The 99,999-nt window shown below is 71.9% G+C and carries 94 protein-coding genes (1 of these 94 cut by a window edge); 58 read left to right on the top strand and 36 right to left on the bottom strand.

Going from position 1 to position 99,999, the window contains the following annotated elements; translation table 11 throughout:
* Nucleotides 1-125: 125 nt before the first annotated feature.
* Nucleotides 126-413, bottom strand: a complete 288-nt coding sequence (locus ACZ46W_RS26475) for a hypothetical protein (protein WP_468342220.1) — start codon at nucleotides 411-413, stop codon at nucleotides 126-128.
* A 203-nt stretch (nucleotides 414-616) separates the two neighbouring features.
* Nucleotides 617-1,423 (bottom strand): hypothetical protein, encoded by an 807-nt coding sequence (locus ACZ46W_RS26470; RefSeq protein WP_468342217.1) that lies wholly within the window; start codon nucleotides 1,421-1,423, stop codon nucleotides 617-619.
* Nucleotides 1,424-1,616: 193 nt separating this feature from the next.
* Here ACZ46W_RS26470 and ACZ46W_RS26465 point away from each other — a divergent pair, with 193 nt between their 5' ends.
* Nucleotides 1,617-2,276: a LysM peptidoglycan-binding domain-containing protein gene (locus tag ACZ46W_RS26465; RefSeq protein WP_468342214.1), complete on the top strand. Its 660-nt coding sequence runs from the start codon at nucleotides 1,617-1,619 to the stop codon at nucleotides 2,274-2,276.
* Here the strand turns inward: ACZ46W_RS26465 and ACZ46W_RS26460 are convergent.
* From ACZ46W_RS26460 to ACZ46W_RS26450, 3 genes are read right to left on the bottom strand one after another with little or no spacing between them, the layout of a single operon-like run.
* Nucleotides 2,188-2,922 (bottom strand): ATP-binding cassette domain-containing protein, encoded by a 735-nt coding sequence (locus ACZ46W_RS26460; protein WP_468342211.1) that lies wholly within the window; start codon nucleotides 2,920-2,922, stop codon nucleotides 2,188-2,190. The genes ACZ46W_RS26465 and ACZ46W_RS26460 overlap by 89 nt on opposite strands.
* Nucleotides 2,919-5,519, bottom strand: a complete 2,601-nt coding sequence (locus tag ACZ46W_RS26455) for an ABC transporter permease subunit (protein WP_468342208.1) — start codon at nucleotides 5,517-5,519, stop codon at nucleotides 2,919-2,921. The genes ACZ46W_RS26460 and ACZ46W_RS26455 overlap by 4 nt, the downstream gene beginning before the upstream one ends.
* Nucleotide 5,520: 1 nt before the next feature.
* Nucleotides 5,521-5,913 carry a hypothetical protein gene (locus ACZ46W_RS26450; protein ID WP_468342205.1) on the bottom strand — a complete coding sequence of 131 codons (393 nt, stop codon included), beginning with the start codon at nucleotides 5,911-5,913 and terminating at the stop codon, nucleotides 5,521-5,523.
* A gap of 102 nt (nucleotides 5,914-6,015) precedes the next feature.
* Here ACZ46W_RS26450 and ACZ46W_RS26445 point away from each other — a divergent pair, with 102 nt between their 5' ends.
* From ACZ46W_RS26445 to ACZ46W_RS26420, 6 genes are all read left to right on the top strand, one after another.
* Complete coding sequence (locus ACZ46W_RS26445; protein ID WP_468342202.1) at nucleotides 6,016-6,531, top strand: MTB12 C-terminal domain-containing protein; 516 nt, start codon at nucleotides 6,016-6,018, stop codon at nucleotides 6,529-6,531.
* On the top strand, nucleotides 6,506-7,828 hold the full coding sequence (locus ACZ46W_RS26440; RefSeq protein WP_468342201.1) for an ABC transporter substrate-binding protein: 1,323 nt from the start codon (nucleotides 6,506-6,508) through the stop codon (nucleotides 7,826-7,828). The genes ACZ46W_RS26445 and ACZ46W_RS26440 overlap by 26 nt, the downstream gene beginning before the upstream one ends.
* A 111-nt stretch (nucleotides 7,829-7,939) precedes the next feature.
* Entirely contained in the window at nucleotides 7,940-9,223 is a 1,284-nt protein-coding gene (locus tag ACZ46W_RS26435; RefSeq protein WP_468342198.1) for a glycosyltransferase family 4 protein, read from the top strand.
* Nucleotides 9,220-10,011: a hypothetical protein gene (locus tag ACZ46W_RS26430; protein ID WP_468342196.1), complete on the top strand. Its 792-nt coding sequence runs from the start codon at nucleotides 9,220-9,222 to the stop codon at nucleotides 10,009-10,011. Before ACZ46W_RS26435 ends, ACZ46W_RS26430 begins: the two co-directional genes overlap by 4 nt.
* A gap of 48 nt (nucleotides 10,012-10,059) precedes the next feature.
* On the top strand, nucleotides 10,060-11,064 hold the full coding sequence (locus tag ACZ46W_RS26425) for a helix-turn-helix transcriptional regulator (RefSeq protein WP_468342192.1): 1,005 nt from the start codon (nucleotides 10,060-10,062) through the stop codon (nucleotides 11,062-11,064).
* Between the two features lie 285 nt (nucleotides 11,065-11,349).
* Nucleotides 11,350-11,565 (top strand): I78 family peptidase inhibitor, encoded by a 216-nt coding sequence (locus ACZ46W_RS26420; protein WP_468342190.1) that lies wholly within the window; start codon nucleotides 11,350-11,352, stop codon nucleotides 11,563-11,565.
* 84 nt (nucleotides 11,566-11,649) lie between these two features.
* Here ACZ46W_RS26420 and ACZ46W_RS26415 read toward each other — a convergent pair whose 3' ends face one another.
* A complete protein-coding gene (locus tag ACZ46W_RS26415) occupies nucleotides 11,650-12,633 on the bottom strand; it encodes a phosphatase PAP2 family protein (RefSeq protein ID WP_468342187.1) in 984 nt (327 codons plus the stop codon).
* A 460-nt stretch (nucleotides 12,634-13,093) separates the two neighbouring features.
* Between ACZ46W_RS26415 and ACZ46W_RS26410 the strand changes: the two genes are divergently transcribed.
* Together ACZ46W_RS26410 and ACZ46W_RS26405 are read left to right on the top strand one after the other, a co-directional pair.
* Complete coding sequence (locus tag ACZ46W_RS26410; RefSeq protein WP_468342184.1) at nucleotides 13,094-14,830, top strand: MFS transporter; 1,737 nt, start codon at nucleotides 13,094-13,096, stop codon at nucleotides 14,828-14,830.
* A gap of 141 nt (nucleotides 14,831-14,971) precedes the next feature.
* Nucleotides 14,972-16,174 (top strand): acyl-CoA dehydrogenase family protein, encoded by a 1,203-nt coding sequence (locus tag ACZ46W_RS26405; RefSeq protein ID WP_468342181.1) that lies wholly within the window; start codon nucleotides 14,972-14,974, stop codon nucleotides 16,172-16,174.
* Between the two features lie 13 nt (nucleotides 16,175-16,187).
* Here the strand turns inward: ACZ46W_RS26405 and ACZ46W_RS26400 are convergent, their stop codons facing one another.
* On the bottom strand, nucleotides 16,188-16,622 hold the full coding sequence (locus tag ACZ46W_RS26400) for a cell division protein SepF (RefSeq protein ID WP_468342178.1): 435 nt from the start codon (nucleotides 16,620-16,622) through the stop codon (nucleotides 16,188-16,190).
* A 289-nt stretch (nucleotides 16,623-16,911) separates the two neighbouring features.
* On the opposite strand from ACZ46W_RS26400, the gene ACZ46W_RS26395 reads away from it, so the two are divergent.
* The 4 genes from ACZ46W_RS26395 (at nucleotide 16,912) to ACZ46W_RS26380 (ending at nucleotide 20,822) form a co-directional block, all read left to right on the top strand.
* A complete protein-coding gene (locus ACZ46W_RS26395; protein WP_468342175.1) occupies nucleotides 16,912-18,216 on the top strand; it encodes a DUF5685 family protein in 1,305 nt (434 codons plus the stop codon).
* A gap of 19 nt (nucleotides 18,217-18,235) precedes the next feature.
* Nucleotides 18,236-19,024 carry a DUF1684 domain-containing protein gene (locus ACZ46W_RS26390; protein ID WP_468342172.1) on the top strand — a complete coding sequence of 263 codons (789 nt, stop codon included), beginning with the start codon at nucleotides 18,236-18,238 and terminating at the stop codon, nucleotides 19,022-19,024.
* Nucleotides 19,025-19,296: 272 nt separating this feature from the next.
* The gene (locus tag ACZ46W_RS26385) at nucleotides 19,297-20,199 is read left to right on the top strand and encodes a S1 family peptidase (protein ID WP_468342169.1); all 903 of its coding nucleotides are present in this window, start codon (nucleotides 19,297-19,299) and stop codon (nucleotides 20,197-20,199) included.
* 131 nt (nucleotides 20,200-20,330) lie between these two features.
* A complete protein-coding gene (locus tag ACZ46W_RS26380; protein ID WP_468342167.1) occupies nucleotides 20,331-20,822 on the top strand; it encodes a hypothetical protein in 492 nt (163 codons plus the stop codon).
* A gap of 4 nt (nucleotides 20,823-20,826) precedes the next feature.
* On the opposite strand, the gene ACZ46W_RS26375 is transcribed toward ACZ46W_RS26380, so the two are convergent.
* Complete coding sequence (locus ACZ46W_RS26375) at nucleotides 20,827-21,729, bottom strand: DUF4231 domain-containing protein (RefSeq protein ID WP_468342164.1); 903 nt, start codon at nucleotides 21,727-21,729, stop codon at nucleotides 20,827-20,829.
* A gap of 232 nt (nucleotides 21,730-21,961) precedes the next feature.
* On the opposite strand from ACZ46W_RS26375, the gene fxsA reads away from it, so the two are divergent.
* The 4 genes from fxsA to fxsT all read left to right on the top strand — a co-directional run bounded on the left by fxsA (nucleotide 21,962) and on the right by fxsT (nucleotide 29,730).
* Entirely contained in the window at nucleotides 21,962-22,126 is a 165-nt protein-coding gene (fxsA, locus tag ACZ46W_RS26370) for an FxSxx-COOH cyclophane-containing RiPP peptide (protein ID WP_366131532.1), read from the top strand.
* Nucleotides 22,127-22,135: 9 nt separating this feature from the next.
* Nucleotides 22,136-24,358 carry a radical SAM/SPASM protein FxsBH, inactivated beta-hydroxylase extension form gene (gene fxsBH, locus ACZ46W_RS26365; protein ID WP_468342161.1) on the top strand — a complete coding sequence of 741 codons (2,223 nt, stop codon included), beginning with the start codon at nucleotides 22,136-22,138 and terminating at the stop codon, nucleotides 24,356-24,358.
* A gap of 121 nt (nucleotides 24,359-24,479) precedes the next feature.
* On the top strand, nucleotides 24,480-25,814 hold the full coding sequence (locus ACZ46W_RS26360; protein ID WP_468342158.1) for a TIR-like protein FxsC: 1,335 nt from the start codon (nucleotides 24,480-24,482) through the stop codon (nucleotides 25,812-25,814).
* Nucleotides 25,798-29,730, top strand: coding sequence for an FxSxx-COOH system tetratricopeptide repeat protein (gene fxsT, locus ACZ46W_RS26355; protein ID WP_468342155.1), 3,933 nt, complete (start codon nucleotides 25,798-25,800; stop codon nucleotides 29,728-29,730). The genes ACZ46W_RS26360 and fxsT overlap by 17 nt, the downstream gene beginning before the upstream one ends.
* A gap of 18 nt (nucleotides 29,731-29,748) precedes the next feature.
* Here fxsT and ACZ46W_RS26350 read toward each other — a convergent pair whose 3' ends face one another.
* Complete coding sequence (locus ACZ46W_RS26350) at nucleotides 29,749-30,618, bottom strand: alpha/beta fold hydrolase (protein WP_468342152.1); 870 nt, start codon at nucleotides 30,616-30,618, stop codon at nucleotides 29,749-29,751.
* Between the two features lie 279 nt (nucleotides 30,619-30,897).
* Here ACZ46W_RS26350 and ACZ46W_RS26345 point away from each other — a divergent pair, with 279 nt between their 5' ends.
* Nucleotides 30,898-31,983 (top strand): S1 family peptidase, encoded by a 1,086-nt coding sequence (locus ACZ46W_RS26345; RefSeq protein WP_468342149.1) that lies wholly within the window; start codon nucleotides 30,898-30,900, stop codon nucleotides 31,981-31,983.
* A gap of 71 nt (nucleotides 31,984-32,054) precedes the next feature.
* Here the strand turns inward: ACZ46W_RS26345 and ACZ46W_RS26340 are convergent, their stop codons facing one another.
* Genes ACZ46W_RS26340 through ACZ46W_RS26325 form a run of 4 tightly spaced genes read right to left on the bottom strand, consistent with a single transcriptional unit; the run spans nucleotide 32,055 to nucleotide 34,952 of the window.
* Nucleotides 32,055-33,086: a methyltransferase gene (locus ACZ46W_RS26340; RefSeq protein ID WP_468342146.1), complete on the bottom strand. Its 1,032-nt coding sequence runs from the start codon at nucleotides 33,084-33,086 to the stop codon at nucleotides 32,055-32,057.
* A gap of 8 nt (nucleotides 33,087-33,094) precedes the next feature.
* On the bottom strand, nucleotides 33,095-33,787 hold the full coding sequence (locus tag ACZ46W_RS26335) for a hypothetical protein (protein ID WP_468342143.1): 693 nt from the start codon (nucleotides 33,785-33,787) through the stop codon (nucleotides 33,095-33,097).
* A gap of 12 nt (nucleotides 33,788-33,799) precedes the next feature.
* Nucleotides 33,800-34,459: a TenA family transcriptional regulator gene (locus tag ACZ46W_RS26330; protein ID WP_468342140.1), complete on the bottom strand. Its 660-nt coding sequence runs from the start codon at nucleotides 34,457-34,459 to the stop codon at nucleotides 33,800-33,802.
* A 34-nt stretch (nucleotides 34,460-34,493) separates the two neighbouring features.
* Nucleotides 34,494-34,952 carry a PaaI family thioesterase gene (locus ACZ46W_RS26325; protein ID WP_468342137.1) on the bottom strand — a complete coding sequence of 153 codons (459 nt, stop codon included), beginning with the start codon at nucleotides 34,950-34,952 and terminating at the stop codon, nucleotides 34,494-34,496.
* A 344-nt stretch (nucleotides 34,953-35,296) separates the two neighbouring features.
* Here ACZ46W_RS26325 and ACZ46W_RS26320 point away from each other — a divergent pair, with 344 nt between their 5' ends.
* Together ACZ46W_RS26320 and ACZ46W_RS26315 are read left to right on the top strand one after the other, a co-directional pair.
* Nucleotides 35,297-36,475 (top strand): ferritin-like domain-containing protein, encoded by a 1,179-nt coding sequence (locus ACZ46W_RS26320; protein ID WP_468342134.1) that lies wholly within the window; start codon nucleotides 35,297-35,299, stop codon nucleotides 36,473-36,475.
* A gap of 10 nt (nucleotides 36,476-36,485) precedes the next feature.
* On the top strand, nucleotides 36,486-36,923 hold the full coding sequence (locus tag ACZ46W_RS26315; RefSeq protein ID WP_468342131.1) for a PaaI family thioesterase: 438 nt from the start codon (nucleotides 36,486-36,488) through the stop codon (nucleotides 36,921-36,923).
* A 10-nt stretch (nucleotides 36,924-36,933) separates the two neighbouring features.
* Here the strand turns inward: ACZ46W_RS26315 and ACZ46W_RS26310 are convergent, their stop codons facing one another.
* Nucleotides 36,934-37,977, bottom strand: coding sequence for a YhgE/Pip domain-containing protein (locus ACZ46W_RS26310; protein WP_468342129.1), 1,044 nt, complete (start codon nucleotides 37,975-37,977; stop codon nucleotides 36,934-36,936).
* A gap of 152 nt (nucleotides 37,978-38,129) precedes the next feature.
* Here ACZ46W_RS26310 and ACZ46W_RS26305 point away from each other — a divergent pair, with 152 nt between their 5' ends.
* Together ACZ46W_RS26305 and ACZ46W_RS26300 are read left to right on the top strand one after the other, a co-directional pair.
* On the top strand, nucleotides 38,130-41,738 hold the full coding sequence (locus tag ACZ46W_RS26305; protein WP_468342126.1) for a DNA polymerase III subunit alpha: 3,609 nt from the start codon (nucleotides 38,130-38,132) through the stop codon (nucleotides 41,736-41,738).
* Entirely contained in the window at nucleotides 41,735-42,694 is a 960-nt protein-coding gene (locus tag ACZ46W_RS26300; RefSeq protein WP_468342123.1) for a DNA polymerase Y family protein, read from the top strand. Before ACZ46W_RS26305 ends, ACZ46W_RS26300 begins: the two co-directional genes overlap by 4 nt.
* Here ACZ46W_RS26300 and ACZ46W_RS26295 read toward each other — a convergent pair.
* Nucleotides 42,691-44,178 (bottom strand): FAD-dependent monooxygenase, encoded by a 1,488-nt coding sequence (locus ACZ46W_RS26295; protein ID WP_468342120.1) that lies wholly within the window; start codon nucleotides 44,176-44,178, stop codon nucleotides 42,691-42,693. The genes ACZ46W_RS26300 and ACZ46W_RS26295 overlap by 4 nt on opposite strands.
* A gap of 132 nt (nucleotides 44,179-44,310) precedes the next feature.
* Between ACZ46W_RS26295 and ACZ46W_RS26290 the strand changes: the two genes are divergently transcribed.
* From ACZ46W_RS26290 to ACZ46W_RS26280, 3 genes are all read left to right on the top strand, one after another.
* Nucleotides 44,311-45,558, top strand: coding sequence for a cytochrome P450 (locus tag ACZ46W_RS26290; protein WP_468342118.1), 1,248 nt, complete (start codon nucleotides 44,311-44,313; stop codon nucleotides 45,556-45,558).
* Between the two features lie 175 nt (nucleotides 45,559-45,733).
* Nucleotides 45,734-46,609: an esterase/lipase family protein gene (locus ACZ46W_RS26285; protein ID WP_468342115.1), complete on the top strand. Its 876-nt coding sequence runs from the start codon at nucleotides 45,734-45,736 to the stop codon at nucleotides 46,607-46,609.
* 10 nt (nucleotides 46,610-46,619) lie between these two features.
* Nucleotides 46,620-47,669 carry an LLM class flavin-dependent oxidoreductase gene (locus tag ACZ46W_RS26280; RefSeq protein ID WP_468342112.1) on the top strand — a complete coding sequence of 350 codons (1,050 nt, stop codon included), beginning with the start codon at nucleotides 46,620-46,622 and terminating at the stop codon, nucleotides 47,667-47,669.
* Nucleotides 47,670-47,722: 53 nt separating this feature from the next.
* On the opposite strand, the gene ACZ46W_RS26275 is transcribed toward ACZ46W_RS26280, so the two are convergent.
* Nucleotides 47,723-48,721 carry a lytic polysaccharide monooxygenase gene (locus ACZ46W_RS26275; protein ID WP_468342109.1) on the bottom strand — a complete coding sequence of 333 codons (999 nt, stop codon included), beginning with the start codon at nucleotides 48,719-48,721 and terminating at the stop codon, nucleotides 47,723-47,725.
* 625 nt (nucleotides 48,722-49,346) lie between these two features.
* On the opposite strand from ACZ46W_RS26275, the gene ACZ46W_RS26270 reads away from it, so the two are divergent.
* Nucleotides 49,347-49,907 (top strand): hypothetical protein, encoded by a 561-nt coding sequence (locus ACZ46W_RS26270; RefSeq protein ID WP_468342107.1) that lies wholly within the window; start codon nucleotides 49,347-49,349, stop codon nucleotides 49,905-49,907.
* A gap of 99 nt (nucleotides 49,908-50,006) precedes the next feature.
* On the opposite strand, the gene ACZ46W_RS26265 is transcribed toward ACZ46W_RS26270, so the two are convergent.
* Both ACZ46W_RS26265 and ACZ46W_RS26260 read right to left on the bottom strand, forming a co-directional pair.
* Nucleotides 50,007-51,548, bottom strand: a complete 1,542-nt coding sequence (locus ACZ46W_RS26265) for a hypothetical protein (protein WP_468342104.1) — start codon at nucleotides 51,546-51,548, stop codon at nucleotides 50,007-50,009.
* Nucleotides 51,545-52,072, bottom strand: coding sequence for a hypothetical protein (locus ACZ46W_RS26260; RefSeq protein ID WP_468342101.1), 528 nt, complete (start codon nucleotides 52,070-52,072; stop codon nucleotides 51,545-51,547). The genes ACZ46W_RS26265 and ACZ46W_RS26260 overlap by 4 nt, the downstream gene beginning before the upstream one ends.
* 406 nt (nucleotides 52,073-52,478) lie before the next feature.
* Here ACZ46W_RS26260 and ACZ46W_RS26255 point away from each other — a divergent pair, with 406 nt between their 5' ends.
* Nucleotides 52,479-52,940 (top strand): GntR family transcriptional regulator, encoded by a 462-nt coding sequence (locus tag ACZ46W_RS26255; protein WP_468342098.1) that lies wholly within the window; start codon nucleotides 52,479-52,481, stop codon nucleotides 52,938-52,940.
* Nucleotide 52,941: 1 nt separating this feature from the next.
* Nucleotides 52,942-53,508 carry an HD domain-containing protein gene (locus ACZ46W_RS26250; RefSeq protein ID WP_468342095.1) on the top strand — a complete coding sequence of 189 codons (567 nt, stop codon included), beginning with the start codon at nucleotides 52,942-52,944 and terminating at the stop codon, nucleotides 53,506-53,508.
* Here the strand turns inward: ACZ46W_RS26250 and ACZ46W_RS26245 are convergent.
* Together ACZ46W_RS26245 and ACZ46W_RS26240 are read right to left on the bottom strand one after the other, a co-directional pair.
* Entirely contained in the window at nucleotides 53,496-53,969 is a 474-nt protein-coding gene (locus ACZ46W_RS26245; protein ID WP_468342092.1) for an NUDIX domain-containing protein, read from the bottom strand. The two genes, ACZ46W_RS26250 and ACZ46W_RS26245, sit on opposite strands and share 13 nt — an antisense overlap.
* A 2-nt stretch (nucleotides 53,970-53,971) precedes the next feature.
* A complete protein-coding gene (locus tag ACZ46W_RS26240; protein WP_468342089.1) occupies nucleotides 53,972-54,730 on the bottom strand; it encodes a helix-turn-helix domain-containing protein in 759 nt (252 codons plus the stop codon).
* 642 nt (nucleotides 54,731-55,372) lie between these two features.
* Between ACZ46W_RS26240 and ACZ46W_RS26235 the strand changes: the two genes are divergently transcribed.
* The 14 genes from ACZ46W_RS26235 (at nucleotide 55,373) to ACZ46W_RS26170 (ending at nucleotide 67,135) form a co-directional block, all read left to right on the top strand.
* Entirely contained in the window at nucleotides 55,373-55,753 is a 381-nt protein-coding gene (locus ACZ46W_RS26235; RefSeq protein ID WP_468342086.1) for a RapZ C-terminal domain-containing protein, read from the top strand.
* A gap of 338 nt (nucleotides 55,754-56,091) precedes the next feature.
* The gene (locus ACZ46W_RS26230; RefSeq protein WP_468342083.1) at nucleotides 56,092-56,355 is read left to right on the top strand and encodes a DUF6284 family protein; all 264 of its coding nucleotides are present in this window, start codon (nucleotides 56,092-56,094) and stop codon (nucleotides 56,353-56,355) included.
* The gene (locus ACZ46W_RS26225) at nucleotides 56,355-56,642 is read left to right on the top strand and encodes a DUF6303 family protein (protein WP_468342081.1); all 288 of its coding nucleotides are present in this window, start codon (nucleotides 56,355-56,357) and stop codon (nucleotides 56,640-56,642) included. Before ACZ46W_RS26230 ends, ACZ46W_RS26225 begins: the two co-directional genes overlap by 1 nt.
* Entirely contained in the window at nucleotides 56,639-57,616 is a 978-nt protein-coding gene (locus tag ACZ46W_RS26220) for a DUF2637 domain-containing protein (RefSeq protein ID WP_468342079.1), read from the top strand. Before ACZ46W_RS26225 ends, ACZ46W_RS26220 begins: the two co-directional genes overlap by 4 nt.
* Nucleotides 57,616-57,954 (top strand): RRQRL motif-containing zinc-binding protein, encoded by a 339-nt coding sequence (locus ACZ46W_RS26215; RefSeq protein WP_468342076.1) that lies wholly within the window; start codon nucleotides 57,616-57,618, stop codon nucleotides 57,952-57,954. The genes ACZ46W_RS26220 and ACZ46W_RS26215 overlap by 1 nt, the downstream gene beginning before the upstream one ends.
* A gap of 890 nt (nucleotides 57,955-58,844) precedes the next feature.
* Nucleotides 58,845-59,633 (top strand): hypothetical protein, encoded by a 789-nt coding sequence (locus ACZ46W_RS26210; RefSeq protein WP_468342073.1) that lies wholly within the window; start codon nucleotides 58,845-58,847, stop codon nucleotides 59,631-59,633.
* Between the two features lie 2 nt (nucleotides 59,634-59,635).
* A complete protein-coding gene (locus tag ACZ46W_RS26205) occupies nucleotides 59,636-61,741 on the top strand; it encodes a hypothetical protein (protein ID WP_468342070.1) in 2,106 nt (701 codons plus the stop codon).
* 371 nt (nucleotides 61,742-62,112) lie between these two features.
* Nucleotides 62,113-62,583 carry a hypothetical protein gene (locus ACZ46W_RS26200; protein WP_468342068.1) on the top strand — a complete coding sequence of 157 codons (471 nt, stop codon included), beginning with the start codon at nucleotides 62,113-62,115 and terminating at the stop codon, nucleotides 62,581-62,583.
* An 8-nt stretch (nucleotides 62,584-62,591) separates the two neighbouring features.
* On the top strand, nucleotides 62,592-62,879 hold the full coding sequence (locus ACZ46W_RS26195) for a hypothetical protein (RefSeq protein ID WP_468342065.1): 288 nt from the start codon (nucleotides 62,592-62,594) through the stop codon (nucleotides 62,877-62,879).
* An 85-nt stretch (nucleotides 62,880-62,964) separates the two neighbouring features.
* On the top strand, nucleotides 62,965-63,876 hold the full coding sequence (locus tag ACZ46W_RS26190; protein ID WP_468342063.1) for a bifunctional DNA primase/polymerase: 912 nt from the start codon (nucleotides 62,965-62,967) through the stop codon (nucleotides 63,874-63,876).
* Nucleotides 63,877-63,956: 80 nt separating this feature from the next.
* Nucleotides 63,957-64,226 carry a hypothetical protein gene (locus ACZ46W_RS26185; protein WP_468342060.1) on the top strand — a complete coding sequence of 90 codons (270 nt, stop codon included), beginning with the start codon at nucleotides 63,957-63,959 and terminating at the stop codon, nucleotides 64,224-64,226.
* Entirely contained in the window at nucleotides 64,223-65,488 is a 1,266-nt protein-coding gene (locus tag ACZ46W_RS26180; protein ID WP_468342057.1) for a DUF3631 domain-containing protein, read from the top strand. The genes ACZ46W_RS26185 and ACZ46W_RS26180 overlap by 4 nt, the downstream gene beginning before the upstream one ends.
* A gap of 178 nt (nucleotides 65,489-65,666) precedes the next feature.
* Nucleotides 65,667-65,885, top strand: coding sequence for a helix-turn-helix domain-containing protein (locus tag ACZ46W_RS26175; protein WP_468342054.1), 219 nt, complete (start codon nucleotides 65,667-65,669; stop codon nucleotides 65,883-65,885).
* A gap of 68 nt (nucleotides 65,886-65,953) precedes the next feature.
* A complete protein-coding gene (locus ACZ46W_RS26170) occupies nucleotides 65,954-67,135 on the top strand; it encodes a site-specific integrase (RefSeq protein WP_468342051.1) in 1,182 nt (393 codons plus the stop codon).
* 220 nt (nucleotides 67,136-67,355) lie between these two features.
* Here the strand turns inward: ACZ46W_RS26170 and ACZ46W_RS26165 are convergent, their stop codons facing one another.
* Entirely contained in the window at nucleotides 67,356-67,937 is a 582-nt protein-coding gene (locus tag ACZ46W_RS26165; protein ID WP_468342048.1) for a hypothetical protein, read from the bottom strand.
* Between the two features lie 45 nt (nucleotides 67,938-67,982).
* A complete protein-coding gene (locus ACZ46W_RS26160) occupies nucleotides 67,983-68,651 on the bottom strand; it encodes a response regulator (protein ID WP_468342045.1) in 669 nt (222 codons plus the stop codon).
* Between the two features lie 132 nt (nucleotides 68,652-68,783).
* On the opposite strand from ACZ46W_RS26160, the gene ACZ46W_RS26155 reads away from it, so the two are divergent.
* From ACZ46W_RS26155 to ACZ46W_RS26140, 4 genes are read left to right on the top strand one after another with little or no spacing between them, the layout of a single operon-like run.
* Entirely contained in the window at nucleotides 68,784-69,767 is a 984-nt protein-coding gene (locus tag ACZ46W_RS26155; protein WP_468342043.1) for a Bug family tripartite tricarboxylate transporter substrate binding protein, read from the top strand.
* Nucleotides 69,764-70,279, top strand: a complete 516-nt coding sequence (locus ACZ46W_RS26150) for a tripartite tricarboxylate transporter TctB family protein (RefSeq protein ID WP_468342040.1) — start codon at nucleotides 69,764-69,766, stop codon at nucleotides 70,277-70,279. The genes ACZ46W_RS26155 and ACZ46W_RS26150 overlap by 4 nt, the downstream gene beginning before the upstream one ends.
* A complete protein-coding gene (locus tag ACZ46W_RS26145) occupies nucleotides 70,279-71,775 on the top strand; it encodes a tripartite tricarboxylate transporter permease (protein WP_468342037.1) in 1,497 nt (498 codons plus the stop codon). Before ACZ46W_RS26150 ends, ACZ46W_RS26145 begins: the two co-directional genes overlap by 1 nt.
* Nucleotides 71,772-72,146 carry a GNAT family N-acetyltransferase gene (locus tag ACZ46W_RS26140; protein WP_468342035.1) on the top strand — a complete coding sequence of 125 codons (375 nt, stop codon included), beginning with the start codon at nucleotides 71,772-71,774 and terminating at the stop codon, nucleotides 72,144-72,146. The genes ACZ46W_RS26145 and ACZ46W_RS26140 overlap by 4 nt, the downstream gene beginning before the upstream one ends.
* Here the strand turns inward: ACZ46W_RS26140 and ACZ46W_RS26135 are convergent.
* Both ACZ46W_RS26135 and ACZ46W_RS26130 read right to left on the bottom strand, forming a co-directional pair.
* A complete protein-coding gene (locus tag ACZ46W_RS26135; protein WP_468342032.1) occupies nucleotides 72,125-72,622 on the bottom strand; it encodes a DUF402 domain-containing protein in 498 nt (165 codons plus the stop codon). The two genes, ACZ46W_RS26140 and ACZ46W_RS26135, sit on opposite strands and share 22 nt — an antisense overlap.
* A complete protein-coding gene (locus ACZ46W_RS26130) occupies nucleotides 72,603-73,526 on the bottom strand; it encodes a GNAT family N-acetyltransferase (protein WP_468342029.1) in 924 nt (307 codons plus the stop codon). Before ACZ46W_RS26130 ends, ACZ46W_RS26135 begins: the two co-directional genes overlap by 20 nt.
* A gap of 72 nt (nucleotides 73,527-73,598) precedes the next feature.
* Between ACZ46W_RS26130 and ACZ46W_RS26125 the strand changes: the two genes are divergently transcribed.
* Entirely contained in the window at nucleotides 73,599-73,973 is a 375-nt protein-coding gene (locus ACZ46W_RS26125) for a GntR family transcriptional regulator (RefSeq protein WP_468342026.1), read from the top strand.
* Nucleotides 73,974-73,994: 21 nt separating this feature from the next.
* Here ACZ46W_RS26125 and ACZ46W_RS26120 read toward each other — a convergent pair whose 3' ends face one another.
* Genes ACZ46W_RS26120 through ACZ46W_RS26105 form a run of 4 tightly spaced genes read right to left on the bottom strand, consistent with a single transcriptional unit; the run spans nucleotide 73,995 to nucleotide 77,738 of the window.
* Nucleotides 73,995-75,089, bottom strand: coding sequence for a DUF5925 domain-containing protein (locus ACZ46W_RS26120; RefSeq protein WP_468342023.1), 1,095 nt, complete (start codon nucleotides 75,087-75,089; stop codon nucleotides 73,995-73,997).
* Nucleotides 75,090-75,130: 41 nt separating this feature from the next.
* Nucleotides 75,131-75,904: a polysaccharide deacetylase family protein gene (locus ACZ46W_RS26115; protein ID WP_468342364.1), complete on the bottom strand. Its 774-nt coding sequence runs from the start codon at nucleotides 75,902-75,904 to the stop codon at nucleotides 75,131-75,133.
* Nucleotides 75,905-75,924: 20 nt separating this feature from the next.
* Nucleotides 75,925-76,908, bottom strand: a complete 984-nt coding sequence (locus tag ACZ46W_RS26110) for a glycosyltransferase family 2 protein (protein WP_468342020.1) — start codon at nucleotides 76,906-76,908, stop codon at nucleotides 75,925-75,927.
* Nucleotides 76,905-77,738: a glycosyltransferase family 2 protein gene (locus ACZ46W_RS26105; RefSeq protein ID WP_468342017.1), complete on the bottom strand. Its 834-nt coding sequence runs from the start codon at nucleotides 77,736-77,738 to the stop codon at nucleotides 76,905-76,907. Before ACZ46W_RS26105 ends, ACZ46W_RS26110 begins: the two co-directional genes overlap by 4 nt.
* A 713-nt stretch (nucleotides 77,739-78,451) precedes the next feature.
* On the opposite strand from ACZ46W_RS26105, the gene ACZ46W_RS26100 reads away from it, so the two are divergent.
* Complete coding sequence (locus ACZ46W_RS26100) at nucleotides 78,452-79,261, top strand: SGNH/GDSL hydrolase family protein (RefSeq protein WP_468342014.1); 810 nt, start codon at nucleotides 78,452-78,454, stop codon at nucleotides 79,259-79,261.
* Here the strand turns inward: ACZ46W_RS26100 and ACZ46W_RS26095 are convergent.
* Nucleotides 79,245-80,843, bottom strand: coding sequence for a serine/threonine-protein kinase (locus ACZ46W_RS26095; RefSeq protein ID WP_468342011.1), 1,599 nt, complete (start codon nucleotides 80,841-80,843; stop codon nucleotides 79,245-79,247). The genes ACZ46W_RS26100 and ACZ46W_RS26095 overlap by 17 nt on opposite strands.
* Before the next feature lie 194 nt (nucleotides 80,844-81,037).
* On the opposite strand from ACZ46W_RS26095, the gene ACZ46W_RS26090 reads away from it, so the two are divergent.
* Complete coding sequence (locus tag ACZ46W_RS26090; protein WP_351825453.1) at nucleotides 81,038-81,301, top strand: hypothetical protein; 264 nt, start codon at nucleotides 81,038-81,040, stop codon at nucleotides 81,299-81,301.
* Between the two features lie 331 nt (nucleotides 81,302-81,632).
* Here ACZ46W_RS26090 and ACZ46W_RS26085 read toward each other — a convergent pair whose 3' ends face one another.
* Genes ACZ46W_RS26085 through ACZ46W_RS26075 form a run of 3 tightly spaced genes read right to left on the bottom strand, consistent with a single transcriptional unit; the run spans nucleotide 81,633 to nucleotide 84,595 of the window.
* Nucleotides 81,633-82,841, bottom strand: a complete 1,209-nt coding sequence (locus ACZ46W_RS26085) for a CaiB/BaiF CoA transferase family protein (protein ID WP_468342008.1) — start codon at nucleotides 82,839-82,841, stop codon at nucleotides 81,633-81,635.
* 33 nt (nucleotides 82,842-82,874) lie between these two features.
* Nucleotides 82,875-83,660, bottom strand: coding sequence for an ABC transporter permease (locus ACZ46W_RS26080; protein WP_468342005.1), 786 nt, complete (start codon nucleotides 83,658-83,660; stop codon nucleotides 82,875-82,877).
* The gene (locus tag ACZ46W_RS26075; RefSeq protein WP_468342002.1) at nucleotides 83,657-84,595 is read right to left on the bottom strand and encodes an ATP-binding cassette domain-containing protein; all 939 of its coding nucleotides are present in this window, start codon (nucleotides 84,593-84,595) and stop codon (nucleotides 83,657-83,659) included. The genes ACZ46W_RS26080 and ACZ46W_RS26075 overlap by 4 nt, the downstream gene beginning before the upstream one ends.
* Before the next feature lie 63 nt (nucleotides 84,596-84,658).
* On the opposite strand from ACZ46W_RS26075, the gene ACZ46W_RS26070 reads away from it, so the two are divergent.
* The gene (locus tag ACZ46W_RS26070) at nucleotides 84,659-85,366 is read left to right on the top strand and encodes a TetR/AcrR family transcriptional regulator C-terminal domain-containing protein (protein ID WP_468341999.1); all 708 of its coding nucleotides are present in this window, start codon (nucleotides 84,659-84,661) and stop codon (nucleotides 85,364-85,366) included.
* A 167-nt stretch (nucleotides 85,367-85,533) separates the two neighbouring features.
* Here ACZ46W_RS26070 and ACZ46W_RS26065 read toward each other — a convergent pair whose 3' ends face one another.
* Genes ACZ46W_RS26065 through hmgA form a run of 3 tightly spaced genes read right to left on the bottom strand, consistent with a single transcriptional unit; the run spans nucleotide 85,534 to nucleotide 88,849 of the window.
* Entirely contained in the window at nucleotides 85,534-86,733 is a 1,200-nt protein-coding gene (locus tag ACZ46W_RS26065; RefSeq protein ID WP_468341996.1) for a type ISP restriction/modification enzyme, read from the bottom strand.
* Between the two features lie 14 nt (nucleotides 86,734-86,747).
* On the bottom strand, nucleotides 86,748-87,497 hold the full coding sequence (locus ACZ46W_RS26060; protein ID WP_468341993.1) for a GntR family transcriptional regulator: 750 nt from the start codon (nucleotides 87,495-87,497) through the stop codon (nucleotides 86,748-86,750).
* Nucleotides 87,498-87,520: 23 nt separating this feature from the next.
* The gene (gene hmgA / locus ACZ46W_RS26055; RefSeq protein WP_468342361.1) at nucleotides 87,521-88,849 is read right to left on the bottom strand and encodes a homogentisate 1,2-dioxygenase; all 1,329 of its coding nucleotides are present in this window, start codon (nucleotides 88,847-88,849) and stop codon (nucleotides 87,521-87,523) included.
* Between the two features lie 144 nt (nucleotides 88,850-88,993).
* On the opposite strand from hmgA, the gene ACZ46W_RS26050 reads away from it, so the two are divergent.
* The 4 genes from ACZ46W_RS26050 (at nucleotide 88,994) to ACZ46W_RS26035 (ending at nucleotide 94,812) form a co-directional block, all read left to right on the top strand.
* Nucleotides 88,994-89,728, top strand: a complete 735-nt coding sequence (locus tag ACZ46W_RS26050; protein WP_468342358.1) for a TetR/AcrR family transcriptional regulator — start codon at nucleotides 88,994-88,996, stop codon at nucleotides 89,726-89,728.
* A gap of 82 nt (nucleotides 89,729-89,810) precedes the next feature.
* Nucleotides 89,811-92,045, top strand: a complete 2,235-nt coding sequence (locus tag ACZ46W_RS26045) for a molybdopterin oxidoreductase family protein (protein ID WP_468341990.1) — start codon at nucleotides 89,811-89,813, stop codon at nucleotides 92,043-92,045.
* Between the two features lie 131 nt (nucleotides 92,046-92,176).
* Nucleotides 92,177-93,556 carry a CitMHS family transporter gene (locus ACZ46W_RS26040; RefSeq protein WP_468341987.1) on the top strand — a complete coding sequence of 460 codons (1,380 nt, stop codon included), beginning with the start codon at nucleotides 92,177-92,179 and terminating at the stop codon, nucleotides 93,554-93,556.
* The gene (locus ACZ46W_RS26035; protein ID WP_468341984.1) at nucleotides 93,556-94,812 is read left to right on the top strand and encodes an MFS transporter; all 1,257 of its coding nucleotides are present in this window, start codon (nucleotides 93,556-93,558) and stop codon (nucleotides 94,810-94,812) included. Before ACZ46W_RS26040 ends, ACZ46W_RS26035 begins: the two co-directional genes overlap by 1 nt.
* Before the next feature lie 117 nt (nucleotides 94,813-94,929).
* Here ACZ46W_RS26035 and ACZ46W_RS26030 read toward each other — a convergent pair whose 3' ends face one another.
* On the bottom strand, nucleotides 94,930-95,565 hold the full coding sequence (locus tag ACZ46W_RS26030) for a TetR/AcrR family transcriptional regulator (protein ID WP_468341981.1): 636 nt from the start codon (nucleotides 95,563-95,565) through the stop codon (nucleotides 94,930-94,932).
* Between the two features lie 157 nt (nucleotides 95,566-95,722).
* Here ACZ46W_RS26030 and ACZ46W_RS26025 point away from each other — a divergent pair, with 157 nt between their 5' ends.
* The 4 genes from ACZ46W_RS26025 to ACZ46W_RS26010 all read left to right on the top strand — a co-directional run.
* Nucleotides 95,723-97,195, top strand: a complete 1,473-nt coding sequence (locus ACZ46W_RS26025; protein WP_468341979.1) for an APC family permease — start codon at nucleotides 95,723-95,725, stop codon at nucleotides 97,193-97,195.
* Between the two features lie 11 nt (nucleotides 97,196-97,206).
* Complete coding sequence (locus tag ACZ46W_RS26020) at nucleotides 97,207-98,787, top strand: amidohydrolase (protein WP_468341977.1); 1,581 nt, start codon at nucleotides 97,207-97,209, stop codon at nucleotides 98,785-98,787.
* Between the two features lie 490 nt (nucleotides 98,788-99,277).
* Entirely contained in the window at nucleotides 99,278-99,739 is a 462-nt protein-coding gene (locus tag ACZ46W_RS26015) for a DUF3574 domain-containing protein (RefSeq protein ID WP_468341975.1), read from the top strand.
* Between the two features lie 123 nt (nucleotides 99,740-99,862).
* On the top strand, nucleotides 99,863-99,999 hold the 5' portion of the coding sequence (locus ACZ46W_RS26010; RefSeq protein ID WP_468341973.1) for an aldehyde dehydrogenase family protein. The gene runs 1,258 nt beyond the window's last position; 137 of the gene's 1,395 nt are visible here — the first part of the coding sequence; the start codon lies at nucleotides 99,863-99,865; the stop codon falls past the right edge of the window.

Raw genomic sequence — 99,999 nt, 5'->3', positions numbered from 1 at the left:
AAGAGAGGAAGGGAGAAGAAAAGAGCAGAGCAGACACAACGCCCCCCCCCCCCCCCCCCCCCCCCCCCCCCCCCCCCCCCCCCCCCCCCCCCCCCCCCCCCCCGCCGTCGTTCACGGACTGTCGTTCACAACCCCCTGCGAGGCGCCGGCGGCAGCGCCGCCGGTACGTGGTGGTGACCGGTGTGCCGCCGCATGCCGACCTGCTGCCACCCCGTCGTATAGCCGCTGCTGTGCTGCGTCTGGTACGAACCGGTGCCGCCCGAGCCGAACGTGCCGAAGGCCTTGAACCCCAGGTCCTCCTCGCCACTGCGGTCGCCCGGCAACGTCCGGAACGACCTGAGGTACTCCGAGTACAGCGCGTCGTAGATCGGCGTGGCCGACTGGGTGGACAGTCCCTCGTGCGCGGAACGCATGGCGGGAATCTGCTGGTACGGCTGGCGGGATGGCTCGTATGCGTGCACGTATGTGCCAACGACCTCGCCGCCCTTCGGATGCGGCCCCGGGCCGGAATACGCCGGTCGCGGTACCGGTGTGACCGGCGGCCCGTACGCGAGCCGTGTGCCCGGGCGCGCGGCCGGGTCGTCCACGGCCCGGCCGTCCACCGCCCTGGCGTGCATCAGGTGCCGGCCAGCGGCATCGCCGCCGCCACCAGCCGGCCGTTCGCCGCCGCCTTCTCCAGGGCGTCACGCAGCAGGTCCTCGCGCGGCTGCTGGCCGATGGAGCCGACCGGGGCCGCGAAGACCAGCACCGTGTGCGACTTGTTCGCCGCGGCGCGCCAGCCCTCGGTGACCTGGAGCGGCTGGTGGGCCTGCCACCAGGCGACCGGGCTGCCGCCCCCCGTACCCGGCTGGAGGATGGCGTGCAACTGGCCCATGGCCAGCAGCACCGACCAGCCGCCGATCGGCGCGGGCTTCTGGTTCACGTCGGCGACCGGCAGGAAGCCCTGCTCCAGCAGCAGTGGCAGGAACTCGTCACCGCCGCCGGTCGACCCGGGCCGGGCGATGGGCGCCGTCGGCTCCACGACCAGCGCCGGGTGCAGTTCGTTGTCGATCAGTACGAGACCACTGGTGACGCCCAGGACGGCCTGGTCACCGGCGGCCACGGGCGCCGCGGGGGCCGCGGCGGCCACCGGGGCGGCCTGCGCCTCCGTACCGGTGATGGACCGGACGGCGCCCTGGAGCTGCTCCTCGGCGACCTTGACGACCTGGGAGGGGATGCAGGTGGCGTGGGCGAAGGCGAGGACGGCCGTCTCCTCGCCGACGAACAGCACGGTGCTGGTGCGCTCCTGCTCGGAGTCGCCCGGGGTGCGGCAGGAGGTGCAGTCGTAGCTGCCCGGGGCGTTCTCGCCGGCGAGCAGCCGGTCGGCCTCTTCATCGCCGATCTCGGCGCGTACGTCCTCGCTGACGTCGAGCATGCGGGGCACGGGTGGCTCCTCGGACTCGTTGCGTGCGATGCCGGGCGGATCCCGGCTCGTCTCATGAAGAGTTCAACGGGCGATCCTCCGCCGGAGTCACGGGTTGCCTCGCGCCTCGGCGCGTCGGCCGACCGGGTGGCGCCGCACGCCGCCCCCGCGCGGCGGCGGCGTGCGGCGCCATGACCATGCCTAGCGTGGGCCGATGCCGAAGATCCGCTTGTGGCCGGCCGTGGTGCCGGCCGTGTTGTTGCTCGTGCCGGGGGCGACGAACGCGGGCGCCGCACCGGCCGCGCCCGGCAGCCACCCGCCGCCGCCCGCGCCCGGTCCCAGGAGCGAAGCCGTACGCACCGCCGCCGGCTGCGCCGACGACCAGTGGCCGTGGGGCTGCGTGGCGGAGTGCGAGAGCGGCGGCCGCTGGAACCTCAACACGGGCAACGGCTACTACGGAGGGCTCCAGTTCAAGCAGTCCACCTGGGAGACGTACGGCGGCCTCACCCACGCCCCGCGCGCCGACCTGGCCACCCGGCGGCAGCAGATCACCGTCGCGGAGGAGGTGCTCCGCTGGCAGGGGTGGGCGGCCTGGCCCACCTGCTCCAGGAAGTACGGGCTCTCCGGCCGCGCCCACACCGTCCGGCCGAAGGACACGCTGACCTCCGTGGCGCGGCGGTTCAAGGTGCCGGGCGGCTGGAAGGCGCTGTACAAGGCCAACCAGAAGACCGTCGGGGCGGACCCGAACACGATCCGGCCGGGGACGATGCTGGCCCTCCCCGGCCTTAAGCCGGCCCCGAAGGGGGCCGCCGTTCCCCCGAAGGCTTCCCCGAAGGTTGCCCCGAAGAAGCTTCCCCCGAAGAACGGGAAGTGAATTCGGCCAGCTCGCCGCTGAACGACAGCGCGCCGCGCCGCAGTTCGTGGGCCAGGGTGCCGCGCGGCAGGCCGGCCGGCGGGCGCTGCTCGGCCAGCACGACCGCCGCGCCCCGGTCGGCGAGGCCGCACAGCAGCCCGTAGGTGCGGGCCGCGACGGCGGGCGACATGCCGAGGGCCGGCTCGTCGACGAGGAGGACACGCGCGGGCGTGAGCACGGCGCGGGAGAGCGCCAGCATCCGCTGCTCGCCGCCGGAGAGGGTGCCGGCGCGGCGGGGGAGCAGCGGGCGGAGCTCGGGGTACGCGTCGAGGGCGGGCGTGAGGTCCCGGCCCGGGGCGCCCAGCCGGAGGTTCTCGGTGACCGTGAGCGTGGCGTACACGGCGCGCCGGTCCGGTACGAAGCACAGGCCGCGGCGCGCCCGCCGGTGGGCGTGCAGCCGGGTCACGTCGGCGCCCCGCCACAGCACCCGTCCGGCGCTCAGCGGCACCGTACCGGCGAGGGCGCGCAGCACGGTCGTACGCCCCGAGCCGTTGCGGCCGAGGAGCACGGTGACGGTGCCGGGCGGAACGGGCAGGTCCACGCCGTGCAGGGCCTCCAGGGGGCCGTAGCGGACCCGGGCGGCGCGCAGCGCGATCTCGACGCTCATGACACGATCCGCCCCGCCTCCATGACGTGCACGGTGTGCGCGACGTCCGCGACCAGGTCGAGGTCGTGCTCGACGACCAGGACGGCCGTCCCGTCCGCCGCGAGGGCCTTGAGCACGCGCGCGAGGGCGGCCGTCTCGTCGGCGTCCAGCCCGGCGGCGGGCTCGTCGAGCAGCAGGGTGTGCGGCCGCCCCGCGAGGGCGCGGGCCACCTCGACGCGGCGGAGGGCGCCCGTGGACAGTCCGGCGGCGGGCAGGTGGCGGGCGCCGGTGAGGCCGAGCAGCCGCAGGGCCTGCTCGACGGCGTCCGGATCGTCCCGCACGCGTCCCCGCTCGCCGCCGACGCGGACGTTCTCCTCGACCGTCAGGGACGGGAAGACCGCCAGCTCCTGGAACGTCCGGGCGATCCCGAGCCGGGTGCGGGCGTGGGAGGGGCGCGCCGTGATGTCGGTCCCGTCGAGGCTGACTCGTCCGGAGGCGGGGCGGGCGGTGCCGGCCAGGCAGTGGAACAGGCTGCTCTTGCCCGCGCCGTTGGGCCCCACGAGGGCGGTGACCCTGCCGGGTTCGACGAGGAGGTCGACGCGGTCGAGGGCGGTGAACCCGTCGTAGCGGAGGGTGACTTCGCGGGCCTCCAGGCCACGGGTGGGCGCGGCGGGGGCGGTTGTGGGGCGGGCGGGGGTGGCCTTGGGCCGGTGCGGGTGCGCCCGGCCTTCGGCCGTGCGGCCGGGACGGCCGGGCGCGGGCCCTCCCGTGGGTGGCCCACCGCCGTCGGCGGCCGCGGGAGGGGGCGCCGCACGCGCGCGTGCCGGGGGACCGGGTGGGCGGGCCGCGCCCGGCAGCAGCGACGTCAGGGGCGGGACGCGGGCCGTGAAGGCGGCCAGGAGGCCGATCACCGCCGCCGCCGCGCCGCCCCGCGCGCCCGCGTCGAGGCCGACCAGGAGGACCGCGGCGACCAGCGGGCTCAGCAGGCTGTCGGCGCCCAGGACCAGGACCGCGGCGAACCACAGCAGGCCGCGCACCGGGTCGTACGCCTCCGGGTCGAAGGCCTGGACGCCCATGCCCAGCAGGCCGCCGCCCAGCGCCGCCAGGGCCGCGCCCGCGACGAAGGCCCAGACCTTCAGTGCGGGGACCGGCACGCCCGCCGCCTCCGCGCCCGCCTCGTGGTCGCGCAGCGCGGCCAGCGCCCGCCCCGTACGGCCCCGGCGCAGGGCGGCGACCAGGAGCAGCGCGAGAGCCAGGACCGCGAGCTCGACGGCGTAGTAGGCGCGGTCCGAGGCGAGGCCCGCCGGGCGCGACAGGGAGAGCCCCGCCGTGGCGTAGGGCTGCGCGAACACGAACCGGCTCACGGCCACGCCCACCGCCAGCGTCGCCAGCGCCAGGGCCAGGCCGTGGCGGCGGATCGCCGGCCAGCCGGTGAGCAGGCCGAGCGGGGCGACCAGCACGGCGGCCACCAGCAGCGCGGCGAGCTCCGGGAGGCGGGGCAGCCCCGGGAAGCGGCCCGCCGCCAGCAGCGCCGTGAAGAGGGCGCCCAGACCCGCGTACGCCGCCTGGCCCAGCGAGATCTGGCCGCCCCGGCCGGTGACCACGACGAGGGACAGCAGGACGACGGCGAGTGCCGGGACCTGTACCGCCGTCTGGAGGTCGCCGCCGGCGAACCCGAGCGGCAGCAGGAACAGTACGCCCGTCGCCCCCCACACCCCCGGTGGGACGCGCGCCCCCGCCGTCGACGTACGCGGCAGGGCGTCCCGCGCCCCCACGCCCGGCAGCACCAGCGCGGCGACCAGCAGGGCGACGACGAACAGGTTGGTGGCGACGGCCTGGACCAGCGGGCCCGCCCAGCCCATCGGGTGGAACCGGGTCAGTTGGGCCTGGGCGACCGCGACGACCAGCGCGGTCGCCACCGCCACCGGAAGGCTCCGCATCCGGGCCACCACCGCCACCGCGATCACCTCGACGACCAGCAGCGGCAGCCCGTACGGGTCGAGCCGCACGTACGGCGCCAGCAGCACGCCCGTCAGGCCGGCCGTGAACGCCCCGAACGCCCACCCCACCGCCGACACCCGGTCCGCGTCGATCCCGCCCAGCACCGCCAGCGCCCGGTTGTCCACCACCGCCCGCAGCTCCCGCCCCAGCTTCGTCCAGCGGGTCACCGCCCCCACCGCGCCGCCCACCAGCAGCACCGAGGCCAACTGCGCCCACGGGTCGTCACCCAGCAGCACCGGCGCGTCCGCCCGCGCCCCGCCGCCCCACACCAGCGCCGCGCCCCCGACGAGCAGGACGAACACGCCGATGGACGCCACCAGGGTCCGCGCCGGGTCCAGGTCGAGCACCGCCGCCGGCCGGAACACCGCCCGGTCCAGCACCAGCCCGATGCCGGGCGCCACCACCAGCAGGGTCAGGCACGCGGCGAGCGGCAACGGCCAGCCCCACTCCACCACCAGGTGTCGCAGCACGTACGCGCAAATCATGGCGATCGCGCCGTGCGCGAGGTTCAGCACGCCCGTCGCGCGGTAGGTGACGATCAGTCCGATGCCGGTCAGCGCCGCCGCGCTGCCCACCGCGAGCCCGGCCAGGACGAGTTCGTAGGTGAGGGACGACACGTCAGCTCTCGGGCTCGCACACCGGGCACGGGTCCAGTGCCGCGTCGCCGGCCGGCACCACGTCCGCCTTGCCCGCCACCAGCGGGCAGTCGGGGCGGTGCGCCAGCGTCCCGCCCGGTACCCGCACCGGCGGCGCGTCGGAGGACGGGCGGTCCGTCCCGGCCGGCGGCTCCTGCGGCCGGGCCCCGGGGCCGCGCGGGACCGGCGCCCCGCCCAGCAGGACCGCCCCCGCCACGATCAGCGCCGCGCCGGGCACCGTGCAGGAGGCCAGGTACGGGATCTGCCGTTCCGCGAAACGCTCGCCGGACACCCCGTACCAGCCCAGCACGCACAGCACCGCGCCGATGGTGGCGGCCACGATCCCGCCCCACCACAGCAGTCGCGATGTCGGCATCCCGGGCCTCCGCTGGCTCCGCTGGCGATATAGGGCGATTCCTTGCACTATGCCCAAGAAGGCCCAAAAAGGCACAGACCCCGGAACCCGGTGGTGAGCCAGATGGTCCACAAGAGTCTCCCCAAGCGCCCCCGCGCCGCGGCACTGGCCGCGGCAGCGGTCCTGGTCCTCGTACCGACCGCCGCCGCCTGCGGCGACGGCAACGGCAACGGCGAAGCGGAAAGGTCCCCGACCGCGACCGCGCAACAGAACCAGCCCGCCGACCCGGCCGCGGCACGAGCGCAGATCCAGAAGAACTGGACGGCCTTCTTCGACCCGAAGACCCCGGTCGACGAGAAGGTCAAGCTCCTCGAGAACGGCGACCGGATGCGGCCCGTCCTCCAGGCGTTCAGCGCCAACCCGCAGGCCGCGCAGACCTCCGTGAAGGTCAAGAACGTCGCCTTCACCTCCGCCACCCAGGCCGACGTCACCTACGACCTGCTCGTCGGAGGCAACCCGGCCCTGCCGGACTCCAAGGGCACCGCCGTGCACCAGCAGGACACCTGGAAGGTCTCCGTGAAGACGCTGTGCGCGCTGGTCAAGCTCAGCCCCGATGCGACAGCCGTGCCGGGCTGCTGAACGCCTGCTGCCGGCGGCGCTCCTGCTGCTCGGCCTGCTGCTGAGCGCCGCCTGTGGCAGCCGCCTTCCGGAGAGCGACTTCGAGCGCCGGCCCACCTCCCCTACGACCGGCGGCCGGGAACCGATCCGGATCGGCGTCATCACCGGAGCCACCAGCCCCGTCGGCGGCGGCGCCCTCACCGGCCCGCGCGACGGGGCGCTGGCGTACTTCGCCGCCCTCAACGCCCGCGGCGGCATCGACGGGCGCCGCGTGGACGCGATCACCTGTGACGACGGCGGCAGTGGCGTCGGCAACAACGAGTGCGTGCACGAGCTCGTCGACGAAAGACGGGTCTTCGCCCTGGTCGCCACCACCGCCCTCGACTACGCGGGCGCCGCGCGCGTGTCCCGGGCGGGCGTCCCCGACATCGGCGGCCAGCCGCTCGGCCCCGCGTACGACACCTACCCGCACCTGTACGGGATCTACGGCAGCTCCGCGCCCCGCACCGGCGGCGAGCCCGGCTGGAACGGCGTCCTGACCGGCGGCACCGAGGTCTACCGCTGGTTCAAGCGGGCACACGGCGCCCGCACGGCGGCCGTCGTCTCCTACAACCAGGCCGCCTCCGCGGCGTACGCCCGGCTGGTCGAGCGCGGCCTGGAGGCGGAGGGGTACCGGGTCGTCACCGAACAGGTCGACTTCGCCCTCCCCAACTACCGCGCCGTCGCCGCCGACCTCCGCGAACAGGGCGTCGACGTCGTCTTCGACGCCCTGGACACCCACGGCAACGCCCAGCTCTGCGCGGCGATGGACGCCGTCGGCGTGAACGTCACCGCCAAGGTCACCAACGTCCAGAACTGGAACCAGGCCGTCCGCCGCGACTTCGAGGACGCCCCGCGCTGCCGCAACGCCCTGTGGGTGACCGGCGCCAGCCGCAACCACGACGAGCGGGACCACCCCGCCGTACGGGAGTTCCGGGACGCGATGGAGGCGCACATGAAGGGCAAGCCGCTCTCCCAGTGGGCGCTGGAGGGCTGGGCGGCCGCCATGTGGTTCACCGACGCGGCGCGGGCCTGCGTCAAGGACCCGAGAACCGGCCTCACGCGCGCGTGCGTCGAACGGTTCATGAACCGCGCCGAGCCGTACACCGCCCGGGGCCTGCTGCTGCCCGTCGTCTTCGAACGGCTCCCCGAACCCCCGAAGACCCGTCACACCTGCCTGTCCGTCGCCCGCTGGCAGGACGGCCGGGGCTGGGTGACCCAGGGCGGCGACATGTACGACAACTGCGCCACCGTGCCCCAGCTCACCTACCGGCCCTGACCGGCCACGGGCCCTGACCGGCCGCACCCCGCAAAGCCAAGTACAGTCCACCCTTGACGACCACTCGACGGCCATCGGACCAGATCCATACCAGGGGGACGCGGCGACGCGATGCATATCTCTTTCCTGCTGCACAACGCGTACGGCATCGGCGGCACCATCCGTACGACGTTCAACCTCGCCCAGACCCTGGCCGAGCGGCACGACGTCGAGATCGTGTCCGTCTTCCGCCACCGCGAGGAGCCGACCCTCGGCGCCCCCGCCGGCGTGACGATGAAGCACCTGGTCGACCTGCGCAAGAACAGCCCCACGTACGACGGCACGCACCCCGACTACAAGAAGCCCGCCAAGGTCTTCCCGCGCGGCGACGGACGCTGGAAGCAGTACAGCCGCCTCACCGACGACCGGATCGCCGCGCACCTGAAGAACCTTCAGGCCGACGTCGTGGTCGGCACCCGCCCCGGCCTCAACGTCCACATCGCCCGCCAGGCCCGCCGGGGCCCCGTCCGCGTCGGCCAGGAGCACCTGACGCTGGACAGCCACGGCTACCGGCTGCGCCGGGAGATCGGCCACCGCTACGCCCTGCTCGACGCGATCACCACCGTCACCGAGGCCGACGCCCGCTCCTACCGGTCCAAGCTCAAGCTCCCCGGCGTACGCATCGACTCCGTGCCCAACAGCGTGCCCGCCCCGACCGTCGCGCCCGCCGACTCCACGGCCAAGTGGGTCGTCGCGGCCGGCCGGCTCACCCGCGTCAAGCGCTACGACCTGCTCGTCGAGGCGTTCGCGAAGGTGGTCGCCGCCCGCCCCGACTGGCGGCTGCGGATCTACGGCTCCGGCGACGCCACCGGCAACGAGCGCAACGCCCTGCGCGCCCTCATCGAGGCACGCGGGCTGCACAACCACGTCCTGCTGATGGGCACGGCCAACCCGCTGGAGCCCGAGTGGGTCAAGGGCTCCATCGCCGCCGTCACCTCCCGCCTCGAATCCTTCGGCATGACCATCGTCGAGGCGATGCGCTGCGGCCTGCCGGTCGTCTCCACCGACTGCCCGCACGGCCCCGGCGAGATCATCGAGGACGGCGTCGACGGGCGGCTGGTGCCGGTCGGTGACGTGGACGCCATCGCCGACGCGCTGCTCGCCCTCATCCAGGACGACGAGCTGCGGCGCCGCACCGGACAGGCCGCGCTCGCGGCGTCGCGGCGCTTCGACCCGGTCCGGATCGCCGAACGCCACGAGGCCCTCTTCACCGAGCTGGTCGCCCAGGGCGCGAACGGCCGCTCGCGCGGCCGGGCCCGCGACGCGCTCCACCGCACCCGTGGGGCGGTCCTCGACGCCGCGTACGCGGTGCGCTACAAGGCCGCCGATGTGCTCCGGAAGGGAAAGCCCGCATGAGCGACGCCACCACCCCGGCCCCCGTGCCCGGCGCGCCGCCCCGCGCGGACTGCGTCGCGGACTCCGCCGGCGGCATCACCTTCGACCTGGTGGTCGTCGAGGCCGCCCAGCCGGTGCTGGTACTGCGCAGGCGCGGCGGCTCCGGCGGCCCTTCCGACGAGACCCGGCTGCCGCTCACCCCGGCGAGCGAGGGCCACCTGCGCGCGGTGCTGCCGAGCACGATGGAGCTCGCCGAGGGCCGCTGGGACGTCTACCTCGACGAGCGGGCCGTGGAGCCGGGCATCCGGGACCTGCGGGCGCTCGTCGACCGGGTGCCGGACGAGGAGGGCGGGGTCGCCGTCCGCGTCCCGTACCCCACGGCGGACGGCCGGCTCGCCGTGCGGAGCTGGACGCGCATGCCGCACGCCGAGGCGGGCGACATCCACTTCGGCGAGGGCGCCTGCACCGTCGAGGGGACGCTGCACGGGGTGCGGCTCGGCGACGGCGCGGCGGCCGAGGCGCGGCTGGGCGGGAAGGTGCGCACGGTGCCGGCCGACGGCGAGAAGGGGGCGTTCTCCTTCACCCTCGCCTACGACACGCTCGCCGAGCCGCCGGTCGCGGCGGAGCAGCTCTGGGAGCTGTGGCTGCGGCCCGGGGCGGACGCCGAGCCGGTGCGGATCTCCCGCGTCCTGGACGACGTCTGGGACCGCAAGAACGTCTTCGTGTACCCGGTGCACCAGGGCGAGGGCTACAAGGCGGCGCCCTGCTACACGACCGACAACGACCTCTGCGTACGGATCACCGCCTGAGGCGATCGGGGACCGTACCTGTCCGCGACTGGTGGCAGACTCGCGCCCATGTTGGAGACCTCGGCACGACTGCTGCGCCTGCTGTCCCTGCTCCAGGCGCACCGCGACTGGTCCGGCGCCGAGCTCGCGCGGCGGCTGGGCGTCACCCCGCGCACGGTGCGGCGTGACGTCGACCGGCTGCGCGAGCTCGGCTACCCCGTCAACGCCAGCCCGGGCACGGGCGGCGGCTACCAGCTCGGCGCGGGCGCCGCGCTGCCCCCGCTGCTGCTGGACGACGACGAGGCGGTCGCGGTCGCCGTCGGGCTGCGCACCGCGGCGGGCAGCGGCATCGAGGGCGTCGGCGAGACGTCGGTGGGTGCGCTCGCCAAGCTGGAGCAGGTGCTGCCCGACCGGCTGCGGCGCCGCGTCAGCGCGCTGACCACCTTCACGGTGCCGATGCTGCGGGCGCCCGAGTCCCGGGTCGACCCGTCGGTGCTCACCGAGCTCGCGGCCGCCTGCCGGGACAGCGAGCGGCTGCGCTTCGAGTACCGCGACCACAGCGGCTCGGCAACCCGCCGCACGGTGGAGCCGCACCGCCTGGTGTGCACCGAGCGCCGCTGGTACCTGGTCGCCTGGGACGTGGACCGCTCCGACTGGCGTACGTTCCGGGCGGACCGGATCGTCCCCAGGCCGCCGCACGGGCCGCGCTTCCCGCCCCGTACGCCGCCCGCCGAGGACCTGGCGGCCTACGTCTCCGAGGGCGTGTCCACGACGGCGTACGCGGCGAAGGCCGTCGTCCGGCTCCATGTCCCGCTCGCGGAGGCCGCACGGGTGGTCGGGCCGCTGGACGGCGTCCTGGAGGCGGAGGGGGAGTCGACGTGCCTGCTGCGCACCGGCGCCGCCGGTCTCGACGTCCTGGTGATCCACGTCGTACTCATGGGTCTGGAGTTCGAGGTGGTGGAGCCGCGCGAGCTGGACGACCACATCCGGGTGGTCCGTGACCGCCTCTCGCGGGCCCTTGAGCGGTCCGCCCCGGCGCATCGGCACTGTGGCAATTCTGCGGGGAACGCGTGAATGCGCTGTGGCGTGCCCATTATCGTGACGATATGCCGAAGCGTTTTTCGGGGCTTGCGGGAATTCGCCCGTACGGCGGTTCGGAAAGGGACTCCCGCCCCGCCGGAATTCCGGCGGCGACGCTCGCCGGAGCGGCGTGGGAGTGCCCTCCGGGGGAAGAGCGCGTTACTGAACACATGTCGTGATCCTGTGACACAAGCGTGACCGCCGAGGTACGTGAGGATGGTGGGGCGATGCCCCCGGCCCGGCTTCCGTCACCGTGCGCGGCGGCCTACGGTGAAGGGCATGGCACCGATTCCCAGCTCCCCAAAGCAGCCCGACGACAGCCCCGAGTCGTACGTCGGCCTCGGCGAACGCGACGCGGAGCAGCGTGCCCGCTTCCGTGGCTGGACCACGGTGCGGTCACTGCCACCCGGCACGATCATCACCCTGGAGTTCGTCGCGGGCCGGATCAACTTCGAGGTCGACGACGCCACCGTCACCCGCTGCTGGGTCGGCTGACGCGTCCATACGGAACGGACAAGGGCCCCGGCTTGGCGAAGCCGGGGCCCTTGTCCCGTGTGCCGTGAACCCGTCCGTGGCGGCTCAGCCGCCCGTCACCGGCCGTGAGCGCGGCGGCCGGCGGCTGCCCGCCGGGGTGACGGGCGTCCGCTCCGAGCGCACCACCGCGTGCGGCCGAGGCTGCGTGAGCGTGGTCCTGACCGTCGCCGGACGGCCGACCCCGCCCGCGGCCGCCACCGGCTCGCGCACCGGCTCGTCATCCGCGCCCACCGGCCGCTGCTGGTATATCGCCGGCCGGGGCCCGCCCGCCGCGACGGGCAGCGACGGCGCCTGGCGCCGACGGGCCCGCACCTGCTCGCGCACCGAGAAGATCAGGCCCTCGGCGCGGGCGATCAGCGGCTCGCACCAGGGCAGCCCGAGCAGGATCAGCAGTCCGGCCGCCCAGCCCAGCAGCACATCGCTCAGCCAGTGCGTACCGAGGTAGACGGTGGTCAGGCCGACGCCCAGGGCCACCACGGCGGACAGGGCCGACAGGTAGCGCCTGGCCCGGGGCGTGGTGGCGAGATAGGCGAGGATGCCCCAGGTCACCACGGCGTTGGCGGTATGTCCGGAAGGAAATATATCGCCGCCCGCGAACAGCTCGGCCGAGCCGATCTGCGTCGCGTAGTGGGGGCCGAGCCGGCCCAGACCGAGTTTGACCGCGCCCACCGTGACGTTCAGCAGCAGCAGGGCGGCGCCCAGCACCAGCAGCGGGCGGAGCGTGTGCTGCCGCCAGGAGCGCCAGCCGAGCCAGGCCGCCACCATCACGGCCGTGGGGCCGCGCTGGCCCAGCACCACGAAGTAGTCCAGCGTCGCGTGCAGCTCCGGCCACTGCTGATAGGGCCGGAAGAGCATGACCTTCCAGTCGAGGGTCACCAGCCACGACGAGACGAGCACGGCCACCACGATGGCGAGGTAGAACGCCGACGTCCCGCCGAAGAGGGCGAGACGGGTGCGGCTCATCCGCGGGATCTCAATCTTCGGCGGTTCCGGCTCCCGGTCCAGACGGGCAAAGATGTCGGTACGCACCCAATCGACGTTACAGGGAGTGAGTGTCGGCCCACGCCCATCCGCTCTCTTCGTGATGACGATGTGATGTGGAGTGTGTCTCAGTCGGATGTTTATTCCGTGCTTATCCATAAACCTCGGGGGCCGAGACCCCGATAACCACGGGGCCATTGGTCGGAAGTGTGTTTGCGTGCCACGGGAAATGGCCGGGGCGGACCGGGGCCCTCGATTTCCTCCCTCCCGCCGCCGGCCGTCTCCCCCTGGTACGCGGCCCGGCCCCACCCCTGACGGGCCGACCGGAGTGGCGTACGCCACACCCGCGCGTCTGCCCCCGTGAGAGGTGGACCACGCGCCACCGGCCCGGACTCGCGTACGCTGGCGGCTCACTCGCCCATCGATGCCGGGCCCCCGGAAGTCGTCCCCCTCCGGCCGGTGCCCACCGAGCGCGAGGGTTCATCCGTGGTCTGTGGGAGGTTCGTACATGTCCGTGACGACCACGGCCGGAGCACGGCTGCGTGCCACCGGCGGCGGTGCCAACCGCTGGGTCGTCCTCGTCGTCCTCTGCGTCAGCCTGCTGCTGGTCGCGCTCGACGCCACCGTCCTCCACGTCGCCGTCCCCGCCGTCACCGAGGACCTGCGCCCGAGCTCGACGGCGCTGCTGTGGATCGTCGACGCCTACCCCCTGGTCTGCGCCTCGCTGCTGATCCTCTTCGGCACGCTCGGCGACCGGATCGGGCGGCGCCGGGTCCTGCTGGGGGGTTACGGGCTGTTCGGCGTGGCCTCGGCGGTCGCCGCCTTCGCCGACACGCCGTCCGTGCTGATCGCCGCCCGCGCGCTGCTCGGCGTCGGCGGCGCGATGATCATGCCCGCCACCCTGTCGATCCTCCGCGCGGTCTTCCCCGACCGCCGCGAACGCGCCACGGCGATCGGCATCTGGACGGCCGTCGCCGCCGTCGGCGCCGCCACCGGGCCCGTCCTCGGCGGCTTCCTGGTCGAGCACTTCTGGTGGGGCTCGGTCTTCCTCATAAACATCCCCCTGATGGCCCTGATCCTGCCGCTGGGCCGCTGGCTGCTCCCCGAGTCCAAGGGCAGCGGCGACGGCCCCTGGGACGTGCTCGGCGCGCTCATGGCGGCGGCCGGTGTGCTGGGCGTGGTCCTCGGCGTCAAGCGGGCCGGCGCCGGCGGCCCGGTGCTGAGCGTGGAGACGGCCGGGCCGCTGCTGCTCGGCGCGGCCCTGCTGGTGCTCTTCGTACGGCGGCAGAGGAGCCGCGCGCACCCGCTGATCGACATGCGGATGTTCGCCCGGGCGGCCTTCACCACCTCCGTCGGCTGCATCGTCCTCGCCATGCTGGCGCTGGTCGGCCTGGAGCTGATCGCCGTCCAGTACCTCCAGCTCGTCCTGGGCCTGAGCCCCGTCGAGACCGGGCTGCGGCTGCTGCCGCTCACCTTCGCCGCCATGGCCGCCGGCGCCACCGGCTCGTACACGCTGCGGCGCGTCGGCCCGCGCCGGATGGTCGGCTGGGGCTTCGTGCTCACCGCCGGGGCCGTCCTGCTGCTGGTCCTGATGGGCCAGCACGACCGGCCGCTGCTGCTGACGATCGGCTTCGTGCTCCTCGGCTTCGGGCTCCAGACCACGCTGTTCGGGGCGTACGAGTCGATGCTGAGCGAGGCCCCGGCGCACAGCGCGGGCGGCGCCGCCGCGATCGGCGAGACCTCCTACCAGCTCGGTGCCGGAATGGGCATCGCCCTGCTCGGCAGCGTCATGAACGCCGCGTACGCGCCCGGCCTCGCGCACGTGCCGGGCGTGCCCGCGTCCGCCGGTTCGGCCGCCGCCAACTCGCTGGGCGAGGCCTACCAGGTCGCGGCCGGCCTGGGCGGCCCGGCGGGCGAGGCGCTGCGCACGGCCGCGCGGCACGCGTTCGTGCACGGCCTGCACGTCACGCTGGTCGTCAGTGCGGGGCTGCTGCTGCTCGGCGCGCTCATGGCGGTGCGGCTGCCGCGCGTGATGGAGTGCCAGCCGGACCTGGACGCCCGGCTGGGTGCCGCGGACTCCTGGCCGGAGGCGGAGGCGGAGGCCACCGGCACGGGCACGGGCACGGGCACCGCCACCGGAACGGGCACCGGCACCGGCTCCGGCACCGAGGGGGCTCCCGTGGCCCATGTGCCCGCGCGGCGCGAGCCGGTGGAGTCGGCCAGGGCGGGGCGTTCGACGCGCTGAGCGCGGGTGCCGCCGCGCGGTGGGGCACACTGCGGTGTGGCGCCCGCCGCCGGGTCTGGACGTGCGGCGGAGCCGCGTCGTAACGTCGGCGCCGCAGCGTAACTAACACCGCTAGTTTTAGTGGCCGCCCGGAGGTCCCGCATGTCCGCACCCGAGAAGCAGCCCGCGAAGCTCCCGCCGTTCGACGCCGGTGACCCCCTGGGCGTCGACGACCTCCTCGGCCCCGAGGACCTCGCCGTCCGCGACACCGTCCGCGCCTGGGCCGCCGACCGGGTCCTGCCCCACATCGCCGACTGGTACGAGAAGGGCGAGCTGCCCGGCATCCGGGAACTGGCCCGCGAACTCGGCTCGATCGGCGCCCTCGGCATGTCCCTGGAGGGCTACGGCTGCGCGGGCGCCACCGCCGTCCAGTACGGGCTGGCCTGCCTGGAGCTGGAGGCCGCCGACTCCGGCATCCGCTCCCTGGTCTCCGTCCAGGGCTCGCTCGCCATGTACGCGATCCACAGGTTCGGCTCCGAGGAGCAGAAGCAGCGCTGGCTGCCGTCCATGGCGGCGGGCGAGACCATCGGCTGCTTCGGCCTCACCGAGCCGGACATCGGCTCCGACCCGGCCGCGATGCGGACGTACGCCAAGAAGGACGGCACCGACTGGGTGCTCAACGGCCGCAAGATGTGGATCACCAACGGCTCGGTCGCCGGCGTCGCCGTCGTGTGGGCGCAAACGGACGAAGGCATCCGGGGCTTCGCCGTCCCGACGGATACCCCCGGGTTCTCGGCGCCCGAGATCAAGCACAAGTGGTCGCTGCGCGCCAGCGTCACCAGCGAGCTGGTCATGGACGACGTACGGCTGCCGGCCGACGCCGTGCTGCCCCGGGTCACCGGACTGAAGGGCCCGCTGAGCTGCCTGAGCCACGCCCGGTACGGAATCGTCTGGGGCGCCATGGGCGCCGCGCGCTCGTCGTTCGAGGCGGCGCTCCAGTACGCGAGGACGCGCGAGCAGTTCGGCAAGCCCATCGGCGGCTTCCAGCTCACCCAGGCCAAGCTCGCCGACATGGCGCTGGAGCTGCACAAGGGCATCCTGCTCGCCCACCACCTCGGGCGGCGGCTCGACGCCGGAAGGCTCCGCCCCGAGCAGGTCAGCTTCGGCAAGCTCAACAACGTACGGGAGGCGATCGAGATCTGCCGCACCTCGCGGACGATCCTCGGCGCCAACGGGATCTCGCTCGAATACCCCGTCATGCGGCACGCCACCAACCTGGAGTCGGTGCTCACCTACGAGGGCACCGTCGAGATGCACCAGCTCGTGCTGGGCAAGGCGCTCACCGGCCTCGACGCGTTCCGGTAAGCGGCCTCGCCCGCTAGCTCTGGTTGAAGAACCCGTCCTGGGTGTGCGTCCCGGGCTCCCCGTTGACGATCTGCGTGTCCGCGGGCGTCAGCAGGAAGACCCGGGTCGCCACGCGCTCGATCGAGCCGCGCAGTCCGAAGGTCAGGCCGGCCGCGAAGTCGACCACGCGCTTGGCGTCGGCGGGCTCCATGGCCGTGAGGTTCATGATGACCGGGACCCCGTCCCGGAAGAGCTCGCCGATGCTCCGGGCGTCCCGGAACCCGTCCGGGGACACCGTGGCGATCCGGCGGCCCTCCTCCTGGGCGGCCTCGGAGGCGACGCGCACCCGCGGGTCGGTCACCCAGGCGTCGCTGCTGCGGTCACCCTCGGCGTACTCGTCGTCGTAGTAGCGCTCGTCGTTGTCCTCGACGAGGCCGAGCCATGCACTCGCCTTGCGCACCGATCCCATGGACGCCTCCTTTCGCGCGGTCACTTGTGGTTCCGCTATCCCTATGGTCGTCCATCATGCGGATCGCGCGCCAAGTGGACAGTCGCCGCGCGAGCGATTCGTGACGGTACTGGTGCAGAAGATGTGGCGATTCGTCAAGGTTCCACGGGCGTACGGGCCCTGAGAAGGGGCCTGCGTAACTCAAATATGAAATTCGGGCCGTACGGGTGAGCGTGCGGACGTACGGGTGAACGAACCGGCTCGGTACGATGCCCGCCGCGCACGTACGCACCACCCACGGGGGAGCACCATGTTCGGAATCGTCCGGCCCTGCACGCACCGGCTCACAGACGGGCTGAAGACCGAGTGGATGGCCCATCTGTGCGGGCTCTGCCTGGCACTTCGGGCCGACCACGGGCAGTTCGCCAGGGTCGCCACCAACTACGACGGCCTCATCGTCTCTGTCCTGACGGAGGCTCAGGCCGAGCGCACCGCCGGGGCACGGCGCACGGCGGGGCCCTGCCCGCTGCGCGCCATGCGGACGGCGCCCGTCGCCCGGGGCGAGGGCGCACGGCTCGCCGCCGCCGTCTCGCTGGTGCTGGCCTCGGCGAAGGTACGGGACCATGTCGCCGACCGGGACGGGCTGCTGGCCCGCAAGCCGGTGGCCGCCGCCGCGCGCCGGGTCGCCGTCAACTGGGACCGGGCGGGCGCCCGGACCGGGCGCGAGCTGGGCTTCGACACCGCCGTCCTGGTCGACGCGGTGGACCGGCAGACCGGCATCGAGGCGCTGGCCGGGCCGGGCACGCCCCTGCTCACGATCACCGAGCCGACCGAGACGGCCACCGCCGCCGCCTTCGCGCACACCGCCGTCCTGGCCGGCAAGCCGCAGAACGTGGCGCCCCTCGCCGAGGCGGGCCGGCTCTTCGGGCGGCTCGCGCACCTGCTGGACGCCGTGGAGGACCAGGCAACTGACGCCGTGTCGGGTGCGTGGAACCCGCTCACCGTGACCGGTACCCCGCTCGCCGAGGCGCGGCGGCTCGCGGACGACGCGCTGCACGGAATACGGCTCGCCCTGCGCGACGCGGAATTCGTGGACGACACGCTGCTGCACGTGCTGCTCGCGCACGAACTGCGCAGGTCGGTGGACCGGGCGTTCGGCACGGCGACGTGCTCGCACCAGGGGTACGGCACGCCGCAGCAGCCGTACCAGGGTGGCCAGGGCCCGTACGGCGCCTCGAACCCCTACGGCGCGTCGAACCCGTACGGCGGGCAGAACCCGTACGGCGGGCAGCCCGGCGCCCCCGGCGGCGCGTACCCCGGCGGCCCGGGCGGGTACGGCGGCGGTCACGGGCATGGTGGTCCCGGCGGACCCGGCGGCTTCGGTGGCGGGATGCCGCCCGGCCCCGGCGGCCCCGGCGGTGGGCCGTCCCGGCCCAAGCCCCGTGGCTTCTGGGCCGGCTGCGCGGCGTTCACCTGGCTCTTCTGCACCTGCCAGATCTGCTGCGCCAAGGAGTACGAGGGCCCCTGGTCCCGCAAGAAGCGCGAGGGCTGCTGCCGCGACTGCGACTGCAACCCCGGAGGCTGCGACTGCTGCTGCCCCTGCGACGGCTGCTGACGGACCGTAAGGTTGCCGCATGAGCAGCGAACCCCAAGCGGACTGGCGGCGCTGGCACGACCGGCGCGTCGCCTCCGTATCGGCCCCCTACGGCCCGCTCTCCCTCACCGGCACGTACTGGCTCTCCGACTACCCGGAGGGGCGAATTCCGGCCGTCCCGGGAACCTGGCGGGAAGCCGGCGACCACGTGCTGCTGAGCGCCTCCGCGGCCGACGGCATCACCGTCGACGGCACGCCCCTGACCGGCGACGTCCGGCTGACCGCCGACCACACCCCGATCGAGCGGGCACGGGTCGCGGCGGGGGAGCGGCGGCTGGTCGTGCTGCGCCGCGAAGGGCTCTGGGCGGTCCGGGACTTCGACCCGGCCGCCCCGGCGCGGCGCGCGTTCACCGGCATCGAGGCCACCCCGTATGACGAGCGCTGGGTGGTGCCGGGAACCTACCGGCCGTACGCCACCGAGCGCAGCGTACGCGTCGAGAACGCCGACGGGCGCGAGCGCGGGCTCGGCCTCTCGGGGGAGGTCGCCTTCACGCTCCAGGGCGCCGAGCACACCCTCAAGGCCGCGGTGGAGGACGACGGCTCGCTCTGGGCCGTCTTCGCCGACGCGACCAGCGGCAAGGACACCTACCGCTTCCGCTTCCTGCGGCCCGCCGCCCCGGGTGCCGACGGGCGGGTGACCGTCGACTTCAACCGGGCGCTGCTGCCGCCGTGCGCCTTCGCCGAGCACTTCATCTGCCCGTTCCCGCCGCCCGGCAACACCCTCCCGGTCCCGGTCCCGGCGGGGGAGCGGAACGTGATGAGCGGCTGACACGTCACAGGGACGGAGCCCGACGGGCTGGGCAGGGCCGCCGGGCGCCTTTCCCTGCCCGCGCCCGGCTCGGCCGAAAGACACCCTTGCGGCGGTAGTTCACCCCGCCAATACTCCCGAAGCAGCGCTTGTCAGGGGCACGGCGTGCCCGAAAACCGGACCCGCGCCGGGTCAGGGGCGGAGGTGAACCGAGCCCTGGAAGACCCTGACTGCGCCTCACGGGCCCGATCCCCCCACGGCGGGCCCCCGATTCCCCTCGGGAGGAACGAGAAGTGAGGAACAAGCGCACCACCCCCCGCAGTGGCATAGCCAGACGATCCCGTCTGCTCGCCGTCGCCACCGGTCTCGCCGCCGCCGCCACCCTCGCGGTCCCCGCCGCGAACGCCGACTCACCGCGGTCCTACAGCGCCGCCGAGCTGTCCGCGGCCGGCTCGGCCGTCCTGAAGGCCGACGTACCGGGCACCGCCTGGCACGTCGACCCGGCGACCAACGCCCTGGTCGTCACCGCCGACTCGACCGTCTCCGAGGCCGAGATCGCCAAGATCAAGCGCCAGGCCGGAGCCAACGCCGGCGCCCTGAGGATCGAGCGCACCCCGGGCAGGTTCACCAAGCTGATCTCCGGCGGTGACGCCATCTACGCCAGCAGTTGGCGCTGCTCCCTCGGCTTCAACGTCCGCGACAGCGCGGGCACCACGTACTTCCTCACCGCCGGTCACTGCACCGACGGCGCGGGCACCTGGTACGCCAACTCCGGCCGGACCACCGTCCTCGGCCCGACCACCGGCTCCAGCTTCCCGAACAACGACTACGGCATCGTGCGCTACTCCAACACCTCCATCGCCAAGCCCGGCACCGTCGGCAACGTCGACATCACCAGCGCCGCCAACGCCACCGTCGGCATGTCCGTCACCCGCCGCGGCTCCACCACCGGCACCCACAGCGGCAGCGTCACCGGCCTGAACGCCACGGTCAACTACGGCGGCGGCGACGTCGTCTACGGCATGATCCGGACGAACGTGTGCGCCGAGCCCGGCGACAGCGGCGGCCCGCTCTACTCCGGCAGCCGCGCGATCGGTCTCACCTCCGGCGGCAGCGGCAACTGCCGTACCGGCGGCACGACCTTCTTCCAGCCGGTCACCGAGGCCCTGAGCGCGTACCGCGTCAGCGTCTACTGACCGACCCGCCCGGCGCGACGGGCCCCCGGCCGGATTCCCGGCCGGGGGCTCGACGTCCTGCCCGGGAGCGCCCACATTTGAGAGGATGTTACGGCGCTCGGCCACAGGGCGACGTCGGAGAGCGGGGGCGGATGAAGCGCATCGGAGTGACCGGCCACAGGGACATCCCCGACGAGCTCCACGCCCATGTGCGCGCCGCGATCCACGCGGTGATCCACGCGGCCACCAGGGGCCACGGGGGCGGGCTGGAGGCGCTGTCCAGCCTGGCCGCGGGGGCGGACCAGCTCTTCGCGGACATCGCCCTCGCCTGCGGGGCCGAGCTGACCGCCGTCATCCCCGCCGGGGACTACGAGGACGGCTTCACGGACCCCGAGGAGCTGGCCCGCTACCAGGCCTTCCGCAAGCGCGCCACGCGCGAGGTCCGGATGGACTACGCGCACTCCACCGACGAGGCGTACTACGCGGCCGGCACCTACATCGCCGACCACTGCGACCGGCTGCTCGCCGTCTGGGACGGCCGCCCCGCCCGCGGCCTCGGCGGCACCGGGGACATCGTGCGCTACGCCCGTGACCTCGGGAAACCGGTGACGGTCATCTGGCGCACGGGCGTCGAACGCGCCTGACGGTTCACCGCCGGTGCTGGACCAGCCAGTCGGTGTGCTGGGGCGAGACGACCCGCTCGGTCTCGTACACGGCCGCCGCCCACCTGTCCTCGCCGATCACCGTCTCCATCGCGGTGTGCATCGCCGCCAGGTCCTCCTCCACCAGCGAGTGCGCCGCTATCAGCGGCTGGTGGCGGCGGATCTCGCTCCAGGCCACGCACGCGGCCGCCGCGGCCGACAGCAGCCCCGCCATCACGGCCGAGTCGCCCACCGAGAAGGTCCGCAACACGCCCAGGAACAGCGCGAGGACCGTGAGCACCGAGATGGTGACCGACCACAGCGTGGTGGCCCGGCGCGACACCACCGTCTTCCTGTGGTACCAGTTGCGCTGCTCGATCAGCCGGTCCCTGACGTACGTCTCCTTGCGTACCCGGAAGGGCTTCTCGCGCAGCATCCGCATGGCCGGGGTGATGAGCTCGCTCCGGTCATCGGCCGGCGCCGACGCGCGCGGGTCGACCCAGCCCACTTTCCGCAGCTCACCGAGCCCCGCTTCCAGCCGGGACAGGAACTCCCCGTCCGGGTCGGGGAAGTCGGCGTCGAAGGGCGCGCCGTGGACGGCGTACCGCCAGCACATCGACTTGATGAACTCGGCGGCGGAGCGGTTCAGTTGCCAATGCGACTTCGCACGGCGCCTGGAGGCGCGGTACGTGGCCAGGAGTACGCCCGCGTACGCCAACGCACTGAGGGCGCCCGCCAGTTGGAACGTATCCCCGATGGGCCAGCCGCCGGGTATCGCCGCCAGTAGGGCGCCCGCGACCAGCAGCCAGAGCTGTGAGCGGGTGTCCTGTACCGCGTCGCGCTGGCGGGCGATGGCGATCTCGTCCGCCCGGTGGAACAGCGCAGGCAGATCTGCGTTTCGGAAGACCATGCTCTGCAGTGGGCCCTGAAACCCGGTCATGCGCACCCCCGGTCTGCGGTTTTGTCGTCACTCTTTCGGTGGAATGGCTCGTTCCGGGTCGGTCGGGGAATACTGGCGCAACGCTTTTGTTTCAACCTCTTGCGCTGATTTGCTGTGGGTGGGCATGAGAGTAAAGTCGTGCCGCCGACACTGCAACGGTGCGGTTATCCCCAACCGACCCACTCCCCCTAGGACGGCCGTCGTGAGCTTTCAGACCTCAGTCACCTTCGCTGTCGCGAAGAAGAATCGTGTTCCACTCGCCGAGATCGACGTGCGAGGAGCGGCAGCAGCCAAGAAGCTGAGCCGCGTTCTGCCCTCGGTGACCGACCGTACCGAGCGTGTCTCGACGTTCAACTCGGCGCTCTAAACTGGCGGAATGACTGGACCCCTGGTCCCATTCCGCGAGATCGTCCTGAAGGTCCACAGCAGGTGTGATCTTGCCTGTGACCACTGCTATATCTATGAACACGCTGATCAGAGCTGGCGTACCCGCCCCAAGGCAATCTCTGACCAGGCCATTTCCTGGACAGCTCTGCGACTGGCCGAGCATGCCAAGAAACATGCCCTGCCCTCCGTGTCAGTGATCCTGCACGGAGGGGAGCCTCTGCTGGCGGGGCCCGCGCGCCTCAGGCGCGTCTGCGAGGAGCTGACCACCGCCCTCGCCCCCCTCACCGAGCTGGACCTCCGGATCCACACCAACGGCCTCCAGCTCAGCCCCCGCTACCTCGATCTCTTCGACGAGTACGGCGTCAAAGTGGGCATCTCCCTCGACGGCGACAAGACGGCCAACGACCGCCACCGCCGCTTCGCCGACGGCCGCAGCAGCCACCCCCTCGTGCTGAAGGCCATCGACCTGCTGCACCAGGACCGGTACCGCCACCTCGACCTCGGCCTGCTGTGCACCATCGACGTGGCCAACGACCCCGTCGCCGTGTACGACGCGCTCCTGGAGCTGTCACCCCCGCGCATCGACTTCCTGCTGCCGCACGCCACCTGGGAAGAGCCCCCGCCACGCCCGGACGGCTCGCCCACCGCGTACGCCGAGTGGATCCTCGCCGTCTTCGACCGGTGGAACGGCCAGGGCAGGCCCGTCCCGGTCCGGCTCTTCGAATCCGTGCTGTCCACCCTGAACGGCGGTCCCAGCCTCACCGAGTCCCTGGGCCTCGCGCCCACCGACCTCGTCGTCGTGGAGACCGACGGCACCCTCGAACAGGTCGACTCCCTCAAAAGCGCCTACGAAGGCGCCGCCGCCACCGGATTCGACGTCTTTGAGCACTCCTTCGACGAGGTCGCCGCCCACCCCGGCGTCCGGGCCCGCCAGCTCGGCCTCGCCGGAGTCAGCGAGACCTGCCGGCAGTGCCCCGTCGTCCGCTCCTGCGGCGGCGGCCTCTACACCCACCGCTACCGGGCCGAGGGCGGCTTCGACAACCCGTCCGTCTACTGTGCCGATCTCGAAGCGCTCGTGCGCGGCGTCGAGGACCGCACCGCCGCGGCCACCGCGTCCCCCGCCGTGACCGACCCCGGCGCGCTCGTCGGCGAGCAGCACGAGCTGACGCGCGTCCTCCTCGCCGAACTGCACAGCGAGCTCGACGGGCGCGGTGGCCAGGGGTGGGCCGAGGCGTGGGAGCTGGCCGGCGCCGTCGAACAGCGCTCCGACGGGCTCGACGAGGTGCTCGCCCACCCCTACACGCGCGCGTGGCTCCTCGACTGCCTGGACGCCCTGCGCGAGGGGCGCGCCGGGGCGGCCGGCCTCGCGGGGCAGCTCGCGCGGTACGTGGCCGCCGCCGCCGTACGGGGCCGGGTCGACGTCCCGGTCCGCGTCACCCACCCGGGCGGTGAGCTGCACCTGCCGACGCTCGGGACGGTCTGCCTTGGCGCGGCCGGTCCGGTGGAGGTGCGGGCGGCCGGGGACGGCTTCCTGGTGCGGGCGGCCGGGGGCGATGAGGTGCGCGTCGAACGGCTCGGGGCGGAGGTGGCCGGCTGGCGGCCGGTACGGCGCGGGACGCACGGCGTCGCGCTGGACGACCTCGACCCGTACCGGGACGGTTTCGCGGCGCCCGTCACCGGCCGGCTCACGCCCGGCGAGGCGGCCGGGTGGAGCGGGCGGCTGGACCGTGCCTGGGCGCTGCTGCGGGACGCCGTACCGGACCAGGCCGCCGAGGCCGCCGCGAGCCTGACCACCCTCACGCCGCTCACCGGGACCGAGCCGTGCGTGGGGCGGCGGCACGGGTACGGGGCGCTCGGCCTGCCCCTCCGCGAGGAGGCCGGAGCGCTCGCACGGGCCCTGCTGCGCGGCTTCCGGCGGGCCAAGCTGCGGGCGCTGCTGGACGTCACGGACCTCTACGCGCTGGACGGTGCCTGGAGCCACCCGGCGCCCTGGCAGGAGGCGCCCGTGCCGGTCTCCGCGCTACTGGCCGGGGCGTACGAGCGGGCGGGGCTCGCCGCGTACGAACACGGCCATGCCGAACACGCCGAAAGGGCGCTCGACCTGCTGGAAAACGCCGCCGAACTTACCGTGAGCGGCCGACTGCTGGTGGCCCGGGTACGCAAGGAACTGTGCCGATCAAGGGAACGGGCCGTCATGCTGTCGCATGGATGACCGAAAAGCAGCGTTGAATGACTGAACGTCGTGGGGGTGCAGCAAAGCCTGCTCCGGAATGATTAATCAGCTCGTATCCTTCACATCCCGGATGCGAGTGATCACATAGGACGGGGGTCGTGTGCAGGCGTCACCGCAAGCGCGAGCGGCGGACCATCGGCCGTACTTCTTCTTGAGTTATGCGCATACGCCGAGGTACGGAGCCGGCGGACCCGATCCCGACATGTGGGTCGAGCGGCTCTTCCGCGATCTGTGCGGCCATGTGATGGCCATGACCGATCTCCCCGCCGGAGCCCCCGCCGGGTTCATGGACCGGGAGATCCGCTCCGGCGAAGGCTGGTCGGAACGGCTGGGAGAGGTCCTGGCCACCTGCCGGGTCTTCGTCCCCCTGTTCTCACCCCGCTACTTCGCCAGCGAGATGTGCGGCAAGGAGTGGTACGCCTTCGCCACCCGGGCGATCTACCACCACGCCAAACACAACAGGCCCGCCGACGCCATCGTGCCCGCGCTGTGGGTACCGGTGCCGCCCGAGCAACTCCCGGGGCCCGCCGAGCGGTTGCAGTTCAACCACCGCGACTTCGGCGACCGCTACGTCACCGACGGGCTCTACGGCCTGATCAAACTCCGGATATTCGCCGAGGAGTACGAACGGGCCGTCTACGAACTGGCCAAACGCATCGTCTCCGTCGCCGACACCGCGGGCATCAGCCCCGGCAGACCCGTCGACTACCGCTCCGCGCCCAGCGCCTTCGGCACCCCCGGCCGCGGCCCCAGACCCCTCCAGGTCACCGTCGCCGCCCCCACCCGCCACGACCTTCCCGAAGGCCGTGACCCCGAGTACTACGGCGACATGCCGCAGGACTGGAACCCGTACCACCCCGACGCCGCCCGGCCGCTCGCCTACGTCACCGAGGACCTGGTCCGCTCGCTCAACTACCAGGCCACCGTCACCTCCTTCGACCACGACGCCGGACCGCCCGACGCCAAGCAGCCCCCCAGCCGCCCCGAGATCCTGCTCCTGGACCGCTGGGCTCTGAAGGACGACGAACGCCGCGAACGGCTCGCCGCCTTCGACGCCGAACACCGCCCCTGGGTCAGCGTCGTCGTCCCCCGCAACCAACTCGACCACCAGAGCCGGGCGGAGGACGCCGAGCTCAACGAGAGGCTCGAACAGACCATGCCCATCAAGATGGGCCAGGGTCGCGCCGCCAGCCGCGCCGCCGCCAGAGGCGTACCGAGCATGGAGGCGTTCGGCCAGATCCTGCCCCAGGTGGTGGAGGCGGCCGCCCAGCAGTACCTGCGGCACGCCGCCGTCTACCCGCCCGCCGGCGGCCGGCACACCGAGCGGCCACGGCTGCGCGGCCCCATGGCGAGCGAACTGGGCACCACCCACTACATACCCGAGACGCACGAGATCGCGCCCGATGCGGAGGATCTGGATGACAGCCAGTCGTGACGGACGCATCGTCACCTTCTACTCCTACAAGGGTGGTACGGGACGGACGATGGCCCTGGCCAACACGGCCTGGATTCTCGCCGCGAACGGCAAGCGGGTCCTGGCCGTCGACTGGGACCTGGAGGCCCCCGGCCTGCACCGCTTCTTCCACCCCTTCCTCGACCCGTCCACCCTCGGCGCCACCACCGGCGTCATCGACCTGATCACCGAATACGCCTGGGCCGCCACCAGCCCCGTGCAGCGCCCCGACGACTGGCACCGCGACTACGCGCGCATCCAGCCGCACGCCGTCTCCCTCACCCCCGAGGCGCTCGGCTGGGAGTTCCCCGACGGCGGCACCCTCGACTTCGTCTCCGCCGGCAAGCAGAACCGCGAGTACTCCGCGACCGTCTCCACCTTCGACTGGGACAACTTCTACGACCGGCTCGGCGGCGGGCACTTCTTCGACGCGCTGCGCGACGACATGAAGGCCAACTACGACTACGTCCTCATCGACAGCCGCACCGGCCTCAGCGACATCGCCGACATCTGCACGGTCCACCTGCCCGACGCGCTCGTCGACTGCTTCACCCTCAGCGACCAGTCCATGGACGGTGCCGCCGCCGTCGCACGCCAGATCGACGAACGCTACGGCGGCCGGGGCATCCGCATCTTCCCCGTACCGATGCGGATCGACGAGGGCGAGAAGGAGAAGGCCGACGCGGGCCGGGCGCTGGCCCGGCTGAAGTTCGACGGTTTCCCCAGCGGGCTGACGGGGGAGGAGCTGGCGTCCTACTGGGGGGCCGTGGAGATCCCCTACCGCCCCTACTACGCCTACGAGGAGACCCTCGCGACCTTCGGCGACGACGCCGGCATCGCCAACTCGCTGCTGTCCGCCTTCGAGCGGCTCACCGCCGTCGTCACCGACGGCGAGGTCACCGCCATGCCGGCGGTCAACGAGGAGGTGCGGCTGCGGATCCGCGACGCCTTCACCCGGCGCCGCCCCGCCCTGCCCGCCGACCTGTTCCTGTCGTACGTCGCCGAGAACCGCATGTGGGCCGACTGGATCGAGTCCGTCCTCACCCGGGCCGGGTTCCGCGTCGTCCCGCGCGACGTCTCCGCCGACCCCGCGACCACCGGCAGCGACGTCCTCCACGCCGCCGAGAACGCCGCCCGCACGGTCGTCCTGCTGTCCAGCGCGTACCTGAAGTCGGCCCGCGCGGTCGAGGTGTGGGAGCGGGCCGCCGCCGAGGACCCGGGCGGCGGGCGGCGCCACCTGCTGCCGCTGCGCGTCGGCGACGTCCGGCTCACCACCCCCTACATCGACCGCAACCCCGTCGACCTGTTCCGGCTCGACGAGGTGCACGCCACCGCCGCGCTGCTGCGCGCCCTGGACCGGCCCGTCAAGCTCAACGAGGGCGTGCCGCCCGGGCCCCGCTTCCCCGGCACCGTGCCGAAGATCTGGAACGCGCCGCCCCGCAACCCCGGCTTCACCGGCCGCTCCGTCGTCCTGGAGCGGATGCGCGACCAGCTCGGCGGCGGGATGGCGGTCGTCCTGCCCCAGCCGCAGACCATCTACGGGCTCGGCGGCGTCGGCAAGACCCAGGTGGCGCTGGAGTACGTGCACCGCTTCATGGCCGACTACGACCTGGTGTGGTGGATGTCCGCCGAACAGACCGACGACGTGATCGCCGGCCTCGCCGAGCTGGCCGTCCGCCTCGGCGCCCAGGGCGGCGACGACATGGCCGCCGCCTGCCAGGAGGCCATCGACCTGCTGCGGCGCGGCGTGCCGTCCAACCGGTGGCTGCTCGTCTTCGACAACGCCGACGACCCCGACGCGCTCAAGCGGTTCTTCCCCACCGGCGGGCACATCCTCGTCACCTCCAGGAACCAGACCTGGTCGCAGTACGGCGACGCGCTGCCCGTCGACGTGTTCATGCGCGAGGAGTCCATCGAGCACCTCCAGCGCCGCGCCAAGGGGCTGAGCACCGAGGACGCCGACAAGGTCGCCGAAGCGGTCGGCGACCTGCCGCTCGCCGTCGAGCAGGCCGCGGCCTGGATCGCGGAGACGGCCACCCCCGTCGCCGCCTACCTGGAGCAACTCCAGGACGCCGCCGCACGCACCCTGGCCCTCAACCAGCCGGCCGGCTACCCCGAACCGGTCGCCGCCACCTGGAACGTCTCCATCGAACGGCTCAAGGAACGCTCACCGGCCGCCGTGCGGCTGCTCCAGCTCTGCGCGTTCTTCGCCCCCGAGCCCATCCACGCCAACCTGCTGTACAGCAAGGAGATGATCGAGGCGCTCAAGCCGTACGACGCCTCCCTGCAGGAGAAGCTGGTGCTGGGCCGGGTGATCCGCGAGATCGGCCGGTTCGCCCTGGCCAAGGTCGACCAGGTGTCCAACTCCATCCAGGTGCACCGGCTCGTGCAGGCCGTCATCCGCTCCCAGCTCTCCGAGGAGGAGCAGCGCGACGCCCGCCACGCCGTCCACCGCATCCTGGCCGGCGCCCGGCCGGACGACGACGAGCCGATCGACAACCCCGAGACCTGGCCCCGGTTCGCCACCATCTGGCCGCACCTGGGCACCTCCGAGGCCCGCTACTGCAAGGAGCCCGAGACCCGCCGGCTGCTCATCGACCGGGTCCGCTACCTCTGGAAGCGCGGCGACTGGCAGACCGCCGGCACCCTCGCCGAGGACCTCCGCGACGCCTGGCGCGAGATGCTCGGCAACGACGACCTCCAGTACCTCTACCTGCGCTTCCACCTCTCCAACATCCTCCGCTCCCAGGGCCGTTACGTCGAGGCCCGGGAGCTGGACGAGGTCACCCTGGAGCGGCAGCGCGCCGTCCTCGGCCGCTCCCACCCGCACACGTACATGACCACCTCCAGCCTCGCCATGGACCTCGGCGCACTCGGCCACTACGGCAGGGCGATGGAACTGGCCACCGAGGCGCACGAGGGTTTCAGCCAGATCTTCCACGACTCCCACCCGCGCACCCTGGCCGCCGCGAACAACCTGGCGCTCAACCTGCGCATGGTCGGGCAGTACTCCCGGGCCCGCGAGATCGACCAGGAGGTCTTCGACCGGCGCACCGAGGTGCTCGGCCCCGAGCACCCCTACACCCTCTCCTCGGCCACCTCCCTCGCTCGTGACCTGCGGGAGGTCGGCCGGTACGAGGACTCCGTGGCGCTGCTGTCCCGCACGTACGACAGCTACAAGGAGACCCTCGGCCGGGCCTTCCCCGGCACCCTCGCCGCCGGGAAGAGCCTCGCCGTGTCCCTGCGCCGGGCGGGCAGACTGGAGGACGCGCGGCGGCTGACCACGGCCACCCGCAACCGGTACCGCGCCAAGTACACCTACGCCCACCCCGACTCGCTGGCCTGCGACCTGAACCTGGCGGCCGACCTGTTCGCGGCCGGGGAGCCGGTGGCGGCCCGCGACCTGGCGCAGGAGGTCCTCGACCAGTACCGGGAGGTGCCCGGCGAGCGGCACCCGTACACCCTGGCCGCCCTCAACAACCTGGGCATCTACCAGTGGGGCTGCGGGGCCCCGGAGGAGGCCGAGCAACTCCTCCAGGCCGCCCTGCGGGTCATGCGGGAGGTCCTGGGCGAGCGGCATCCGCACGCCCTGTTCTGCACGGTGAACATCGCCAACGCCAAGGCCGACCTGGGCGAGCTGGACGAGGCCCTGGCCATCGAGCAGCGCACCGTGCGCGCGCTGCGCGAGGTCCTGGGCGCCCACCACCCGGAGGTGCTGGGCGTCGCCTCCAACCTTGCGGTCACGCTGGGCGCGCTGGGCCGCAAGGACGAGGCCGACCGGCTGCGGGCGGAGACCACCGACGAACTGGCCCGGCAGTTGGGCGACGAGCACGCGCTCACCCGCCTGGCCCGGGACGAGCGCCGGGTGCACCGGGACCTGGAGCCGCTCGCGGTGTGACGCCTCCGTCGCAAGGAATCAGTCCGTGTCCAGCAGCCAGGTCAGGACGCGGGGCAGGGCGTGCAGGGCGTCGAAGTGCGCGGCGGCCGGCTCCAGGACGGCCGTCGCGCCCGGGATGCGCCGGGCGAGCCAGCGTGAATGGCCGACCGGCGAGAAGACGTCCTGCTCGCCGTGCCAGAGCAGCACCTCGCCCGGGATGTCGGCCGGGTCGAACCCCCAGGGGCTGCAGAAGGCCACCGCGTCGTCGATCCAGCCGTACGCGGAGGTCCGCAGCGCCTCCTGGTAGTTGCGCAGCAGCATCGACCGCACGCCCGCGTCCGAGACGACCATCCGGTCCGAGGCGGTCAGCTCCCGGCGCAGGTCGTCCAGGAGCCGGACCGGGTCCTTGCGTATCGCGTCCGCGCGGGGCGTGAGGCGGTCGGCGACGCCGTCGGGGTCGAGGGTCGCGTGCGTGTACTCCGTGACGTTCGAGGCGGCCATGCCCTCGAACCAGTCCAGCCCGTCCGCGTCCCTGGGCGCCAGCGTCACCAGCGCCGCCGTGCGGGTCACCCGGTGCGGCAGCAGGGCGGCGCAGGCCAGCGCGTGCGGCGCGCCGCCGGAGCGGCCCACCACCGCGAACCGCTCCAGGCCGAGCGCGTCGGCGATGTCCGCCACGTCCGAGGCCACATCGGCGACGCTGCGCCCCGCCAGGCGGTCCGAACCGCCGTACCCGGGGCGGTCGTACGCGATCAGTTGCATGCCGCGCTGGTAGAGCACCATGCCACGGGGGGCCGGCCCCAGTCTGCTGCCGGGCGTGCCGTGCAGCAGGAAGACCGGACGGCCCTGCGGGTCCCCCAGGCGTTCCACCATCAGATGCCGGCCGTCCCTCGCGCGCACCCGACGTCGCAAGCCCCCCGCCTCCTTCACGTGTCCGTCGATGACTACCCATCAGGGTGCCTGCACGGGGTCGCTTTGTCGCCTGCCGGGACGTGGCCGGAATTCGCAAACGTCAACCGGCACGGACCGCGGGAGTGGTGGGTGTGCCGGGGGCGCGGAGTGAAGGTCGCGTGCGCGTCCTGAAGTCGACCTTGTGTGCTACCGGTTGGTATCGGGATAGTGGACTGCCCATCCTCCGTGTCAGGGCACCCCACGTACCCGGACACGGCCCCCCACAGGAGAGGTCGAGTTGTGAAGCACCGACGCATACCCAAAAGGCGTGCGGCGATCGCGGGCGGAGCCGCTGTCGCTCTGCTGGGAGCGGGTATCACCTTCCAGACTGCGAACGCCAGTGAGGAAGCGCCCCGGTTCACCGTGAAGACGCTGTCGGCGCCCGCGGCGGGCACCCTCGCCGCGACGCTCGACAAGACGCTCGGCGGCGACGCCGCCGGCGCCTACTACGACGCCACCTCCAGGACCCTGGTGGTCAACGTGGTCGACGAGGCCGCGGCCGAGTCCGTGCGCGAGGCGGGCGGCAAGGCGAGACTGGTCGAGCACACGCTGGCCGAGCTGACCGGCGCCCGGCAGACGCTGAAGAGCCGGGCGACCATACCCGGCACGTCCTGGGCGGTCGACCCGGTGAGCAACAAGGTCGTCGTCACGGCCGACCGTACGGTCAAGGGCGCGGCCCTGGACAAGCTCACCCAGGTCGTGAAGGGGCTCGGCTCCAAGGCGGAACTGAAGCGCTCGGCGGGCGAGTTCAAGCCGCTCATCGCGGGCGGTGACGCCATCCACTCCGGCAGCGGACGCTGCTCCCTCGGCTTCAACGTGGTCAAGGACGGCCAGCCGCACTTCATCACCGCCGGCCACTGCGGCGAGACGGGCAGCGAGTGGTCGGACTCCCAGGGCGGGGCGGCGATCGGCTCCATGGTCGACTCGCAGTTCCCCGGCAACGACTTCGCGCTGGTCAAGTACGCCGGTGACACCGCGCACCCGAGCGAGGTCAACCTCTACGGCGGCGGCAAGCAGGCCATCACCAAGGCGGCCGAGGCGACCGTCGGGATGAAGGTGACGCGCAGCGGCTCGACCACCCAGGTGCACGACGGCGAGGTCACCGGCCTGAACGCCACCGTGAACTACGGCAACGGCCAGGTCGTCGAGGGGCTCATCCAGACGAACGTCTGCGCCGAGCCGGGCGACAGCGGCGGCTCGCTCTTCTCGGGCGACGCGGCGGTCGGTCTGACCTCGGGCGGCAGCGGCGACTGCTCCGCGGGCGGTGAGACGTTCTTCCAGCCGGTCACGGAGGCGCTGACCACCTTCGGCGCGCAGATCGGCTGACGCCACTGGCATGACGAGGCCCCGGGCCACCGCCACAGCGGCGGTCCGGGGCTTTGTCATGAACCGGCCCTTCAGGCCGGGGTGGCCTCCAGGACCCGGTAGCCGAAGGGCAGCGGTCCGGTCGTCCGGGCGGGTACGAATCCGGCGGCCTCGAACAGGCCGTGGAACTCCCGCTCGGTGCGTTCCCTGCCGCCGGTGACGGTGAGCATCAGCAGGTCGCGCAGGTACAGATGGGCGGCGGCCGGGCCCGGGGCCGCCCGCTCGGGCAGCACCCGTTCGACGACGAGGAGCCGGCCGTCCGGTGGCGCCGCCGCCTTGATGGTGCGCAGGATGGCGACGGCCTTGTCGTCCTCCCAGTCGTGGAGGATCTCCTTCAGCAGGTACGCGTCCGCGCCCTCGGGCACCGACGTGAAGAAGTCCCCGCTGATCACCCGGCACCTGTCCGCGACGCCGGCCGAGGCGAGCCGGCCGGCCGCGGCGGCGAGCCCCGTCGGCACGTCGAACACCACGCCCCGGAGCCGGGGGTGCGAGGACAGGACGTGCGCCATGAGAGTGCCGTCGCCACCGCCGACGTCCACCACCGTGTGGAAGCGGGAGAAGTCGGCGGCGGCCAGGACGGCGGGCATGGTGTCGCGGGTGTGCTCGGCCTGGGAGGCGTTGAAGACGGCGGCCCGTTCCGGGTTGTCGGCGTAGAAGTCCAGCCAGTTGACGCCGTGCGCCAGCTCCCAGGCCGGCTGCCCGGTGCGGACGCTGGGCAGCAGGTGCTCCCAGGCCCGCCAGACCTCCGGCCCGCAACCGAGTCTCACCAGCGCGAGGACCGAATCAGGGGCGTCCCGCCGCAGGGGCTGCCCGAGGCCGGCCAGCTCGAAGCGGTCGTCGTCCGTCCGGCTCACGACGCCCAGACCGGCCAGCGCCAGCAGCAGCCGGCGCAGCGACGCGGGGTGCGTACCGGTCTTCTCCGCCAGCTCGGTACTGCCGTAGGGGCGCTCGGCCAGCAGGTCGGCGAGGCCCAGTTCGGCCGCTGCGTGCACGGATTTCGCCGCCATCATCTGGAGCACCATCATCAGCAGACGGGTGCTCGCGGGGGGAGTCGTTTCGTCCATGGGCCCCCTCACCGCCCCGCGTGTTCGCGTGAGCGCCGTACGTCCGCGTCGATCGCGTTCATCGTGACCTTGCGGTGGAAATAGTGGTATCCGCGGGCGCAGGCGTAATCGATGTGCTCCCGCCTGTGGGTCATGAAGTAGGTGACGTAGTCGCAGATGTTGTCGTCCCCCAGTACGTGGAGGGGTTCGTGCCGCACCGGGATGGTGCCGAAGTCGACGAACAGGGGCAGGATTTCATGCCGCACCACCCCGGCGACGAAGTCGTAGCCCTTCTCATGGGCGAGCAGCGCGCAGTCCCGAAGGATCACTCCCAGCAGGAGATCCCCCCGGAAGCTCTCCTCGACGGCCACGTTGTTCACTTCGAGGATCTTTTTCCCGGCCGCTCCGGGGATGACCTGGTGGAACACTGATCCGGGGTCCGTGGGCGTGAGCCGGAAGATGGCCGTCGTCTCACCGTTGAAGGTGATCCGGTAACAGTGGGACGACTGGCTCGGCAGGAATTCCTCCCGGAACAGCCCGAGGGGTGTGAGGGCCTTCTTCAGGAAGTTCCGGTAGTCCTCCTCCTCCCATGTCTCGGTGATCTCGGAGATCTGGTACTTGTGTAACTCCCGGAGCACGTCGGGATCGTGCGGTGCGGCCGTGTAGGTGATGAATGATTCGCGTTCCTGGTTCTCCAGTACCGGGCTCGGGTTCGGTGGCACGTCGTCTCCCTGTCAGGCGCTCGCCAGCACGTCCCGGAACATCTGGCCGTAGTAGTGGATGGTCATCCGCCGGCCCTGGATGACCTCGTCCAGGTCGGAGTCCTTGACCAGGAGTTCGTTGACCGCCCTCTTCACGTCCTCGATGTGCCGGGCGTCGAATCCGGCGTGGCTCTTGATGAAGGAGATCTGGTTCTTCTCCAGGCCGTACTCGCTCCTGAGGAGGTCCGCCATCGACTTGCCGAGGTCCGCGCCGAGTCCCTCGGTGAGGCTCGCCACGCCGAGGATGCCGAGCGGGCTGCCGTAGGTCGCCATGTAGTAGTTCTGGGCGACCAGCCCCCACGAGCCGGGCTTGGGCGGCACCGCGAGGACCTCCTCCGCGCTCTCGCCGAGGTTCTGGAGGTCCTTGATGCAGAACAGGTCGTGGTTGTTCTCCTCCTGGACCTGCTCGAAGAACCAGTCGCGCAGCCCGCGGTAGTCGTCACCGAGCCGGGCGCCGGCGAGGGACAGCATGCGGGAGGTGTGCCGGACCATGTGGTACGTCTCGCGCAGGTAGCTGATGTAGTGCTCGCGCTTCATCTGCCCGCCGGCGACCACCTCGATCAGCGGGTTTCGCTCGATCTCGCTCGTGAACTCGGCTTCCGTGGCAGCCAGCAGTCGCTCGAAGTTGCTCATGTTCCGCTTCCTTCCGGAGATCGGTTCGGGACGGTCAGCTCCGCTTGGGCCCGGGCTTGAGGTGCTCCGGCCACGGCAGCAGGCGGTAGGCGGCCACCGACCGGGCCAGCGTCGTCCCCTCCGCGTCCGTGAGCTTGCCCTCCAGGAAGGCCGACTTGCCGCCCATGGAGGTGATCCGGCCCTCGCCGAACACCTCTCCGACGAAGACCGGCCTGATGAAATCGGTGGTCATGGAGATGGTGGAAGGCAGGAATTCCGCTTCGGTGAGACCGACCACCGCGGAACCCATGCATTCATCCAGCATGGCGGTGATGAATCCGCCGTGAACGGTTCCGCCGGGATTGGTGAACTCCTTGGCGGCGGTGAATGAAAGATGGATGGAATTCGCCGCCCTGTCCAGCCCGAGCAGCTTCCAGGAGATCATTTCCGCGACCGGTGGAAGATCGCCCAGGCGATCGTAAACGGTTTCCTGCTCGAGGTGTGTTTCGGACACGTCGAGGCTTCCCTTCTTGCCTGTGGGGAGGGGCCGGGAGCCGAACCGTACGCACGGCATGATCAGACATGCCGGATTTCGGGACATCAAGCGCCACCGATTCTTGGCAGTGGCCTGACGCCTTGTCAAGGCGCATAGTCGGGGGAATGCCGATCATGGGTGGACCGCATGGTTTCGGCCAATTGTGTCCGGTCCGCTCGTGCTGCTCTCGCGGCCTTGACCCATGGTGACGGGGAGTCTAATTTACCCGACGGTAGATCCGACAGTAGATCCATGGGCACGAAGACGAGCACGCGCTTTCGCTTTCGCTCTCTCGCTCTCGCTCTCGGAAGGTCTGGACACCAGTGAGCTTCTTCGACTTCTACGTCCCGGGCGCCCCCAAGGAGATCTGGAACGTTCCCATGGCGGGGGCGACCCGCTTCAATTGGGACTACGACGACGGACGCGACCGGCTGCTGAACCTGTATCAGAAGGGCAAGGACAAGCAGTGGGACGCCCAGAAACGCATCGACTGGGGCCTGGAGGTCGACCCGGACAACGCGGCGGGACTGCCCGACGAGTTCAATCCGCTGCTCGGGTCGCGGGTCTGGGACCGGATGACCGAACGGGAGCGCGTCGAGTTCACCCGGCACCAGGGATCGTGGCTGTTCAGCCAGTTCCTCCACGGAGAACAGGGCGCCCTGAACGTGTCGGCCCGTATCGTCGAGTCCGCGCCCGACCTGGACTCCAAGTTCTACGCCGCCACGCAGACCATGGACGAGGCGCGGCACGTGGAGCTGTACACCCGGTTCCTGCGCGAGAAGGTCGGGATGTACTACCCGATCAACCAGGACCTGGCCAAACTGCTCGCCGAGTCACTGGAGGACTCCCGCTGGGACCTCCCCTACCTGGGCATGCAGGTCCTCATCGAGGGCCTGGCCCTCGCCGCCTTCGGCCTCTTCCGGGACGTGTCCACCAACCCCCTGGTCAAGCAACTGCTCGCCTACGTGATGCAGGACGAGGCACGTCACGTGGCCTTCGGACGCCTGGCGCTGAAGGACTACTACGCCCAACTCACCACGGCCGAGCGGGCCGAGCGCGAGGAGTTCGTCGTGGAGGGCTGCTACCTGCTGCGCGACCGTTTCAAGGGGCGGGAGGTGTACGAGCAGCTCGGCCTGCCGGTCGACGAGTGCATGGAGCACGTCGACAACTCCGAGATGTACCGCCTCTACCAGTCACTGCTGTTCAGCCGGGTCGTGCCCTGCGTCAAGGACGTCGGCCTGTGGGGCGAGCGGGTCCAGGCCGCGTACACCGACATGGGCATCCTCGACAACGCCAAGGGCGACCTGGAAGCGCTCATGCGGCAGGACGAGGACATCGCCGAGGCCGTGGACCGGGAGCGCTACGAGGCCGAACTCGGCGCCCGGCGGCGGGAAGTCGACGAGGCGATATCCCTCGGCGCGGAATCCGGAACCTCCGGCACATCCGGAACCTCCGGCACCTCTGGCGCCGACCGCGCGTCGGACCGCCCGGCGAACCCGTAGGGTCGGTCTCATGACCATGGAAGAGCAGCGCGAGGGCTTCTTTTGGGACGTGCAGGCCGGGCGGATCCCGCCGCCGGCCGCGGCCACCACGCTGGGCTGGGAGCTCGTCGCGGTCGATCCCGAGGCGGCGACCATCGAGGTCGCCTTCCACGCGGGGGAGCAGTTCCTGAACCCCGCCGGCACCGTGCAGGGCGGCTTCCTGGCCGCCATGCTCGACGACACCCTGGGCCCCGCCCTGGTCGCGACGCTGCCGCCCGGGCAGTTCGCCCCGACGCTGGACCTCCACGTCCAGTTCCTCCGGCCCGCCCGGCCGGGGCGGCTCGTGGGGCGGGGACGGGTGGTGCAGCGCGGCAAGGAGGTGTGCTTCCTGGCGGGGGAGCTCGTCGACCCTGAGGGCAGGACCGTCGCCGTGGCGACCGCGACCGCGTGCATCAAGACGGTGTCGTGAGCTGATCCCGTCAGGAGGCGTCCGCGCCGACGGGCGTGCCGTCCTCCCGCTCGCCGTGACCGGTCCGCTTCCGCACCGCGGACATCACCAGGGTGAGTACGGTGCCGACGACCGCCCAGATGGCGAGGACCTGCATCGCGCCGGAGATCGCGTCGCCCCTGAAGTACGCGATCGAGCGCGCCGCCCAGGTGCCCGCGCCCGGCGGCAGGGCCGGGCCGATCGCCCGCCAGAAGTCGGGCAGCATCGGGGCCGGGAAGGCGCCGCCCGCGCTCGGGTTGCCCGCGATCACGATCAGCAGGACCGCGAGGCCGATGCCGACGATCCCGGTCAGCGCCTGGAGCGCGAGCGTGACCGCGCCGACCGAGAAGACCACCAGGGCGCCCAGTCCCCACAGCGCGGCCACGCTGCCGGGCAGGGCGCCCAGGACCGGGCCGACGATGACCGCGCCGCCGAGGCCGCCGAGGAGCGCGGAGAGCGCCAGGACGACGAGCCGGATGATCGCGCGCTGCGGGTTGGCGGGGCGGGAGCCCGCGCTGATGGCCAGGATCGAGGCGAGCAGGTAGCCGCCCACGCACCAGCCCACCACCAGGTAGAACGCGGACAGGCCGTCGAAGTCCTGAGGTGAGGCGGGGGCCACGTCCACCGTCCGTACCGTGCGCCGCTGCGGCCGTTCGACCTCCGTGATGATCCTGTCCAGGGCGTTGGCGAGCACGGTGCCGCCGCCGGAGGCGACCAGCAGGGTGTCGGTGGTGCCCCTGGGGTCGATGATCAGGGCGCCGTCGATCTCCCGGTCCATGATCTGCCGCCGGGCCTCCTCCCGGTCGCCGAGCACCCGGGGGTCGAGCGGGTCGCCCGGCAGTCGCGCCAGCCGCTCGGCGGCCTGGGCGCCCGCCGGTCCCGGCGCCACCACGCCGAACGGCACGTCCTTGGGTTTCGGGTTGTGCAGCGCGCCCACATAGGAGGCGATGAACAGCAACTGGAGGGCGAGGACGCCGATGACCAGCAGCGCGGCCCGGGGCGTGACGGCGTTCTTGACTTCGGCGGCGAGCTTCATGCCCCCACGCTCCGGGGCGGGCCGCGTTCCCGCAGGTGGGACGGGCCGAATGGCGGATCCGTAGGTGGTCGCACGGGTGGTCGTACAGACGTTCGAACTTGGTCTATGGTGGTAGTGGGGGAGGTGAGACCGGATTGATCCAGGAGGTGCGGGTGCCAGGGTTCACGCATCTGCACACCGTTTCGGGTTTCTCCCTGCGGTACGGGGCCTCCCACCCGGAGCGGCTGGCGGCGCGCGCCGCCGAGCGCGGCATGGACGCCGTCGCCCTGACCGACCGCGACACCGTCGCGGGCGCGGTCCGGTTCGCCGCGGCCTGCGCCAAGGAGGGCGTACGGCCGCTGTTCGGGGTGGACCTCGCGATCGACGGGCCGGTACGGGGAGAGGACTCCCGTACCGACCGGCGCCGCACCCCCGTGCGCGGCGGCGCCTTCGTGGACGAGTCCGCGCCCCGCGCGCTCTTCCTCGCCCGCTCCCGGGAGGGCTGGGCCGACCTGTGCCGGCTGATCACCGCCGCGCACGCGGAGGAGGACGGCGCGCACGCCGCCGGGGGCGCCACCGGGCACGCCGCCGGGGGCGGCGCCGGGCACGGTGCCGGGCGCGCCACCGGAAGCGGCACCGGGCGCGCCACCGCCGCCGGCACCGGACGCGGCCCCCGGAACGGAAGCGGCACCGCCGGCCGCGCCGGGCACGGCCCCCGGAACGGCGGCAGCCCCCTGCTCCCCTGGGCGGAGAACCACGGCGACGGCGTGACCGTCCTCCTCGGGCCCGACTCCGAGATCGGGCGCGCCCTCGCCGCCGGCCGCCCCGACCGCGCCGCCCGGCTGCTCGCCCCCTGGCGCGAGGTGTACGGCGACGCCCTGCGCCTGGAGGTCGTCCACCACGGCCGCACCGGCACCGGGCCCGGCTCGCTCCGGCACGCCGCCCGCACCCTCGGCCTCGCCGCCGAGCAGGGCGTGCGCGCCGTGCTCACCAACGCCGTGCGGTACGCCGACCCCGGGCAGGGCCCGGTCGCCGACGTCCTCGACGCGGCCCGCCGCCTGGTGCCCATCGACCCGCGCAAGGGCCTCGACAGCGGTGAGCGCTGGCTCAAGGACCCGGCCGCGATGGCGGCCACCGCCGAGCGGGTCGCCGAGGCGGCCGGGTTCCGCCGCGACACCGCGCACCGGCTCCTGGCCATGACCGAGGAGACCGCCGCCGCGTGCCGGGTCGACCCCGAGGGCGACCTGGGCATCGGCACCGTCCACTTCCCCGAGGCGCACCTGGTCGGCGCCGGCCGGCGCACCGCCGAGCGGGTGCTGCGCTCGCGCTGCGCCGCCGGGATGGTGCTGCGCGGCCACGACCGGAAGCGGGCGTACTGGTCCCGGCTGGAGGACGAGCTGCGCACCATCGAGCGGCTCGGCTTCGCCTCGTACTTCCTCACCGTCGCCCAGGTCGTCGACGACACCCGCGAGATGGGCATCCGGGTCGCAGCCCGCGGCTCCGGCGCCGGGTCCCTGGTCAACCACCTCCTCGGCATCGCCCACGCCGACCCGGTCGAACAGGGCCTGCTGATGGAGCGCTTCCTGTCGGTGCGGCGGCCCGTGCTGCCCGACATCGACATCGACGTGGAGTCCGCCCGCCGGCTGGAGGTCTACCGGGCCATCCTCGGCCGCTTCGGCCCCGAGCGCGTGGCCGCCGTCGCCATGCCCGAGACGTACCGGGTGCGCCACGCCGTACGGGACGTGGGCGCCGCCCTGTCGATGGACCCGGCCGACATCGACCGGATCGCCAAGTCCTTCCCGCACATCCGTGCCCGGGACGCCCGCGCCGCCCTCGACGAACTGCCCGAGCTGCGCGAACTCGCGGGGGAGCGGGAGAAGTACGGGAAGCTGTGGGAGCTGGTCGAGGCGCTGGACGCGCTGCCGCGCGGCGTCGCCATGCACCCGTGCGGGGTGCTGCTCTCGGACGCCTCGCTGCCGCACCGCACCCCGGTGGTGCCGACCAGCGGCGAGAGCTTCCCCATGTCCCAGTTCGACAAGGACGACGTGGAGGAGCTCGGGCTGCTCAAGCTCGACGTCCTCGGCGTGCGGATGCAGTCGGCGATGGCGCACGCGGTCGCCGAGGTCGAGCGGGCGAGCGGCGAGGTGGTCGACATCGACGACCCCGGGCAGGTGCGCCCGGGTGACCCGGCCACGTACGACCTCATCCGTTCCGCCGAGACGCTCGGCTGCTTCCAGATCGAGTCGCCGGGCCAGCGCGACCTGGTCGGGCGGCTCCAGCCGGCCACCTTCCACGACCTGGTGGTCGACATCTCGCTCTTCCGCCCGGGCCCGGTCGCGGCCGACATGGTGCGGCCGTTCATCGAGGCCCGGCACGGACGGGCGCCGGTGCGCTACCCGCACCCCGACCTGGAGGAGGCGCTGAGGGAGACGTACGGGGTCGTCGTCTTCCACGAGCAGATCATCAAGATCCTCGACATCATGACCGGCTGCGGCCGCGAGGAGGCCGACGCGGTACGGCGCGGGCTGTCCGACCCGGAGTCGCAGGGCCGCATCAAGGCCTGGTTCGAGCGGCATGCTCGGGCCAAGGGGTACGCGGACGACGTGGTCGCGCGCACGTGGGAGATCGTCGAGGCCTTCGGGTCGTACGGCTTCTGCAAGGCGCACGCGGTGGCGTTCGCCGTACCGACGTACCAGTCGGCGTGGCTGAAGGCGCATTACCCGGCCGCCTTCTACGCCGGGTTGCTCACGCACGATCCCGGCATGTACCCCAAGCGGCTGCTGCTGGCGGACGCGCGGCGGCGCGGGGTGCCCGTGCTGCCGGTGGACGTGAACCGGTCGGCGGTCGCACACCGGATCGAACTGGTGTCCGGTTCATTGGGGAAGTGGGGCCTGCGGCTGGCCCTTTCGGACGTCCACGGCATGAGCGAGGCCGAGGCGGCGCGGATCGAGGCCGGGCAGCCGTACGCCTCGCTGCTGGACTTCTGGGAGCGGGCCCGCCCCAGCCGGCCCGTCGCCGAACGGCTCGCCCAGGTGGGGGCGTTGGACGAGTTCGGCGGCAACCGGCGCGACCTGCTGCTGCACCTCGCCGAACTCCACCGCCTCCAGCGGGGATCGGGCTCGTACGGCGACCAGCTCCCGCTCGCGGGCGGCCGCAAGTCCGCGCCCATCGGCCTGCCGGACCTCGACGACGCCGAACGGCTCAGCGCCGAGCTGGGCGTGCTGTCCATGGACGCCTCACGCAACCTGATGAGCGACCACCACGCCTTCCTCGCCGAACTCGGCGTGGTCTCCGCGCAAGCGCTGCGGGCGGCCCCGCACGGACAGACCGTGCTGGTCGCGGGCGCCAAGGCGGCCACCCAGACCCCGCCGATCCGGTCCGGCAAGCGCGTCATCTTCACCACCCTCGACGACGGCACGGGCCTGGTCGACCTGGCCTTCTTCGACGACAGCCACGAGGCGTGCGCGCACACCGTCTTCCACTCCTGGCTGCTGCTGGTACGCGGGGTGGTGCAGCGGCGCGGGCCGCGCAGCCTCAGCGTCGTCGGCTCGGCCGCCTGGAACCTCGCCGAGCTGGTGGAGCTGCGGCGCGACGGCGGCCTGGACGCGGTCGCGGCACGGCTGGCCGAACCGATGGCCGCTTCGTCCTCCGACAGCGGGCGGCGGATCACGATGCCCACCGGATACGAGATGAACCCCTGGGCGGACCTGCGCCCGGCGGGCGACGGGACGACGGGGGTTCCGAAGAAGCTGTGGCACCAGAGCCAGGGGAGCGCGGGATGATTCTCTACGTACGATTCCGGCTGGAGCCGACGCGTGAGGCCGTGCTGCCCCAACTGGTCGCGATGCTCGGCGAGTTCACGCCCGTCGTCGAGGCCGCCCCGCCCGACGCCGCGCTCGCCGACGTGCGCGGCGCCGTACGGTACTTCGGGCGCGGCCCCGCCGAGCTGGCCGCCGTGATCCGGGTCCGGGCGCTCGCCCTGCACGGCGTGGACTGCGTCATCGGGGCCGGACCCAACCCGATGCTGGCCCGCATGGCGGCACGGGACGCGGCACCCGGCACGACCCTGGTGGTCGACGACCCGGAGGCGTTCCTGCGCGACAAGCCCGTCGCCGCGCTCCACGGAGTGGGCCCGGCCACCGCCCGGACGCTCTGCTCCTACGGGCTCGACTCCATCGGGCGCGTCGCCGCCGCGCCGCTCGCCGTCCTCCAGCGGATCGTCGGCGCACGGGCGGGGCGCGAGCTGTGGGAGCGGGCGCAGGGCGTCGACCGTACGGCGGTCGTCCCCAACGCCGCGTCCCGGTCGGTCGCCGCCGAACGGGCCTTCGACCGCGACGAGCTGGACCAGGACCGGCACCGGCGCGCCCTGCTGTCCCTCGCGGGGGAGCTGGGCGCGCGCATGCGGGGCGAGGAGCAGGTGTGCCACGCGCTGACGCTGACCGTTCGGTACGCCGACCGGTCGGCGACCACCCGCACCCGCACCCTGCGCGAGCCGACCGCCCACACGGCGGACCTGGCCGGCACCGCGTACGCGATGCACGAGGCGCTCGGGCTCCAGCGCGCCCGGGTGCGGTCCATCGGGCTGCGCGCCGAGGGCCTGATGCCCGCCGAGAGGGCCGCGCACCAGCTCTCCCTCGACCCGGGCGACGACAAGGCGCGGCGGATCGAGGCGGTGGCGGACAAGGCGCGGGCGAGGTTCGGGCCGGGGGCGATCGTGCCGGGGTCGCTGGCCGCCTAACCGCGGGTGAGCCCGGCCTTCGCCAGATAGTGGTCGAGGTGCGCCTGGTCCTGGGTCGCCAGCCCGATGTGGCCGTCCGGGCGGACCAGGAACAGTCCCGCGCCGAGCTCCTCCGCCAGCGTGCCGCCGGTCACCCGGTGCGTGACGATCCCCGACGGCACCCGGGGCGGGGTGCGGTCCACCGCGAGCAGTGTGAAGTGCGGGCCCCGCAGCAGCTCGTGGAGCCGCCGTGAGCCGCCGTCCTCCGTGACGCACGGCAGGTCGGGGGCGCGGTCGCCGGCCTGGACGGCCGTGGGGGCGAGCCGCTCCCGGGTCTCGGTGCTCAGGGCGCTGTCGCGGTAGTGGACCGACAACAGGTGGGTGAGCCTGCCGCGCTGCCGTGCCTTCTCGCTGCCGCCCTCCGGGCTGCGGCCCACCCGGTAGAGCCGGGAGCTGAGTTCCAGGACGTGGGCGGCGGCGGGGCGGCGCTCGGCCTCGTAGCTGTCCAGCAGCGCGTCGGGGGCGTGGTGGCGCAGCACCTGGCCCAGCTTCCAGCCCAGGTTGTAGGCGTCCTGGACGCTGATGTTCAGGCCCTGCCCGCCGCCGGGCGGGTGGGCGTGCGCGGCGTCGCCGGCGAGGAGGACCCGGCCGTCGCGGAACCGCTCGGCCAGCGCCGTGCGGGGCTGGTAGTACGAGTGCCACAGCACGTCCGTCACGGCGTCGGCGGGCAGGTGGGTGCGGGTGGCGATCAACTGCCGCACGGCGTCCGGCGTGAGGTCGCGCTCCTCGTCGTCGGCCCGGGCGTTGAGCTGGAACTGGTCGGTGCCCGGCAGGGGGCACAGCAGCAGGCTGCCCACGCCCCGGCGGTCCGGGTCGTCCAGCCAGATGTGCCAGTGGTCGCGGTCCAGGTCCCGGACGCGTACGTCCGCCACCACGGCCGGGTGCAGATCGCCCTCCTCGCCCTTCATGGCGATCCTCAGCGCGTCGCGCACCGTGCTGTGCCCGCCGTCGCAGCCGACCAGGTACGGCACGGTCAGCGTCCGGCGGCTCCCGTCGGCGTGCGTCAGCTCGGCCAGCACGTGCCGGTCCGTCTGGTGCAGGGACGTGAGGCGGGTGCCGTACTCCACGGTCCCGCCCAGCGCCAGGAACCGGTCGAGAAGGATCTCCTGCGTACGCCACTGGGGAACCAGCCACGGCTCCGGGTACCGCGACACCGGGGCGTCCGGGTCCTGCTCCAGGAGTCGCCAGGTGCCGTCCCGCCGGCCGTCCCGCCAGGTCTGCATGGGCGGGAACGGTCCGCCCTCGGCCTGGAGCGCCGCCATGACGCCGAGGTCGTCGAGGACCTCCTGGGTGCGTGGCTGGAGGCTCTTGCCGCGCGAGCCGCCGAAGAGCTGACCGGCCGCCTCGACGACGTGGGTGCGTACGCCACGGCGGGCCAGGTCGCAGGCGAGGGTGAGCCCGGTCGGGCCGGCACCGACGACCAGGACGTCCACGGCACCCTGCACCGGTGCTCCTCGGTACGGGTCGGTTGTCTGCGGGTCGGCGGGCATCTCTCACCGCTTTCTGCCGTCGGTCACGGCTCTGGAGTGCACGGAACAGCCACCTGCCGCAAGATGCGGCATATGCGGAATATGCCCATGAATCCATCGGCCTCGTCGCGGGACCGCCAACATCCGCCCACATGGCCGGACACCGTCACCTGCCCCTTCGACTTCCATGAGGGCCTGGATTTCGATCCGCTCCTCGCCGACCTCATGGCGCGCGGCCCGGTGACCCGGATCCAACTGCCCTACGGCGACTCGGAGGCCTGGCTGGTCACCAGCTTCGACGGCGTACGGCAGGTGACCACCGACCCCAGGTTCAGCCGCGCGGCCATCGTGGGCCGGGACTATCCGCGGCTGACACCGGAACCGATCGTCTCGCCGGAGTCGGTCAACGTACTGGACCCGCCGCACAGCGGCCGCCTGCGCCGCGCCGCCGCACGGGCGTTCACCAAGAGGCGCGTGGAGCGCATGACGCCGGCCATCGAGCGGGTGACCGGGCGCCTGCTGGACGAGATGGCCGAGCACGGGCCGCCGGCCGACCTGGCCCACCACCTCTCCACCCCGCTGCCGCACCACACCATCTGCGAACTGCTGGACGTGCCCGAGGCCGACCGGTCCGTACTGCTGCACCGTACGCACCGGATGCTGGCCACGGCACCGGAGGCGCGGCAGACGGCGGCGGACGCCAAGCGGTTCCTGCGCGACTACTTCGCCGACGTGGTCGCGCGGCGGCGCCGGGCACCGGGCGAGGACCTGATCAGCGCCATGGCGGCCCCCGGCGCGGACGACGGCGACCGGCCGCTGACCGACGAGGAGTTGGCGGTCCTGGCGGTCACGCTCATCCTCAGCGGCAACGACACGGCCACCTGCCAGATCAGCAACATCGTCTACGTCCTGCTCACCCGCCCGGACCAGTGGGCCGCGCTGGTACGCCGTCCGGAGCGGCTGCCCGGGGTGCTGGACGAGCTGCTGCGGTACATCCCGTTCCGCAAGGGCGTCGGCATCCCGCGCGTCGCGCTGGAGGACGTGGAGGTGGCGGGCGTCCCCATCCGGGCGGGTGACTTCGTCCATGTGTCGTACCTGGCCGCCAACCGGGACCCCGAGGTGTTCCGCGACCCCCATGTGCTCGACCCCGACCGGCCGGCCCACCCCCATATGACGTTCGGCTGGGGCGGGCACCACTGCGTCGCCGCGCCCCTGGCGCTCGCGGAGCTGCGGGTGGCCGTCGGCACCCTGCTCGCGCGCTTCCCCGGACTGCGTCTCGCGGTGCCCGCGCGCGAGGTGCGGTGGGACACGGCCACGATCCGGCGCTTTCCGCTGCGGCTTCCGGTGAGGTGGTAGGGCGCCGGGCCGGGCGGCAGTTTTTACCGACGCGTAACTTCCCAGTTGCCGCTACCCGTGCGTAGCTTGGCATGAGCACGGCATACCCGGCCGTGCTTCCCCATCAGTGGTCCGGGCCACAGGGCGTACCGCCATCGCCCCATCCCCATTCCTTGAGCCGCAAGGAGACCACTCGATGCTGCCCCCACGTCTCCCGTCAGGCATACGCCGCGCGTTCCGGGCTTCGGCCGTCCTGCTGCTGGCCGTCGCCGCGACCCTCGCCCCCGCCTCCGCCGCCCACGCCCAGGGACCCACCAGCGGCTGGAACGACTACGCCTGCAAGCCGTCGCCCGCCCACCCCCGCCCCGTCGTCCTCGTCCACGGCACCTTCGGCAACTCCGTCGACAACTGGCTCGCCCTCGCCCCCTACCTGGTCAAGCGGGGCTACTGCGTCTTCTCCCTCGACTACGGCCAACTGCCCGGTGTGCCGTTCTTCCACGGCCTCGGCCCCATCGAGAAGTCCGCCGAACAGCTCGACGCGTACGTCGACAGGGTCCTCGCCGCCACCGGCGCCCCCGAGGCCGACCTCGTCGGCCACTCCCAGGGCGGCATGATGCCCCGCCACTACCTCAAGTTCCTCGGCGGCGCCGACAAGGTGAACGCCCTCATCGGCCTCGCCCCCGACAACCACGGCACCACGCTGCTCGGCCTCACCGGGCTCCTGCCGTACTTCCCGGGCGCCGCGAAGTGGCTGAACGAGAAGACCCCGGGCCTCGCCGACCAGGTCGCCGGCTCCCCGTTCCTCACCAAGCTCAACGAGGGCGGCGACACCGTCCCCGGCGTCCACTACACCGTCATCGCCACCAAGTACGACCAGGTCGTCACCCCGTACCGCTCCCAGTTCCTCGACGGGCCGAACGTCCGGAACGTGCTCCTCCAGGACCTGTGCCCTCTGGACTTCTCCGAGCACGTGGCGATAGGGCTGTTCGACCGGATCGCGTTCCACGAGGTCGTGAACGCGCTCGATCCGGCGCACGCGACGCCCACCACGTGCGCGTCGGTCGTCGACTGAAGGGTGACCCGTGAAGTTCAGCTACGTCTTACTCCCCGACTACCCGCTCACCGAGTCCCTGGCCTCCATCAGGCTCGCCGACGAACTCGGCTTCCACGCCTGTTACGCCGCCGACGAGACCTGGCACAAGGACATGTGGCTGCTCTTCGCGGCCGCGGCCGGACAGACCAACCGTATCCGCTTCGGCCCCAGCCTCTCCTCCGTCGTCCTGCGCGAACCCACCCTGATCGCCCAGGCCCTCGCCACCCTCGACGAGCTGTCGGGCGGCCGCGCCGAAGGCGTACTGTCCAGCGGCAACTTCGGCCTCCTCGCCCAGTACGGCATCGACTGGGCCCGGCAGCGCCCGCTGTCCCGCACCAAGGAGGCGCTGCACGTGGTGCGCACCCTCCTGGACGAGGGCACCATCACGTACGACGGCGAGTTCTTCACCTACGACGGGCTGTTCACCTTCGCCCGCCCGGTGCAGGAGCGCCTGCCGGTCAAACTGGGCGCGATGCGCGGGCCCAAGTCGTTCGAGGCGGCGGGGGAGTTGTCCGACGGGTGCCACCACGCGCTGAGCTACACGCGTGAGGCGTACGACTACGCCGTGAGCCACATCCGCGCCGGTGCCGAGCGGGCCGGCAAGGACTGGCGGTCGCTGGACATCGGGGCGTGGGTGGTCTTCGCGACCGGGCCCGACTCGGCGAAGGCGAAGGAGGCCGCCCGTTCGATGGTCGGCATCTACGCCTCCTCGATGCCGGAGGAGCAACTGCGCCGCAACGGCGTCGACCCGGCCGAGCTGAAGCCGGTGATCGACGCGATCGGCGCCGGTGACCTCGCCCGGGGCATCGAACTGACCTCGCCGGAGATCGCCGAGCGGCTGTCGGTGTCGGGCACACCGGAGGAGTGCCTCGACAAGATCCGCCGGGAGATCGAGCCGAGCGGGGTGAACCACATGATCTGCGCGATCACCGACCGCGGCCTGGTGCGCGCCTTCACCGGGCGGGACCTGGACGGGGTCGCGGACGTGGACACGCAACTGCGGCTGATCCACGAACGGATCATGCCCGCCTGGGCATGACGGAGCCGGGGCCCGCCCACGCGGCGGGCCCCGGCACGTCTCGTCCTGCCGTCCTACCGCGCGGACTTGCGGCGCGTGGTGGCGAAGAGCACCGCGGCGCCAATCGCCAGGACGGCCGCGCCGCCGATGGCGAGGTAGGTGGTGCTGCCGTCGCCGCCGGTCTCGGCGAGGTTCTCGCCGCTCGCCGCGGCGGCGGGCGCGGGCGACGGGGTGCCGGCGCCGTTGGCCTGGAGCGTGTTGGCCCCGGCGGCCGTGGGGCTCGCGGGAGCGGTCGGCTCCGCCGAGTGCGCGTCGCCCTGCCCCTCACCGTGGTCGTCGCCGCCGTGCCCGCCGTGGTCGACCGTCGACTTGTCCGCGCCGTCCTCGATCTGCTCGTCGGTCGGGGCGGACGCGGTCGGGGCGGGCTTGTCCTCCTTGCCGCCGAACACCACGTCGGAGCAGGTGTAGAACGCCTCGGGCGAGTCGGAGCGCTGCCAGATCGAGTAGATCAGGTGGCGGCCGGACTTCGCCGGGACGGTGCCGTCGAAGACGTACGCGCCGTTCTCCAGCCTGGGGTTGGTGACCTTGGCGAACGGCGTCGCCTCCAGGTCCGACCACTTCAGCGGCTTGGACGGGTCGTAGCCGTCCTTGGTGATGTACAGCTCGAAGGAACCCTTGTGCGGGGCGGTCGCCTTGTAGTGGAACGTGTGCTTACCGGCGGCCAGTCGGGACGACGGCCAGTCGCCACGGGGCAGGTCGAGCCCCTTGTACTTGTCGCGGTTCGCGCTGCACAGCTTGCCGTCCGGGATCAACCGCTTGTGGTTGCCGGCCGCGTTGGCGATGTTGACCTCGTTCCAGTCGTAGAACGCCTGCGGCCCGCTCGCCGCCAGCGCCGCCTTGCACGCCGCCGAATCGGGGCTCTCCGGCCCCTCGGCGTAGCAGGCGGACACCCGGCTGACCGGATCGGTCATCGTGCCGTGCGCCGAGGCCGGCGAAGCGGCCAGTCCGGCGAGCGCGAGCGGCGCGACACCCAGTGCGACGGCGGCGGCAGCCGTGCGGCGGCGATCGGTCATGGTGGCGTTCTCCTTCGACGGGGACGAACAGGTGTGGGGGGTTACGGGACCGGACCCCGGACGGGCGGCGCAGCCCCCCGGCTTCGGCACCGACGGTCCGGACCAGCCCCGTTGATCAGCAAGCTAGCCCCTCGGAGCACCGAAATCGGCCACAAGCAGCGGCAGATGAGGATTCTTATGCTCCGCTTAAGGCAAGGCTAAGAAGACGCTCAGGAAGCGGCTCCTCGGGCGGCCGCCCGCCCTTGGCGGCACGGTGTTCACCGTCCGCCGTAGTCCGCCATGGTCCGCCTGATGCCGTAGTTGGTGGCTCCCTGTATGGCCCACCCGGGGAGCCACCGACCGGTTCTGCTTGACTGCCCGGGGCGACTTGGCGCCCATGGAACGTCTGTGCGGTCGACGCCTGGTCTGGCCGCCGGCAGCGATCATGAGGTGCGGGTCGCTCCTGCACCCTCACTGCCTCTGAGTGACCACAAACGTCCCATTTGGTGGTTTGTGGCAGGTGTGTAGGTCGTCAACGGTTCTAGCTGGGTGGATCAATTACCCATGTGGTACAGGTCTCGGTTCGAGTTCTCGCTTCTTCGCTGTTCCTCTGCCGGCCACCATCACATCCGGGTTTCATGTAGGCATGACCGGACAAGCGATCGCCCTCATCGGCGCAGGTAGCGCACTTGCTGGGGTGCTGTTGACAGGCTCCTTCACGCTTCTGAAGGGACGGCAGGAGCGCATGGATAAGCAGATGGATCGTGACGAGCAGCGACGCATTATGCATCGCGAGGCGCGGAAAGATGCCTACGCTCTATTTCTCACTGCGTATCATGAGGTGCAACGCAAGTTTGAAGAGGTTGCCAGAGTCGCGCAAGGTGAGATCAACGAACCAGTGGCGCCAGAACTGCCTGCTGCAGAGGCAGCGATTATCGCTCTTGGTGAGGCTGGTTCTGTTGTTTCGCTGGAGGGCCCCATCGAAGTTGCCGCAGAGGCACAGCGGCTACACCGTGCTTGCTTCAACCTGCTCGCGACGTTTGCAGAACTCGCTGGTCAACATACGGGTGAGGGGGAGAGGGTCAGGCTGTGGAGGTGCGACTCACCAGAAAGAGACGCCGACCAGGAAGAGGTCAAGCAGGCACGTTTGGCTTTCATCGAGAAGGCGAGGATGGTGCTTGGTGGGGACGCCCCTGGCTTGCACTAGTGTGGATTAGTCGATCCATAGCGGCTGAGGAGATTCGGTGGCCTCATTCTACTCTCGATGAAGATTGTGTCCACAGTTAGGGTAAACAGAGGCGCAATTTCATTCCATAAGGATAGTGACGCTGCGTTCAACGCTGCTCATTTTGATGAGTTCGGGGCGCTCGCGAACCAGAATACGAAGGCAATCCGTTGCAATTTCTATCGCCGCCTGGCTGGCTTCCTGAGCATCCCTAGTAGGCACAGCCACCCCGTGAACTACCCTGCTTCGCAGCCTATAGATTTCGGCCGCTTTGCGGCGCAGGTCATTTCTCTCCGCGCCGGCAGGGTGGATGAGTCGAGCTATGGACGCAGAGACCCGGAAAGTGATTTCGGTCTCCGTGCCAAAGAGTGACTCCCATGCGATAACTGCATCAATAAGGGCATCGTATGGATCTCGACGCTCAGATGAGGCGCGAATGACTCGCATTGGAGCAAGGCCGAGTCTAGCGAGCGATACCTTCTCAAGGCGCCCCATCCACAGGCTCCATTGTTTCACCTGGTCATGTGTCAAAAGAGTGGGAGTTCTATTGGCAAAGAGATGTAGGTCATTCCATCCCCACCCGCCTAGAGGGTCAAAGGCGGTTACAAACGCGTTCCATGTAGGAATCAAAGCCGGAGGGCGGGAGTCCGGCCAGGACAGCAAAAATGAAAGACGGGCTTGGGTTATCTTTTCTTGGAGGTATTCAAGGCTTTTAAGGGACTGATCCGGGTCGAGGTCCGTCTGTCCATCCACGACTGTCCTAGCATGGACACGCGCCCCTAGCAGGACATCGCCTGTATCGCGAATGCGAATTTCGCTACCATCGGGGAGCCTGCTCGCTTGACTGCCGTTATGAAGTAGCCTGATGACATACGGATGATCCTCGGGGCATGCCGCCCTAATGAACCCGTCCTTGAACTCGAACTTCGCATCATCAGGCAGCAATACTCCCGATAGGGCGGTAAGGCCCAGCACCTTGCACTTTCCTCGGCGAAACGCATTTCGGGCCTCCGTAAGAATCTCCGGGATTGCGGAGATCAAGTCCTGCGGAGTCGGATTTTTGAGCTTGAATCTTGCCAGATCCCAGGCGGCTACCAGGATCGACATACCGGCCGATGCGAGTTGCACCGGCCCGCTATTTCCAGTAGATCTAGAAAATCTTACCGCATCCGTGTCCTTACTTGCTGACGTAAATGGGAGATCAGGATCTGCTTTGATCGCCTCCCGAGTAACGAGCTCGGCGTGCGGACTCGACGTCCCTGAGGGCACGAATCCCGTCCCCGACCGCAATAGCAATTCGGGGTAGCACTCATTGGCCAACTTACTCAGTGCGTCGAGAACGGCGTCCCCGGTCGACGTCGGCGGTGTCTCCGGTGGTACGCCCGCCTGTTGACGCAACAGCGCGAGATGGGACATGCCAGTTTGCGGATCGTAGTGGCAAAGCTCTGCCAATGCCGCATGCGGGTGCTCACTATCGGCGATTACATTCGTGCAAACCCATTTGGCGACCTCTTGTTGCTCATTCGATGGATTGGTTGCAGTTTCGCCCAATAGCCATTCGCAAAAGTTGGAACCAAGTGCGTCTCGCAACTCGGCAATAAAGTCTACGCCTTCATTGTTCATCGTTGCGCTACCCCTCGAAAACCCGTGCCGCTTAGCGGCGAACCTGGGCGATTCGATTCAGATGCGAACCAGTCTCCCGCACTGTCCAAAGTGTGGCGCACGGGTCGATCGCTCACGAGTTCTGCATAACAACGCTTTTGCCTTGGAGCTGGACGATCCGGCTCTGCTAGCTCAGACGTCGAGAGCCAGGCCATCTCACCGGCCCGCATGGGCGCCCGCAGCGGTGCAGTGAAGCCGTTGCGCTCGGTCAACAACAAAGGGAGCGAGTGCGTCGCTTGATTCCTCGCATATCGCAAGCCATGCATAAGTCGTCTGCCTATTTCGTTCGAGGTGCGATAGGTTTCGTCAAGGCTTGCTAGCTGCTCGTCTAGTGCCATTGCCCACCAGACCGCTTCGGCGGCCGGTACGAAGCATTGCTCGGGTTTGAACTCACTGTCTAGGATTTCATAGAACCGCACACGCGCCGCATGGAAGCCGTAGTGAGCGACGACGAGCATGTCAGGCAGTGAGGTCTGGTCGGTCACACGTCGACGGTACTGCGCATGAATGCGAATGAGCAGTGATTCCGCACGATTGGTACTTCGGCGCGGTGGTGAGTGCGTGAGGGAGCAGCCGACCGCCCGAGCCGCAGGGGGTTCCCGTCCTTCGCTCACAGGGGCGACCGCCGGGCGCGGCCGGGCCGGGCGAAGACAGTGGCCGGGCCGCGCCGATGCGCGGCCTTTGTGTAAAAGTGGCAGTTCCCTCCACGCCGCGCTGGCCAGCAACGGGCGGTCGGTCGTGCTCCTCCACGTTGCGCGGATCAGCGTGGTCACGAGGCGGCGATCGCCGATGCTAGAGGCGCTTGGGGCGCCTACCCTCAGCCCAAGGCCCGATGGCCAATGGAGCACCATGGCAAGCTTGAGCCAGTGAGGCGGGAAGAGGGGAGAGGACGTGTCACAGCAGGCTAGCCCTCGGGGGACGTTCCTGAAGATTGCCGACGCTGTGAAGGCGCGGGTCGAGGCGGACCCCGACATGACGGAGCTCCCGTCTGCTGCTGACCTCATGCGGGACTACAAGATTTCTCGGGGGGTCGCCCTCCGTGCGTTTGGCGTCCTTCACAAGGACGGCGTCGCGGAACCGGTGCCGGGCGGACGGTGGCGCGTCGTGCGACCAGGCGAGCGAGCCGACCCGCGCCCACTGGACGCCCGGATCGCCGCCATCATCGCGGATGAAGGTCTCACGGTCGGGGCACCGTTCCCTAGCGCTTCGGTTCTGGCAGCGCGGTTCGGAGTCTCCCGTCCCACCGTGACCAAGGCTTTGGGCAAGTTGGAGGCCGCCGGCGTGTTGGCGAGCGGAGGGCAGGGCAAGGCGCGGACGGTCCGCGCCGTGCCGATTCGAGAGGAGCGTTCGTAGCTTGTCGGAGCTGACGGAGTGGGCGTACCCCCTGGCGGAGTCGCTGCTTGCTGAACCGTTGCCACGTCGCTGGAAGCACTGCTTGGGGGTCGCTGAGCGGGCGCGCAGCATCGCGCCCATCCTCGGGGAGGATGCCGAGCTGCTGGAGGCGGCGGCCGTCCTTCATGACATCGGGTACTCGCCAGACCTGGCCAAGACGGGCTTCCACCCTCTGGACGGCGCCCGCTACCTCCGGGACGTGGCACACGCCGACGAGCGGGTCGTGAACCTGGTAGCCCACCACTCATGTGCGTGGATGGAGGCAGAGGCACGGGGCCTGCGCGAGGAACTGGAAGGCGAGTTCCCTCGCGACAGCGCGCACCTTAACGACGCTCTGTGCTACTGCGACATGAACACCACACCGGACGGTACGCCGACCAACCCCATCGACCGAGTCAACGAGATCGCCGGGCGGTACGGGCCCGACAGTCTCATCGGCACGTTCATTCGGCGAGCCGAGCCGGAGATTCTCGCGAGCACGTCTCGCGTCCTCGAACGGGTCGCTACCGCCAGGCGTCAGCCGATGTAGGGGGTCGTCCGCGTGCCATCCATGGCGTGCTCGATCCGGAGCCGCATGGTGGGGTGGATGTCCAACTCCGACAAGTCCGCTGGGTCCACCCAGCGGACTTGTGTCGTCTCGTTACTCGTGCGCAGCTCGCCGCCCACGGGGCGCGCGCGAAAGCAGATGCTGAACTGCTGGCGGACCTCCCCGTCGTCGTACTGCATCACGTGACCGGGGTCGGTGTAGATGCCGGACATGCTGACGACCTCGGCCTTGATGCCGGTCTCTTCCCAGACTTCGCGCACCACGGTGTCACTGATCGACTCACCCGCGTCGTGACCACCGCCGGGCAACGCCCAGCGGCCGTTGTCGGACCGCTGGATCATCAGCACCTGACCCGCATCATTCTGTACGAAGGCCACGACAGACGGGACAACCGAGTTGGCCGGCGGGGCGTCGGGGTCGTGCAGGTAGTCGATGCGTCCCATGCTCAGGCTCCCATAATGTCGCGGTCCGTGATCTGGCGAGCGCCTCCCCAGGTCTGTTCGATGCTATTCGCATAGGTGTCGAACAGACCGCCGCCCGGCATCCGCCGCAAGTGGAAGACGGGCGCCATGTAGGCGCCGATGCCGTACACGTGCGGGTTGACGAGCATCTCGTCATCGGACCGGTAGATGGAGTTGTAGAGCGTAGTCGCGTGCAGTCGGAAGCGGATTTCCGGGTGGCTGTCGAAGAGGGGTCGATAGTTCACCAACGCGTTGCGGATCTTGCCGTCCATGATTCGGTGGCCCTCGTCTATGCCGCGCTGCCGGACCGCTTCACAGCCGGGGTCCCCCAGCAGGATGCGCACCTGGGTGGTTTCCTCAGCCTTCTTCTTCAGGAGATCCAGAAACACAGGGTCCTCGGACAGGAAGAGCCCCGAGTAGACGAGCACGTCAAGGTTCTTCTCCGCCCGCGCGTACAGCTCACGCCAGAGACTGGGCGGCACAGTGTGCCGATGGGGGTAGACAGCGACGATCTCCGCCTTGGTCAAGTCCGTCGCAGTGTCGACCGCGCGGCTGTCGTCCCACAGCGTCGTGACGTCGACGTTGAGCGCTGCGGCCGTTGAGTACTGGTGCCGCCGGTACGGCACTTTCCCCTGCGTGATCCAGCGCTCAACCGTCTTCGGGTTGACTCCGATCTCGTCAGCCAACCCCTGAACGGTCATGCCACGGGCTAACAGAGCTGACCGCAGGCGTTCGTTGGACATCTGCACCCCCGATGGGACGTCTAGGGACTTCTTGACGGTAGCCAGAACTCCCTGAGCTGTCCATGTATGGGGTAACCAACTCCCCTTACCTGCACCGATGCTGATTGTGCGCCAGGAAGTCCGGCGCAAAGCCAAGCGGTTCGTCGGTGTTACTTGACGGACCCCCATGCAGTACCTGTAAAACAGGTACTGCATCCAGGGGGCGCATCGCTCGGCTGGGTGGCGGCTGATGCCGCATGCGCAGAGGGCGGGGACGCTGCAATCCCGCTAAAGGCCAGGGGACAGGGCTTCGGCCCGACTGGCGAGGTGGCCCGGTGACCGCGAGCAACGGCCGGAGGGTGGGGACACAGGTCCCCCTTGCAGTGCTTTATCCCATCCGCCTCCGTGGAGAGGAGCGCCTGATGAGCCAGCGAAGTACCTCGGCGTCGCTCGTGCTGGACCGGCACGCCGGCTATGCCACCGCGTCTCCCTGATCCGCCGCTCGGCGCACCGGGCTAGCCGGTGACTCGCGGAGTCAGGTCACCTGCGCAGCAGTGCTGCGGCCGGTTGCCTCCTCCGCCCGTCCGGGGCCCCTGGCGGGGTGCCGTACGGGCGGGGTTGAGGGGAGCCGGAACAATCCCGTTCGCTCCGTGAGGAGTTCTCATGGCCGTTGTTGAGATCGTCTCGTTCGGCTACCTGCACGGTGCGCCGCCCGAGGCGCACCTGACCATCGATCTCCGTCACCACTTCCGTGACCCGCACGTCAGCCCGGAGCTGCGGCACATGACCGCAGATGACGAGCCGGTTCGCGCGGCGGTGCTGAGCACGCCCGGCATCACGCACCTGGTCGAGGCCACGGTGGCTGCGGTTGGCGCGTTCGCCTCGGGGCCCAGCGCCGGTGAGGTGACCGTGGTTGACGGATGCGCGGGCGGCCGGCACCGGGCCCCGACGTTCGCCCGCGTGCTCGCCGACTGCCTCCGCGATGCCGGTCACAGCGTCACCGTGCGGCACCGGGACATGCACAAGAGCGTCGTGCAGCGCTGACGGCTGCCTGTGGTCCCGGACTCGCTTGCCGGGGCTGCGGGGAGCCGGACCGGATTGGCCGGCCTGGGCCCGCATCGAAGGAGTTCGCCTGTTCGGCAAGAAGTCGCAGCAGCAGTCCTCCGACCTGACCATGCCCGCTGCGGTCAAGCGCAGCCAGAAGGTCTACGACCGGATCGCCTCCGGCAAGGCCAAGAACGCCGCTGCCGAGCTGGACGCTGCCCACGGGCGCGGCAGCAAGCGCAAGTAGTCCACCAATCGACCCCACGACGTGCGCCCCCAGAGCTGGTATCTCCGGGGGCGCTGTCGAGCCGTAGAACCTGCTAGGGAGACCACGACTCATGAAGCACATCGTTGCACTTCAGACGGCTGTTACCGCGACCGCGTTCCATGAGGAGCCGACGGCTGCGGAGCTGGATGCGATCGACCGCGAGATGCCGCTGATCCGGGCAGAGGTCGAGCTGCTGGACGCGCAGATCACCGTTCTGGACCGGCCCGCCAGCGAGCTGGACGCCCGTCGGATCCGCCGGGCCCGTCGCCGGATGCTGGCCGCCCGGCGGGAACTGACGAACCGGGGCGCGGCGGGTTCGCCGGAGGTGGCCTGATGGCCGCCGGCACCTACACGGCGCAGATGTCTGTGAGCCGGTGGACGGGCCGCTGGCGCCTGTACGTGGCGCTGTTCGGCGAGCCGTCGTCGCAGTGGCCGGAGTACGAGTTCGACGGCGTCCTGGTGCCGACTGTGGCAGCGCGTTCACGGGCGCTGAACAAGCTCGGGTACGCGTTCACGGACGGCGCCGAATGGACCTGGACCGAGGACAGCGCGGTTCCTGACGACACCGCCTCGCCCGTGCTGCTGATCGCCTCCGCGACCGTGCGGGAGGTGGGCCCGTGAACGCCGTTCAGATCCGGTCAGCCGAGCGCGCCCTGTCGGCCGGAACGTGGCTGATCGTCTGCGGAGCGATGCTGTACTCCATCCTCACCGTGACCCCGCTCATGGCGAAGCACACGCCTGCTGCGTGGGACTGGACGGCGCCGATCCTGCCCCTGGTGGTGGACGCCGCCGTCGTCATCGTCGTCCGCCTCGACGCCGTGCTGGCCCGGTTGGGTGGGCACGGTGGCCGGTGGCCGATCGCACTGCGGTGGATGACCGGCGGCATGACCCTGGCCCTGAACATCGCCGACTCCGCCCTGAAGAAAGACCTGGTCGGAGTGTGCGTGCATGCAGTGGCGCCGCTGCTGCTGATCGTCACAGCAGAGACCAGCCTTGCCTACCGCCGCGCCATCTCCGCCGCCCTCACCGCCCTGGATGCCCGGCAGCGCGCCGAGCAGATCGAGCGGGAACAGGCAGCGGCCCGGGAGCGGGAGGCGGCCGAACGCCGGGCCCGCGAGGAGCGCGAGCACGCAGCCATGTTGGCGCGTGAACAGCGTGAACACGAAGCCAGGCTGGCCCGTGAGCACGCCGAGCGGGAGGCCGCTGCACGGCGCGAGGAAGCCGAACGTGCCGCAGCGCGCGAGCGGGCGGAGCTGGAGGCTCGTGAACGCCGTGAACGCGAGCGTGAACAGCAGCAGCACGAGCGTGAACGCCTTGAACGCGAAGCCGCTCATCGCCGCGAAACCGAGCGCAGGCAGCGCGAGGAACGGGCCGCTCGTGAACGCGCCGCACTCCTGTCCGGTGGGCCGGTGAACGGGAAGGTTCCGGAGGACCAGGCGCGCCGGATCGTGCATGCCGCCTTCGGTGAGGGCCTGCCCGTGCGGGCGGCAGCCGACCTGTGTGGTTGGTCGATCGGCTGGGTGTCCTCCCGCTACCAGGAACTCCGCGACCGCTCGCAGACGGCCCCGCGTGAGCTGGAAGGCGCCGTGAGCTGATGGCCGCGCTTCCCGTCTACCGGTGGAGCCTGGCCCCCGACGGCTACGCCACCTACCGCCAGCTCCGCGCGATGGGCTTGCGGCCGGGTGGGCAGGGCGTCGCAGCCGAGCTTCAGCGTCCGCGCCGCCGCCGTGGGCCGCTGGTCGCCTACCTGTACCGCATCGACCGGGCCAAGCCCGTACGGCCGATGACCCCGGCTCGCTGGGCTGCGCTCACCAAAGCGAACGCCGCTCAGCAGATCTGCCCCAACTGCCGCCGCGACGCGGGTTACCGCATCCCGCGATCGCACGGCATGTGCGGATTCTGCATAGCCCGCGAGGAACAGCGCGCTGCCTGATCAAACGCGTAAGGCCCGGACGCTGCCGGCCAAAGCACTGCGTCCGGGCCCCTCACCTCCCGAAGGAGAGCCCCAGCATGACGGACACCACCATCACTCCGGTAGCGGGCCCCGAAGCCCCACCGGACCCCACGCCTCCTCCGTCGCCCGAGCCCACGCCCGCCCAGGCCCCGATGGCTGAGCTGGAGCACACGCCCGGCGGGTGGCCGGTCGTTCCCCTCGCGGTGGCCGGCACGAACACCACCGCATCTCTGCTGGCTACCGCCTCTCTGGTCGGCGGACCGGTCGCCCTGGCCCTCGCCGCCACCGGCGCGGTCGTCCTGGGCACCGCCGCCGCCACCCGCAAGCACCGCCAGCAGACGCAGCCCGGCAACAGCACGCGCCGCAGCCTCCGGGCCATGGCGCCCCGACGTGGAGCTACGCGAGGTGGGACGCGTTCGGGTTCGACCGGGCGGGTGGTGCCGCAGTCCCGTAACGGGAACCCCGGCACCACTAAGGCCGCTGGTCGCGGAGGCAAGGCAGGCAGGCGGCCCAGCCGCCAAGGTACGACCGCCCACCGGGCCGCCACACCTTCCACCCAAGGAAGGCCCACGTCTTCCCTGGGTGGAAGGAGCCGTCTGGCCCGCACGGCTGGCCTGTCCTCAACGGCACCGGGTCAGGATCGCGGTGGCCGTCTCGGGCAAGTCAAGGCGCTCCGGGACGCTCAGCGCCAGGCGGCACCCTCCCGGGCTGCCCGCCGCGCTGAAACCACCGGCGCCCGCCGGGCGATCGCCGACGCGCGGCGGGACGCCAAGCAGCAGGCCCGCGCCGCCGGGGCCACGAAGAAGGGGCCCATCGGCCGAGCGGTCGCGGCGGGGCTGAACAAGGCTGGTGCCCTGCGGCGGGCGGCCGTGGACCGCGCCCGCAAGGCGCGCGACCAGCAGACCGGCGGCACGATCGCCCAGCAGCGCTCGTCGGTACGCAGGGCCCCCGCCCGCAAGCGTGCCCGCAAGGCCCTATGGCGGTCCGCAGCACGCTTCCAAGGTCGCTGCCTGCTGGCCGCGCTGCTGGCCGGCGCGCTCGGACTGGTCGGCCTTGTCACCACGCCGATCGGCCGCAAGCTGCGGTGGGCGTGGCTGCAAAACCCAGGCCGACGCCTGTACCGGCGCCTGATGCAGGCCGCCCGCGACCAGCGCGCTCAGCGGGAGCAGGAGATCCGAGCAGCGCAGCAGGACGAGGAGGCCGCCGCCAACGCGGAAGCGGCCGACGACGGCACCGAGCACATCGGGGACACCGCCGAACGCCCCGCCGGCCTGGTCCCCGCCACACCTACCCCCGCGAGTGAGGGAGACAGCGTGTCTGGTTTCCGGTTCGAGGACTACGCGGCGGAGATGGAAGCCGCTGCCAGCAACTACAACCCCGATGACTGCATGGAGATCCTCTCCATGATCGAGGGCCTGCCCAACGCGCTCACCAGCGTCGCCAATGTCATGCGGATCCTGGCGGAGCGGTCCGACTCGGAGTTCCCGCTGGAGAAGGAAGTGGCGGGCTCGTTCAACGACGCCTTCGGCGCGGTCATGGCGGCCGTGGCGGTCGCGGAGGACATGGGGCCGCTGTTCCGCCAGGTGCACGCCCAGGACATCGCCCGCTTCGAGGACCCCCGCAACGGCACCCAGGCAGAGAAGGGCTGGAACGTCTGACCATGACCACCAACACACAGGCCAAAACCGGGCCGGTGTGGGACTACAGCGCCGGTCACGGACCCGTGACCGGCGCTCTGTCCGCCACCACCGGATGCCTCGCCGTCGCCACCACCGGAGCCGCAACCGGCATGCCCCCCGGCTGGACTCTCGCCATCGGCACGGCCGGCGCCATCGGCCACACCATCACCAGCCTTCGCGACCGCCTCTCCGCTCGCACCGTCTCCACGCGGGCCGCATCGTGGCTCGTCGGGGCGGGCTGGACGACGTGGGCCATGACCACCGGCCCCCTGTCCTGGGCCGCACTCGGGTCACTGGCCACCCTCGGGGTCGGCATGGGGGCCGCCGCCCGCGCCACCCTCCTGTACGAGGAGGCACGCGAGCTGGAGGCCATCGCCGCCGCTGAACGGCAGGTCGCCCGCGAGCTCTCAGCCGAGCGCCGGGCGATCGCCGCTGAGTGGGTGGACCGTATCCAGCGGGTGTGCGGGATCACGGTGCGGGTGGTGGCGGTGGAGATGTGGCCCACCGGCACCGGATTCACCATCGACGCCGAACTCCCCGCGGGCGGTACCACCTACGACCGCATCGCCCGCGAAGCCGCCCGCCTGTCCGCCGACGCGCGGCTGCCGCACGGCTGCACCGCCACCGCCTCCCAGGGCATCGACCAGGGCCGCGTCCTGATCGACGTGACCACGGTCAACGTCCTGGAAGCCGAAATCACCTACCCCGCCGACTACAGCCCGCTGTCCCTGCACACCGGTATCCCCTGGGGGCTTCGGACGAACGCGGACGAGATCCGCGCCTATCTCCGCGAGCAGTGCGCCCTGGTCGTGGGGCCGACGGGGTCGGGCAAGACGAACATGGTCCACACGATCCTGGCCGGGTTCGCCCGCGCCACCGACATTCTCACCTGGGTCATCGACCTCAACGCCGGGTCGGCCGGCCTGCCGTGGGTACGGCCCGCACTCGACTCCGCCGGCCAGACCACCAACGGCATGCGGCCGGGCATCGACTGGCTGGCCGCATCCCACGACGAAGCCATGCTCATGCTGGACACAGCGGTGAGGATCGCCAAGCACCGCAAGATGGCCTACCAGGACCTGATGTCCAAGGCGAACACCGACCTGCTGCCGGTCAGCGAACGGATCCCGCAGATCATGCTCGTGATCGATGAGGGTGCTGAGATTCTCGCCGCCCCGGACAAGCCCTCACGGGTCCTGGCAGCGAAGATCCTGGAAGTGATCAGGATCGCCCGCGCCATGGGCATCCGCACCGTCCTCACCGCGCTCGGGGCGACCGGATCGGTCCTGGGCAACCTGATGATCCGCCGCGAAGCCAAAGTCAGGGTTGCCCTGACCGGTGGCGAGACCGAAGGCATGGACCTGAGTAAGCAGTTCCCCGGCTCACGCGGCCTGCGCGTCGACCAAGCCCCCTATAAGGGCTCGGGGTTCATGGGGACGCCCGAGTCACCGGCGGGGCTGTTCAAGTCGTGGCGGATCCTGCCCAACCAGATCCGCGACATCGTCGCCGCCACAACCGACCGGCACCCCACATTGGACGCCATCTCGGCCAAGGCCGCCGGGCCGGACTACGCACGCCGCTGGGACATGGCTCGCACCGCATGGATGCGCGACGACACTCTCAGCAGCACGCCGGCCGACCCGCAGACCCCAACGCCGGGCTACCTGGCGGGCGGGCTGAACCTGTCCGCCCTGCGTGACGAGCGGACGACCGTCGCGGAGACGGACGAGGAGGTGCTGGCGCGGAAGTTCCGGGAGCAGATCGACGCCCAGTTTGCCACCGCTCCCGAGCCCGGCACGGACGCTCCGTCGTCTGGGAAGCCGCCCACGGCGGGGCTGAACCTCTCCGCGCTCCGCAGCGAGGACAACGCCGCCAAGGAAGCCGCACTTGCGGTGCTGCTGGCCGCCGGGCCGGAGGGCACGGGGGCGTCCGCGATCGCCCGCGCACTCGCGGACGAGCACGGCACCACCCGGCAGACGGTCGTGGGCTGGCTCAAGACGTGGACGGACGAGGGGATCGCGGTGCGGATCGGGGAAGGCACCAAGACCCGCTACGTTCACCACCGCCACACCCCCGAGGCCCCGTGAGCAGATGTGGGGGGTGGGGACACGGATACCAAATCCAGTCCCGAGCTGGCTGCCGGGGACCTTTTACACCCACCCCCCATGGCCGCGAGTCCCTAATGATCTCCGTCCGGCCCAACGCTCCGCACAGTAACCGGAGCCACTGACAACGCCCCGAGAGATGACCTGCTGTCGACTTGTCGCCCCGGCGGCTCGAAGGCCGCTGGGCTGCCCTGTGGGGGCCGGAAACGGGCTTTGACCTGCAAGGCGACAAGCGACAAGACAAGACAAGCGACAAGCCGCACGACAAGTCAGACGACAAGCGACACGACAAGCCGAGCACCGGGCAGCACCCCACCACGGGGTGCTGCCCGAGCTGTTGAAGGGACCCCGTTGTGCACCCTGAGACCCCGTATGAGATCACCAGCCTGAACGGTCTGCCGCAGCCGATACCGCGTCCGGTGATGCTGCCGGACGAGATCCCGCCCGGGGTCGACTGGGTCACCCTCCCCAACGGGATGCGGACCCTCGCCTACGTCCAGCCCCCGGCCATGGCGCCGATGGCGCAGCCGGTCGCCGCGCGGCCGGTACCGACCTGGGCCAAGACCACGGCTTTGCTCACGCCGACGATCGGCGGCGGCATCGCGGCCGCCGGTATCGGCCTCTCTTACGCCGCACCGGGACTGATCGCCATGAGCCACGCCCTGTGGGCCGCCGTCGCCCTCATCGCTGCCGGCGCCGTTGCCCTCCCGGTCCTCCTCGGCGCCTGCCGACGACGAGCCAAGACCGGACCGGCGCACATCACTCAGAACATCACCGCCACCGGCCTGTTCGGCCGCGCGAGCGGCACCATCAACCACCACTAAGGAGCCCCATGCCGCGACTGCGCATCCGCCACGTCACCTGGCCCCGACGAGCGCTCATCCTCGCCGACACGCCCCGCCCCGACTGCTGGGCGTGCGGCGGGGAGGGCGGCCACAACCGCGACTACGGCCACCCCGAAACCGGCGAGTACGAGGGCACCGACTGGGAGCCCTGCCCCTGCTGGGACGAAAAGCGCCGCTGGATCCTGCTGCCCCTCCCGCGCCTGCCCCGCCTCCGCCGCCGTACCGCCCCCGACCCGTGGGCGCCCGGCGGCTACAGCGACGAACCGCCGTTCTGACAAAGCCGAAGGCGGCCCGCGTCTCGCCAAAGCCTCGGGCCGCCCTCGCATCCAGCATCCGTTCAGAGAACTGGAGACCTCCAGCATGACTCATCAAGCCCGTTCCGCGCTGCTGCGTGCAGCGCTGGACGCTGCTGCCCAAGGATGGGCGGTCTTCCCCCTCTATCCCCGGAGCAAGCGCCCCGCCCTCCACGGAGAGGCCGCGTGCCCGCGTACCGGCGACTGCGCTGAGGGGCACCGCAAGTGGGAGGAGCGCGCCACCACCGACCCCGGCCGCATTCACCGCGCCTGGTCCACCCGGCCGTTCAACGTCGGGATCGCCACCGGCCCCAGCGGGCTGCTGGCTGTGGACTTGGACACGCCCAAGACGAAGGACAAGAGCAGTTCGGACACGCCTAGCGGCGTGACGACCTTTGAGGCGCTCTGCGAGCGCGCCGGGCAACCCGTCCCCGCCACCCGCACGGTGCGGACTCCAAGCGGTGGCATGCATCTGTACTTCTCCGCGCCGCTCGGGGTTCGGCTGACGAACACGGCGGGCACGCTTGGGCCGCTGGTCGACACCCGGGCCGGTGGTGGGTATGTCGTCGCCCCAGGCAGTATCACGCCCGGTGGCTCGTACGTGGTGGTGGACGACCGGCCCGTCGCCCCGCTGCCCGGCTGGCTGTGCGAGGCGCTCCAGGGCCCGCGCCGGACGCCGCAGCCGGGCCCGGTGCCGCTGGCCACCAGCGCCTCGCGGTATGCCGCCGCAGCACTGCGCAATGAGACCCAGGCGGTCGCTACCGCAGCCGACGGCACCCGCAACCACACCCTGCTGCGAGCCGCACGAGCCCTCGGGCGGCTGATCGCCACCGGCGACCTGACCCGCGCGGAAGTCGAGGAGGCTCTTAGTAGGGCGGCGGCCGGCAATGCCACACAGCCGGAGCGCTACTACGACGACGTGATCCGGCGTGGGCTGGACTGGTCGATCGCCCACAACAGTCCCAGGCGGCCCGCATGACCCCGCCCCCGCCCTCTAAGAGCCTGGCCCCGACCACGGACCGGCCGCACGCCGCCGAACGGGGCACGCTACCGGCGGCCGTGGGCGACCGAAGGGGCGTCGCCGAAGGCGTCCCTTCTGCTCTTGGCTCTGACCCGCACCCGGGCGACGGGCGCCAGATCGTCGCCCTGCTGCGGGTCACCGCACCCGGACGCGGCACGGTCCCAACCGCCACGTCGTCGTGCGTGTGCGGACGGGACCGCAGCGCCGTCGGACACGCCAAGGTGCTCGCCCTCATCGAGGAGCACACCGCCCACCGGGACCTCTGCCCCCTCCGTACCGCTTCCCAGGAAGGGAGGACCGCCGCATGACCAGCACCAACCCGCCCGCGCCGTCCATCGACGGAGCGGCCCTGCTCGACGAGGTGGAAGCCTTCCACCGCCGCTTCAACGTCTTCCCCACCGAACACGCATACGTCGCCGTGACCCTGTGGGACGCACACGCCCACCTCATCGACGCACTCGACGGGACCGCCCGCATCGCCTTCCTGAGCCCCGAACCCGGGTCCGGAAAATCCCGCGCGCTGGAGATCATCGAGACGCTCACCCCGCGCTCCGCGACCACCGTGAACGCCTCCGCCAACGCCTTGTTCCGGCTGGTGGCGGCGGACGCGGGAACGCCGACGCTGCTGTTCGACGAGATCGACACCGTCTTCGGACCCAAGGCCGGCGGGAACGAAGAGGTTCGCGGGTTCCTCAACTCCGGCTACCGGCGCGGCGCGAAGTCCCTGCGCTGCGTGGGAGAGGGATCCGAGCAGAAGGCAGGCTGGTTCGACTCGTTCTGCGCGGTCGCCATGGCCGGACTCGGCTCGCTGCCCGACACGATCCTGACCCGCTCCGTCATCATCCGCATGCGCAAGAAGGCTCCCAACGAGAAGTGCGAGCCCTACCGACGCCGCGTTCACGAGAAGCAGGGCCACCTCCTGCGTGACCGGCTCGCGGAGTGGACCGCCACCATCCACGACCAGATCGCGAACGCATGGCCGGAGATGCCCGAAGGCGTCACGGACCGACCCGCGGACGTCTGGGAGCCGCTGCTCGCGGTCGCGGACGCGGCTGGCGGGCACTGGCCCGAGCGGGCCCGCGCCGCGTGCGTCGCACTCATCAAGGCCGCATCCGAAGGCGATCAAGCTTCCCTCGGCGTCAAGCTGCTCACAGACCTGCGTGACCGCGTGTTCTGCGGCGTGGACCGCATGCCCACCGCCGCCATCCTGGAAGTCCTCCTCCAGCTCGATGACGCTCCCTGGTCCGACATGAGCGAGGACGGACAGAGCAGCAAGCCGCTCACCGCTCGCACCCTGTCCAAGCTCCTGAGCCAGTACGTGCGGCCCGACAACACCCCGATCAAGCCCCGGGGGATCCGCGTCGGCAGCACGACCCCGAAGGGCTACTACGCGGAGGATCTCAGCGACGCCTGGGCCCGCTACTGCCCCCCGGACCCCGGAGGATCCGCAACATCCGCAACAGACGCAACACCGCAGGTCAACGGGGGTGAATCTGTGGCGGAAGACGGTTCCGAGAGCCGCCACATGTTCGCGGAAACCGACACACGCCAACTCCGCATCGTCGGCTGACCAGCCGCACCCGACATAGGTGCCGCCACGCCTACGCGTGGCGGCACCTATCCGCAACAGAACCGGCATCCGCCACAGATTCGAGCCGCTGACCAGCAATGTTGCGGCGTGGCGGATGTTGCGGATCCACCAGGAGGGAGCGCCCCCTCTGAAACAGCACCGAAGGAGCCTTGGACAGATGGAAAGGGTCCCTGTCGCCTCCACGGTCCAGCCCCGGCTTCACCGTGTCGAGGCTGCGGCCGAGCTGCTGGGAGTGAAGCGCACAGTCATCTACGAACAGATCCGCCTTGGGCGGCTGCGCACAGTCCGGCTTGGGCGTCGTCGGCTGGTGCCCACGGAGTACATCGACGAGTACGTCGACCTGCTCAAGCGCGAGTCGGAAACGACTGCATCCTGACCAATTCCTATGTGGGGCTGGACCGATATCGGTCCAGCCCCACACTTACGCAATCACAAGGAATCCCCATGAGTGAGACCGCCGGTCGCCCCCGGAAGGCGGCAAATGGTGAAGACTCGATCTACTGGGACGCCTCCAAGAATCGATACGTAGGCGCCATTTCGTTGGGCTACACCCCGGCCGGCAAGCGAAAGCGTCCCAAGGTGTCAGGCAAGACCAAGACCGAAGTACGTGCCAAGCTGCGAGAGCTTCGAGCTGAGCTGAAGCAGTCGGGTGCCAAGTCAGCGGCCCAGTACACGGTGGGTCAGGCAGTAAATGACTGGCTGGCCAAGGGGCTTAAAGGAAGGGACCCCAACAGCATCAGCACCTATCGCAGCCTCGCGGACAATCACGTCATTGCGGATCTCGGCAAGGCGAAGCTGCGTGACTTGTCGGCTGACGCAGTTGATTGCTGGCTCGACGAAAAGTCGGAAGTGCTAGCCACTAGTTCGCTCGCGATGGTGCATTCGATTTTGCGGCGATCCATCACACACGCACAACGGCATGACAAGGTTGCCCGGAACGTGGCGGAGTTGGTCGAGACTCCCGAAGGTCAGGTCGGCCGCCCCAGTAAATCTTTGACGCTGGAGCAGGCGAAGGCTGTCCTGTCCGGCCCCGCAGAGGGGAGCTGGATCCATGCCTATGTCGTTGTGTCGCTGCTCGTAGGAATCCGTACAGAGGAGGTGAGGCCACTCAAGTGGAACCACGTGCATCTATCACCTGCTGATGGAGTGGTGCCGCACATTGAGGTGTGGCGGTCGGTGCGCCGGCGGGGCGAGATGAAGACGCGAAAGAGTCGGCGAACCCTGGCGGTGCCGCGACAGGTCGTCACCGTACTCAAAGCGCATCGGGCGGAGCAGCGACGGAGGAGAGAGGCCCTTGGGCTGGCCTGGGACCCAGAGGGCTTCGTGTTCGGGACGGACAGTGGCGATCAGCGCACTGCGGACCAGGTTCGGCGGAGCTTCCGAGCGCTGCTGCGGCGCGCCGGCTTCGACCAGCCCGAGAAGTGGACACCGCGAGAGCTGCGGCACAGCTTCGTTTCACTGCTCTCCGATCATGGGATCCCGATCGAAGTGATCGCGCGGGTCGTCGGTCACAGCACCACGATCGTTACGGAGACTGTCTACCGTAAGCAGTTGCGGCCCGTCATCACGGAGGGAGCCGAAGCCATGGACGACATCTTTGATGGCGGGGGAGCTGCTAACCCGTAGGCGCCCGTGGGGGAGCTGAGCGGAGCCGTGGCTCCCCTTTTGGCTCCCGGCCCGAGGATCCTTAGCGCCGGGATGTCGGCCACACACGCTCCCACCTGCACCTGGACCGGCGTAGTCCTGCCGTGTGTCGCTTAAGGCAAGGCTAAGAAGTCGATCAGGAACCCGCCCGACACCGGCTCGCCCCCCGCCGGCCGCCCACCGGCGTCCCGGGCCGCGCGTCCTAGGTGTCGATGCCCAGATCGGTCCGCATCGACCGCTTCATCTCCCCCAGGCGGGGCCAGACGTCCCGGTGGTACCCGTCCTCCGCGGAGGCCAGTTCCTCCGCGTAGGCGGAGGGGTCCGTGCAGAACTTCCTCAGCGACCCGTACGCGGTGTTCAACTGCCTCTTGGCCGTGCTGCACGAGCGCAGCACCGCGTCCGGGGCGACCATCTGGGCCTCGGCGTAGCTGTCCCGGAACGCCAGCCTGCTCGCCTCCAGCTTCTCCAGGGACCCGTCGACGTCCTCGCCGCGCAGCACCGCGTGGGCGTGGTTGGTCATGGCCGTCAGGTACTGGCGCGCGGTGGTGTTCAGCGTGATGTAGCAGGCGCGCCGCCTTTCGAGGCCCTCGCGCAGCCGCGCCTCCGCCTGCTCCGCCCGCAGCAGCTCCGCGGCGTGATCGCGCTCCTCACGGCGCTGCTCGGCCGCGGCCGCCAGCTCCATCCGCTTGGTGCGGTCCGCGCGGTTCTGGGTCAGCAGCGCGGCCCCCAGGGTTCCCGCCACACCCACGATCGCGACCAGCAGCCCCGCCCAACCGGCGCCCATGATGCCCCCTTCACGTCCTCGGCAGCCCTGGACCCACCGTAGAGGTCAGCCCACCCGCCGGTAGCGCCGTTCCGGGCGGCCCGTGCCGCCGTAGCGGAGGGTGACCTCGGCGCGGCCCGTCTCGGCGAAGTACTCCAGGTAGCGGCGGGCGCTCACGCGGGAGAGGGAGCCGGCCTCCGCGCACTCGGTGGCGGACAGGCCCGCGGGGTGGTCGCGGAGGATGCGGTCGACCAGCTCGGCGGTGTGGGCGGCCAGGCCCTTGGGGAGCTCCCGGGAGCCGGGCGGGCGGGTGCCGAAGATCTGGTCGACGTCCTCCTGGCGCGCCTCGTCCAGCTCGTCCAGGCGGGTGCGCAGCGACGCCACGTGCAGGAGCTGCTCCCGCAGCGCGGCCTGGCTGAAGGGCTTGATCAGGTAGTGCAGGGCCCCGGCGCGCAGCGCCGAGCGGATCGTGCCCGCGTCCCGGGCCGCCGTGATGAACAGCGCGTCCACGCCGTGCCCCGCCGCCCGCAGCGCGCGCAGCACACCGATCCCGTCCATGTCGGGCAGGTAGATGTCCAGCAGGACGATGTCGGGGCGCAGCGCCTCGGCCGCGCGCAGCGCCTCGGCGCCGCTGTGCGCCACCCCGGCGACCGTGAAGCCGTCCACCGCGGACACATAGCGGCTGTGCAGCTTGGCGACCATGAAGTCGTCGTCGACCACCAGCACCTTCGTCACCGGCGACACGCTAGGTCGCGGACACAACGACCACAACGTCCGTTGATTGCGGAAGGGAGACAGGTTCTTAACGCGCGGGCAACATGTGGGCCACTTCACGTCCGAAAAGACACGGTCCGAAAGGCGGCACACGTGCGATCGCGCACTCCCCTCGCCCTGCTCGGGGCGGCGCTGCTGGTGCTCGTGGGGCCGCCGCTGCTCTCCACGGGCAGCGGCTCCGACACCGGCACGCAGATCCCCGGCCTGCGCTTCATGGTCCCCAACACGCCCGGCGGAGGCTACGACATCACGGCCCGCACCGCGGCCAAGAACGCCGAGGACGCCGGCCTCACCCACGACATCGAGGTCTTCAACCTGCCCGGCGCCGGCGGCACCGTCGGCCTGACCCGGCTCGTCGGTGAGCACGGCAACGGCAGGCTCGCCATGTCCATGGGCCTCGGCGTCGTCGGAGCCGTACACACCAACAAGACCCCGGCGACCCTCGCCGACACCACCCCGATCGCCCGGCTCACCGAGGAGCAGGACATCGTGGTCGTCGCCAAGGACTCCCCGTACAAGACCATCCAGGACCTCCTCGCCGCCTGGAAGAAGAACCCCGCGAAGCTCCCCGTCGGCGGCGGGTCGTCACCCGGCGGGCCCGACCACCTCGCGCCCATGCTCATGGCACAGGCCGCCGGAATCGCCCCGAAATCGGTGAATTACATCCCCTTCGACGGCGGCGGCGAGCTCCTCGCCTCCATCCTCGGCAACAAGGTCGCGTTCGGCGTCTCGGGTGTCGGGGAGTACCTCGACCAGATCAAGTCCGGAGAGCTGCGGCTCCTCGCCGTCACCGGCCCGAAGCGGGTCCCCGGGCTCGACGCCCCCACCCTCCGCGAGGCGGGGCTCGACACCGAGTTCACCAACTGGCGCGGCATCGTCGCCCCGCCCGGCCTCTCCGGCGCCGAGCGCGACAAGCTCATCGGTCTTGTCGAGAAACTGCACGCCTCGAAGCAGTGGCGCGACTCCCTGAAGAAGAACGGCTGGAACGACGCCTACCTGTCCGGCGAGGACTTCGGGGTGTTCCTCGACGAGCAGAACGAGCGCGTCGGCTCCGTCCTGAAGGAGCTGGGACTGTGAGCACACCGAGCACATCACGCCGCGCCTGGCTGCGCGAACACTCCGAGCTCGGCGTCAGCCTGCTGCTCGCCGTCATCGGCGTGCTCGTCCTCACGGACGCGCTGACCATGGACATCGCCGCCGGACAGCGCGGGCCCGTCGGCCCCACGACCGTCCCCGTCGTCGTCGGCGCGGGCCTGCTCCTGGTCGCCGTCCTCCTCGCCGTCGACGTCCTGCGCGGCGGCCGCGGCGAAGCCGAGGGCGGCGAGGACATCGACCTGTCCGAGCCCGGCGACTGGCGCACCGTCCTGCTGCTCGCCGGGGTCTTCCTCGGCGGCGCCGTCCTCATCGGCCCGCTCGGCTTCCCGATCGCCGGCGCCCTGCTCTTCTGGGGCTCCGCGTACGCGCTCGGCAGCCGCCGCGCCGACCGCGACCCGCTGATCGCGGCCGTCCTCTCCCTCGTCACGTACGTCGTGTTCAACAACCTGCTCGGTGTCCCGCTCCCCGGTGGCCCGTTGATGGGAGTGCTCTGATGGACTCTCTGAACTCCCTCCTCGACGGCTTCGGCACCGCCCTGACGCCGGTCAACCTCCTCTGGGCCGCCATAGGCGTCCTGCTCGGCACGGCCATCGGCGTCCTGCCCGGCATCGGCCCCGCCATGGCCGTCGCGCTGCTGCTGCCGGTGACGTACGGACTGGAACCCACCGGCGCGTTCATCATGTTCGCCGGCATCTACTACGGCGCCATGTTCGGCGGCTCCACCACCTCCATCCTGCTCAACACACCCGGTGAGAGCGCCGCCGTCGTCGCCGCCATCGAGGGCAACCCGATGGCGAAGGCGGGGCGCGGCGCACAGGCCCTCGCGGCCGCCGCGGGCGGACACTTCGCCGGCGGCATGATCGGCACGATCCTGCTGGTCGCCCTCGCCCCGACCGTCGCCGAGCTGGCGGTGGACATCGGCGCGCCCGACTACTTCGCCATCATGGTGCTGGCGTTCATCGCGGTCACGTCGGTGCTGGGCTCCTCCCGCATCCGGGGCCTGGCGTCCCTGCTCGTCGGGCTCACCCTCGGCCTGGTCGGGCTCGACCAGATGACCGGCCAGCAGCGGCTCACCTTCGGCTCGCTCCAGCTCGCCGACGGCATCGACGTCGTCATCGTCGCGGTCGGCCTCTTCGCCATCGGCGAGGCGCTGTGGGTCGCCGCGCACCTGCGGCGCGGCGGCAGCGACGCCATCCCCGTCGGCCGGCCCTGGCTCGGCAAGGACGACGTCAGGCGGACCTGGAAGCCGTGGCTGCGCGGGCCGCTGATCGGCTTCCCGTTCGGCGCCATCCCGGCCGGCGGCGCCGAGATCCCGACGTTCCTGTCGTACGTCACCGAGAAGCGGCTGTCCAAGCACAAGGACGAGTTCGGGCGAGGCGCCATCGAGGGCGTCGCCGGACCGGAGTCCGCCGCCTCCGCCTCGGCGGCCGGCACGCTGGTGTCCATGCTGACGCTCGGGCTGCCGACCACCGCCGTCGCCGCCGTGATGCTGGCCGCCTTCCAGCAGTACGGCATCCAGCCCGGCCCGCTGCTCTTCGAACGCGAACCCGACCTGGTGTGGGGCCTGATCGCCTCCCTCTTCGTCGGCATGGTGCTGCTCCTCGCGCTGAACCTGCCGCTCGCGCCCCTGTGGGCCAAACTGCTGCGCGTGCCGCGCCCGTACCTGTACGCGGGCATCCTGTTCTTCGCCGCGACGGGCGCGTACGCGGTCGGCGGCGAGGCCCTCGACCTGGTGATCCTGCTGATCATCGGCCTCATCGGGTTCGGGATGCGCCGCTACGGCCTGCCCGTGCTGCCCGCCGTCATCGGCGTCATCCTCGGCCCGGCCGCCGAACAGCAACTGCGCCGGGCGCTCCAGATCAGCGACGGCAGCGTCACCGGCCTGGTCAACACGCCGTTCTCGGTGACCGTGTACGCCGTGATCGTCGTCCTGCTGGCCTGGCCGCTCCTGAAGAAGGTGATCAAGCGCCGTCGTAATGTGACGGTATGACAATTCGCCGTGCGACCGCCGACGACGTCCCCCGTGTGAAGGCCGTGACCGACGCGGCCTACCACCACTACATCGAGCGGATCGGTCTCGTACCCGCCCCGATGGAGGCCGACCACGCGGCGGACGTGGCCGGGGGAAGGGTGTTCGTCGCGGGTGACCCGGTGGTCGGCCTCGTGGTCCTCAGGACCGAGGCCGACCACCTGTACCTGGACAACGTCGCCGTCCACCCCGACGCCCAGGGAACCCCCCTCGGCCGCCACGCGAAGATGTGGGAGAACCAGAAGATGTACGAGCGGTACGGCTACCAGGTCGTGGAGCGGCGCGTCGAGGGCCCCTACGACCGCGTCCACTACCGCAAGCCGGTCTCCTGACCCGCACCCGGCAGCCGGCCCTCGCGGGCGAGGACTTCGAGGGCGTCCAGCGCCTCACGGGCGGCGGCCGCCGCCGCCGGGTCCCGCTGCGCGAGGCCGCTCGCCTCGAACTCGTCCTCGTCCAGGCGCAGCACCTCGCCGCCGTCCGCCGAGACCCACAGGTCCAGGTCGAGGTCCTCGACGACCACCTCGGAGCTGGCCACCGACGCCGGCCGGGTGATGTCGCAGTACCAGCCCTTCAGGGTGCCGTCCCCGCCCCGGACCTCCTTCACCGCGTACCACCGGTCGCGCCAGTAGTGCTCCGTGAACACATCACCCGGCTCGAACCGTACGAAGCCGAAGTCCCGCACCCCGTCCGCCGCCCACGGGGCGCGCACGGTGAGGTGGGTGCCGTCGTCGGCCACCACCTCGGCCGGGTAACCGATCTTCGTCCGTCCCGCCTTGACCAGACGGATCTCAACCGAGCGCGCGGACATGCCGGACCTCCGTCGCGCAGATCTCGTACCCGAACCACTTGTTGATCGCCAGCATCGGGCCGTTCGCACCGTCGTTGCTGGTGTACGCGTCGGTGCAGCCCGCCGCGCGGGCCCGCCGCAGCGAGTCCGTCTTGGCCAGCTTCGCCAGGCCCCGCCCCCGGTGGGCGCGCAGGGTGCCGGTCATGCCCGACACATAGCGGCTCCCGCCGTCCGTGAACGCGGCGGTGAAGGCCGCCACCTCGCCGTCCACCGTCACGACCGTGGACAGGCCGCGGTCGAGCAGCGGGTTGTTCCAGGTGTGGCGCACCCAGTCCTCGTAGTCGTCGAAGTCCGTGGCGATGTCGCTCGGTTCGTCCGACGTCGCCTCCGCGTCGGCGACGAACATCGGGCGCGGATCGGCCTCGTAGTCGGCGGCGGTACGCAGCTCGACGCCCGGCGGGAGCGTTCCGGGCAGCTCGGGAAGGGCGGCGTGCGCCAGGTCCAGGTGCTGGAAGTGCGCCGTACGCGTGGGCCGGTAGCCGCGCTTGGCGGCGAACGCCTGGTTCTGCGACCCGTCCAGCACCCAGGCGTACAGGGACGTGGCCCCCTCGGCCGCCAGGTGCTCCTCGGCGGTGCGCAGCAGCAGCCCGCCCGCGCCATGGCCGCGGTGGTCCGGGTGCACGTGCGGCGTGGTGTACGCCTGACCGGGGTCGCTGCTGTCGTACGCGATGCCGGCGTACGCCGTCCCGATGATCTCGCCGTCCTTCTCGGCCACCAGCAGCCGGAACTTCTTGGCGGGGTTGGCGGTCTCGACGTCGAAGAGCACCGAACGCGGCGTCGCCACCTGGAACGGTATGCACGCCTGCCGCGACCTGGCCACGGCCTCGGCGTCCTCGGGGCGGAAATCACGCACGATCACAGTCATGGAGCCGCACGGTACGCGCGTCCCGGCCCCGATCGCCTCCCAATTTCCGTGCCGTCGGGGACAATCGTGCCCGTGACCTTGAAGATCTCCATCGACGCGGCGTCGCCGACCGCCCCGTACGAACAGCTCCGCGCCCAGATCTCCGCCCAGGCCCGCTCCGGCCGCCTCCCCGTCGGCTACAAGCTGCCGACCGTCCGGGGCCTCGCCGAAGAGCTGGGCCTCGCCGCCAACACGGTCGCCAAGGCGTACCGGGTGCTGGAGACCGACGGCGTGATCGAGACCCGGGGCCGGGCCGGCACGTTCGTCGCCCCCGCCGGAGACGCCGCCGCCCGCCAGGCGGCCACGGCAGCCGCCGCGTACGCCGCCGAGGCGCACCGCCTGGGCCTCACCCGCGCGGACGCGGAAGCCGCCGTGGCGGACGCGCTGCGGGCGGCCTACGGGAAATAGGCGCACGACGCGCAGCGCGGCCTACAGGTACAGCCCCGCGTCCGCGCTCCGCGGCTGGTCCGGGATCGCCGCCGGGCCCGTACCGCGCCGCAGCGCGAACAGCTCCGCCAGCGTCGCACCGTCCCGCCCGACGCCCTCCTCGGAGCCGAGCCACGCCACCGCCTCCGGGCGGGTCAGCGGGCCGACCTCGATGCGGGCCAGGCAGCGCCCGGGGCGGACCACCGCCGGGTGGAGGCGCTCCAGGTCCTCGTTGGTGGTGACCCCGACCAGGACGTTGCGGCCCTGGCCCAGCAGACCGTCCGTCAGGTTCAGCAGCCGCGACAGTGCCTGCCCCGCCGTGTGCTTGGCCTCGCCCCGGATCAGCTCGTCGCAGTCCTCCAGGAGCAGCAGCCGCCAGCGGCCCTTCCCGGTGCCCTCGTCCTCGCCGATGGCGATGTCCATCAGGTACCCGACGTCGGTGAACAGCCGCTCCGGGTCCAGCACGCAGTCCACCTGGCACCAGTCCCGCCACGACCGGGCCAGGGTGCGCAGCGCCGACGTCTTGCCCGTGCCCGGCGGGCCGTGCAGGAGCAGCAGCCGGCCCGCGATGTCGTCCGGGGTGACCTTCATCAGCCGGTCCATCGCCTCGGCCACCGGCGCCGTGTAGTTGGGCCGGATCTCCTCCCACGCCCCGGCGGCGATCCGGCGGGTCGTGCGGTGCGGGCCACGGCGCGGCGACACGTACCAGAAGCCCATGGTCACGTTGTCCGGCTGCGGCTCCGGGTCGTCCTTCGCCCCGTCCGTCGCCTGTGCCAGGACCCTCTGCGCCAGCTCCGCGTCGACCGCCGTGACGGTCACGTCGGCGCCCCGGTTCCAGCGCGAGACCAGCAGCGTCCAGCCGTCGCCCTCGGCGAGCGTGGCGCTGCGGTCGTCGTCGCGGGCGGAGCGCAGCACCGCGGCGCCCGGCGGGAGCAGGGTCGCGCCGGGCTTGACGCGGTCGAGGCTGGAACTGTGGGAGTACGGCTGCTCGCCCGTCGCGAAGCGCCCGAGGAACAGCGCGTCGACGACATCGGCGGGTGAATCGCTGTCGTCGACGGTGAGCCGGATCGGCAGAGCCTCATGAGGGTTGGCAGACATGCGCTCCATGATCCGGCACACACGCGTTCCCCGCACGGTGTTTATGTGCGTGTTCGAACCAGCACGGCGGCGGCCCGCCGCGCGCGCCGGACGACCGCGTACCCCTTGGTCAGCGCCCGGTCCCGGGCGAACGCCCGCCCGATGTCCCGGCCCTCGACCAGGCGCCCGAAGCGCTCGATGTCCGTCGCCCGCCGCACGGTCACCCGCCGCAGCGCGTACGGGCCCTGGGCGCGCCGTGCCAGCGCGTTGCCCACGGCCAGCCCCTGGGCGAACCCGGCCCGGCGGACCGCCTCCCGCACCCGGCGGCTGGAGTAGCCGTACGGGTAGGCGAACGAGACCGGGGCGCTGCCCACCTCCTCCCTGATGATCTCCCGGCACCGCACGGTCTCGAACCGGAGCCGTTCGCCGTCGAGCTGGTCGAGCTGCGGATGGGTGTGGGTGTGGCCGCCGATCTCGGTGCCGGCGGCTGCCAGCTCCCGCACCTGGTCCCAGTCGAGCATGGTGTCCGGGGCGCCGCCCTCGTCGTACGGGCCGCGCAGCCAGCCCGTCGAGACGAACAGGGTGGCCGCGAAGCCGCGCTCGGCGAGGACCGGCAGGGCGTGCCGGTGCACCCCCTCGTACCCGTCGTCGAAGGTGATCAGCACCGGGCGCCGCGGCAGCGGCGCCCCGGTCCGCCAGGCGTGCCCGAGCCGTGCCGTCGTCACCGGGGTGAACCCGCGCTCGCCGAGCAGCCCCATCTGCTCGGCGAACGCCTCCGGCGAGACGGACAGCCCGTACGCCGCCCTCGCGGGCCGGTGCCCCACCGCGTGGTACATCAGGATCGGTACGGGGCCGGTCACGACGGGGCTCCGATCGGTCCGTACGAGAAGCCGCCGCCCTTACGGGACGTCAGGCGCCCGTGCGCGTAACCCGCCGCCGCCACCGCCACGCCCGTGACGATGGCGCCCGCCCGGCCCGCCCCGCCGGGCCGGGCCAGGACGAAGTCCCTCAGGCCCCGCGCCACGCCGGCGGGCAGCACCCGTGTGGTGTACCGCCGCTCGGTCTGAAGCCCCTTGTCCGTGCCGACGCTCCGGGCGACGAGCGCCTTGGACAGGCCCTCGGCGTAGGCCCGGCTGCGGAAGTAGCGGTACGTCGCGCGGGCGGGCGGAACCTTGTGGTGGATCACCGCCCGGTCGTCGATCAGCAGGACGGCGTCCGGCAGGGCCTGGCCGAGCCGGATGCACAGCTCCGTCTCCTCGCAGCCCAGCGGCCGTCCGTCGCCGTCCCGCCCGATCCCGGTGGCGAACCCGCCCGCCGCGTCGAAGGCGCCGCGCCGGAAGGAGGCGTTCCCGCCCAGGACGTTGCGCACCCGCACCCGCCCGGCCGGCAGTCCCCGGTACGTACAGCCGACGACCCAGTCGAACTCCTCCGGGAACCAGGCTGGGCGCCGCCCCGCCACCCAGGCCGGCACCGTCCGCCCGCCGACCGCCACCACCCGGGGGTCCTCGTACGCCGCGTCGAACCACCGCAGCCAGTCCCGCTCGGCGACGGCGTCGTCGTCGAGGAAGGCCACGATGTCGCCGCGGGCCGCGGCGATACCGGTGTTGCGGCCGGCCGAGAGGCCGCGGGGGCCCGCGTTGGCGAGCACCCGCACCTCCTCCCCGGCGTCCGCGTACGCCTTGCCGAGCCGCTCCCGCAGCGGCTCGTTGTGGTCGACCACGAGGAGCGTCTCCAGCGCGGGCAGCGACTGCCGGCGCACCGAGCCGACCGCCGCGAGGATGTCCTCCCAGCGGTCCTCGGTGTACGCGCAGATCACCACGGAGAAGTGACGTCCTCTCAAGAGAGTTCACCCCGGGGCACGCCGACCGAGAAGTCGGCCGTACGGCGGCGGCGCTCGCCGCGCGGGACGCCCTTCTCCCGGAGGATCACCTTCAGGACGCGGATGCCGTCGCGCACGGCGTTGAGGTTGCTGACGCCGTGGATGCGCAGGTACTCGTGGCTGGGCACCTCCTGGACCTTCAGGCCCGCCTTGACGACCCGGATGTTGATCAGGGTCTCTATCTCGAAGCCGGTGCAGTCGAGCGTGATCCTGTCGAGGCAGTGGCGCCAGAAGGCGTTGTAGCCGTAGCAGAGGTCGGTGTACCGGGCGCCGAACTTGGCGTTGACGACGGCGCACAGCAGACGGTTGCCCAGCCGGCGGACCGGGGTCATGTCGTCCGTGCCGCCGCCGTTGGCGAAGCGGGAGCCCTTGGCGAAGTCGGCGCCGCCGACCAGGGCGGAGACGTACGACACGATCTCCTGGCCGTCGGCCGAGCCATCGGCGTCGACCATCACGATGATGTCGCCGGTGCAGGCGGCGAAGCCGCTGATGAGGGCGTCGCCCTTGCCCTTGCCGGCCTGCTTGACGACCTTGACGTCGGGCCGCAGCTCGCGGGCGACGTCAACGGTGTCGTCCGTGGAATTGCCGTCGACGAGGACCACTTCGTGAATCCAGTCCGGCAGGGTCTTGAAGACGTACGGGAGATTCTCCGCCTCATTCATCGCGGGAATCACCACGCTCACCGGTGGTGTGATGGCGAGGTGGGATGTGATCGCCCGGTACTGGGCGGCTATTCGGCCGCTTTCCGAGTCGACGGCATCGCCGACGGCCGGGCGCAGGAAGGAGCTCATGGGTCATTTCCCTCTCGTCCGGTGGACCGCCCACCCCCGGGCGGTCCGGATGAGTATCCGGTTCGAAAGGGGGGTTTTACTCACTCGCCCATGACGGAACGGATCTCCGTGCATGACGGGTGAGCAGGTAATTCCGGCCGCGCGCGGTACGCGCCTCGGCACGGGAAACGTCACCGGGCACGGCACCCCCCTACCGCGCCCCGCTCCGGCCTCATCGCGGCGCTTGAGCCCTCCCCTTGAGCCGCCTTGCGTGATGGACCGTTGCGGGTGGATGTACGACGGTATTGATAACCGGGACTGTAAGGCAAGACTTGGGCCGAGGCTCCCCTTTTCGCTTCATTGACCGTACTTTGACGGGTCCGATCGGTTCCGTCGGAAAATCGGAAGGAGATCCTTCCGGGCGAGAGTGGGAATTGTGGCCTGAGTTGCGCCTGGGTAATTCCCGCCGGACGTCGGAATGAGAACCCGAGCAGAGGCGCGGCGGCGCGCAGCGACCGGCCCCCGCCGGTGGACGCGCACCGTCACGACCGCTTCCGCCGGCATGTCACCTCACCCTCCGCATGGGTGAGTTGCCCGCAAACCTCCGGGTATCTGGCCTTCAGGGGCGCTAGATTTTGACTCGGAGTCAACTACTCGCCACGCGCGGCTATTGGCATGGACACTGCATCCTGCTACGAACTTTTTAGGCAGAAATCCTGCTAAAGGGAGGTTCCATGAAACTGTCCCGAGCCGCGGCATTCTCGACCTCACTCCTCCTCGGCGCCGTCCTGACCCTCACCGGGGCGGGGGCGGCGCAGGCCGGCTCGTCGGCCGCAGCCCTCGACTACGTGGCGCTCGGCGACTCGTACTCCTCCGGGGTCGGCGCCGGCGCGTACGACAGCTCCAGTGGCAACTGCAAGCGCACCCCCCGCGCCTATCCCGCCCTCTGGGCGGCCGCCAACGCACCCTCGTCCTTCGCCTTCACCGCTTGCTCAGGCGCCCGTACCAACGACGTGACGGCCGGTCAGCTCGGACCGCTGTCCTCCGCCACCGACCTCGTATCCATCACCGTCGGCGGCAATGACGCGGGCTTCGCCGACGTCATGACCACCTGTGTCCTGCAGTCCGAGGCCACCTGCATCGCCCGCGTCAACGAAGCGAAGCGCTATGTCGACACCACCCTGCCCGGCCGCCTCGACTCGGTGTACTCGGCGATCAGATCCAAGGCGCCGTCGGCCCGTGTCGTCGTCCTCGGCTACCCCCGCTTCTACAAGATCGGCGGTAGCTGCATCGCCGGACTGAGCGAGAACGAACGCCGCGCCATCAACGGCGGCGCCGACCACCTCAACGCGGCGACCGCCAAGCGCGCCGCCGACCACGGTTACACCTTCGCCGACGTCACCCCGGCGTTCACGGGCCACGAGATCTGCTCGGGCGCGTCCTGGCTGCACAGTGTGAACTGGCTCAACATCGGCGAGTCCTACCACCCCACCGCCGCCGGGCAATCCGGTGGCTACCTGCCCACCTTCAGGGGCTCGCTGTAGGAACGGCGCTCGATGACGTGCCCCCGTCCGTAGGGGTCGGCGTGCCGTCCGTCGGGGTGCCGGAAGGCGTCCCGCCGGTCGGCGTACCCGTCGGGTGCGCGTCCCGGCACGTCACCGAGAAGCCCACCCAGTTGGACCGCGCCTCGACCGGGCTCCGGATCTCCAGCCGGACCCGGTCGCGGTGCGTCCCGTCCGTCCCTTCCACGTGCTCGACCTGCCGCACGGTCTCCCCGCCGAACTCCTCCGTCCGCCAGCCCGACCCCGAGCCCCCGCCGCTCTCCGTCACCCACCGGTAGCCGACGGAGGCCGGCGTGCGGCCCACGGTGATCGTCGCGCGGAAGGCCGGCGCCTCGCCCTCCGGGGGCGGGCACGTCCCGCTGTAACTCCCGCGCACCGCCCGGGCGTACACCTGCACCGACTGCGGGGTCGTCGTACGGGGCGGCGGGCTCGGCTCCCGCGTGTCCTCACCGCCGCTCGGGGTGCCGCTGGGCGTGGCCGTCACGCCCGGCGAGGTGACGCCCCCGCCGACACCCCCGGTGCCCGGATCGTCGTCGCGCAGCAGGGCGTACGTCAGCCCGGCGAGCGCGAGCAGCACGGCGGCCACCGCCACCGCCGGCGCGGCGCCCCCACGCCGCGACGAGGGCCGCCCACCGTCCACCGCGGTGGTGGCCATACCCGCCCCCGCCGCCGCCACCGCGCCCGCGACGACCGTCGGAGCCTGGCCGCCCGCCTCGATCGGAGCCGTACGCGGATTCCCACCCGCGCCCACGACCCGCAGCCAGTGTCCCGCCTCGTCGGCGGAGAGCCGCTCCGCCGGGTCCTTGCGCAGCAGCCCCTCGATGACCGGCGCCAACGGCCCGGCCCGGTGTGGCGGCGGCAGCTCCTCGTCGACCACGGCCCGCAGCGTGCTCAGCGGCGTGTCCTGCCGGAACGGCGTGCCGCCCTCCACCGCCGCGTACAGCAGCACGCCCAGCGACCACAGGTCCGAGGCCGGACCGGGCGTCTGCCCCAGTGCCCGTTCGGGCGCCAGGAACTCGGGGGAGCCGATCAGCTCGCCCGTCATGGTGAGGTTCGACGTGCCCTCCACCGAGGCGATCCCGAAGTCGGTCAGTACCACGCGGCCGTCGTTGGCCAGCAGGACGTTCGCCGGCTTCACGTCCCGGTGCAGCACCCCCGCCGCGTGCGCGGCGCTCAGCGCGGCCAGCACCTGCGCCCCGACGTGCGCGGCCCGCCTCGGCGGCATGGGCCCCTCCGCGTCGAGCGTCTCGGCGAGCGTCAGCCCCCGGACCAGCTCCATCACGATCCAGGGCCGGCCGTCCTCGGTCGCCACGTCGTACACGGTGACCACGCCCCGGTGCGAGACCCGGGCGGCGGCCCACGCCTCCCGCTCCAGCCGCGCGTACAGCCGCTCCTCGTCGGCGGAGCCGAGACCGGCGGGCGCGCGCACCTCCTTGATCGCGACCTCGCGGCCCAGCACCTCGTCCCGTGCGCGCCACACGACGCCCATGCCGCCCTGGCCCAGCGGACTCAGCAATCGGTAACGCCCCGCCACTTTCCGTCCGGCGCCCGGCCCTTCGGTCATAGGACCCCAAGCTAGCTCAAGCCGCCCCCGAGGGGAACGTGTCCAACTCACCCTGGAATCAGTTGTATTCGGAGGGTAGTCGTCAACCCTCGTACATGTGTGGTGAATCCCGCCACCGGGATACACGAGTGTGATGCGGGGAGGATAGGGTTAATCTGCAGCGGCCGGGTGCCCTCGTACGGGTGGGGAGTGACATGGAACAGATAACGGTGCGCAGCAGGCCTCGGGTGCCTGCGATCACATGCGGGAGCAGCGCGACGAGCACGCGCCTCGACCGCCATCTCTCGGTGCTGGGCGGTCCGGCCGTCCCGCAGCGTGAGACGGCCGAAGCGACGCTGCTCATGCGGGAGTTGACGACGCGTGATGTCGCACACACCCGCACCAGCAAGAGCGCCCGCGTCAGGCTCTTCGCGCCGCTGCGCCGCCTGCGCCGCTCGCTCTTCGGCAACCACGCCTGACGGCCCGCCCCGTCACACCCGTCCGGACGCCCCACCGTGCACGGTCGAACCCGGCTACGACCCACGGTCCGCGGTCGGCATCCGGCCGGGGTGGGGCCGTGCGGGGTCGTCCCCGCGGAGGTTGGCGGCGAAGGAGGGGCTGCCTCAGAGGCACCCAAGGCCGCCGGCCTCAAGGAGTCCAGCCCGTAGGGGCGCCCCCGCCCACCGTCAGTGACCGCCCCCTCCGCGCCAGGCCGCCCACCGTCAGTGACCGCCCCCACCGTGCCGCGTCAGTCGACCCACCGTCAGTGACCGCACCGCCCACGGCAGCAACCGCGCCAAGACCGCCGCGTCAGGCGACCACACCCTCCCGCCGCAGCGCCACCCGCTCACCGTCCCCAAGCCCCAGCTCCCGCAGCACCGCGTCCGTGTGCTCGCCCAGCGCGGGCACCGCACCCATCCGCGGCTCCGGCCCGCCCGGGAAGGTCACCGGCGGAAGCATCGCCCGCAGCGGGCCCACCGCCGTGTCCACCTCCCGCCACCGGTCCCGCGCCGCGAGCTGCGGGTGGGCCGCCACGTCCGCGACCGTGTTGAGGCGGGCACACGCGATGCCCGCCGCCTCCAGCCGCTCGATGGCCTCCGCCGTGCCCAGCCCGGCCAGCGACTCCGCCACCACCGCGTCCGTCTTCTCGCGGTGCGCCACTCGGGCCGTGTTCGTGGCGAACGCCGGGTCGTCGCCCAGCTCCGGCCGGCCCAGCACCTGTTCGGCCAGCCGGCGCCACTCGCGGTCGTTCTGCACCGACAGCAGTACCTGCCCGCCGTCGGCGGTCGCATAGGCGTCGTACGGCGCGATGACGGCGTGCGCCACCCCCGTACGCGCGGGGGCTTCGCCCCCGTGCATCCCGTGGTGCAGCGGATGCCCCATCCACTCGGCCAGCGACTCCAGCATGGAGATCTCCACCGGCCCGCCCCGACCGGTCGTCGCCCGCCGCAGCAGCGCCGCCAGCACGCCCGAGAAGGCGTACATGGCCGCCGCGATGTCGGCCGCCGGAATCCCCGCCTTGACCGGCTGGTCCGGCGTCCCGGTCACCGACACGAGCCCCGCCTCGCACTGCACGAGCATGTCGTAGGCCCGCTTGTGCGCGTACGGGCCGCCCGCCCCGTACCCGGAGATGTCCACCGCGATCAGCCGGGGGTGAGCCGCGCACAGGGCCGCCGCGTCCAGGCCCAGCCGGGCCGCCGCCCCCTGCGCCAGGTTCTGGACGAACACGTCCGCGCCCGCCACCAGCCGGCGCACCAGCTCTCGGCCCCGCGGGTCCTTCAAATCGACCGCCACCGACTCCTTGCCCCGGTTGCACCAGACGAAGTGCGAGGCGAGGCCGGCCGCCGCCGTGTCGTACCCGCGGGCGAAGTCGCCGCCGTCCGGGCGCTCGATCTTGATGACGCGGGCGCCCAGGTCGGCGAGCTGGCGGGTGGCGAACGGGGCGGAGACGGCCTGCTCGACGGCGACGACGGTGACACCCTCAAGGGGCAGCGGCAGGGGCAGCGGCTGAGTGCTCATGCAGCCGTACCTATCGTGTACGTACCACCTTTGTCACCCCTTGGGAGCGCCGTAGCTGCGCACCGCCAGCGGCACGCACACCGCCAGCAGCACCAGTGACCAGCCCACCGCACCGGCCACCGGGTGGGCGACCGGCCAAGCGGCACCCTCCGGAACGGCCGCCGCGTTGCCGAAGAGGTCCCGTACCGCCGCCGTCACGGCCGAGATCGGGTTCCACTCGGCGGCCGTACGCAGCCAGCCGGGCATGTTGTCGGTCGGGATGTACGCGTTCGACAGCAGCGGCAGCATGAAGGTGGCACTGCCCAACTGGCCCGCCGCCTCCTCGCTCCGGGACACGAGGCCCAGCAGGATGCCGACCCAGGTGGTCGCGAACCGGAACAGCAGCAACAGCCCGAAGGCCCCCACCGCCTCGAACGCGCCTCCCTCGATCCGCCAGCCCATCGCCCACCCCACCAGCACCAGCGGGACCAGCCCGACGGCCGTGGTGACCAGATCGGCCGCCGCCTGGCCCAGCGGCACGGCCGCCCGGCTCATCGGCAGCGTGCGGAAGCGGTCCATCACCCCCCGGTGGGCGTCCTGGGCGGCGGTGAACATCCCGGTCATGATGCCGTTCGCGGCCGTGGCGACCAGCAGCCCCGGCACCAGGTACGCGCGGTACTCGGTGCCCGGCATGGCCAGCGCGCTGCCGAAGACGTACCCGAAGAAGAGCAGGAAGACGATCGGCATGGTCTGCGTCATCACGAGGATCGCCGGCGCGTGCCGGATCCGCTGGAGGTGCCGGCCGAAAACGGCGGCTCCGTCGTACACCAGGGCGCTCATCGGACGAGCTCCCCACGGGCGGTGAGACGGAGGAACACCTCGTCCAGGGTGGGCGGGCGCAGCGCGGCGTCGACGATCAGGACGCCCGCCGCGTCCAGTTCGCGGACGATCCGGGGGAGGGTGAGGGTACGGTCCGTGGTGACCGCTCCGGCGGTGCGCGCCTCGGCGTCCAGGGCGGGCCGCGAGCCCGTGAGCCGGTCCAGGACGGCGGCGGCGGCCGGCAGGCCGGACGGATCGGCGACGACGACCTCCGCGTAGTTGCCGATCAGCGCCTTGAGCTCGGCGGGCGTGCCGTTGTGCGCGGCCCGCCCCTCGTCGATGAGGACGATGTCGTCGGCGAGCCGGTCGGCCTCCTCCAGGTACTGGGTGGTGAGGAGCACGGTCGTGCCCTGCGACGCCAACCCCCGTACGGCGTCCCAGATGGCGTTCCTGCTCTGCGGGTCGAGGCCGGTGGTCGGCTCGTCCAGGAACAGCACCGCTGGCGGCACGATCAGACTGGCGGCCAGGTCCAGGCGGCGCCGCATACCGCCGGAGTACGTCCGGGCCGGGCGTCCCGCCGCGTCGTCGAGCCCGAACCGCTCCAGCAGCTCGTCGGCGCGGGTGCGCGGGGCCCGCAGCAGCCGGGCGAACAGCCGCAGGTTCTCGGCGCCCGTCAAGTCCCCGTCGACGGAGGCGTACTGGCCGGTGACGCCGATGTGGCGGCGTACGGCGGCGGGGTCGCGCACCACGTCGTGGCCGGCGACCCGGGCGCTGCCGGCATCGGGGACGGTGAGCGTGGTCAGGATCCGGACCGCCGTGGTCTTGCCCGCGCCGTTCGGCCCGAGCACCCCGCAGACGGTGCCCTCGGGGACGGCGAGATCGAGCCCGCGCAGGGCGCGCACGTCCCCGTAACGCTTCTCCAGGCCTTCACTAAGTACAGCGTACGTAGTCGTCATGGGTAGACCGTACCCCACTACGTACGCTGTACGTAACTAGGATGGGGGGCGAGGTGATGATCAATGGCGGGCCGAGCGGCCGAACCGGAAGTGATCTGGGCGCGCCCCGAGCGCACGGGCCGAGGCCCCAGGCCGGCCTACAGCCGCGCCGACATCGCGGCGGCGGCGGTCCGGATCGCGGACGCCGACGGCATCGACGGGGTGTCCATGCGGCGGGTGGCGGCCGAGCTGGGCTGCGGCACGATGTCGCTCTACAACTACGTGCCGCGCAAGGAGGACCTGTACGAGCTGATGGTCGACGCGGTCAGCGGCGAGTACGAGCTGCCGGAGGCGCCCAGCGGCGACTGGAAGGCCGACATGCTGGCACTGGGCCGGCAGACCCGCGCCATCATGTACCGGCACCCGTGGCTGACCCGGGTGATGTCGACCGTGTACGGCTTCAGCCCCAACGCCCTGCGCTACCTGGAGCACTGCCTGGACGCCCTGGCGCCGCTCGACGCGCCGGGCGGGGCCAAGATGGAGCTGATCGCGATGGTCAACGGCACCGCCATGATCACCGTCGCGAACGAGCTGGCCATGGCCGAGCGCACGCGTTCGCTGCCCTGGTCCGAGGAGCAGGAGCGGGCCGTGCGCGCCGCCTATCTGGGCCGGGAGGTGGCGAGCGGGGCGTACCCCCGGCTCGCGGAGCTGCTCGCCGAGGCGCCGGTGCCGGACGACCCGGACGAGGTCTTCGACCGTGCGCTCCGGCGCCTGCTGGACTCGTTCGGCTGAGCGGCTGAGCGGCTGAGCGGCTGAGCGGCTGAGCGGTTGGGGGGTTGGGCGGTTGACCCGCGCTGACCGGCTGTGCGGCTGACGGGCTGACCGGGCTGACTCCGCCTGGCCCGGGCGCTGAGCGGCTGGTCCGCTTCAGGCCGACCCCCAGGCCGGCTCCAGGCCGGTCACAGGAGCGCGAGCTGTCCCTCCGGGCCCTCTTCCTCCCGGTCCAGTACGGAGGCGGGGCGGCGGGCCGCCTCGGGGGCGGGGAGGACGCCGGCCGCGTGGAGTTCGGCGCGGGTGACCTGCTCCGTGCCGGTCACGTCCGGTACGTCCGCCGCCAGTTGGGCCTGGAGGGCCAGCACGGTGATCAGTTCGAGCAGCTCGGAGGTCCACTCCTGCGGCCAGGCTGCGGGGCGGATCGCCTCCAGCGTGCCGGTTTCCGCCGGAGCGGTGCGGTGCTCGAACCAGAGCTCCAGCACGCGTACCCCGCCCACCCGGTAGTCCCACGCCTCCGCCGGCACGGGCGAGATCCGGCCGCCGTCGCCGACCAGCAGGGCCTCGTCCTCCGCGTCGTACACCAGCGTGACCGGCCGCGCCGGGATCGCGGCGCGCACGTAGGGGCGCCGCCCGCCGGGCAGCCGGGGCCGCTCGCCGCCCCGCGCGCCGCGCAGTTGGACGTCCGTCATGCGGTGGCCCAGCGCCACGCCCGCCGCCCAGACGGCCGGGTCGGCGGGGAGCGGGACGGCGCACCCGGCGGGGGAGGGGCGGGCGGCGGCCAGCGCCCAGGCCAGCACGTCCTCGGGCGCGACCTCATGCCCGTACCGCCCGCTCAACAGCGACAGCAGCCCGGGCGCGAGGTTCGGCTCCCGGCCGCCCGGGCGCCGGTACAGCGGCCGGATGCGGCCCGGGCGCCCCGCCGGGGAGCGGCCGTCCGGCAGCGCGGCCGTCACCAGCAGGGCCGGGCCCGGGCCCTGCGGCACGTACCCCTGCTCGACGGCGAACAACTGCCGCTCGTCCGCCACCCGCCACAGCTCCGGGCGGGCCGCGTCCAGCAGCCGGTGGTCCGGCAGCAGCCACTGCTCGTCGAACGGCCCGTGCGCGAGGCGCACCGGCTCCGGGCACGGCCCCGCCTCCCGCGCCAGCCGGACCGTGCCGGTGCGCTGCCCGGGCAGCGCGGCGACCGAACTCGTGAGCGTACGCGCCCGGCTGGGCCGGAACAGGGCCTCCCGCGTCTCGCCCCCGGCCGCCGCCAGCGCCTCCCAGCGGGCCCGCAGGGTGCGCACGTCCGGGGCGACCACCCAGGAACGCCCCAGCCGCAGCGGCGCCACGGACCAGGGCATCAGGTCGTCGAGCAGAGGCAGGTCTTCCGTCACGGCCCGCATGCTAGTGACCGCGTTCAGTCCGCCTCCACCGTGACCGTGAAGGAGAACCGGTCGCCCCGGTAGCGGATGCGCGCCACGTCCACCACCCGGCCGTCCTCGTCATACGTCACGCCCGTGTAGTGGAGGATCGGCGACAGCAGCGGGACCTGGAGCAGCTCGGCCGTCTCCGGGTCCGCGAGCCGCGCCTCCACGGTGTCGGTGATCCGGCTGATCCGTACCCCCACCGCGTCCCGGAGCACCTTCGTCATCGGCCACCGCTCCAGGTCCGCCAGGTCGATCCCGGCGGCCACGTCCGGGCGGACCGCGTTCTCCGCCCAGTTGGTCGGCTCACCGCTCTCGCCGTCGCAGCGCAGCCGCCGGTACGTGACGACCTCGGTCAGGCCGGGGAAGTGCTCGGTGAGGTCGCCGGGGACCTTGTCCTCGCCGTGGCCGAGAATCGTCGTCCGCTCGCCCGACTGCTGCGCCACGATCGCGTCGATCGAGCCGAGCAGCCGGCGCGGTGCGCTGCGCCGGGCACCCGGCTCGATGAACGTGCCGCGCCGCCGGTGCCGGCTGATCAGCCCCTCCGCCTCCAGCTCCTTGAGCGCCTGCCGCATGGTCAGCACGCTGACGCCGTAGTGCGCGGCGAGCTGCTCCTCGGTGGGCAGGCGCAGGGACGCGTCCGGCGCGCGGCCGAGTATGGAGGCGCGCAGGGACTGCGAGACCTGGTACCACAGCGGGAGCTTGCGGTTCAGGACCAGCGAGTCGGGGGCGAAGGCGGTCACTTTTACTCCGTACCTACTCCGTACTACGGCCGAAAGTGGCGCTCCAGACCCTGCCACACGTCGTCGTAGCCCCGCTGAAGGTGGTCGGCGTTCGCCGCCTGGGCGGTGGCCGTGACCGGCCAGCGGGTCTCGAACATGAAGGCCAGGCCGTCGTCGATCTTCTGCGGCTTCAGCTCGGCGGCGCTCGCCTTGTCGAACGTCTCCCGGTCCGGGCCGTGCGCCGACATCATGTTGTGCAGCGAGCCGCCGCCGGGCACGAAACCTTCGGCCTTGGCGTCGTACGCGCCCTCGATCAGGCCCATGTACTCGCTCATCACATTGCGGTGGAAGTACGGCGGGCGGAAGGTGTCCTCGCCGACCAGCCAGCGCGGCGCGAACACGACGAAGTCGACACCCGCGAGGCCGGGGGTGTCGGACGGCGAGGTGAGCACCGTGAAGATCGACGGGTCGGGGTGGTCGTAGGAGATCGTCCCGATGACGTTGAAGGCGCGCAGGTCGTAGACGTACGGGACGTGGTTGCCGTGCCAGGCGACGACGTCGAGCGGGGAGTGGTCGTACGTCGCGGTCCACAGGTTCCCGCAGAACTTGTTCACCACCTCCACCTCGCCCTCGACGTCCTCGTACGCGGCGACCGGCGCCCGGAAGTCACGGGGGTTGGCCAGCCCGTTCGCGCCGATCGGGCCGAGGTCGGGGAGCTGGAAGGGCTGGCCGTAGTTCTCGCACACGTACCCGCGCGCGGTCTCGTCCAGCAGCTCCACGCGGAAGCGGACCCCGCGCGGGACCAGTGCCACCTCGCCGGGACGGGCGGCGAGCAGGCCCAGCTCGGTGCGGAGCAGCAGGCCGCCGCGCTCGGGGACGATCAGCAGCTCGCCGTCGGCGTCGCTGAAGACCCGGTCCATGGACGCGTTGGCGTGGTAGAGGTGCACGGCCATGCCGGTGCGCTGGGTGACGTCGCCGTTGCCGCCGAGCGTCCACAGGCCGGCCAGCCAGTCCGTGCCGGGCGCGGGGTCCGGGAGCGGGTTCCAGCGCAGCCGGTTGGGGTCGGGGACGGTCTCGGTGAAGGGCGCGGTGCGCAGGGCGCCGTTGTCGGTGCGCGTGAAGCCCGGGTGCGCCGCCGAGGGGCGGATGCGGTAGAGCCACGAGCGGCGGTTGTGGGCGCGCGGCTCGGTGAACGCGGAGCCGCTGAGCTGCTCGGCGTACAGCCCCAGCGGTGCGCGCTGGGGGGAGTTCCGGCCGAGCGGCAGGGCGCCGGGGACGGCCTCCGAGCTGTGCTCGTTTCCGAAGCCGGAGGCGTCCTCCAGCGCCTCGGCGATCTTGTTCGCGTGTTCCCGCGCCTGTCCGGTGCCGTCCATCGTCATCGTCGCCCGCTCCTCGCTCGACCTGCCCCAAACGGAATCCTATGTAAGACCGTAGGATTCCGCGCGGCCCGCGTCAACGGGGGGTGGGCCTTGGACGATTCCCGCAAGGCGCCGGTTCCGGCGGCGCGGCGCGGCATCATGGACCCCGTGCCTGAGCCACCTCCGCTCCGCCGTACGCCCGTGCAGCGGCGCAGCGCCGAGCGCCTGACCCGGATCCTCGACGCCTGCGCCGAGCTCCTCGAAGAGGCCGGTTACGAGGAGCTGAGCACCCGCGACGTCGCCGTGCGCGCCGGCGTGCCGATCGGATCGGTCTACCGCTTCTTCTCCAACAAGCGCGCCATGGCCGCGGCCCTCGCGCACCGCAACCTCGACCGTTACGCCGAGCGTGTGGCCGCCCGCCTCGCGGCCCGCGAACCGGCCCCGGTCGTGGACGTCGTCCTCGACGAGTACCTCGCCATGAAACGCACCGTCCCCGGCTTCGCGCTGGTCGACTTCGGCGTACCGGCGTCGGCGGACGACGCCGGGGAGGGTGCCCGGGAGGGCGCGGGAGAGGGCGCCGGCGAGGGTGTCCGGGAGGGCGCGGGGGAGGGCGCCGGCGAGGGTGTCCGGGAGGGTCCCGGTGGCGGCCCGGCCGGCGACGCGACCGGCCACCTCGTCAACCACGTCGTCGCCGACCGGATCTGCGGTCTGCTCGCCACCCACCTCGGCCGCACCGCCGACGACGCGCTGCGCCGCAAGGTGCTCGTGGCCGTCGAGGCCACCGACGCGCTGCTCCAGCTCGCCTTCCGGGCCGGTCCTCCGGGGGACCTGGCGCTGATCGCCGAGACCCGCGCACTGCTGCACGCCTATCTGGCGCCCGTCCTCGCGGGCTGAACCATCGCCACCATGCCTACCGGTCGGTATGCTCGGCGGAGTCTGCGCGTCACCGTCAACGCCGCCGCCCCGGGAGGCCCCCATGCCCACCGCCCTCCGCATCTGCCCGCTCTGCGAAGCCACCTGCGGGCTCACCCTCACCATCGACGGCACGCGCGTCACCGGTGCGCGCGGCGACCGGGACGACGTCTTCAGCCAGGGCTTCATCTGCCCCAAGGGCGCGTCGTTCGGCGAACTCGACGCCGACCCGGACCGGCTGCGCACGCCCCTGATACGCGAGGACGGCGAGTTCCGGGAGGCGACCTGGGACGAGGCGTTCGACCTGGTGGCGCGCCGGCTGCCGCCGCTCGTCGAGCGGTACGGCGCCGACGCCGTCGGGGTCGTCCTCGGCAACCCCAACGTCCACACCATGGCCGGGGCGCTCTACCCGCCCGTCCTGCTGGGCGCCCTGCGCACCCGCAGCCTGTTCACCGCGTCCACGCTGGACCAGATGCCCAAGCACGTCTCCAGCGGGCTCATGTTCGGCGACGCGTTCGCCGTCCCCGTGCCCGACCTGGACAACACCGCCCACCTGCTGATCATCGGCGCCAACCCGGTCGAGTCCAACGGCAGCCTGTGCACCGCCCCCGACTTCCCCGGCAGGCTCAAGGCGCTGCGCAAACGCGGCGGCACCCTCACCGTGGTCGACCCGCGCCGCACCCGCACCGCGCGCCTCGCCGACCGGCACGTCGCCATCCGCCCCGGCACCGACGCCCTGCTCCTCGCCGCCCTCGTCCACGTGCTGTACGCCGAGGACCTCACCGGCCTCGGAGCGCTCGCCGAGCACGTCGAGGGCGTCGAGGAAGTCGCCGAGGCGGTACGGGAGTTCACCCCCGAGGCGGTCGCCGCCGTGTGCGACGTGGACGCCGCCACCGTCCGGGAGCTGGCCCGCGAACTGGCGGCGGCGCCCTCGGCCGCCGTGTACGGGCGGATTGGCGGCAGCACCGTCCCGTACGGCACCCTCACCAACTGGCTCGTCGACGTCCTCAACGTCCTCACCGGCAACCTCGACCGGCCCGGCGGCGCCCTGTTCCCGCTCTCCGCCACCGCGCCCGCGCCGCGCCCGGCGGGCCCCGGAAAGGGCTTCGCGCTGGGCCGCTGGACCAGCCGGGTGTCGGGGCACCCCGAGACGAAGGGCGAACTGCCCATGGCGGCCCTGGCGGAGGAGATCGAAACCCCCGGCGAGGGCCGTATCCGCGCGCTCGTCGCCGTCGCCGCCAACCCGGTCCTCTCCGCACCCGACGGCGACCGCCTCGACCGGGCCCTCGGCGCACTGGACTTCATGGTGAGCGTCGACCCGTACCTCAACGAGACCTCCCGCCACGCCGATGTGATCCTGCCCCCGCCGCCGCCCGCCCAGAGCGCCCACTTCGACTTCGCGTTCAACGGCTTCGCCGTCCGCAACCAGGCCCGCTACACCCCCGCGCCCGTGCCCCTGGAGGCGGGCCGCATGGACGAGTGCGAGATCCACGCCCGGCTGATCCTGGCCGCGACCGGTTGGGGTCTCCCCTGCTCGAGCGATGCCGAGAGCTCGGGGAAGCATGGTGCCGACCCCGGCGCCGTCGACGACATGGTCATCGAACGCACCCTCGCCAAGGCCGTCACCGAACCGCACTCACCCGCCCACGGCGAGGATCCCCGCGCGTACGCGGCCCGCCTCACCGGCCGTACGGGAGCCGAGCGGCGGCTGGACCTGATGCTGCGCCTGGGCCCGTACGACCTGACCCTGGACCGGCTCCTGGAACACCCCCACGGCATCGACCTCGGCCCGCTGAAGCCTCGTATTCCGCAGGTCCTCAAGACCCGCAGCGGACGGATCGAGCTGCTGCCCGCGCCGATCGCCGCCGACCTTCCCCGGCTGCGCACCGCGCTCGACGCCCCCGGCGACGCGCTCGTCCTCGTCGGCCGCCGCCATCTGCGCTCCAACAACTCCTGGATGCACAACGTCCCCACCCTCAACGGCGGCACCAACACCTGCACCCTCCAGGTCCACCCCGACGACGCCGCCCGCCTCGGCCTCACCGACGGCGCGCCCGCCCGCGTCAAGGCCGAGGGGGGAGAGCTCACGGTCCCGGTGGAGGTCACCGACACCGTACGCAGGGGAGTGGTGAGCCTCCCGCACGGCTGGGGACACGACCGGCCCGGGACGCGCATGACGGTCGCCGCGACCCGCCCCGGCGTCAACGTCAACCAGCTCCTCGACGGAACCCGCCTCGACCCCCTGTCGGGCACAGCCGTGCTCAACGGCTTCCCCGTCCAGGTATCACCACTGGGCTGACCATGTCTGAGCTGGGCTTTTGCTCGTATTGCTCACACGTCAACATCTTGTTAAGCGCTGAACGAGGCACCTAACGTCATCCGGACCGCCGCCCCCCGGTGGAGTTCAAGGGTGAACGTTAGGTGTCCTCCATGCTGACAATCCTCGGCTTCGCCATGATCGCGACCTTCCTGGTCCTGATCATGATGAAGAAGATGTCGCCGATCGCGGCGCTCGTCCTCATCCCCGCCCTCTTCTGCGTCCTCGTCGGACAGGGCGCACAGCTCGGCGACTACGTCATCGAGGGCGTGGGCAATCTCGCGCCCACCGCCGCGATGCTGATGTTCGCCATCGTCTACTTCGGCGTGATGATCGACGTCGGCCTCTTCGACCCGATCGTCCGGGGCATCCTGCGCTTCTGCAAGGCCGACCCGATGCGGGTCGTGGTCGGTACGGCGTTGCTCGCCGCGATCGTCTCGCTGGACGGCGACGGCTCGACCACCTTCATGATCACCGTGTCGGCGATGTACCCGCTCTACAAGCGCCTGAAGATGAGCCTGGTCGTGATGACCGGTGTCGCCGCCACCGCCAACGGCGTCATGAACACCCTCCCCTGGGGCGGCCCCACCGCCCGCGCGGCCACCGCGCTCAAGCTGGACGCCGGCGACATATTCGTCCCCATGATCCCGGCCCTCGGCGTCGGCCTCCTCTTCGTCTTCGCCCTCGCGTACGTGCTGGGGCGGCGTGAGCGCAAGCGCCTCGGCTACCTGACCCTGGACGAGGCCCTGGAGCCGCGGACCGAGACCGTACTGGTCGCCGCCGGCGGGGGAGAGGAGCGTCCCCGGACCCCCACCGGCGGCGCCGCGGGCGGACCCGGGACCGACGAGGGCTTCCAGGGGCTCGACCCCAACCGCCCCACCCTCCGACCCAAGCTGTACTGGTTCAACGCGGCACTCACCGTGGCCCTGCTCACCGCCATGATCATGGAGGTGCTGCCCATCCCGGTGCTGTTCCTGCTCGGCGCGGCCCTCGCCCTCACGGTCAACTTCCCGCACATGCCCGACCAGAAGGCCCGTATCGCCGCCCACGCCGACAACGTCCTCAACGTCGCCGGCATGGTCTTCGCCGCCGCCGTCTTCACCGGCGTCCTCACCGGCACCGGCATGGTCAAGCACATGGCCGACTGGCTCGTCGGCGCCATCCCCGACGCCATGGGCCCGCACATGGCGCTCGTCACCGGGCTGCTGAGCCTGCCGCTGACGTACTTCATGTCCAACGACGGCTTCTACTTCGGCGTCCTGCCCGTCCTCGCCGAGGCCGGTGCCGCGCACGGTGTGCCGCCGCTGGAGATCGCCCGTGCCTCACTGGTGGGCCAGGCCCTGCACATGTCCAGCCCGCTCGTGCCCGCCGTGTACGTCCTGGTCGGCATGGCCAAGGTGGAGTTCGGCGACCACACCCGATTCACCGTGAAGTGGGCCGCGCTCACCTCACTGGTGGTACTCGGCGCCGGAATGCTCTTCGGCATCATCTGATGAAGCGGTCCTGGCTGCTGCGCCTCGTCATCGCCTTCGGCTTCGCGCAGGGGGCGGTGTCGATGGCGCGGCCCGCAGTTTCGTACCGGGCCCTCGCGCTGGGCGCGGACGAGCGCGCGATCGGGGTCATCGCCGGCGTGTACGCGCTGCTGCCGCTGTTCGCCGCCGTACCGCTGGGCCGCAGGACCGACCGGGGGCGGTGCGCGCCCCTGCTGCCCGTCGGGGTGGTGCTGATCGCGGGCGGGTGCGCGCTCAGCGGGACCGCCGGATCCCTTCCCTGGATGGCCGCCTGGAGCGGGGTCATGGGCCTGGGCCACCTGTGCTTCGTGATCGGCGCCCAGTCCCTGGTCGCCCGCCAGTCCGAGCCGGCCGAACAGGACCGCAACTTCGGGCACTTCACCATCGGTGCCTCGCTCGGGCAGCTCGTGGGGCCGGTCGCGGCCGGGCTGCTCATCGGCGGCGACATGGGCCGCAGCAGCGCCCTCGCGCTCGTCGTCGCGGCCGCCGTCGCCGCCGTGTCCCTCACGTCCCTCTGGCGCATCGAGCACCGTGACGAAAACCGGCTCCACGCGCGCGTGGAGCGGGACAAGGTGCCCGTCCACCGCATCCTCCGTACGCGCGGAGTGCCCGCCGGCATCTTCATCAGCCTCGCCGTGCTGTCCGCGACCGACATCCTCACCGCCTACCTGCCGGTGATCGGCGAACACCGCTCGATCGCGCCCGCCACCGTCGGCCTACTGCTGAGCCTGCGGGCCGCCGCCACCATCGCCTGCCGACTGGTCATGACCCCCATGATCCGGGTGCTGGGCCGTACGGCGCTGCTGACGGTGACCTGTCTGCTGGCCGGGCTGCTGTGCGCGGGCATCGCGCTGCCCGTCCCGGTGTGGGCGCTCGCCGTGATGCTGGCCGTGCTCGGCTTCTGCCTGGGGGTCGGCCAGCCGCTGTCGATGACGACCGTGGTCCGGGCGGCCCCCGACGAGGCCCGCTCCACGGCCCTCGCCCTGCGCCTGACGGGCAACCGGCTCGGCCAGGTCGCGGCGCCCGCGTCCGCCGGGCTGATCGCCGGCCTGGCCGGCACGGCCGCCCCGTTCGTCATGCTGGGCGCCCTGCTCCTCGCGGCGGCGGGCCTGGGCGTCCGGGTGGGCCGGCCACCGGCGCCGGACGCGGCCGGCGCGGGGAAGGGCTGCGGGGGGAAGGGCCGCGCGGGGAAGGGCTGCGGGGAGAAGGGCCGCCGCAGGGCACGTCAGCGGGCGTGACCCCGGGCCGCGCGGGGCGGCGTGGGGGGGTGTCAGCGGTCGTGGTCCCGGCGGCGCGGGGCCGCGTGGGGGTGCCAGCGGGCGTGGGCTCGGCCGCGTGGGGCGGCGTGGGCCCTTTCAGCGGGTGGGGCGCCGGCTCCTCGGCTCGGGCGTGCCGATGAGCGTCCGGGCGTGGCCGATCAGACCCTCCAGGGCCACCTCGAAGGCCGCGTCCGCGCGGCCCGCGCCGACGGCCGTCAGGGCGCGGGCGAGCTGCGGGGTGGGGGATTCCTCGGGAAGCTCCCACATCGTCTCCGGGGCGGCCAGGTCCAGCGCGGAGCCGAGGACCAGGTTCTCCAGGCCGGTGAGCACCGGCATGACGTCCGCCACCGCGAACCCGGCGCCCAGCAGCAGGCCGACGGCCCGCTCGTACTGCTCCAGCACCTTCGGCGCGCGTACCGGTGACGTCGTCAGCAGCGGGATCACGCGCGGGTGCGCGGCGAAGGCGGCGCGGTAGGAGCGCGCCCAGGCCGCCAGCGCGGCGTCCCACGGCTCCAGGTCCAGCGTCCGCGAGTCGATCGCCTCGCAGATCCGCTCGCGCATCAGCTCGACGATGCCGTCCCTGCCGTCCACGTGGTGGTACACCGAGCCCGTCTGCGTACCCAGCCGCCGGGCGATCTGCGGCACGCTGAACTCGCCCTGCTCGTCGACCAGTTCCAGCGCCGTCGTCGTGATGCGCGCCCGGTCGAGCAGCGGTGTGCGCGGCCGTCCCATGCCCAGCTCCTGTCGTCAGGTCTTCCCGGATGCCCTGATGGAGGCTACATTGCCGAAACCGAAAGCCTTTAGGTTTCCGCTCGGGTTTTCGGATCCTCCCTGTTCCCCCCTTGTTCGCAGCCCCGCCTTCCGCTTGCAGAAGGGCTCGTCCACACCCATGTCCGTGACCTCCAAGGCCTCCCCGCCCAGAGCCGGGCAGCAGCCCGCGCCCGGCCGGCTCCGCACCGGCACCCTCGGCACCGCCGACATCGCCTTTTTCGTCGTCTCCGCCGCCGCACCCCTCACCGTCATGGCGGGCGTGGCGCCCATCGCCATCGTGCTGGGCGGCATCGGAGCCCCCGTCGCCTACCTGATCGCCGGCATCACCCTGACCGTCTTCGCCGTCGGGTTCACCACGATGAGCCGCCACGTCCGCAGCGGCGGTGCCTTCTACGCGTACATCACCCAGGGCCTCGGCAAGCCCGTCGGTATCGGCGCCGCGCTGCTCGCCGTGGTCGGCTACAACGGCATGGAGATCGGCGTGTACGGGCTGCTCGGCAGCGCCACGGCCGACACCGCCCACGCCCTGTGGGGCGTCGACGTCCCCTGGCTGCCCATCGCGCTCGCCGGGCTGGTCCTCATCTGGTACGGCGGCTACCGCTCCATCGACTTCGGCGCCAAGGTCCTCGGCGTCCTCCTCGTCGCCGAGACCGGGATACTCGTCCTGCTCGCGGGCGGCGTGCTGCTCAAGGGCGGCGCCGACGGGCTGTCGCTGGCCTCCCTCGCCCCGGACAGCTTCCTCGTCCCCGGCACCGCCGCCGTCCTCGCGTTCGCCTTCATCGCCTTCACCGGCTTCGAGTCCACGGTGATCTACCGTCGCGAGGCCCGCGACCCCGCCCGTACCGTCCCCCGGGCCACCTACATCGCCGTCTGCTTCCTCGGGGTGTTCTACGCGTTCATCGTGTGGGCCGTGATCCAGGCCTTCGGTGACGCGCGGGTCGTCAAGGCGGCGGCCGAGGACCCCGGCGGGCTGTTCTTCGCCGCCATCGCCACCTACGTGGGGGCGTGGGCCGCCGACCTGATGCACATCCTGATCGTGACCAGCGTCCTCGCCTCGCTGCTGGCCTTCCACAACGCGATCAACCGCTACAGCCTCGCCCTCGCCGAGGAGGGCGTCCTGCCCGCGTCCCTCGCCAAGGTGCACCCCCGGCACGGCTCCCCGTACCTGGCCGGAGCCGCCCAGACCGTCCTCGGGCTGGTCGTCGTGCTCGCCTTCGCGCTCGCCGGAGCCGACCCGTACACACAGCTCCTGCTCTGGGTGAACACTCCCGGCGGCATCGGGCTGATGGCGCTTCAACTGCTCGCGGCCATCGCCATCCCCTGCTACTTCCGCCGCGTCCCGCACGACGAAGGGGTCGTCCGCACGCTCGTCGCGCCCGTGACCGCCGCCGTGCTCCTCGCCGCCGCGATCGGACTGGTCGTGTCCAAGATCGACCTCTTCACCGGCGCGTCCGCCACCGTCAACACCGTGCTCGTCGCCGTCGTCCCCGCCGTCTTCCTCCTCGGCCTGCTGCTCGCCGCCCGGCTTCGCCGCGGCCGCCCCGAGGTGTACGCGCGGTTCGCCGAAGAGCCCACATCGTCCCCCGACTGAGGAGTCCCTCCGTGCCCGCAGCCGACCTCGTCCTCACCGGCGCCAAGGTCCGCACCCTCGACCCCGCCCACCCGCACGCCACCGCCGTCGCCGTACGCGACGGGCTGATCGCCGCCGTCGGCGACGCCTCCGACGTACGCGACTGGACGGGCCCCGGCACCGAGACCGCCGACCTCGCCGGGGCCACCCTCACCCCCGGCCTCACCGACTCCCACAGCCATCCCGTGTGGGGCCTGGAAATGGCCACCGGCCTCGACCTGTCCACGGTCACCGACCTCGACGGGCTGCGTGCCGCGCTGTGCGGCGCCGAGCGCACCGGCGGCTGGGTCGTCGCGTACGGCCTCGACCACAACGCCTTCGGCGGCCGACCCGTCGACCGCGCCCTCATCGAGGAGGCGGTGCCCGGCGCCCCCGTCTTCATCCGGCTGTACGACGGCCACTCTGCCCTCGTCAACGGAGCCGCCCTGAAGGCCGCCGGAATCGACGGGCCCCGCGCCTTCGCCCAGCGCTCCGAGGTCGTGTGCGACGACACGGGCCGGCCCACCGGCCACCTCGTCGAGCACGCGGCCATGGCCCTGGTCACGGCCGTGATGCCCAAGCCGTCGTACGGCGAACGGCGCACCCAGCTCGTCGAGTTGCTGTCCGCGATGGCCGCCACCGGGCTGACCGGCGCGCACGTCATGGACCTCGGCGACGGAGACGTCCCCGACCTGCTGGCCGCCGTCGAAGGGTCGGAAGACCTGCCCCTGCGGCTGCGGCTGGCCCCCTGGTGCATGCCGGGCGCCGACGATCAGGCACTGGACGAGCTGATCGCCCTCCAGCGGGCGCGCGGCCGGAACTGGCTGGTCGGCGGGGTGAAGTTCTTCATGGACGGCACCGTCGAGGGCGGCACGGCGTGGCTGGAACACGCCGACTGCCACGGCCAGGGCACCGAGGCGTTCTGGCCGGACCCGGCCGCCTACAGCGCCGCCGTGCGCCGGCTGCACGCGGCCGGGGTGCGCACCGCCACGCACGCGATCGGCGACGCCGCCGTGCGGCACGTCCTGGACACCGTGGCGTCCCTGGGGGAGGGCGGCCGGCTGGCGCACCGCATCGAGCACATCGAGACCGTCCCGGACGACCAGCTCGCCCGGTTCGCCGAACTGGGCGTCATCGCCTCGATGCAGCCGCCGCACACCGCGTACACCCGCGCCGACCGCACCGACGAGTGGTCCAGGCGGCTCGGTGGCGAACGGGCCGCCCGCGCCTGGCGCTGCCGTGACCTGCGGGACGCCGGGGCGTACCTGGCGCTCGGCTCGGACTGGCCGATCGCCCACTACGACGCCCGGCAGGTGCTGGCCACGGCCCGTGCCCCGCGCGGCGCGGCGGCCGGCGGCCGGGGGCTGACCGGCCTGATGGCGCTGGAGGGGTGCACGACCCACGCGGCGGTCGCGGCGGGGGAGCAGGCGGTGGCGGGGCGGATCGCGCCGGGTCTGCGGGCCGACCTCACGGCGTTCGCCGTGGACCCGGTCGACGCGCCCGCCGACGAGGTCGCGGACGCACCGGTCCTACTGACGGTCTCCTCGGGCCGGGTAACACACCGGACGGCGTAGCACCCCCATCCCCCCCCGCCCGGCCCGAGACCACCACGGTCTCGGCCCACCACCGAGCCCGGCCGCCCGCCGGGTTCGACCCACCACCGAGCTCGGCCGCCCACCGGGCTCGACCCACCACCGGGCTCGACCCACCACCGGGCTCGGCCGCCCGCCGGGCTCGACCCACCACCGGGCTCGGCCGCCCGCCGGGCTCGACCCACCACCGAGCCCGGCCGCCCGCCGGGCTCGGGCCACCGCCGCTCTCCGGCTGCCGCCGGGTTCGGCCTCCGCCCGGCTCGGGCAACCGGCCCGTTCCGGCCGTAGCGCCCCCCGGCCACATGACGGGCCGAGGCCACCGCGTGTTCGGGCCTCCGTCCCGCTCCGGCCGCCGCCCGGCTCCCGTCGGTACCCGAATCCGGCCGAATCCGGTGTTTCGGCCGGGCCGGGTGGCGGTGGGCTGTCAGAGTGATCGGCGCTCGCGCAGTCCCCGTACGGAAGGGCCCCCGCCATGCCGATCCTCTCCACCACCCGCGCCCGTGTGGCCGTCACCACGGCGACCGTCCTGCTCGCGGCCGGTGCCCCGGCCGCGTACGCGACCCTCGGGGACCAGGGCCCCGGTGCGGCGGCCACCGCCCGTGGCGCGGCCTACCTGGAGACCCGTCTGTTCTTCGGGACCGAGCGGCCCGGCGGCGGCCCGGACGTCACGGACGCCCAGTTCATGGCGTTCGTCGACCGCGAGGTCACGCCCGCCTTCCCGGAGGGGCTGACCGTGCAGGACGGGCGCGGGCAGTGGCGGGACGCGAGCGGCCGGATCGAGCGGGAGCGGTCCTACGAGCTGACCCTGCTGTACCCGGCGGCGGAGGCGAAGGCCCGCGACCCGAGGATCGAGCGCATCCGCGCCGCCTACCAGCGCGCTTTCGGCCAGGAGTCGGTGGCCCGCCTCGATGAACGGACCTCCGTGGACTTCTGATGTGATGGGGTCGCTCTGTGACGTGGTCGGTCCCGTACCCCCTGGCGCCGGAAAACTACCACCGCTAGTTTGGGTGTGGACGACCACGCGGCACAGCTCCGAAGGCCCACGAAGGAGAAGCGGATGAAGGCCCACGACGGGATGTACATCGGCGGGGCGTGGCGGCCCGCCGCCGGCACCGACACCATCGCCGTGGTGAACCCGGCGGACGAGCAGGTCATCGCCCATGTCCCGGCCGGCACGGCCGAGGACGTGGACGC

It is taken from the genome of Streptomyces sp. NPDC031064, from assembly GCF_055570965.1.
The sequence above is the reverse complement of the archived record's forward strand: the minus strand, read 5'-3'. Positions and strand labels throughout refer to the sequence as shown.

Bases quoted from the DNA above. Each gene is read 5' to 3' on its own strand.
- ACZ46W_RS26475 (WP_468342220.1), bottom strand. From the start codon at position 413: ATGCGTTCCGCGCACGAGGGACTGTCCACCCAGTCGGCCACGCCGATC.
- ACZ46W_RS26465 (WP_468342214.1), top strand. From the start codon at position 1,617: ATGCCGAAGATCCGCTTGTGGCCGGCCGTGGTGCCGGCCGTGTTGTTG.
- ACZ46W_RS26460 (WP_468342211.1), bottom strand. From the start codon at position 2,922: ATGAGCGTCGAGATCGCGCTGCGCGCCGCCCGGGTCCGCTACGGCCCC.
- ACZ46W_RS26450 (WP_468342205.1), bottom strand. From the start codon at position 5,913: ATGCCGACATCGCGACTGCTGTGGTGGGGCGGGATCGTGGCCGCCACC.
- ACZ46W_RS26445 (WP_468342202.1), top strand. From the start codon at position 6,016: ATGGTCCACAAGAGTCTCCCCAAGCGCCCCCGCGCCGCGGCACTGGCC.
- ACZ46W_RS26440 (WP_468342201.1), top strand. From the start codon at position 6,506: ATGCGACAGCCGTGCCGGGCTGCTGAACGCCTGCTGCCGGCGGCGCTC.
- ACZ46W_RS26435 (WP_468342198.1), top strand. From the start codon at position 7,940: ATGCATATCTCTTTCCTGCTGCACAACGCGTACGGCATCGGCGGCACC.
- ACZ46W_RS26430 (WP_468342196.1), top strand. From the start codon at position 9,220: ATGAGCGACGCCACCACCCCGGCCCCCGTGCCCGGCGCGCCGCCCCGC.
- ACZ46W_RS26425 (WP_468342192.1), top strand. From the start codon at position 10,060: ATGTTGGAGACCTCGGCACGACTGCTGCGCCTGCTGTCCCTGCTCCAG.
- ACZ46W_RS26420 (WP_468342190.1), top strand. From the start codon at position 11,350: ATGGCACCGATTCCCAGCTCCCCAAAGCAGCCCGACGACAGCCCCGAG.
- ACZ46W_RS26410 (WP_468342184.1), top strand. From the start codon at position 13,094: ATGTCCGTGACGACCACGGCCGGAGCACGGCTGCGTGCCACCGGCGGC.
- ACZ46W_RS26405 (WP_468342181.1), top strand. From the start codon at position 14,972: ATGTCCGCACCCGAGAAGCAGCCCGCGAAGCTCCCGCCGTTCGACGCC.
- ACZ46W_RS26400 (WP_468342178.1), bottom strand. From the start codon at position 16,622: ATGGGATCGGTGCGCAAGGCGAGTGCATGGCTCGGCCTCGTCGAGGAC.
- ACZ46W_RS26395 (WP_468342175.1), top strand. From the start codon at position 16,912: ATGTTCGGAATCGTCCGGCCCTGCACGCACCGGCTCACAGACGGGCTG.
- ACZ46W_RS26390 (WP_468342172.1), top strand. From the start codon at position 18,236: ATGAGCAGCGAACCCCAAGCGGACTGGCGGCGCTGGCACGACCGGCGC.
- ACZ46W_RS26380 (WP_468342167.1), top strand. From the start codon at position 20,331: ATGAAGCGCATCGGAGTGACCGGCCACAGGGACATCCCCGACGAGCTC.
- ACZ46W_RS26375 (WP_468342164.1), bottom strand. From the start codon at position 21,729: ATGGTCTTCCGAAACGCAGATCTGCCTGCGCTGTTCCACCGGGCGGAC.
- fxsBH (WP_468342161.1), top strand. From the start codon at position 22,136: ATGACTGGACCCCTGGTCCCATTCCGCGAGATCGTCCTGAAGGTCCAC.
- fxsT (WP_468342155.1), top strand. From the start codon at position 25,798: ATGACAGCCAGTCGTGACGGACGCATCGTCACCTTCTACTCCTACAAG.
- ACZ46W_RS26340 (WP_468342146.1), bottom strand. From the start codon at position 33,086: ATGGACGAAACGACTCCCCCCGCGAGCACCCGTCTGCTGATGATGGTG.
- ACZ46W_RS26330 (WP_468342140.1), bottom strand. From the start codon at position 34,459: ATGAGCAACTTCGAGCGACTGCTGGCTGCCACGGAAGCCGAGTTCACG.
- ACZ46W_RS26315 (WP_468342131.1), top strand. From the start codon at position 36,486: ATGACCATGGAAGAGCAGCGCGAGGGCTTCTTTTGGGACGTGCAGGCC.
- ACZ46W_RS26310 (WP_468342129.1), bottom strand. From the start codon at position 37,977: ATGAAGCTCGCCGCCGAAGTCAAGAACGCCGTCACGCCCCGGGCCGCG.
- ACZ46W_RS26300 (WP_468342123.1), top strand. From the start codon at position 41,735: ATGATTCTCTACGTACGATTCCGGCTGGAGCCGACGCGTGAGGCCGTG.
- ACZ46W_RS26290 (WP_468342118.1), top strand. From the start codon at position 44,311: ATGAATCCATCGGCCTCGTCGCGGGACCGCCAACATCCGCCCACATGG.
- ACZ46W_RS26285 (WP_468342115.1), top strand. From the start codon at position 45,734: ATGCTGCCCCCACGTCTCCCGTCAGGCATACGCCGCGCGTTCCGGGCT.
- ACZ46W_RS26275 (WP_468342109.1), bottom strand. From the start codon at position 48,721: ATGACCGATCGCCGCCGCACGGCTGCCGCCGCCGTCGCACTGGGTGTC.
- ACZ46W_RS26270 (WP_468342107.1), top strand. From the start codon at position 49,347: ATGACCGGACAAGCGATCGCCCTCATCGGCGCAGGTAGCGCACTTGCT.
- ACZ46W_RS26265 (WP_468342104.1), bottom strand. From the start codon at position 51,548: ATGAACAATGAAGGCGTAGACTTTATTGCCGAGTTGCGAGACGCACTT.
- ACZ46W_RS26245 (WP_468342092.1), bottom strand. From the start codon at position 53,969: ATGGGACGCATCGACTACCTGCACGACCCCGACGCCCCGCCGGCCAAC.
- ACZ46W_RS26240 (WP_468342089.1), bottom strand. From the start codon at position 54,730: ATGTCCAACGAACGCCTGCGGTCAGCTCTGTTAGCCCGTGGCATGACC.
- ACZ46W_RS26235 (WP_468342086.1), top strand. From the start codon at position 55,373: ATGGCCGTTGTTGAGATCGTCTCGTTCGGCTACCTGCACGGTGCGCCG.
- ACZ46W_RS26230 (WP_468342083.1), top strand. From the start codon at position 56,092: ATGAAGCACATCGTTGCACTTCAGACGGCTGTTACCGCGACCGCGTTC.
- ACZ46W_RS26225 (WP_468342081.1), top strand. From the start codon at position 56,355: ATGGCCGCCGGCACCTACACGGCGCAGATGTCTGTGAGCCGGTGGACG.
- ACZ46W_RS26215 (WP_468342076.1), top strand. From the start codon at position 57,616: ATGGCCGCGCTTCCCGTCTACCGGTGGAGCCTGGCCCCCGACGGCTAC.
- ACZ46W_RS26205 (WP_468342070.1), top strand. From the start codon at position 59,636: ATGACCACCAACACACAGGCCAAAACCGGGCCGGTGTGGGACTACAGC.
- ACZ46W_RS26195 (WP_468342065.1), top strand. From the start codon at position 62,592: ATGCCGCGACTGCGCATCCGCCACGTCACCTGGCCCCGACGAGCGCTC.
- ACZ46W_RS26190 (WP_468342063.1), top strand. From the start codon at position 62,965: ATGACTCATCAAGCCCGTTCCGCGCTGCTGCGTGCAGCGCTGGACGCT.
- ACZ46W_RS26180 (WP_468342057.1), top strand. From the start codon at position 64,223: ATGACCAGCACCAACCCGCCCGCGCCGTCCATCGACGGAGCGGCCCTG.
- ACZ46W_RS26175 (WP_468342054.1), top strand. From the start codon at position 65,667: ATGGAAAGGGTCCCTGTCGCCTCCACGGTCCAGCCCCGGCTTCACCGT.
- ACZ46W_RS26170 (WP_468342051.1), top strand. From the start codon at position 65,954: ATGAGTGAGACCGCCGGTCGCCCCCGGAAGGCGGCAAATGGTGAAGAC.
- ACZ46W_RS26165 (WP_468342048.1), bottom strand. From the start codon at position 67,937: ATGGGCGCCGGTTGGGCGGGGCTGCTGGTCGCGATCGTGGGTGTGGCG.
- ACZ46W_RS26145 (WP_468342037.1), top strand. From the start codon at position 70,279: ATGGACTCTCTGAACTCCCTCCTCGACGGCTTCGGCACCGCCCTGACG.
- ACZ46W_RS26140 (WP_468342035.1), top strand. From the start codon at position 71,772: ATGACAATTCGCCGTGCGACCGCCGACGACGTCCCCCGTGTGAAGGCC.
- ACZ46W_RS26135 (WP_468342032.1), bottom strand. From the start codon at position 72,622: ATGTCCGCGCGCTCGGTTGAGATCCGTCTGGTCAAGGCGGGACGGACG.
- ACZ46W_RS26130 (WP_468342029.1), bottom strand. From the start codon at position 73,526: ATGACTGTGATCGTGCGTGATTTCCGCCCCGAGGACGCCGAGGCCGTG.
- ACZ46W_RS26120 (WP_468342023.1), bottom strand. From the start codon at position 75,089: ATGTCTGCCAACCCTCATGAGGCTCTGCCGATCCGGCTCACCGTCGAC.
- ACZ46W_RS26115 (WP_468342364.1), bottom strand. From the start codon at position 75,904: ATGTACCACGCGGTGGGGCACCGGCCCGCGAGGGCGGCGTACGGGCTG.
- ACZ46W_RS26105 (WP_468342017.1), bottom strand. From the start codon at position 77,738: ATGAGCTCCTTCCTGCGCCCGGCCGTCGGCGATGCCGTCGACTCGGAA.
- ACZ46W_RS26100 (WP_468342014.1), top strand. From the start codon at position 78,452: ATGAAACTGTCCCGAGCCGCGGCATTCTCGACCTCACTCCTCCTCGGC.
- ACZ46W_RS26095 (WP_468342011.1), bottom strand. From the start codon at position 80,843: ATGACCGAAGGGCCGGGCGCCGGACGGAAAGTGGCGGGGCGTTACCGA.
- ACZ46W_RS26090 (WP_351825453.1), top strand. From the start codon at position 81,038: ATGGAACAGATAACGGTGCGCAGCAGGCCTCGGGTGCCTGCGATCACA.
- ACZ46W_RS26085 (WP_468342008.1), bottom strand. From the start codon at position 82,841: ATGAGCACTCAGCCGCTGCCCCTGCCGCTGCCCCTTGAGGGTGTCACC.
- ACZ46W_RS26080 (WP_468342005.1), bottom strand. From the start codon at position 83,660: ATGAGCGCCCTGGTGTACGACGGAGCCGCCGTTTTCGGCCGGCACCTC.
- ACZ46W_RS26075 (WP_468342002.1), bottom strand. From the start codon at position 84,595: ATGACGACTACGTACGCTGTACTTAGTGAAGGCCTGGAGAAGCGTTAC.
- ACZ46W_RS26070 (WP_468341999.1), top strand. From the start codon at position 84,659: ATGGCGGGCCGAGCGGCCGAACCGGAAGTGATCTGGGCGCGCCCCGAG.
- ACZ46W_RS26065 (WP_468341996.1), bottom strand. From the start codon at position 86,733: ATGCGGGCCGTGACGGAAGACCTGCCTCTGCTCGACGACCTGATGCCC.
- hmgA (WP_468342361.1), bottom strand. From the start codon at position 88,849: ATGGACGGCACCGGACAGGCGCGGGAACACGCGAACAAGATCGCCGAG.
- ACZ46W_RS26050 (WP_468342358.1), top strand. From the start codon at position 88,994: ATGGACCCCGTGCCTGAGCCACCTCCGCTCCGCCGTACGCCCGTGCAG.
- ACZ46W_RS26045 (WP_468341990.1), top strand. From the start codon at position 89,811: ATGCCCACCGCCCTCCGCATCTGCCCGCTCTGCGAAGCCACCTGCGGG.
- ACZ46W_RS26040 (WP_468341987.1), top strand. From the start codon at position 92,177: ATGCTGACAATCCTCGGCTTCGCCATGATCGCGACCTTCCTGGTCCTG.
- ACZ46W_RS26035 (WP_468341984.1), top strand. From the start codon at position 93,556: ATGAAGCGGTCCTGGCTGCTGCGCCTCGTCATCGCCTTCGGCTTCGCG.
- ACZ46W_RS26030 (WP_468341981.1), bottom strand. From the start codon at position 95,565: ATGGGACGGCCGCGCACACCGCTGCTCGACCGGGCGCGCATCACGACG.
- ACZ46W_RS26025 (WP_468341979.1), top strand. From the start codon at position 95,723: ATGTCCGTGACCTCCAAGGCCTCCCCGCCCAGAGCCGGGCAGCAGCCC.
- ACZ46W_RS26015 (WP_468341975.1), top strand. From the start codon at position 99,278: ATGCCGATCCTCTCCACCACCCGCGCCCGTGTGGCCGTCACCACGGCG.